Source organism: Acidovorax sp. sif1233 (assembly GCF_019218755.1).
In the GTDB taxonomy this organism is placed as follows: Bacteria; Pseudomonadota; Gammaproteobacteria; order Burkholderiales; family Burkholderiaceae_C; genus Acidovorax.
In genome coordinates, this window is record NZ_JAHUWZ010000005.1 from 1 (window position 1) to 112,934 (window position 112,934).

98 protein-coding genes and 2 pseudogenes are annotated in these 112,934 nt (G+C 67.8%); 45 read left to right on the forward strand and 55 right to left on the reverse strand.

What is annotated here, in order from left to right:
• The 7 genes and pseudogenes from KW843_RS16900 to rpmH all read right to left on the reverse strand — a co-directional run.
• Positions 1-577: pseudogene (locus KW843_RS16900) on the reverse strand (hypothetical protein); the annotation flags it as partial.
• A 110-nt stretch (positions 578-687) separates the two neighbouring features.
• Positions 688-1,179, reverse strand: coding sequence for a Crp/Fnr family transcriptional regulator (locus tag KW843_RS16905; protein ID WP_218296331.1), 492 nt, complete (start codon positions 1,177-1,179; stop codon positions 688-690).
• Positions 1,180-1,302: 123 nt separating this feature from the next.
• Positions 1,303-2,733 (reverse strand): tRNA uridine-5-carboxymethylaminomethyl(34) synthesis GTPase MnmE, encoded by a 1,431-nt coding sequence (gene mnmE, locus KW843_RS16910; RefSeq protein WP_218296332.1) that lies wholly within the window; start codon positions 2,731-2,733, stop codon positions 1,303-1,305.
• A 95-nt stretch (positions 2,734-2,828) separates the two neighbouring features.
• Positions 2,829-4,535, reverse strand: coding sequence for a membrane protein insertase YidC (yidC, locus tag KW843_RS16915; protein ID WP_218296333.1), 1,707 nt, complete (start codon positions 4,533-4,535; stop codon positions 2,829-2,831).
• Positions 4,532-4,825 (reverse strand): membrane protein insertion efficiency factor YidD, encoded by a 294-nt coding sequence (gene yidD, locus KW843_RS16920; protein ID WP_218296334.1) that lies wholly within the window; start codon positions 4,823-4,825, stop codon positions 4,532-4,534. Before yidD ends, yidC begins: the two co-directional genes overlap by 4 nt.
• A complete protein-coding gene (locus tag KW843_RS16925; RefSeq protein ID WP_218296335.1) occupies positions 4,822-5,334 on the reverse strand; it encodes a ribonuclease P protein component in 513 nt (170 codons plus the stop codon). Before KW843_RS16925 ends, yidD begins: the two co-directional genes overlap by 4 nt.
• Positions 5,335-5,407: 73 nt before the next feature.
• On the reverse strand, positions 5,408-5,542 hold the full coding sequence (gene rpmH / locus KW843_RS16930; protein ID WP_005798102.1) for a 50S ribosomal protein L34: 135 nt from the start codon (positions 5,540-5,542) through the stop codon (positions 5,408-5,410).
• Between the two features lie 421 nt (positions 5,543-5,963).
• Between rpmH and dnaA the strand changes: the two genes are divergently transcribed.
• The 4 genes from dnaA to KW843_RS16950 all read left to right on the forward strand — a co-directional run bounded on the left by dnaA (position 5,964) and on the right by KW843_RS16950 (position 11,571).
• Complete coding sequence (gene dnaA / locus KW843_RS16935; protein WP_218296336.1) at positions 5,964-7,388, forward strand: chromosomal replication initiator protein DnaA; 1,425 nt, start codon at positions 5,964-5,966, stop codon at positions 7,386-7,388.
• 130 nt (positions 7,389-7,518) lie between these two features.
• A complete protein-coding gene (dnaN, locus tag KW843_RS16940) occupies positions 7,519-8,637 on the forward strand; it encodes a DNA polymerase III subunit beta (protein ID WP_218296337.1) in 1,119 nt (372 codons plus the stop codon).
• Positions 8,638-8,813: 176 nt separating this feature from the next.
• On the forward strand, positions 8,814-11,429 hold the full coding sequence (gene gyrB, locus KW843_RS16945; RefSeq protein WP_218296338.1) for a DNA topoisomerase (ATP-hydrolyzing) subunit B: 2,616 nt from the start codon (positions 8,814-8,816) through the stop codon (positions 11,427-11,429).
• On the forward strand, positions 11,398-11,571 hold the full coding sequence (locus tag KW843_RS16950; RefSeq protein WP_255594810.1) for a M48 family metallopeptidase: 174 nt from the start codon (positions 11,398-11,400) through the stop codon (positions 11,569-11,571). The genes gyrB and KW843_RS16950 overlap by 32 nt, the downstream gene beginning before the upstream one ends.
• A gap of 59 nt (positions 11,572-11,630) precedes the next feature.
• On the opposite strand, the gene KW843_RS16955 is transcribed toward KW843_RS16950, so the two are convergent.
• Positions 11,631-13,394 (reverse strand): DUF262 domain-containing protein, encoded by a 1,764-nt coding sequence (locus KW843_RS16955; RefSeq protein ID WP_218296340.1) that lies wholly within the window; start codon positions 13,392-13,394, stop codon positions 11,631-11,633.
• 152 nt (positions 13,395-13,546) lie between these two features.
• On the opposite strand from KW843_RS16955, the gene KW843_RS16960 reads away from it, so the two are divergent.
• A complete protein-coding gene (locus KW843_RS16960; RefSeq protein ID WP_218296341.1) occupies positions 13,547-14,647 on the forward strand; it encodes a suppressor of fused domain protein in 1,101 nt (366 codons plus the stop codon).
• Positions 14,648-14,918: 271 nt separating this feature from the next.
• On the opposite strand, the pseudogene KW843_RS16965 reads toward KW843_RS16960, so the two are convergent.
• Positions 14,919-15,243: pseudogene (locus tag KW843_RS16965) on the reverse strand (hypothetical protein); the annotation flags it as partial.
• 217 nt (positions 15,244-15,460) lie between these two features.
• Between KW843_RS16965 and KW843_RS16970 the strand changes: the two are divergent.
• Entirely contained in the window at positions 15,461-15,874 is a 414-nt protein-coding gene (locus KW843_RS16970; protein WP_218296343.1) for a YkgJ family cysteine cluster protein, read from the forward strand.
• A gap of 92 nt (positions 15,875-15,966) precedes the next feature.
• Here KW843_RS16970 and KW843_RS16975 read toward each other — a convergent pair whose 3' ends face one another.
• Positions 15,967-16,293 (reverse strand): acylphosphatase, encoded by a 327-nt coding sequence (locus tag KW843_RS16975; protein ID WP_218296344.1) that lies wholly within the window; start codon positions 16,291-16,293, stop codon positions 15,967-15,969.
• Positions 16,294-16,439: 146 nt separating this feature from the next.
• On the opposite strand from KW843_RS16975, the gene KW843_RS16980 reads away from it, so the two are divergent.
• Both KW843_RS16980 and KW843_RS16985 read left to right on the forward strand, forming a co-directional pair.
• The gene (locus KW843_RS16980) at positions 16,440-16,730 is read left to right on the forward strand and encodes an ATP-binding protein (RefSeq protein ID WP_255594799.1); all 291 of its coding nucleotides are present in this window, start codon (positions 16,440-16,442) and stop codon (positions 16,728-16,730) included.
• A gap of 67 nt (positions 16,731-16,797) precedes the next feature.
• Positions 16,798-17,235, forward strand: coding sequence for an OsmC family protein (locus KW843_RS16985; protein ID WP_218296345.1), 438 nt, complete (start codon positions 16,798-16,800; stop codon positions 17,233-17,235).
• A gap of 60 nt (positions 17,236-17,295) precedes the next feature.
• Here the strand turns inward: KW843_RS16985 and KW843_RS16990 are convergent, their stop codons facing one another.
• From KW843_RS16990 to KW843_RS17005, 4 genes are all read right to left on the reverse strand, one after another.
• Positions 17,296-18,618: a serine hydrolase gene (locus KW843_RS16990; RefSeq protein WP_218296346.1), complete on the reverse strand. Its 1,323-nt coding sequence runs from the start codon at positions 18,616-18,618 to the stop codon at positions 17,296-17,298.
• Positions 18,619-18,688: 70 nt separating this feature from the next.
• Entirely contained in the window at positions 18,689-19,270 is a 582-nt protein-coding gene (locus KW843_RS16995) for a thioredoxin family protein (RefSeq protein ID WP_218296347.1), read from the reverse strand.
• Between the two features lie 28 nt (positions 19,271-19,298).
• Positions 19,299-20,018 carry a cytochrome c biogenesis CcdA family protein gene (locus tag KW843_RS17000; RefSeq protein WP_218296348.1) on the reverse strand — a complete coding sequence of 240 codons (720 nt, stop codon included), beginning with the start codon at positions 20,016-20,018 and terminating at the stop codon, positions 19,299-19,301.
• Complete coding sequence (locus KW843_RS17005; RefSeq protein ID WP_218296349.1) at positions 20,015-20,494, reverse strand: DUF2147 domain-containing protein; 480 nt, start codon at positions 20,492-20,494, stop codon at positions 20,015-20,017. The genes KW843_RS17000 and KW843_RS17005 overlap by 4 nt, the downstream gene beginning before the upstream one ends.
• 179 nt (positions 20,495-20,673) lie before the next feature.
• Between KW843_RS17005 and KW843_RS17010 the strand changes: the two genes are divergently transcribed.
• From KW843_RS17010 to KW843_RS17025, 5 genes are all read left to right on the forward strand, one after another.
• Positions 20,674-21,432: a response regulator gene (locus KW843_RS17010; protein ID WP_218296350.1), complete on the forward strand. Its 759-nt coding sequence runs from the start codon at positions 20,674-20,676 to the stop codon at positions 21,430-21,432.
• Entirely contained in the window at positions 21,429-22,751 is a 1,323-nt protein-coding gene (locus KW843_RS17015) for an ATP-binding protein (RefSeq protein WP_218296351.1), read from the forward strand. The genes KW843_RS17010 and KW843_RS17015 overlap by 4 nt, the downstream gene beginning before the upstream one ends.
• A 108-nt stretch (positions 22,752-22,859) precedes the next feature.
• Positions 22,860-23,708, forward strand: a complete 849-nt coding sequence (locus KW843_RS17020; protein ID WP_218296352.1) for a DUF72 domain-containing protein — start codon at positions 22,860-22,862, stop codon at positions 23,706-23,708.
• Positions 23,709-23,835: 127 nt separating this feature from the next.
• Entirely contained in the window at positions 23,836-23,964 is a 129-nt protein-coding gene (locus tag KW843_RS26820; protein ID WP_255590954.1) for a hypothetical protein, read from the forward strand.
• Positions 23,965-24,101: 137 nt separating this feature from the next.
• Complete coding sequence (locus KW843_RS17025) at positions 24,102-25,529, forward strand: homoserine dehydrogenase (RefSeq protein ID WP_218296353.1); 1,428 nt, start codon at positions 24,102-24,104, stop codon at positions 25,527-25,529.
• A gap of 225 nt (positions 25,530-25,754) precedes the next feature.
• Here KW843_RS17025 and KW843_RS17030 read toward each other — a convergent pair whose 3' ends face one another.
• Positions 25,755-26,393 (reverse strand): FMN-binding negative transcriptional regulator, encoded by a 639-nt coding sequence (locus KW843_RS17030; protein ID WP_218296354.1) that lies wholly within the window; start codon positions 26,391-26,393, stop codon positions 25,755-25,757.
• Positions 26,390-26,875 carry an OsmC family protein gene (locus tag KW843_RS17035; protein ID WP_218296355.1) on the reverse strand — a complete coding sequence of 162 codons (486 nt, stop codon included), beginning with the start codon at positions 26,873-26,875 and terminating at the stop codon, positions 26,390-26,392. Before KW843_RS17035 ends, KW843_RS17030 begins: the two co-directional genes overlap by 4 nt.
• Positions 26,876-26,975: 100 nt before the next feature.
• Here KW843_RS17035 and KW843_RS17040 point away from each other — a divergent pair, with 100 nt between their 5' ends.
• The gene (locus tag KW843_RS17040; RefSeq protein WP_218296356.1) at positions 26,976-28,472 is read left to right on the forward strand and encodes a PLP-dependent aminotransferase family protein; all 1,497 of its coding nucleotides are present in this window, start codon (positions 26,976-26,978) and stop codon (positions 28,470-28,472) included.
• Between the two features lie 33 nt (positions 28,473-28,505).
• Here the strand turns inward: KW843_RS17040 and KW843_RS17045 are convergent, their stop codons facing one another.
• Positions 28,506-29,534 (reverse strand): MBL fold metallo-hydrolase, encoded by a 1,029-nt coding sequence (locus KW843_RS17045; RefSeq protein ID WP_218296708.1) that lies wholly within the window; start codon positions 29,532-29,534, stop codon positions 28,506-28,508.
• 129 nt (positions 29,535-29,663) lie between these two features.
• On the opposite strand from KW843_RS17045, the gene KW843_RS17050 reads away from it, so the two are divergent.
• The 5 genes from KW843_RS17050 (at position 29,664) to KW843_RS17070 (ending at position 35,149) form a co-directional block, all read left to right on the forward strand.
• Positions 29,664-30,302: a TetR/AcrR family transcriptional regulator gene (locus KW843_RS17050; RefSeq protein WP_218296357.1), complete on the forward strand. Its 639-nt coding sequence runs from the start codon at positions 29,664-29,666 to the stop codon at positions 30,300-30,302.
• 69 nt (positions 30,303-30,371) lie between these two features.
• A complete protein-coding gene (locus KW843_RS17055) occupies positions 30,372-31,364 on the forward strand; it encodes a glycerophosphodiester phosphodiesterase family protein (protein ID WP_218296358.1) in 993 nt (330 codons plus the stop codon).
• 90 nt (positions 31,365-31,454) lie between these two features.
• The gene (locus tag KW843_RS17060; RefSeq protein ID WP_218296359.1) at positions 31,455-32,006 is read left to right on the forward strand and encodes a gamma carbonic anhydrase family protein; all 552 of its coding nucleotides are present in this window, start codon (positions 31,455-31,457) and stop codon (positions 32,004-32,006) included.
• A gap of 76 nt (positions 32,007-32,082) precedes the next feature.
• Entirely contained in the window at positions 32,083-33,138 is a 1,056-nt protein-coding gene (locus tag KW843_RS17065) for a sensor domain-containing diguanylate cyclase (protein ID WP_218296360.1), read from the forward strand.
• A gap of 88 nt (positions 33,139-33,226) precedes the next feature.
• Positions 33,227-35,149, forward strand: coding sequence for a radical SAM protein (locus tag KW843_RS17070; protein WP_218296361.1), 1,923 nt, complete (start codon positions 33,227-33,229; stop codon positions 35,147-35,149).
• 243 nt (positions 35,150-35,392) lie between these two features.
• On the opposite strand, the gene KW843_RS17075 is transcribed toward KW843_RS17070, so the two are convergent.
• The 5 genes from KW843_RS17075 to KW843_RS17095 form a co-directional block, all read right to left on the reverse strand.
• Complete coding sequence (locus KW843_RS17075) at positions 35,393-35,989, reverse strand: hypothetical protein (RefSeq protein WP_218296362.1); 597 nt, start codon at positions 35,987-35,989, stop codon at positions 35,393-35,395.
• Between the two features lie 157 nt (positions 35,990-36,146).
• Positions 36,147-36,428, reverse strand: coding sequence for a hypothetical protein (locus KW843_RS17080; protein WP_218296363.1), 282 nt, complete (start codon positions 36,426-36,428; stop codon positions 36,147-36,149).
• 14 nt (positions 36,429-36,442) lie between these two features.
• Positions 36,443-37,261, reverse strand: a complete 819-nt coding sequence (locus KW843_RS17085) for a hypothetical protein (protein ID WP_218296364.1) — start codon at positions 37,259-37,261, stop codon at positions 36,443-36,445.
• Positions 37,262-37,930: 669 nt separating this feature from the next.
• Positions 37,931-41,032 carry a transglutaminase-like domain-containing protein gene (locus KW843_RS17090; RefSeq protein ID WP_218296365.1) on the reverse strand — a complete coding sequence of 1,034 codons (3,102 nt, stop codon included), beginning with the start codon at positions 41,030-41,032 and terminating at the stop codon, positions 37,931-37,933.
• A 158-nt stretch (positions 41,033-41,190) separates the two neighbouring features.
• On the reverse strand, positions 41,191-45,768 hold the full coding sequence (locus tag KW843_RS17095) for a carboxypeptidase regulatory-like domain-containing protein (RefSeq protein WP_218296366.1): 4,578 nt from the start codon (positions 45,766-45,768) through the stop codon (positions 41,191-41,193).
• Between the two features lie 414 nt (positions 45,769-46,182).
• On the opposite strand from KW843_RS17095, the gene KW843_RS17100 reads away from it, so the two are divergent.
• The gene (locus tag KW843_RS17100; protein ID WP_255594801.1) at positions 46,183-46,737 is read left to right on the forward strand and encodes an HAD family phosphatase; all 555 of its coding nucleotides are present in this window, start codon (positions 46,183-46,185) and stop codon (positions 46,735-46,737) included.
• A 12-nt stretch (positions 46,738-46,749) separates the two neighbouring features.
• On the opposite strand, the gene KW843_RS17105 is transcribed toward KW843_RS17100, so the two are convergent.
• Positions 46,750-47,046 carry a hypothetical protein gene (locus tag KW843_RS17105; RefSeq protein WP_218296367.1) on the reverse strand — a complete coding sequence of 99 codons (297 nt, stop codon included), beginning with the start codon at positions 47,044-47,046 and terminating at the stop codon, positions 46,750-46,752.
• Between the two features lie 138 nt (positions 47,047-47,184).
• Here KW843_RS17105 and dinG point away from each other — a divergent pair, with 138 nt between their 5' ends.
• The 10 genes from dinG to KW843_RS17155 all read left to right on the forward strand — a co-directional run bounded on the left by dinG (position 47,185) and on the right by KW843_RS17155 (position 55,231).
• Positions 47,185-49,359, forward strand: a complete 2,175-nt coding sequence (dinG, locus tag KW843_RS17110) for an ATP-dependent DNA helicase DinG (protein ID WP_218296709.1) — start codon at positions 47,185-47,187, stop codon at positions 49,357-49,359.
• 133 nt (positions 49,360-49,492) lie between these two features.
• Entirely contained in the window at positions 49,493-49,849 is a 357-nt protein-coding gene (locus tag KW843_RS17115) for a zinc ribbon domain-containing protein YjdM (protein WP_218296368.1), read from the forward strand.
• 170 nt (positions 49,850-50,019) lie between these two features.
• The gene (locus KW843_RS17120; RefSeq protein WP_218296369.1) at positions 50,020-50,523 is read left to right on the forward strand and encodes a pyridoxamine 5'-phosphate oxidase family protein; all 504 of its coding nucleotides are present in this window, start codon (positions 50,020-50,022) and stop codon (positions 50,521-50,523) included.
• 47 nt (positions 50,524-50,570) lie between these two features.
• The gene (locus tag KW843_RS17125; protein WP_218296370.1) at positions 50,571-50,819 is read left to right on the forward strand and encodes a hypothetical protein; all 249 of its coding nucleotides are present in this window, start codon (positions 50,571-50,573) and stop codon (positions 50,817-50,819) included.
• 162 nt (positions 50,820-50,981) lie between these two features.
• Positions 50,982-51,410 (forward strand): CopG family transcriptional regulator, encoded by a 429-nt coding sequence (locus KW843_RS17130; protein WP_218296371.1) that lies wholly within the window; start codon positions 50,982-50,984, stop codon positions 51,408-51,410.
• Between the two features lie 34 nt (positions 51,411-51,444).
• Entirely contained in the window at positions 51,445-52,692 is a 1,248-nt protein-coding gene (locus KW843_RS17135) for a PHB depolymerase family esterase (protein ID WP_218296372.1), read from the forward strand.
• Between the two features lie 77 nt (positions 52,693-52,769).
• Complete coding sequence (locus tag KW843_RS17140) at positions 52,770-53,537, forward strand: hypothetical protein (protein WP_218296373.1); 768 nt, start codon at positions 52,770-52,772, stop codon at positions 53,535-53,537.
• A 126-nt stretch (positions 53,538-53,663) separates the two neighbouring features.
• Positions 53,664-54,275 carry a PolC-type DNA polymerase III gene (locus KW843_RS17145; protein WP_218296374.1) on the forward strand — a complete coding sequence of 204 codons (612 nt, stop codon included), beginning with the start codon at positions 53,664-53,666 and terminating at the stop codon, positions 54,273-54,275.
• A 158-nt stretch (positions 54,276-54,433) separates the two neighbouring features.
• Positions 54,434-54,700, forward strand: a complete 267-nt coding sequence (locus KW843_RS17150; RefSeq protein ID WP_218296375.1) for a DUF3297 family protein — start codon at positions 54,434-54,436, stop codon at positions 54,698-54,700.
• Positions 54,701-54,748: 48 nt separating this feature from the next.
• Positions 54,749-55,231, forward strand: a complete 483-nt coding sequence (locus KW843_RS17155; protein WP_370628513.1) for a reverse transcriptase-like protein — start codon at positions 54,749-54,751, stop codon at positions 55,229-55,231.
• Between the two features lie 20 nt (positions 55,232-55,251).
• Here KW843_RS17155 and KW843_RS17160 read toward each other — a convergent pair whose 3' ends face one another.
• From KW843_RS17160 to KW843_RS17180, 5 genes are all read right to left on the reverse strand, one after another.
• Positions 55,252-55,773 carry a GFA family protein gene (locus tag KW843_RS17160; protein WP_218296376.1) on the reverse strand — a complete coding sequence of 174 codons (522 nt, stop codon included), beginning with the start codon at positions 55,771-55,773 and terminating at the stop codon, positions 55,252-55,254.
• Between the two features lie 109 nt (positions 55,774-55,882).
• Positions 55,883-57,187, reverse strand: a complete 1,305-nt coding sequence (locus KW843_RS17165; protein WP_218296377.1) for an RNA polymerase sigma factor — start codon at positions 57,185-57,187, stop codon at positions 55,883-55,885.
• Positions 57,188-57,206: 19 nt separating this feature from the next.
• Positions 57,207-57,614 (reverse strand): VOC family protein, encoded by a 408-nt coding sequence (locus tag KW843_RS17170; protein WP_218296378.1) that lies wholly within the window; start codon positions 57,612-57,614, stop codon positions 57,207-57,209.
• 62 nt (positions 57,615-57,676) lie between these two features.
• Positions 57,677-58,213, reverse strand: a complete 537-nt coding sequence (locus tag KW843_RS17175; RefSeq protein ID WP_218296379.1) for an SRPBCC family protein — start codon at positions 58,211-58,213, stop codon at positions 57,677-57,679.
• Between the two features lie 29 nt (positions 58,214-58,242).
• Positions 58,243-58,659 (reverse strand): YciI family protein, encoded by a 417-nt coding sequence (locus KW843_RS17180; RefSeq protein ID WP_218296380.1) that lies wholly within the window; start codon positions 58,657-58,659, stop codon positions 58,243-58,245.
• Between the two features lie 260 nt (positions 58,660-58,919).
• Between KW843_RS17180 and KW843_RS17185 the strand changes: the two genes are divergently transcribed.
• The 4 genes from KW843_RS17185 (at position 58,920) to KW843_RS17200 (ending at position 67,593) form a co-directional block, all read left to right on the forward strand.
• Positions 58,920-62,888: a WG repeat-containing protein gene (locus tag KW843_RS17185; protein WP_218296381.1), complete on the forward strand. Its 3,969-nt coding sequence runs from the start codon at positions 58,920-58,922 to the stop codon at positions 62,886-62,888.
• A 233-nt stretch (positions 62,889-63,121) separates the two neighbouring features.
• Complete coding sequence (locus KW843_RS17190; protein ID WP_218296382.1) at positions 63,122-65,092, forward strand: TonB-dependent siderophore receptor; 1,971 nt, start codon at positions 63,122-63,124, stop codon at positions 65,090-65,092.
• 3 nt (positions 65,093-65,095) lie between these two features.
• Positions 65,096-65,641 carry a YfiR family protein gene (locus KW843_RS17195; protein ID WP_218296383.1) on the forward strand — a complete coding sequence of 182 codons (546 nt, stop codon included), beginning with the start codon at positions 65,096-65,098 and terminating at the stop codon, positions 65,639-65,641.
• An 8-nt stretch (positions 65,642-65,649) separates the two neighbouring features.
• The gene (locus KW843_RS17200; protein ID WP_255594802.1) at positions 65,650-67,593 is read left to right on the forward strand and encodes a bifunctional diguanylate cyclase/phosphodiesterase; all 1,944 of its coding nucleotides are present in this window, start codon (positions 65,650-65,652) and stop codon (positions 67,591-67,593) included.
• Positions 67,594-67,602: 9 nt separating this feature from the next.
• Here the strand turns inward: KW843_RS17200 and KW843_RS17205 are convergent, their stop codons facing one another.
• Positions 67,603-67,965, reverse strand: a complete 363-nt coding sequence (locus KW843_RS17205) for a YciI family protein (RefSeq protein ID WP_218296384.1) — start codon at positions 67,963-67,965, stop codon at positions 67,603-67,605.
• Positions 67,966-68,400: 435 nt separating this feature from the next.
• Here KW843_RS17205 and leuA point away from each other — a divergent pair, with 435 nt between their 5' ends.
• The 3 genes from leuA (at position 68,401) to KW843_RS17220 (ending at position 71,975) form a co-directional block, all read left to right on the forward strand.
• The gene (gene leuA / locus KW843_RS17210; RefSeq protein WP_218296385.1) at positions 68,401-70,080 is read left to right on the forward strand and encodes a 2-isopropylmalate synthase; all 1,680 of its coding nucleotides are present in this window, start codon (positions 68,401-68,403) and stop codon (positions 70,078-70,080) included.
• A 132-nt stretch (positions 70,081-70,212) separates the two neighbouring features.
• A complete protein-coding gene (locus KW843_RS17215; protein ID WP_218296386.1) occupies positions 70,213-70,716 on the forward strand; it encodes a C40 family peptidase in 504 nt (167 codons plus the stop codon).
• 158 nt (positions 70,717-70,874) lie between these two features.
• Positions 70,875-71,975, forward strand: coding sequence for a 3-deoxy-7-phosphoheptulonate synthase (locus tag KW843_RS17220; RefSeq protein WP_218296387.1), 1,101 nt, complete (start codon positions 70,875-70,877; stop codon positions 71,973-71,975).
• 36 nt (positions 71,976-72,011) lie between these two features.
• On the opposite strand, the gene KW843_RS17225 is transcribed toward KW843_RS17220, so the two are convergent.
• On the reverse strand, positions 72,012-72,470 hold the full coding sequence (locus tag KW843_RS17225; protein ID WP_370627748.1) for a PaaI family thioesterase: 459 nt from the start codon (positions 72,468-72,470) through the stop codon (positions 72,012-72,014).
• On the reverse strand, positions 72,467-72,934 hold the full coding sequence (locus KW843_RS17230) for a MerR family DNA-binding transcriptional regulator (protein WP_218296388.1): 468 nt from the start codon (positions 72,932-72,934) through the stop codon (positions 72,467-72,469). Before KW843_RS17230 ends, KW843_RS17225 begins: the two co-directional genes overlap by 4 nt.
• Positions 72,935-73,235: 301 nt before the next feature.
• Here KW843_RS17230 and KW843_RS17235 point away from each other — a divergent pair, with 301 nt between their 5' ends.
• Entirely contained in the window at positions 73,236-78,110 is a 4,875-nt protein-coding gene (locus KW843_RS17235) for an EAL domain-containing protein (protein WP_218296389.1), read from the forward strand.
• A 1,048-nt stretch (positions 78,111-79,158) separates the two neighbouring features.
• On the opposite strand, the gene KW843_RS17240 is transcribed toward KW843_RS17235, so the two are convergent.
• The gene (locus KW843_RS17240; protein WP_218296390.1) at positions 79,159-79,710 is read right to left on the reverse strand and encodes a Spy/CpxP family protein refolding chaperone; all 552 of its coding nucleotides are present in this window, start codon (positions 79,708-79,710) and stop codon (positions 79,159-79,161) included.
• A 323-nt stretch (positions 79,711-80,033) separates the two neighbouring features.
• Here KW843_RS17240 and KW843_RS17245 point away from each other — a divergent pair, with 323 nt between their 5' ends.
• Entirely contained in the window at positions 80,034-81,047 is a 1,014-nt protein-coding gene (locus tag KW843_RS17245) for a recombination-associated protein RdgC (protein ID WP_218296391.1), read from the forward strand.
• Between the two features lie 426 nt (positions 81,048-81,473).
• Here the strand turns inward: KW843_RS17245 and KW843_RS17250 are convergent, their stop codons facing one another.
• The 9 genes from KW843_RS17250 to KW843_RS17290 all read right to left on the reverse strand — a co-directional run bounded on the left by KW843_RS17250 (position 81,474) and on the right by KW843_RS17290 (position 92,423).
• Positions 81,474-83,321, reverse strand: a complete 1,848-nt coding sequence (locus KW843_RS17250) for a beta-galactosidase (protein ID WP_218296392.1) — start codon at positions 83,319-83,321, stop codon at positions 81,474-81,476.
• Positions 83,322-83,596: 275 nt separating this feature from the next.
• Positions 83,597-84,781: an acetyl-CoA C-acyltransferase family protein gene (locus tag KW843_RS17255; RefSeq protein WP_218296393.1), complete on the reverse strand. Its 1,185-nt coding sequence runs from the start codon at positions 84,779-84,781 to the stop codon at positions 83,597-83,599.
• 49 nt (positions 84,782-84,830) lie between these two features.
• Positions 84,831-85,640, reverse strand: coding sequence for an enoyl-CoA hydratase/isomerase family protein (locus KW843_RS17260; RefSeq protein WP_218296394.1), 810 nt, complete (start codon positions 85,638-85,640; stop codon positions 84,831-84,833).
• Between the two features lie 125 nt (positions 85,641-85,765).
• On the reverse strand, positions 85,766-87,565 hold the full coding sequence (locus KW843_RS17265) for a long-chain fatty acid--CoA ligase (protein ID WP_218296395.1): 1,800 nt from the start codon (positions 87,563-87,565) through the stop codon (positions 85,766-85,768).
• Positions 87,562-88,383, reverse strand: coding sequence for an ABC transporter ATP-binding protein (locus KW843_RS17270; protein WP_218296396.1), 822 nt, complete (start codon positions 88,381-88,383; stop codon positions 87,562-87,564). Before KW843_RS17270 ends, KW843_RS17265 begins: the two co-directional genes overlap by 4 nt.
• 10 nt (positions 88,384-88,393) lie before the next feature.
• Positions 88,394-89,584 (reverse strand): ABC transporter substrate-binding protein, encoded by a 1,191-nt coding sequence (locus tag KW843_RS17275; protein WP_218296397.1) that lies wholly within the window; start codon positions 89,582-89,584, stop codon positions 88,394-88,396.
• 43 nt (positions 89,585-89,627) lie between these two features.
• Positions 89,628-90,665: a branched-chain amino acid ABC transporter permease gene (locus tag KW843_RS17280; RefSeq protein WP_218296398.1), complete on the reverse strand. Its 1,038-nt coding sequence runs from the start codon at positions 90,663-90,665 to the stop codon at positions 89,628-89,630.
• 7 nt (positions 90,666-90,672) lie between these two features.
• Positions 90,673-91,554 carry a branched-chain amino acid ABC transporter permease gene (locus tag KW843_RS17285; RefSeq protein ID WP_218296399.1) on the reverse strand — a complete coding sequence of 294 codons (882 nt, stop codon included), beginning with the start codon at positions 91,552-91,554 and terminating at the stop codon, positions 90,673-90,675.
• Complete coding sequence (locus KW843_RS17290) at positions 91,551-92,423, reverse strand: ABC transporter ATP-binding protein (protein ID WP_218296400.1); 873 nt, start codon at positions 92,421-92,423, stop codon at positions 91,551-91,553. Before KW843_RS17290 ends, KW843_RS17285 begins: the two co-directional genes overlap by 4 nt.
• 150 nt (positions 92,424-92,573) lie before the next feature.
• Between KW843_RS17290 and KW843_RS17295 the strand changes: the two genes are divergently transcribed.
• Positions 92,574-93,332, forward strand: a complete 759-nt coding sequence (locus KW843_RS17295) for a TetR/AcrR family transcriptional regulator (RefSeq protein WP_218296401.1) — start codon at positions 92,574-92,576, stop codon at positions 93,330-93,332.
• Between the two features lie 28 nt (positions 93,333-93,360).
• Here the strand turns inward: KW843_RS17295 and cueR are convergent, their stop codons facing one another.
• From cueR to KW843_RS17310, 3 genes are all read right to left on the reverse strand, one after another.
• Positions 93,361-93,852, reverse strand: coding sequence for a Cu(I)-responsive transcriptional regulator (cueR, locus tag KW843_RS17300; protein ID WP_304505117.1), 492 nt, complete (start codon positions 93,850-93,852; stop codon positions 93,361-93,363).
• Positions 93,849-94,094, reverse strand: coding sequence for a heavy-metal-associated domain-containing protein (locus KW843_RS17305; protein WP_218296402.1), 246 nt, complete (start codon positions 94,092-94,094; stop codon positions 93,849-93,851). The genes cueR and KW843_RS17305 overlap by 4 nt, the downstream gene beginning before the upstream one ends.
• Before the next feature lie 159 nt (positions 94,095-94,253).
• Positions 94,254-95,381 (reverse strand): flavodoxin family protein, encoded by a 1,128-nt coding sequence (locus KW843_RS17310; RefSeq protein ID WP_218296403.1) that lies wholly within the window; start codon positions 95,379-95,381, stop codon positions 94,254-94,256.
• A 194-nt stretch (positions 95,382-95,575) separates the two neighbouring features.
• Between KW843_RS17310 and KW843_RS17315 the strand changes: the two genes are divergently transcribed.
• The 3 genes from KW843_RS17315 to KW843_RS17325 all read left to right on the forward strand — a co-directional run bounded on the left by KW843_RS17315 (position 95,576) and on the right by KW843_RS17325 (position 100,417).
• Positions 95,576-97,852, forward strand: a complete 2,277-nt coding sequence (locus tag KW843_RS17315) for a cation-translocating P-type ATPase (RefSeq protein ID WP_218296404.1) — start codon at positions 95,576-95,578, stop codon at positions 97,850-97,852.
• 112 nt (positions 97,853-97,964) lie between these two features.
• A complete protein-coding gene (locus KW843_RS17320) occupies positions 97,965-99,620 on the forward strand; it encodes a methyl-accepting chemotaxis protein (protein ID WP_218296405.1) in 1,656 nt (551 codons plus the stop codon).
• A 218-nt stretch (positions 99,621-99,838) separates the two neighbouring features.
• A complete protein-coding gene (locus KW843_RS17325; protein WP_218296406.1) occupies positions 99,839-100,417 on the forward strand; it encodes a hemerythrin domain-containing protein in 579 nt (192 codons plus the stop codon).
• A gap of 13 nt (positions 100,418-100,430) precedes the next feature.
• Here KW843_RS17325 and KW843_RS17330 read toward each other — a convergent pair whose 3' ends face one another.
• On the reverse strand, positions 100,431-101,534 hold the full coding sequence (locus KW843_RS17330; protein WP_218296407.1) for an alkene reductase: 1,104 nt from the start codon (positions 101,532-101,534) through the stop codon (positions 100,431-100,433).
• A 179-nt stretch (positions 101,535-101,713) separates the two neighbouring features.
• On the opposite strand from KW843_RS17330, the gene KW843_RS17335 reads away from it, so the two are divergent.
• The gene (locus tag KW843_RS17335) at positions 101,714-102,925 is read left to right on the forward strand and encodes a YbfB/YjiJ family MFS transporter (protein ID WP_218296408.1); all 1,212 of its coding nucleotides are present in this window, start codon (positions 101,714-101,716) and stop codon (positions 102,923-102,925) included.
• 165 nt (positions 102,926-103,090) lie between these two features.
• Here KW843_RS17335 and gstA read toward each other — a convergent pair whose 3' ends face one another.
• From gstA to KW843_RS17370, 7 genes are all read right to left on the reverse strand, one after another.
• Positions 103,091-103,699, reverse strand: a complete 609-nt coding sequence (gene gstA / locus KW843_RS17340) for a glutathione transferase GstA (RefSeq protein WP_218296409.1) — start codon at positions 103,697-103,699, stop codon at positions 103,091-103,093.
• Positions 103,700-103,802: 103 nt separating this feature from the next.
• The gene (locus KW843_RS17345; RefSeq protein WP_218296410.1) at positions 103,803-104,573 is read right to left on the reverse strand and encodes a class II aldolase/adducin family protein; all 771 of its coding nucleotides are present in this window, start codon (positions 104,571-104,573) and stop codon (positions 103,803-103,805) included.
• Positions 104,574-104,835: 262 nt separating this feature from the next.
• Positions 104,836-105,552, reverse strand: coding sequence for an Ig domain-containing protein (locus KW843_RS17350; RefSeq protein ID WP_218296411.1), 717 nt, complete (start codon positions 105,550-105,552; stop codon positions 104,836-104,838).
• Positions 105,549-107,276: a tail fiber domain-containing protein gene (locus KW843_RS17355; RefSeq protein WP_218296412.1), complete on the reverse strand. Its 1,728-nt coding sequence runs from the start codon at positions 107,274-107,276 to the stop codon at positions 105,549-105,551. The genes KW843_RS17350 and KW843_RS17355 overlap by 4 nt, the downstream gene beginning before the upstream one ends.
• Positions 107,277-107,289: 13 nt before the next feature.
• On the reverse strand, positions 107,290-108,873 hold the full coding sequence (locus KW843_RS17360) for a tail fiber domain-containing protein (RefSeq protein ID WP_218296413.1): 1,584 nt from the start codon (positions 108,871-108,873) through the stop codon (positions 107,290-107,292).
• A gap of 201 nt (positions 108,874-109,074) precedes the next feature.
• The gene (locus KW843_RS17365; RefSeq protein ID WP_218296414.1) at positions 109,075-109,539 is read right to left on the reverse strand and encodes a carboxymuconolactone decarboxylase family protein; all 465 of its coding nucleotides are present in this window, start codon (positions 109,537-109,539) and stop codon (positions 109,075-109,077) included.
• A 152-nt stretch (positions 109,540-109,691) separates the two neighbouring features.
• Positions 109,692-110,603, reverse strand: coding sequence for an RNA polymerase sigma-70 factor (locus KW843_RS17370; protein ID WP_218296415.1), 912 nt, complete (start codon positions 110,601-110,603; stop codon positions 109,692-109,694).
• A gap of 355 nt (positions 110,604-110,958) precedes the next feature.
• On the opposite strand from KW843_RS17370, the gene KW843_RS17375 reads away from it, so the two are divergent.
• On the forward strand, positions 110,959-111,327 hold the full coding sequence (locus tag KW843_RS17375; protein WP_218296416.1) for a VOC family protein: 369 nt from the start codon (positions 110,959-110,961) through the stop codon (positions 111,325-111,327).
• A gap of 30 nt (positions 111,328-111,357) precedes the next feature.
• Here the strand turns inward: KW843_RS17375 and KW843_RS17380 are convergent, their stop codons facing one another.
• The 3 genes from KW843_RS17380 to KW843_RS17390 form a co-directional block, all read right to left on the reverse strand.
• The gene (locus KW843_RS17380; protein ID WP_218296417.1) at positions 111,358-111,636 is read right to left on the reverse strand and encodes a YkgJ family cysteine cluster protein; all 279 of its coding nucleotides are present in this window, start codon (positions 111,634-111,636) and stop codon (positions 111,358-111,360) included.
• A 79-nt stretch (positions 111,637-111,715) separates the two neighbouring features.
• Positions 111,716-112,324: an NADPH-dependent FMN reductase gene (locus tag KW843_RS17385; RefSeq protein ID WP_218296418.1), complete on the reverse strand. Its 609-nt coding sequence runs from the start codon at positions 112,322-112,324 to the stop codon at positions 111,716-111,718.
• Positions 112,325-112,404: 80 nt separating this feature from the next.
• Positions 112,405-112,929: a DUF1772 domain-containing protein gene (locus KW843_RS17390; protein ID WP_218296419.1), complete on the reverse strand. Its 525-nt coding sequence runs from the start codon at positions 112,927-112,929 to the stop codon at positions 112,405-112,407.
• Positions 112,930-112,934: the final 5 nt, after the last annotated feature.

Sequence of the window (112,934 nt, forward strand, 5' to 3'; positions counted from 1 at the left end):
CGACAGGCGCCGCCGGGCGCACGGGCGCAGCCCCCACGGGGGCGGGTGCCGCCGCCGCCGGCAACGGCCGCCGGGCCAGGGGGGGCGCCGCCTGCAGGGACGCGCCCTGGGGCGCCACGCCCTTCTGGGGAATCCCCACCGCCACATGGTCATTGATGCGCCAGTAGACGGCCGTCACCAGGATGTCGTAGCGGGTCTTGGCGGTCTGTGCGATCAGCGCCTCGATCTCGGACAGGCGCACGGTCTCGCCGCCGTATTCGCGGGCCAGGTCCATCATCACCAGGAACTGGCGGCCGCGCTGGTCCAGCGAGAGCACCTTGAACTTGTAGCTGGCCGACAGCACGCCGGCACGCACCATCGCATCGCGCACCACGGTGTAGAGCAGCTCGCGGCGCTCCATGCGCTCGTTCTTGCGGTTGGCGGCGTGTTCGGGCGGTAGCGGCTCCACCAGGGGCTTGCCCTGTCGGCCTGGCGAGAGTGGCACCGTGGCATCGGCATTCAGCAAGCCCGACGGTTCGGCCATGGACCGGGGCTTGGGGGGGGCGGGTTTGCGGCTAAACCAACTGAACAGGGACATGGCTTGCTTTCTACGGGACGGCGCCAGAAAAATCCAAATCGAGTGTAACTTGCTGTACACCCGTTCGCGCCCCACGAAAGCCCGCAGGAGCTGACAGTCCGGGGGGTCTGTCAGGTGGCCGCAACGCGGCGGCGGCGGTTGCCCAACCGCTTGGCCAGCACGGCCCCCGCGGCCATCACCAGGCCGAGCGCGATGGCGGGCTGGCGGATCGACAATTCGGTGAAACGGATCGCCGGCAGGCTCCACAGCTTGCAGGGCGCGCTGGCCTGCACGGTGGCGCTGCGGGCGCGGTGCGAAAAGAACGCGCCTTCCCCGACCACCGAGCCCGCGCCCACGATGGCCAGGCGCAAACGTTCCTTCTCGTCCTGGTAGTGCACGCTCAGGCTGCCGCTTTCCACCAGGTACAGGGTGCGGTCCGTGGCGCCCTGGGTGAACAGCACCTGCCCGGCGGGCATGACCACGGGCAGGAGGTACGACGACAGCACATCCCACTGCGCGGGGGTCAGCGGGTTGGTCATGCTGTCGTCTGCACTGGCCTGTGCAATGGCATCGATCAGACCTTGCAGGTCCACCTTGGAAACAACCGGCGTGGGAACATTCATGGTGCGCCGAAAGTACCCTTGTTACAGATGGGACACAAGCGTTGTTAACGTCCGTTTACAACATTCGCGACAAGCGGCGGCGTGGGCTCCTTGGCCGGATGCCGCCGGCCGCCTCGCGACCCTTCATTTGCCGATGCAGAAGCTGGAAAAGATGACGCCCAGCAGGTCGTCCGAACTGAATTCGCCCGTGATGGCGCTCAGGGCGTTCTGGGCCAGGCGCAGCTCCTCGGCCAGCAGGTCCAGCGCCGGGCCCTGTGCCTGCAGCTGGTCGGCCGCCTCCTGCAGATGGGCCCCCACGGCCTGCAACGCCTGCACGTGCCGGGCCCGGGCGATGTAGATGCCCTCCGGCGCGGACTGCCACCCCGCCACCTCCAGCAGCAGGCGCCGCAGGCTGTCGAGCCCCTCGCCCGTGCGGGCCGACAGGCGCACCCCCGGCCGGGCGCCCGCTCCCGCAGGAGCCCCGGGCACGCCCCGGGGAGCCCGGTCCAGCTTGTTCCAGACATCGATGACGGGGATGCTTCCAGGCAGTTTCTGGGTCAGTGCGCTTTCTATACCTGCGTCGGCAGCTATGTAATCAATAGCATCCGCGCGCTCCAGGTCGTGCAGGAACAGCACCGCGTCGGCCCCCGCGATCTCGTCCCAGGCGCGCGCGATGCCGATGCGCTCCACCTCGTCGCTGCTGTCCCGCAGGCCGGCGGTGTCGATGATGTGCAGCGGCACGCCTTCGATCTGGATGGTCTGCTGCACCTTGTCGCGCGTGGTGCCCGCAATGGGCGTGACGATCGCCAGCTCGGCCCCGGCCAGCGCGTTGAGCAGCGAGCTCTTGCCCGCGTTGGGCTGGCCCGCGATGACGACCTTGATGCCCTCGCGCAGCAGCGCGCCCTGGCGCGCGCGCTGCATCACGGAGGCCAGCGTTTGCTGCAATTTCGATAGCTGCCCGTGCGCATCCGCCTTGCGCAGGAAGTCGATTTCTTCTTCGGGAAAATCGAGCGTGGCCTCCACCAGCATGCGCAGGTGGATGAGCGCATCGCGCAAGGCGTGGATCTCGGCCGAGAACGCGCCCGTGAGCGAGCGGCTGGCGCTGCGCGCGGCGGCCTCGGTGCTGGCGTCGATCAGGTCGGCGATCGCCTCGGCCTGGGCGAGGTCGATCTTGTCGTTCAGGAACGCGCGTTCGGTGAACTCGCCCGGCTGCGCCACGCGCAGGCCGGGCAGGCAGGGCTGGCCCGTGGCCGGGTCGGTGGCCGCCCCCGCCTCCAGGCAGCGCGCCAGCAGCAGCTGCAGCACCACGGGGCCGCCGTGGGCCTGCAGTTCCAGCACGTCTTCGCCGGTGTAGCTGTGCGGGCCAGGGAAATACAGCGCGAGCCCCTGGTCGATGGCCTGCCCCTGCACATCCCGGAAGGGCAGGTAGGTGGCCTCGCGGGCTTTCAGCGCCCGGCCGCACAGCGCCTGCACCAGCGCGCCGATGGCGCGGCCGGACACCCGCACGATGCCGACGGCCCCGCGCCCCGGAGCGGTGGCGATGGCGACGATGGGGTCATGGTGGCGGGCAAGCATGGTGGCGACTGTACAAGGTTGATGGACAAGAAAAAGGCCGCTTGCGCGGCCTTTCGGGGGGTCAGTTCATGGATGTCAGCGTTGCCGCTGTGGCATCACTTGAAACTGGGAAGGTTGAACTGCGGTGGCACGCCCATGCGGGTGTTGATGAGCCACTGCTGCGCAATCGACAAGATGTTGTTGGTCAGCCAGTACAGCACCAGGCCGGCCGGGAAGAAGAAGAACATCACGCTGAAGATCAGCGGCATGAACCACATCATCTTGGCCTGCATCGGGTCGGGTGGCGCGGGGTTCAGGGCCGTCTGCAGCAGCGAGCTGGCCGTCATCAGCAGGGGCAGGATGAAGAACGGGTCGGGCGTGGACAGGTCGCGGATCCAGCCGATCCAGGGCGCGTTGCGCATTTCCACGCTGGACAGCAGCACCCAGTACAGCGCGATGAACACGGGGATCTGGATCATGATGGGGAAGCAGCCGCCCATGGGGTTGACCTTTTCCTCGCGGTAGATGCGCATCATCTCCTGCTGCATCTGCTGAGGCTTGTCCTTCAGGCGCTCGCGCATCTCCATGATCTTGGGGTTGATGGCCTTCATCTTGGCCATGCTGGCGTAGGCCTTGGCGTTGAGCCAGTAGAACGCGATCTTGAGCAGCAGCACCAGGGCCACGATGGACCAGCCCCAGTTGTTCAGGAGCTTGTGCAGCTGGTCGAGCAGCCAGTACAGCGGCTTGGACAGGATGGTGAGCCAGCCGTAGTCCTTGACCAGCTCCAGCCCGGGGTAGAGCTTTTCCATCATGGTCTCCACCTGCGGGCCGGCGAACAGGCGCGCGTCCACGGTCTTGCTCGCGCCCGGCTCGATGGCGCCCAGCGAGGTGAGCATGCCCACGGAGTACAGGTTGGTGTCCACCTTGCGGGTGAAGGGCTCGCGCTGCACGCCGTCGGCCAGCAGCCAGGCCGTGGCGAAGTAATGCTGCACCATGGCGACGTAGCCGTTGGGCGCATCCTTGGGGATGTCGACCTTGCCGTTCTCGATGTCCTTGAACTCGATCTTCTGGTACTTCTTGGCCTCGGTGAAGACCGCGGGGCCGGTGAAGGTGGAGTAGAACGAAGACTCTCCGGGCGGCTTGTTGCCGTCGCGCACCAGTTGCAGGTACAGCTGGGGCGACACGGCGGCGCTGCCGGTGTTCACGACCTCGTGCTTGACGGCAATGTCGTAGGCGCCGCGCTTGATGGTCCAGGTCTTGGCCAGCTTCACGCCACCTTGCACGGGCGATTCGAAGCGGATGCTGATTTCGTCTTCGCCGTCCTTGAGCTCGCGGGGGCCGGGCACCACGGTCATCGCGGTCTTGTGGGTGGGGAAGGTGCCGCCGATCAGGCCCGTCTGCGCCACGTAGACACGCTGCGCGCTCTCGTCCAGCAACAGGAAATTGCGGGTCTTGTCCGCCATGTCGGCGTGCTGCAGCAGCTCGGCATGCGTGAGCGATCCGCCCTCGCTGTCAAACGTCAGCCGGTACAGGTCGGTCTTGACCTCCACGCGTTCGCGCGCGGCCGGAGCAGCCGCGGGCGCCAGCTGGCCAGGCACCGCCGAGGCACCCTGCGCCGCAGCCGCCACCGGCGCGCTGGAGGCGGGGACGCTGGCCGCGCCAGTGGCGCTGGACGCGGCGCCCTGGGCGGCAGGCGCCGTCACCGTCGGCGTGGAGGGGAAAAAGGTGGCCTTGTTGCCGTTGTGCAGCTGCCACTTGTCCCACAGCAGAACCATGGAAAAGCCAAAAATCACCCACAGGATGGTGCGGCGAATGTCGTTCATGAAGACTTCTTTGGTGAGGATGGTTGGGTGTTGGAATCAGAAAGCCGCGAGAACAGCCGCATGCTGCGCGGCAATTGTTGCGGGACCGGGTCATGGCCCCCGTCACACCAGGGGTGGCAGCGTACCAGCCTGCGCACCGTGAGATAGCTGCCTGCCGCGGCGCCGTGCCGTTCCAGCGCCTGCAGCGAATAGGCCGAACAGGTGGGCTCGAAGCGGCAGGCAGACCCCAGCCAGGGGCTGAGAAACAGCCGATAGCCCTTGACCACGCCCATCAGCAGGCGCTGCATCATGGCCCAACCACCTCTGCCACCACAGGCGAAGCGGGGGCCGAGGCCGCCGCAGCACCGCCCGACCGCCGGGCGGCATGGCCAAACAGCTGCAGCAACTCTGCACGCACCGCCTGCTTGAGCTGGTCGGACGTGGCGCTCACGAACTGCTTGCGGTCAAACGCCGTGCGCAGACGCACCACATGGGCCGCCTGCGGAAGCCGCGCCTCGAACGTGGCGCCCACCGTGTAGATCTGTCGCTTGATGGTATTGCGCGTCACGGCGCGGCGCGCCCAGCGCTTGGGCACCATGGCACCCAGCCAGACGCCCTGCACGGCAAACAGGGCCTGCGGCCCTTGCGTTGGCGGCAAGGAACCGGGCCCTGTGGGTGCGGCAGCACTGGCGGCCCCGCTGGCAGGGTTGCTGCCAGCGGCGTCCAGCACCAGGCGGTGCAGCGCAAAATGCGCCGTGCGGGAGACAGTGCCCCCCGCCATCGCGGCCTGGAACTGCGGACGGGTTTTCAGCCTGTGCATGCAAGCGCCCCGTTTGGAACCTGGCGGTACAAGCCGGGAACAGGCGGGGAGCAGGCCGTAGACCGTAGCGGCCTTAGACGGCCAGGCGCTTGCGGCCCTTGGCGCGGCGTGCGTTGATAACGGCACGGCCGCCGCGGGTCTTCATGCGGACGAGGAAACCGTGGGTGCGCGCGCGGCGGGTCTTGGAGGGCTGGTAAGTACGTTTCATGATGCTATTCCTTGAGGTTCAGTTCCGGACTGCTGCTCTTGAACCCCCTGCGGCCTGCAACCCGCGCCATATGAAACAGCACTCTGGAGGCAGACCCACGGGGGCAGAAATAACGGCGCGCCGGGTCAAATCACCCTGAACACATTCAGGGAAACCCAAAATTATCGCAGGCTTGGCCGCTGCTGGCAATGCCTTTCGGCTGGCGGGCCTTTCCAGCAGGCCCCGCAACAGCCCTGCGCGCGGCGGCCGGCCTGTGCCGCGCGGCCGCCATCCGCAACCAGCGCGCACCACAGCCCGGGCAGAAATTCAACCCCAGGAAACACCCGGATGCGGTGCCCGCCAAATTGTGGATAACTCCTTGACAAGCTACAATCCCCCGCCCAGTACCGTTCCTCCTATCCACAACAAGAATCTCCCTGAAATGACCGAGGAACCCTCCCGCAGCCCCCTTCCATCACCCGGCGCAGACGCCGGCCAGGGCCTGTGGCAAGCCTGCGTAGAGCAACTGGCGCAAGACCTGCCCGAACAACAGTTCAACACCTGGATCAAGCCCCTGGTGGCCCAGGTGGCCGAGGACTTCTCCAAGGTGACCGTGCTGGTGGGCAACCGCTTCAAGCTCGACTGGATCCGTGCCCAGTATGCGGGCCGCATCGCCGCCCTGCTCGAGGGCCTGTACGGCCAGCCCGTCACCCTGGAGTTAGCGCTTGCTCAGCGCGAATCCGTTGCCCGTACTTATGTGCGCCCTGCGGCATCGGAGCCATCGAACACCGCCGCCCCCGCTGAATCACCGGCCAGCAGCAGCGATGACGCCTCGGCCGGCGCGTTCCGCAACCGGCTCAATGCCGCCCTGACGTTCGAGACCCTGGTGGAGGGCACGGCCAACCGCATGGCACGCTCGGCGGCCATGCACGTGGCCGGCATGCCGGGCCATCTGTACAACCCGCTGTTCATCTATGGCGGCGTCGGCCTGGGCAAGACCCACCTGGTGCACGCTGTGGGTAACCGCCTGCTGCAGGACAGGCCCGACGCCAAAGTTCTCTACATCCATGCCGAGCAGTTCGTGTCGGATGTGGTTAAGGCGTACCAGCGCCGCACCTTCGACGAGTTCAAGGAGCGCTACCACTCGCTCGACCTGCTGCTCATCGATGACGTGCAGTTCTTCGCCAACAAGGACCGCACGCAGGAAGAATTCTTCAATGCGTTCGAGGCCCTGCTGGCCAAGAAGTCGCACATCGTGATGACCTCGGACACGTATCCGAAGGGCCTGGCCAACATCCACGAGCGGCTGGTCTCGCGCTTCGACTCGGGCCTCACGGTCGCCATCGAGCCGCCCGAGCTCGAGATGCGCGTGGCCATCCTGATCAACAAGGCCCGCGTCGAAGGCACCGAGATGCCCGAGGAAGTCGCCTTCTTCGTGGCCAAGAATGTGCGCTCCAACGTGCGCGAGCTCGAAGGCGCGCTGCGCAAGATCCTCGCGTACTCGCGCTTCAACCAGAAGGAAATCTCCATCCAGCTGGCCCGCGAGGCGCTGCGCGACCTGCTGTCGATCCAGAACCGGCAGATCAGTGTGGAAAACATCCAGAAGACGGTGGCCGACTACTACAAGATCAAGGTCGCCGACATGTATAGCAAGAAGCGCCCGGCCAGCATTGCCCGGCCGCGCCAGATCGCGATGTACCTAGCCAAGGAACTGACGCAAAAGAGTCTTCCCGAGATCGGAGAATTGTTTGGCGGGCGCGACCACACCACGGTTTTGCACGCCGTGCGCAAGATTTCCGGAGAGCGCCAGCAGCTCACGGAACTGAACCAGCAATTGCACGTGCTGGAGCAGACGCTGAAAGGCTAAAAAGGCGTGATCGAGGCCCCCCAGAGAAACGGCTCCGTTAAGGGGCAAAATGACGGGTTGTGCAGCAGGGGGAGGCACGACCCGTGCCGCTGTCCAAGCTCCGTTCCAAAAACCACAAGAGGTTGATGACATGATCGTCCTGAAGGCAACACAAGACAAGGTTCTCGCGGTACTGCAGTCCGTGGCTGGCATCGTCGAGCGCCGGCACACCCTTCCCATCCTGGCCAACGTGCTGATCCGCAAGACAGGCAACGCCCTGCAGCTGACGACCAGCGACCTCGAAATCCAGATCCGCACCACGGCAGAACTGGGCGGCGACACCGGCGACTTCACCACCACGGTGGGCGCGCGCAAGCTCATCGACATCCTGCGCACCATGCCCGGCGACCAGACGGTGAGCCTGGAGTCGGCCCAGTCCAAGCTCATCCTCAAGGGCGGCAAGAGCCGCTTCACGCTCCAGAGCCTGCCGGCCGAGGACTTCCCGCTGGTGCAGGAATCCGCCGCCTTCGGCCCCGTGTTCGCCGTGCCGCAAAAAACGCTGAAGGACCTGCTGGGCCAGGTGTCGTTTGCCATGGCGGTGCAGGACATCCGCTACTACCTCAACGGCATCCTGTTCGTGGCCGAGGGCAAGCAGCTGTCCCTGGTCGCCACCGATGGCCACCGCTTGGCCTTTGCCAGCGCCACGCTGGATGTCGAAGTGCCCAAGCAGGAAGTCATCCTGCCGCGCAAGACCGTGATCGAGCTGCAGCGCCTGCTGTCCGACGCGGGTGGCGAGAACCAGCCCCACATCGAGATGCAGTTCGCCAACAACCAGGCCAAGTTCACCTTTGGCGGCATGGAGTTCGTCACCAAGCTGGTCGAGGGCAAGTTCCCCGACTACAACCGCGTGATCCCCAAGAACCACAAGAACAGCATCACCCTGGGCCGCGCGCCGCTGCTGGCCAGCCTGCAGCGCACCGCCATCATGACCAGCGACAAGTTCAAGGGCGTGCGCCTGAACCTGGAGCCCGGCACCCTGCGCGTGGCATCCAACAACGCCGAGCAGGAAGAGGCCGTGGACGAGCTCGACATCGACTACGGTGGCGACACCATCGAGATCGGCTTCAACGTGACCTACCTCATCGACGCCCTGGCCAACATGGGCCAGGACATGGTGAAGGTGGAGCTCTCGGACGGCAACAGCTCCGCGCTGATGACCATCCCCGAGAACGACAGCTTCAAGTATGTGGTGATGCCGATGCGCATCTAGCCCTGCGCCCGCCACCGGTGGGCGTGAGGTTGCGATGCCCCGCCCCCCGCCCCAAGCAGCCCACCGAAAAAGCTACATTTTTGATAGCTGCCAGCGCTTATTGAATAAGCGCTAGAGCCCAGTTTGACCATTGAACACATTGGAAACCCCGGTTTCCACGGATCCCAAGGCCCACCATGACCGCTGACAACATCCCCTCCGAGCCCGAAGCCACCGGCGTCTCCGGCCATGTTGAGCCCACCCTCGCCAAGATCGACACCAACCAGGCTGGCGCCAGCGAAAGCTACGGCGAAGGCGCCATCACCATCCTGGAAGGCCTGGAGGCCGTGCGCAAGCGCCCCGGCATGTACATCGGCGACACGAGCGACGGCACCGGCCTGCACCACCTGGTGTTCGAGGTGGTGGACAACTCCATCGACGAAGCCCTGGCCGGGCACTGCGACGACATCGTCGTCACCATCCATTCCGACAACTCCATCAGCGTGACCGACAACGGCCGGGGCATTCCGACCGGCGTGAAGATGGACGACAAGCACGAGCCCAAGCGCTCGGCCGCCGAGATCGCGCTGACCGAACTGCACGCGGGCGGCAAGTTCAACCAGAACAGCTACAAGGTCTCCGGGGGCCTGCACGGCGTGGGCGTGAGCTGCGTGAACGCGCTCAGCAAGATGCTGCGCCTGACCGTGCGCCGCGAAGGCAAGGTGCACGCGCTGGAATTCAGCAAGGGCTTCGTGCAGAACCGCATCGTGCAGACGGTGGACGGCGTGGAAGTCTCGCCCATGCAGGTGCTGGACGACACCGACAAGCGCGGCACCGAAGTGCACTTCTTGCCCGACACCGAGATCTTCAAGGAGAACAACGAGTTCCACTACGAGATCCTGGCCAAGCGCCTGCGCGAACTCTCGTTCCTGAACAACGGCGTGCGCATTCGCCTCAAAGACGAGCGCAGCGGCAAGGAAGACGACTTCTCGGGCGCCGGTGGCGTGCGCGGCTTCGTGGAGTTCATCAACAAGGGCAAGACCGTCCTGCACCCCACCTCGTTCTACGCAGCCGGTGAACGCCCGGCCGAGACGTATGGCGGCATCCCCGGCACGCACATTGGCGTTGAAGTGGCCATGCAGTGGAACAGCGCGTACAGCGAGCAAGTGCTGTGCTTCACCAACAACATCCCCCAGCGTGACGGCGGCACCCACCTGACCGGCCTGCGCGCCGCGATGACCCGCGTCATCAACAAGTACATCGAAGAAAACGAGTTCGCCAAGAAGGCCAAGGTCGAAGTGACCGGCGACGACATGCGCGAAGGCCTGTGCTGCGTGCTCAGCGTAAAGGTGCCCGAGCCCAAGTTCAGCAGCCAGACCAAGGACAAGCTGGTATCGAGCGAAGTGCGCGCCCCCGTGGAAGACATCGTGGGCAAGCTGCTGACCGATTACCTGCAGGAGCGCCCGGCCGACGCCAAGATCATCTGCGGCAAGATCGTGGAAGCCGCCCGCGCCCGCGAAGCCGCCCGCAAGGCCCGCGAAATGACCCGCCGCAAGGGCGTGCTCGACGGCATGGGCCTGCCCGGCAAACTGGCCGACTGCCAGGAAAAAGACCCCGCCCTGTGCGAAATCTACATCGTGGAGGGCGACTCCGCCGGTGGCTCTGCCAAGCAGGGCCGTGACCGCAAGTTCCAGGCCATCCTGCCGCTGCGCGGCAAGATCCTGAACGTGGAAAAAGCCCGCTACGAAAAGCTGCTGACCAGCAACGAAATCCTCACGCTGATCACCGCCCTCGGCACCGGCATCGGCAAGGCCGGGGGCACCACGGGTGGCGACGACTTCGACGTGGCCAAGCTGCGCTACCACCGCATCATCATCATGACCGACGCCGACGTCGACGGCGCCCACATCCGCACCCTGCTGCTCACCTTCTTCTACCGCCAGATGCCCGAGCTGGTCGAGCGCGGCCACATCTACATTGCCCAGCCACCGCTGTACAAGGTGAAAGCTGGCAAGGAAGAGCTGTACCTGAAGGACGCCCCCGCGCTCGACGGCTTCCTGCTGCGCATTGCGCTCAACCACGCCAGCGTGACCACCGGCGGTGCCAACCCACAAACGCTGACCGGCGACACCCTGGCCGAACTGGCGCGCAAGCACCAGATCGCCGAGAGCGTCATTGCGCGCCTGGGCAACTTCATGGACGCCGAAGCCCTGCGCGCCATTGCCGACGGCGTGAGCTTGAAGCTCGACACCGTGGCCGACGCTGAAGCCAGCGCCGTGGCCCTGCAGGCCAAGCTGCGCGAACTGAACACCACCGGCGCCCCCGCCGAAGTGGCTGGCGAGTTCGACGCCCGCACCGACAAGCCCCTGCTGCGCATCAGCCGCCGCCACCACGGCAACATCAAGAGCAGCGTCATCACGCAAGACTTCGTGCACGGCGCCGACTACGCCGCCCTGGCCGAAGCCGCAGAGACCTTCCGCGGCCTGCTGGGCGAGGGCGCCAAGGCCCTGCGCGGCGAAGGCGAAAAGCAGAAGGAAGAAAAAGTCGGCGACTTCCGCCAGGCCATGAAGTGGCTGATCAGCGAAGCCGAACGCAGCACATCCCGCCAGCGCTACAAGGGCCTGGGCGAAATGAACCCCGAGCAGCTGTGGGAAACCACGATGGACCCCAACGTGCGCCGTTTGCTGCGTGTGCAAATTGACGATGCGATCGAAGCGGACCGCGTGTTCACGATGCTGATGGGGGATGAAGTGGAGCCACGCCGGGACTTCATTGAGACGAATGCGCTGCGGGCGGGGAATATCGACGTGTAAGCCTGTGGTGATTCACGAACTCTGCCAAACGGTAGGGAAAAGTCACACGCGGGAGTTTTGGGCGTTGGTGGAAAAGCAAATGCCGGACTGGAAGCGCCAACACGAAGTGCTGGAGCGAGCAGCTTTTGGCGATATGGTTTAGCCCAAGGGCATAAGCGCCCGTTTACCACGCTGACTAGCGCCACATCGAGTTCGCTCTCTTCAGAGCGCTTGGTAGTAGTCACGAATCTTCGAAGCCATGAGTACGCGTCTTTGGGCTAAGAACTCGGGAAAATTCGATGCAGTCATCGTCATCGCAGCCGTGGGTACGCAGTTTGCTCGCAGGTTCTCGATCAGTTCCTCATGCTGGTCAATGCCACCCAGTATCAATGGTTCCCCTTGGCACTGAGCTTGCGCATTCGCGAAGTAGAGATGGGGCGATCTGCTGCCAATCTTGATGTTTATCGCATCTTGCGTATACGCATAGTTGGCGATCTGGTTGTAGTCACCACGACCTTTCCCGTTCGCCTTAAGCAACTGTCTTGGGAAGATGTGATGCACGTCTCCCAAATTGCTGACCAGTTCGCGCACGGTGACATCGCGGGAAAGCAATCCCTTGTCATTGGTTTTAATCTGTGCAGCTACGAAGACCCAAAAAAGTGGGTGATTTGTAGAAGCGACATCAAGCGCCTGCACCAGTCCGAATTGCCAGAACGCGTCCGAAAGCTCAGCTTGCTCAATTCGAGCGAGGACCGCAGCGAAGTCTGGCTCATCAATCAAGCGGATGTCTCGTTCAAACTGGGTTTCAGCAGCACCCGAGAACCTACTGGTCAGAATTGATAACACAAACCAGCGCCGGACCAATCGTTCAATCTTTGACTCGTCGACTCCACGCGCGCGCAGTCCCAGATAAAGCGCGTATGCAAAGTTAAGTGCGTTCTGCGACCGCACCATGTTGTTCACGATGAAACCCGCTGATTTGATGATGATGACAAATCGCTGGAAGTGGGTTTCGTTGATGTAACGCCGCACACCGTGGGCCAGCTTTGCAAAGGACTCTTCTGCGATGCTCTCTTCAAATTGCTTCGTGGCGAAATTACGACCTGAAAGCAAGCTCACCAGATCCGCCAGTTTGCCCCGACCAAATTCGGTGCCGAATGTGACGCGCAAAACGTCTGTATAGCTTGGGTCATACAGGTTGTCGTTGTCGCTGCGCAGCCAGCTGATCTTCTGGAAGAAATCAGTCGCCGCAAACTCTGGATCGCGCTCTTTAAGTTGATCATGGAATCCAGGCTCCATGGCCATGTGGCAAAAGTAGTCAATGGCTTTTCGAAGCTCTGGCCCCCCGAACCTCGTGTCTGCCGCGATTTTGGACATGGCAAAGTCCGCTTGCGAAAGCACGGTGCCTTTTGAGTTGATGCGAATGAAGATCTCGGTCACTGTCTCTATGTCCAGATCGTGATCCAGCTCTATGAGGCCGATCTGCTTTTTGGCAATGTCAGTAAGCGCACTAAGTGCCTTCTCGATCAACTCTTCATCCACGCTAGGGTTTGCTTGGCAGTACTCACGAATGGCCTTCAGAAGACTAATCTTGCCACTCACAATGGGAGCTATGTCAGCGATCCAGGAAGCATCGCGTCCGATAGCAGTGTTCGATACTTCGAACACTTCCTTCAAGGGGTGAAACGCAATTCGAATGTTGACCTTGCGGTAGTCCTTGTTGATGACCTGCTGCCCAAGCACAGCAGCTGTGAGTGCCGTTACTCGCTGTTGGCCGTCGATGAGGATCATCTTCCCCAGCGCCATGCATCCGTCTTTCAACTTCACATCGGGGTTGCGCCAAGCTATCAAGTAGCCAACTGGGTAGCCCTTGTAAAGACTGTCCAAAAGGTCACGAACCTGAGTCCCGTCCCAAACAAAAGGTCGCTGAATCTCGGGAATGGCTATTTCGCCTTCCCGCACTTTGGCAAGAACGCTTTCGATCATGTACTGGTTAACCGCATACCGCTGAACACCCATTTGTTCCCTCACTCATTGACCAAAAGTTACATGCGAAGTGTAGAGGGCATGTACAACAACCCGGCGCAGAAAATGACCAGTTTTGAGACGCTGACCAGAGCTCCATACCTTCCACAGACATGACAAGCACTGAAGGCAACGACGCCCCTTCCCCCTGCTGGGACGCCATCTCCGCCCGCCTGGACCAACTCTACCCCGGCCAGGAGCCCAAGCACTTTGGCACGCTGATCTCGCACATGCTGGGCGGGCCTGACCCGCTGGATGGCATCAGCGCCTGGCGGCGCACGGACCCGATGCCGCACTGGCATTTTGTGACGTATGGGTTCAGCGAGTTGTACGCCAAGGAGTCCAATGACCCGGAGGTGAGCGGCTATGGTTTCGAGCTGACGTTTCGGCTGGCGATAGCGCCCAACGCAGCGGTCGATGCCGAGCCCCCGACATGGGCGCTGAATTTTTTGCAGAACTTGGCACGCTATGTGTTCCAGAGCGGCAACGTCTTCAACGACGGTGATTGGATGACAGCCAACGGTCCCATTGCACTGGGGCAGGCCACGCTGATCTGCTCCATGGGCTTTGTGACCGACCCGGAGCTGGCCGAGCCGCTGGCCACGCCCAATGGCTCAGTCGCCTTTTTGCAGGTAGTGGGACTGACGCTGGACGAGGAGCGCGCGGCCAAACAATGGCACACACGCAGTTTGCTCGATGTGCTGCTGCCGCACATGCCGCTGTGGGTAACGGACCTGGACCGCGCCTCGCTGCTGGGCGACCCCACGGTGAAGCAGCAGGTGGACGAGGGCGTGCGACGGGACGGCTCGTCGAGCGGGTACCTGTTTACCGATGTGCTGGACCTCCATCAGACCAAGCGGCGGCTGCGCAAGCCGCTGACTCTGGTGACTTTGGGCGCCCGCCAGGTGGATGAACTGGTGGCCCTGTTGCCGCTGCGCCTGCCGTTTGGCCGCACGCTGCGTGTGGCGGGGCACCGGTGGCAACTACTGCTGGAGCCTTCAGGCAACCAAGGCAGCAATGCAGTGGAATGGCAGGGCGAGGAAGAGAGCGCCGCCATCCTGCGTCTGACCAATGCCACGGTGCTGCAGTTCGTACAGACACTGCAGCCGCGCGAAGGCCGCTATGTGCTGCCGCTGTTGCCGCAGGTGGAGTGGCGGATAGAGAAAACGACGATCCAGGATTCAACCGGAAAAGTCGTTGACGTGGTTGGCTGACCAGCCTGTCAGTCAGCCAGCCAGCCAGCCAGCCACGCGCAGTGTCCAATGGCTGCGCTTGACAGGCAGCCTATTGGGCTACAGCACGCCCGGGCTGCCTATTCCTGCTTCGTCTGCTTCCAAATCCGATCCGCCCTTTCCCAAGCCGCCTTGGCCGCGGGCTCCGCATCCTTCCAGTTCAAACGGCTGCTCTCGCGGTCGGTGTCCCAGCGCGTCTGCAGATGGTCGCGGGCGTCGTTCCAGTCGCGGTGGCGTCCGTCGATCACGCTTTGATAGCCGTGGCGGTACGCAGGCGCATAGTCGTCGTAGGTATAGGCATCCGAGTAGTACGGCTCCCGGCCATACGCGTCGCGCCAGTAGGCGTCTTCATCCGTGGGGTTGACCGCTTCGGCCGCGCCCTTGCCGGCCAGGCCGCCGACGACGGCGCCGACCACTGCGCCCACGGCGGAGCCGATGGGGCCGCCGATGGAGCCCGCAGCTGCGCCCGTGACGGCGCCGCCTGCGGCACCGATGCCCGTGCCGATGGGGTGGGCGCCCGGCTCCTTGGTGATGGGGTCCAGGTTCATGTCGCGGGTGGGGTCTTGGGGATGGGTCATGGTGGTCTCCTGTAGGTAGGGGTAGGGGTGGATACGTCCAGAACCCCATGGTCTTCGCCGCCGCGCCACACTGGCGTAGGCCAAGCGCCACATGCGGCGACAGCTTTTGGGGACCATGGCCATGGGCGTCATTGCGCCCAGCGCCAGCGGGTGGCCGCGATGACTGCGTGGGCAGCGCCACATGGGCGGCCGGCCACCCAGGCACAATCGCAACCCCATGCGCTCCCCCATTTCCATCGTCGACGTTGACCGCCTCGACACCTGGACCCGCTATCGCCCAGGCCTGTGCGACACCTGCGCGGCCAACTGCTGCACGATGCCGCTCGAAGTGCAGCTGGCAGACCTGGTGCGGCTGGAGCTGGTGGACCCGTTCGAGGCCGAGCATGAAGAGCTGCGGCACATTGCCAGGCGGCTGCTCAAGGCACGGCTGATCGACCACTTCAACCACAAGAACGCGATCTTCACGATGGCGCGGCGGGCCAGTGGGGACTGTAACTTTCTCGACCCCAAAACACGCCTGTGCACGGTGTACGACAAGCGGCCCGAGACGTGCCGGCTGCATCCGCAGAAGAAGAGCCCCAAGCCGGGGTACTGCGCCTACGGGGCGCGGGATCTGCAGCGCAGGGGTTGAGCGGCGGGCACCCGGGGCTGCCTGCCGCCAGGCCACGCTATTTGCCGGAGGGCGCACGGCGGGCCGCCGCAGCGCCAGCCCGCGCGCTACCGCTACACCGTCTCCCTTTGGACAAAGCCCGCCACGGGCTCGGCGGGCTCGGCCACGGTGCCCACGTCCACCGCGTCCACCCGCGCCTGCGGTGGGCCGTGGCGGGCCCAGTCGATGAGGGACTGCACGGCATCGGCGGGGCCGGTGGCCAGGGCTTCCACGCTGCCATCGCGGCGGTTGCGCACCCAGCCCTGCACACCGCGCTGCAGGGCGGCCTGCACCAGGGACCAGCGGTAGCCCACGCCCTGCACATGCCCCCGGATCAGAAGGTGCCGGGTGACGGTGGTGGTGTTGCCGCTGTTGTTGTAGGTACCGCCGCTGTGGTGCATGGGCGCACTGTATCGCCAGCGCGGGGCGTTGACCACATGCGCGCCATGGCGGTGCTCGACCGGCCGGATGCGGCGCGCTAAGCTGTGGCGTGGCAGCCGCGGGCTTCGTCCAGCACTGCCATCCCTCGCACTGTCCAGGCCACCGCATGAACGCACCCCGCAAGGCCTTGCCCGCCATCGACACTGCCCGCTGCACGGGCTGCGGCTGGTGTGTGGCCGTGTGCGCGCCGCATGTGCTGTCGCTGCAGGTGCAGGGCCCGCAAGCCTGGGGTCCCAAGCGGTCCCGGCTGCATGATGCGGCGGCCTGCACCGGGTGTGCCTTGTGCGCGGTGCGGTGCCCGTTCGATGCGATCCGCATGGTGCGTGCGGGCTCCTTGCATGCGGTGCGGGACGATGCGGCGTTGTCCCACACCAGCGGCGGCGCGGCTGTGGTGTGATTCCAGGCCCGGGTTTCACCCGAGTGTTCACCACCCCACCATTGCATGCCAGAAAAGGAGCCACGCCATGCCTGAAAAGAAAGCCAGCGTTCACTGGGAAGGGGCCGGCAAGGCCGGCCAGGGCCAGATCAGCACCGAGACCGGCGCGCTGGACAAGTACCCCTATGGCTTTGCCAGCCGCTTTGGCGACGACCGCAAGGGCACCAACCCCGAGGAGATCCTGGGGGCGGCGCATGCGGCCTGCTTCACCATGGCGTTTTCGTTCGCCGCCGACAAGGCGGGCATCGCCACCGAAGCGGTGGACACCACCGCCAGCGTGCGCCTGTCCAAGGAGGGCGAAGGTTTTGTGATCGACCGCATCGCGCTCACGCTCACCGCCAAGGTGCCCGGGCTGGACGATGCGGCCTTCCAGAAACTGGCGGCCGATGCCAAGGCCAATTGCCCGCTGTCGAAGGCACTGGCCGCGGTGCCCGAGATCACGCTGACCGCCACGCTGGTGAAGTAGCCAACGGGACGGGCCAGGACACCGCGCCCCGGCACGGTCTTCTTTTTGTCCGCCTGCCCCTCAGCGCCCCCGCGCCGCCGCGGCCAGCGCGGCAAACGCCTGCCGGTCCGCCGCATGCGTGAAGGCGGTGTTGGGCACCGGGTGTGTGGACAGCTTCACCACCACCAGCTCCGCCGCCGGGTTGATGTGGATGTGCTGGCCCATCAGGCCCTTGGCCTCCAGCGTACCGTCCGCATCGTGCGGCACCCACCACTGGTTGTGGTACGAGTAGCCCGCGCGCATGGCGGTGCCGGGGGCCTTGCTGAATTTCGCGGGGTCGGCGCCCTTGCGCAGCTCGGCGATGGTGGCGGGCGAGATGATCTGCTGGCCGTTGTAGCGGCCGTTGGCGCGCAGCATTTCGCCCAGGCGGCCCAGGTCGCGCAGCGTGGCGTTCACGCCCACGCTGGTGGACTGGCCGCCGTTGGCGTCGGCAAACACATAGGCATCCTCCTGCGCGCCCAGGCGCGACCAGATGCGCTCGGACAGCAGCGTGGCGTAGCTCTTGCCGGTGACGCGCTGCAGCAGCCAGCCCAGCACTTCCGTGTCCACCGACTTGTACGCGAACGCGGCGCCGTGCTCGCCCTCCTTCTTCAGCGTGGGCAGGAACTCGGCCATGCTTTTGGCGGCGCTGCTGCCGGGCGGCGCGGGCTGCAGGCCTGCGGCGGCCAGGTACTGGAAGACGCCGGACGCAGGGTCGGCAAAGTTCTCGGCGTATTGCACGCCGGTGGTCATGTCCAGCGTCTGCTGCACGGTGGCATCGGTCCAGGCGCTGGTGGCCAGCTCGGGCAGGTAGCGGGGGATCGGTGCTTTCGGGTCGATCACGCCTTCCTGGATGAGCTCGGTCACCAGCAGGCCGGTGAGCGATTTGCTCATGGACCACAGCACATGCGGCTGGTGCGGTTGCATGCCGATGTGGTGGCGCTCGTACACCACCTGGCCCCGGTGCAACACCAGCAGGCCGTCGGTGTAGGTGGCCTTTTGCCAGTCGGCCAGCGTGGTGGTGCCGCCCTTGCCGTCGGGCACGGGCAGCGCGTCGTCCAGCGCTCGGGATGCGGCGGCCAGCGCGCTGGGCGCCCCGGCACCGCGCCACACGGACGCCGTGGGCCCCAGCTCGCGCAGGTGGTGCGCGGCCCAGCGCACGTTGGGGTACTTGAGGATGTTGGCCAGGCGCACGATCTTGTCGGGCGGCGGCGGAAAGCCCTGCATCAGCTGCAGCGTGGCGGGGTGGGTGGCGTCGGGTGGTGGCAGTTGCGGTGCCTGCGCATGGCTGGCGGAGGCCATGCACAGGGCTGCTGCGGCAGTGGCGAGCGTCACCAGGGCAAATTGGAGGCGGGGGAACGGCATGGTGCGAAAGTCCTGCAAAAGGTGGGTGGGATCGGGCAGAGAAACGACGGAACAGGAAGGGGCGGGCGGGCTATCCCCGCGCCGCCAGCAGCGCGCGGATCACGACCTCGGTGCGGTCGTACTCGCCTTCGCCAAAGTGCTTGTAGCGAATGTGTCCCTGCGCATCGATGAGGTAGGCCGCGGGCCAGTACTGGTTGCTGTAGGCCTTCCAGGTGCCGTAGCGGTTGTCTTGCGCCACGGGGTGCTTCACGCCGTGGCGGCGCATGGCCACCTCGACGTTGCTGGTGGTGCGCTCGAACGGAAACTCCGGCGTGTGCACGCCCACCACCGTGAGGCCCTGGGGCGTGTACAGCTCGGCCCAGCGGTTCACGTGGGGGAGGGTGCGGATGCAGTTGATGCACGCATACGTCCAGAAGTCCACCAGCACCACGCGGCCGCGCAGCTGGGCCAGGGTGAGGGGTTCGGAGTTGAGCCAGCGCTCGATGCCGGTGAACTCGGGCGCCGCGCCAAAGTCGGGCAGCGTGGCGGCCTGGATGGCGGGCCCCGCTGCGTGGGTGAGGGCGGGTGCCGCCACCGCTGCGGCTACAGAAGCTGCGGACGCCAGGAATGTGCGGCGTTGAAAAGAGAATGGTGAAGAAAGGCGCGATGTCATGGTGAAAACTCCTTGCTGCGGGCCGCTCTTACAGCCCGCCAGAACCCGAGGGATAGAACTGCGACAGCCAGGCGGTGACCTGCCCATCCACCTCCAGCAGCATGGCCAGCGCCACGGCGATGACCACCACGCCAAAGGCCTGTTGCACGCGGTGCGCGTGGCGCGAGATGCGGCGCACATGGCTGGCCGCTGCCTGGCCACCGTAGGCAATGGCCAGCATGGGCACTGCGGCGCCGGTGGAATAAGCGAGCAGCAGCACCGCCGTGCTGACCCCGGGCGGCTCGGTGGCGATGAGCGTGAGGATGGACGCCAGCACCGGCCCGGCGCAGGGCGTCCACACCGCGCCCAGGCTCAGGCCCAGCAGCAGCCCGCCCCAGTTGCCGGCCGATGAGCCCAGCCCCAGGCTGGCCACGCGGCTGAGCGCACCACCCGCGTGTTGGCTGAGCCACTGGAAGGGCCGAGGCCACACGGTGAGCACGCCAAACACCAGCAGCATCACGGCGGCGAACCGGCGCAAGCCCTCGGGCGACACGCCCAGCACCTGCGTGAAGCTGCTGAACAACAGCGCCACGGCAGCGAACGAGAGCGCAAAGCCCAGCGCGATGAACAGCGGGCGCGTGCGCCGCGCCGCGCCGCCCGCCACCGACGCGCCCAGCACCACCGGCAGCATGGGCAGCACGCAGGGCGCGCCCACGGTGAGCATGCCGGCGGCCACGGCCAGCCAGGGCGAGGTGGCGGCCATGGTCATTGCACGCCCCCGTGCTCTGCGCCCGGGCGGCGCCACACCTGCGTCTTGCCAAAGAGCGGGATGCCCACGTAGGCGCGCACCAGCAGCTGGTCCGGCTCGGCGGGGGTGAGGGTGGCGCGGTAGGTCTTGGCGTTCTCGCGGTTGTAGATCTCGCCCTGGTATTCGGTGTTGCCGCCATCGCTGGGGCGCAGGCCCGACAGCAGGGTCATGCCCAGCGCGGGCCGCGCGTCGGCCGCCGCCATCTCGGTACCCGGCGCGCTCATGGAGCGGTTGCCCAGCACGCGCACCACCTTGCCGCACAGGGTCTCGCCGGCGCAGGGCGCAATGTCCACCTCCAGGTTGCCGCTTTCGGTGATCCAGCGGCCCAGCGGGGCCTTGGCAGGCGCGGCGGCCAGGGATTGCTGGGCGCCAGCGGATTGGGCCAGGCACAGGGCCAGCAGCCCGGCCGTGGTGGTTGTCCAGGGGTTCATCTTCATGGCACGGTCCTCGTGAAGTTCAGGAAGACTGCATTGAAGCCAGCGGACGTATCGGTGATATTTCCTGGCAAGGCCTTTTGGTATGCGTGCGTGTCCGCAGCGCCGCCCGACAAGTTCAGATACATACGGCCCGCCGCGCCGCCGCCACACCCAGTGCAAACCCCGGAGAATCACGGCCCATGAGCACGCCCACCGAAGACCACGTCCTGATCGTCGATGACGACGCCGGCATCCGCGAGCTGGCGGCCGAATACCTGCAACGCCAGGGCCTGCAGGTGAGCGTGGCGGCCGATGGGCGGCAGATGCGCGAGGTGCTGGCCACGCAGCGCATCGACCTCTTGGTGCTGGACCTGATGCTGCCCGGCACCGACGGCATCACGCTGTGCCGCGAGCTGCGCAGCCCCGGCGCGCCGCCGCTGCCCATCATCATGCTCACCGCGCGCAGCGACGAGGCCGACCGCATCCTGGGCCTGGAGCTGGGTGCGGACGACTACCTGACCAAGCCCTTCGCCGCGCGCGAGCTGCTGGCGCGCATCCACGCCGTGCTGCGGCGCACGCGCATGCTGCCGCCCAACCTGGCGGCGGCCGAGCCCGCGCGGCACCTCGCGTTCGGCGACTGGCGGCTGGACACCACGGCGCGCCACCTGCTCGATGCCACGGGCGCGGTGGTGGCGCTGTCGGGCGCCGAATACCGGCTGCTGCGCGTGCTGCTGGACCATCCGCAGCGCATCCTCACGCGCGACCAACTGCTGCAGCTCACGCAGGGGCGCGACGCCGATGTGTTCGACCGCTCCATCGACCTGCTGGTCAGCCGCGTGCGCCAGCGGCTCGGGGATGGTGCCCGGGGCTCGCGCTACATCAAGACAGTGCGCAACGAGGGCTATGTGTTCTGCGCCGACGTGTTGCCCACGGCAACCTCCAACGAGGCCGCCGCATGACGCTGCGCGGGTGGCCCCGCTCGCTGTTCGGGCGCATCCTGCTGGTGCTGGCGCTGGGCCTGGCGCTGGCGCATGCGCTGACCTTCGTGCTCGCGCTCACCGAGCGCGGCATGACCATGCGCCGCGCCATGGTGTCGTACCTGGCGAGCGACGTGGCCAGCTCCGTGGCCATGCTGGAGCGCCTGCCCGCCGCAGAGCGCGCGCAGTGGGTGGACCGGCTGGCGCGCCGCAATTACCGGTTTGCGCTGACCGCGCCGCTGGATGCGCCCGAGGACCCGTCCGACCTGGCCCGCCTGATCGCGGGCGCCGTGGGCGCCACGCTGCCCCCCGGCCAGACGGTGCGGGTGATCGACCCCCGCGTGCCCGGCACCGAGCTGCGCCTGCAGCTCCAGTTGAGCGACGGCACGCCGCTGGCCGTGGACATGGACGAGCCCCGGCTGCAGGTCTCGCCCTGGGTGCTGGGCGCGCTGGCGCTGCAGCTGGCGCTGCTGGCGGGCCTGTGCGCCTGGGCCGTGCGCGCGGCCACGCGGCCCCTGCGCGCGCTGGCCGACGCGGCCGACGCGCTGGGTGCCGACCGCCCCGCCGTGCCCCTGGCCGAGGACGGCCCGCGCGAGGTGCAGCGCGCCGCCCAGGCCTTCAACCGCATGCAGCAGCGCATCCAGGCGCACCTGGAGGAGCGTATGCGCATCCTGGCCGCCGTCTCGCACGACCTGCAGACGCCCATCACCCGCCTGCGCCTGCGCGCCGACCTGCTGGACGACACCGCGCTGCAGGGCAAGCTGCACGCGGACCTGGCCGAGATGCAGTCGCTGGTGGAAGAAGGCATTGCCTACGCGCGCTCGTCCCAGGCCGCCCGGGAGCCCCTGCAGCGCGTGGACCTGCGCGCGCTGCTGCAGAGCATTGCATTCGACTACGCCGATGCGGGCCTGCCCGTGACGCTGCTGCACGCCGCAGAGGGCACCTGCGACACGCGCCCGCAGGCCCTGCGCCGGCTGGTATGCAACCTGGTGGACAACGCGCTCAAGTTCGCCGGCGCGGCCGAGCTGAGCCTGGAGGCCGGGCACCAAGGCCAATGGCTGGTGCGGGTGCTGGACCGGGGGCCGGGCATCCCCGCCGCCGAACTGGCCGCCGTGCTGCAGCCCTACGTGCGGCTGGAAGACTCGCGCAACCGCGGCACCGGCGGCACGGGGCTGGGCCTGGCCATTGCGAACGAACTGGCCCAGGCGCTGGGCGGCCGGCTGATGCTGGGGCCGCGCGAGGACGGTGCGGGGCTGGAGGCGCGCGTGGAAGTGCCGGGGTCGCGGGAAACCTCCGCATAAGTCAGGCGCACCGTATGCCCCTGCGGCGTCGGGCGGTCCGGGGCGTTGCCGCAGCCTCGGTCGCGCTGCTAAAGTGGCCACCCCGTGGACTGTCAGACAGGGAACACCGTGGAAACCACCGCAAACAGCAGTAGCACCCGCAGCCAGCACATCCGCATCGGCATCGGCGGCTGGACCTTCGAGCCCTGGCGCGACAACTTCTACCCCGCGGGCCTCGCGCACAGCAAGGAGCTGCAGTACGCCAGCCGCCAGCTCAGCGCCATCGAGGTCAACGGCACCTACTACAGCACCTTCAAGCCGCCCACGTTTGCCAAGTGGCACGGCGAGACACCCGAGGGCTTCATGTTCTCGCTCAAGGCCAACCGCTTTGCAACCAACCGCCGCGTGCTAGCGCAGGCGGGCGACTCGGTCATGCGGTTTGTGGAAAGCGGCATCTCGGAACTGAAGGACAAGCTCGGCCCCATCGTCTGGCAGTTCATGCCCACCAAGGTGTTCGAACCGGGGGACTTCGAGGCCTTCCTCGCGCTGCTGCCCCAACAGGTCGATGGCCGCAGCCTGCGCCATGTGCTCGACGTGCGGCACAAGAGCTTTGCCACCCCGGCCTTCATCGCGCTGGCCCGCCAGTACGGCTGCGTGCCGGTGCACACCGATTCCGAGAAATTCCCGGCCATTGCCGATGCCGAGGCGGACTTCGCCTACCTGCGGCTGATGCGCAGCCAGGCCGACGTGCCCACCGGCTACACGCCCGAGGCGATTGCGCAATGGGCCGAGGGCGTGCGCGCCTGGACCCGCGGCGAGCGGCCGCGCGATGTGTTCGTGTATTTCATCAACGGCGCGAAGGAGCGGGCCCCGGCCGGCGCGATGGAGCTGATGGCGCAGCTGGGACTGCGGGCGCAGGCCGCAGGTGCTGGCGAGATGGCGATGAGAAAGAAATCGGCGCCTGGCGCTTATCCATGAAGCGCCAAAAGCTATTGATTCAATAGCAAAATCACCCTGTCGCGGACTGCCAGGACGCCCGCCGGCGGCACCAGGCGCGGCACGGGCTTGACGGCGGCCCAAGGGCCTCGGGTACACTGCATCCTTCATGTCGTACACCGCCATCCCCTTCACCGCACGCGCCACGGCCTTCCAGGGCATGTGCATGATGCTGTCCGCATTCACGCGGGCGATGGGTGCACGAATGATTACCACCATTACCACCGCGGCCACCTGAGCACGCGCAGGTGGCCGTTTCGGCAGCCACCTGGTGATCGCTCTCTCTTCTCCCCCAAGACGAATTGACTGAAACCCAGCTCTGGCAGCTGGGTTTTTTTGTTTGTTTGTTTGTTTTGCAGTCGTTTGGAGAAGCCCATGTTCCGCGATCCCGTCCAGTCCCTAGAAGCCCCGTCGTTCGAGCCTTCCGCCGCGGCCATGCGCCCCCTGCGCGTGGGCATGATCGGCATTGGCACCGTGGGCGCGGGCACCTTCCGCGTGCTGGCGCGCAACCAGGCGCTCATCGCGGGCCGCGCGGGGCGGGGCATCAAGATGGTGGTGGTCTGCGCCCGCAGCCTGGCCCGTGCCATGAGCGTGGTGGGCAAGGACGTGGCCCTGACCAACGACCCCATGCAGGTAGCCACGCACCCCGATGTGGACGTGCTGGTGGAGGCCGCCGGCGGCACCGGCCCGGCGCGTGAATGGGTGCTGGCCGCCATCCGCGCGGGCAAGCATGTGGTCACGGCCAACAAGGCGCTGCTGGCCGAGCATGGCAACGAGATCTTCGCCGCCGCGCGCCAGCACGGCGTGGCCGTGGCGTACGAAGGCGCGGTGGCCGTGAGCATCCCCATCGTGAAAGCGCTGCGCGAGGGCCTCACCGCCAACCGTATCGAATGGGTGGCCGGCATCATCAACGGCACCACCAATTTCATCCTGAGCAAGATGCGCGACGAGGGCGTGGGCTTTGCCGAGGCGCTGGCCCAGGCCCAGGCGCTGGGCTACGCCGAAGCGGACCCGACCTTCGACATCGAGGGCATCGACGCCGCGCACAAGATCACGCTGCTGGCCGCCAATGCGTTCGGCATGCCGCTGCGCTTTGCCGACGCGCAGGTGGAGGGCATCACCGCGCTGCAGGGCCTGGACGTGGCCTGCGCGGAGCAGCTGGGCTTTCGCATCAAGCTGCTGGGGGTGGCGCGGCGCCGCGAGCACGGCAATGGAGTCAACGGCGATGGTGCCGACGGCGTGGAGCTGCGCGTGCAGCCCGCGCTGGTGCCCGCCACGCACCTGCTGGCGCATGTCAATGGCTCGATGAACGGCATCATGGTCAAGGGCGATGCGTCGGGCGTGACGATGTACTACGGCGCGGGCGCGGGGTCCGAGCAGACCGCGTCGGCCGTGATCGCCGACCTGGTGGACGTGGCGCGGCTTCATGGCACCCACGCGGCGCAGCGGGTGCCGCACCTGGGCTTTCATGCCAGCGCCATCAGCAACGACCAGGCCGTGCTGCCGCGCGCCGCCGTGCGCACGCGCCACTACCTGCGGGTGCCCGTGCACACGGCCCAGCAGATCGAGGCCGTGGGCGCGTGGCTGGCGGCGCAGCAGGTGCCGGTGCTGCACGTGGAGCTGGCGGCCGAAAAAACACTGCAGGCCGACAAGGCGGCATCCAGCGCCGGCCATCCCCAGGTGCTGGTGCTCACCGACGTGGCGGCCCAGTCCACGGTGGACCTGGCCATGCACGCGCTGGCCGCGCACCCCGCCGTGGCCGGGCCGGTGGTGTCGCTGCGCGTGGAGATGCTGGAGGGCTGATGCTGAAGGGTTGCCATGGGCGGTGTCTGGCCGCACGCCACGTCGTGCCACCACCACTCTGCACTCACCAGCACCGTTCACGCTGAGCCTGTCGAAACGCGGCGCATGGCTGCGACAGGCGCAGCCCGACCGGTACGGGTTGATGCTGCGGTTTTAAAGGTCCAAACAGGCTCTGTCGCCCTACTATCAAGCGCTTCAAGCTATGAATATCGCAGCAATCACTGGCTAGATGCCCGGCCCTCGTTCCACCAGCGCCGCCATGGCCAGCGCTTGCGGCGTGCCTTGCGCCGTCAGCCCCTCGACGACGCCGGCGCGGTCCGTGTCCGTGCGGTTCTGGCTCACCTTCCAGACGCCTTCCCAGCGTTCCACCGCCAGCTCCACGCCCACGATGGCGCCCAGCAGCTTGTGCAGGTAGTCGGCGGGCGCATCGTCCACGTGCCAGGGGTGCGGGCGGTGGGCTTCGTGCGCCTCGGTCAGGGTGTGCAGGATCGCGCGCAGGCGCTCGGGGTCGCCGTCCACCGCGCTGAGCGTGCCGTGGGCGTGCACCGTGGCGTAGTTCCAGGTGGGCACCTGTTTGCCATCGACGGCCTTGGACGGGTACCACGACGGCGACACGTAGGCCTGCGGGCCATGGAACACGGCCACCGCCTGCTGCGGCAGCAGCGGCCACACGCCGTTGCCGCGCCCCACGTGGCCCACCAGCGTGCCGTGCGGGCCGCGCGTGGGGTCCAGGTACAGCGGCACGTGGTTGACGTGCAGGGCGCCCTCGTGCGAGACGACCAGGGTGGCCAGGGGCTGGTCCCGCACCAGGCCGTGCAGAACGGCTGGGTCGGTCACCTGGAACTGGCGGTTGGCAATGGTCATGTCAGTGGTCCTTCCACGTCCAGCACGGGCGCGCAGTCGATCTGCGTCTTGACCGAGTTGGCCAAAAAGCACGCCGCGTGCGCCTGGTGGTGCAGGTCGGCCAGCACCGCGCTGCTGGGCGGGTGCGCCGCGTCGAAGCGCGTCACGGGCCGCAGCTGCACGTGCGCAACCACCAGGCGGCCTTCGGCATCCTTGGCCATGGTGCCCACGGCGGCATCGGTGTAGCTGTCCACGCGCCATCCGGCACGGCAGGCGAAGTCCAGGAACCACAGCATGTGGCAACTCGACAGCGCGGCCACGTAGGCTTCTTCGGGGTCCACGGCCGCGGCATCGGAGTAGGGCAGCGGCACCACATGCGGCGACGACGAGCCGGCCACCACGGCGCCGCCATCGAATTGCCAGGTGTGCGCGCGGTGGTAGCGCTTGTCCAGAAAGTCGTCGCTGCCACGGGACCAGGCGATGGTGGCGGTGTGCTCGGCCATAGGATCTTTCTTGTGGGACCGGGCCTCGCAGGCAGCCCGGATGGTTTCTAAAATGGTTCTTCAGTTTATGGCTGCATTGCCACAACGAAGGGGCCAATTCATGCCGGTTGCCAGAGCCAATCCCAAGGCGCCCACCGCCGCCGCGGGCGCACCCAGCCCACGCCCGGGCCTGTTGCGCCAGCAGGTGTACGAGCAGTTGCGCAGCGCCATCGAGCAAGGGCGGTTGCCTGCGGGCACGCGCCTGCCGCCGTCGCGCGAGCATGCGGCCGGCCTGGGTGTGTCGCGCAACACGGTGCTCTGGGCCGTGCAGCGCCTGCAGGCCGAGGGCTACGTGGAAGCGCGAGTGGGCGACGGCACCTATGTGTCCGAGGCCGCGGGCACGGCCCCGGCGCAGGGACTGGTGGCGCCGCCGCGCGGGCTGTCGAAGCGCGGGCAGCTCATTGCCGAGACGGCGGCGCGCTGGCGGCCTCCGCATGTGGCGGCGCGGGCATTTCGCATCGGCGCGCCCGAGGTGGACACTTTTCCGTTCGCGCTGTGGGACCGCCTGGCGCGCCAGGCCAGCCCCGGCCAGCGCAGCGCCCGCGCGCAGTACCTGGCCCCTGCGGGCGACCCCCAGCTGCGCCAGGCCATCGCGCTGTGGCTGTGGGCGTCGCGCGGCATCCGCTGCGATGCGGCGCAGGTGGTGGTGTGCTCGGGCTCGCAGCAGGGCATCGATCTGATCGCGCGGCTGCTGCTGGACGCGGGCGACGAGGTGCTGGTGGAAGACCCCGGCTACCCCGGCATCCGCGCCAGCCTGCTGGGCCACGGCGTGCTGGCGCGGCCGGTAGCGCTGGATGCGCAGGGCCTGCGCATCGCCGAAGGCGCCGCGCAGTGGCCCGGTGCGCGCATGGCCGTGGTCACGCCCACGCACCAGTTCCCCACCGGCGTGTGCATGCCACTGGCGCGGCGCCAGGCCCTGCTACAGTGGGCGCGCACGCACGACGCCTGGGTGGTGGAGGACGACTACGACGGCGAATTCCAGTACGGCAAGCACGACGGCAAGGCCCAGCGCGTGCCCGCCCTGTGCAGCCTGCCGGGCTCGGAGCGCGTGCTGTACGTGGGCACGTTCTCCAAGACCCTGCACCCCGGCCTGCGCCTGGGCTTCGTGGTCGTGCCACCCGCGCTGGTGGAAGCCTTTGCCATGGCCCGCGCCATCACCGACCGGCATGCGCCCGGCGACGCACAGGCGGTGCTGGCGCGCTTCATCGCCGAAGGCCACCTGCTGCGCCACCTGCGGCAGATGCGCGAGCTGTACCAGGAGCGCCAGCAGGTGCTGATCGACGCGCTGGCCCAGGCCAGCGGCGGCGCGCTGCAGCTGGCGCCCAGCGACCGGGGCATGCACCTGCTGCTGGAATGCGCGCCCGGCAGCAACGACGAGGCCTTGAGCCGCAGCGCACTCGCCGCCGGGGTGATGCTGGCACCCTTGTCGCGCTATGCGATGGAATCGAACCGTAGAGGCTGGCTGTTTGGCTACGCGGGCTACGGCGAGCCCGAGATCGTGGCCGCCGCGCGGGTAGTGGCGCGGTTAGCTTCCAGAAGTCACCGCAAGGGGCTCTGACCGGCGAGCGACCGCCGCGCTGGCGGTGTCCCCCTACCTTTTCCACCATTGCTGCGAGAGCGCGGGCTGCCGGATGTCCAGCCGCTCGCCCATCACCGGCGCCACCAGCGGCACGCCGGCTTTCCCGGCCAGGGCGGTGATGCGGTCGAACGGGTCCGTCCACGCGTGCAGCGCCAGGTCGAACGTGCCGTTATGGATGGGCATCAGGTGGCGGCCCTTCACGTCCAGGTGGGCCTGCAGGCTTTCCTCGGGCTGCATGTGCACGTCGGGCCACTGGGCGTCGTAGGCGCCGGTTTCCACCATCGTCAGGTCGAACGGGCCGAAGCGCTCGCCGATGGCCTTGAAACCGTCGAAGTAGCCCGTGTCGCCGCTGAAGAAGATGCGCGTGTCCCCCACCACCAGCACCCACGACGCCCACAGCGTGCGGTTGCCGTCCGACAGGCTGCGGCCCGAGAAGTGCTGCGCGGGCGTGGCCACCAGTTTCACGCCGGCGATGGTGGTGCCCTGCCACCAGTCGAACTGCTGCACCTTGGCGGCGGGCACGCCCCAGGCGACAAGGCGGTCGCCCACGCCCAGCGGCGTGACGAAATGCGCCACCTTGGGGGCGAGCTGCCGGATGGCATCGAAGTCCAGGTGGTCGTAGTGGTCGTGCGAGAGCACCACGCCGGTGATGGGCGGCAGCTCGTCGATGGCGATGGGCGGCGCATGGAAGCGCTTGGGGCCCATGAAGGAAAACGGCGAGGCGCGTTCGGAGAACACCGGGTCGGTCAGCCAGAACTGGCCCTGCAGCTTGAGCAGCATGGTCGAGTGGCCCAGGCGCCACAGGCTCAGGTCGGGGGCGCCCAGCAGATCGGCCTGCGTGAGCGGCAGCACCTGTGGCGGCTGGGCCGGCACCGCGTCGGCGGGCTTGTCCGTCATGAAGCGCCACATGATGCCCAGGGTCTTGGCAAAACCCGGGGCCTGGCGCGGCGCCGCATTGCGGAACTTGCCATCGACGTACTGGGGCGATTGCTCATGGGAGCTTGCCGACAAGGAGGTGCAGGAAAGGATGCTGTAGGCCATGGCGGTGACAACGGTGAGGATGAGAAGGATTCGGGGCGTGCGGCGGAGCATGGATGCTTTTCCGAAAAGTGCACTGCACAGTGTAGTTCACTTTTCCAAAAAGTAAACTACCCGGTGTAAAATAGGGGAATGACCGAGCCCGCCACCGTGATCGCCCCCACCCGCCTGACCGACCGCAAGCGCGAGGCCATCGTGCAGGCCGCCATCGGCGAATTCCGCGAACATGGCTTCAACGGCACCAGCATGGACCGCGTGGCCGCGGCGGCCGAGGTGTCCAAGCGCACGGTGTACAACCACTTTCCCAGCAAGGACGAGCTGTTCGGCGCCATCCTGGACCACCTGTGGGAGCGCAGCCATTCATTGCCCGACGTGGCCTACGACGCGGGGCGACCGCTGCGCGCGCAGCTGCTCGCGGTGCTGGAGCAGAAGATGGAGCTGCTGAACGACGCGAGCTTCATCGACCTCTCGCGCGTGGCGATGGCCGAGATGATGCACACGCCCGAGCGCGCCCAGGCCATGGTGGCGCGCCTGTCCGAAAAGGAAGAAGGCCTGCCGCGCTGGATCCGCGCGGCCCAGCAGGATGGCGCCCTGCGCGCGGGGGTGGACCCGCAGTACGCGGCCCACCAGCTGCACGGCATGGTCAAGTCCTTTGCCTTCTGGCCCCAGCTGGCCATGGGCCAGCCGCCGCTGGCGCCTGCCGTGCAGCAGCAGGTGCTGGCCGATGCGGTGGAGATGTTCCTCGGGTTCTACGCGGTCGGCGCGCCGTAGGCCGGGGAACCCCGGCCCGGGCAAAATGCTCGCCGCACGACCGCCAGCCCCTCCCCGGGCACGCCTCCCATGCGCAAACGCCACTCCCTCCTCATCGGCCTGGGCATCGCCACCGCGGCGGTCTGGGTTTTCAACGCCTCCTGGCGCGCAGCGCCGCCCGAAGGCGCCAAAGCGCGCCTGATCGCGCACCGGGGCGTGCACCAGACCTACCACCGCGAGGGGCTGGAGCGGGACACCTGCACCGCCCGGCGCATCGAGCCGCCCACGCACGACTACATCGAGAACACGGTGCGCTCCATGCAGGCGGCATTCGCCCATGGCGCGGACATCGTGGAGCTGGACGTGCACCCCACCACCGACGGCCGCCTGGCCGTGCTGCACGACTGGACGCTGGACTGCCGCACCGAAGGCCGGGGCACCACGCGCAGCCACGCGATGTCCTACCTGCGCACGCTGGATGTGGGCTACGGCTACACCGCCGACGGGGGCCGGACCTACCCCCTGCGCGGCAAGGGCGTGGGGCTGATGCCCGAGCTCTCCGAGGTCTTCACGGCCATGCCCGGCCAGCGCTTTCTCGTCAATTTCAAGAGCCGGGAGGCGCGCGAGGGCGACATGCTCGCCGCGCTGGTGGCCGGACAGCCCGCCTGGCGGCAGGCCATCTGGGGCGCGTACGGGGGCGACGAGCCCACCCTGCGCGCCGCCGGGGCGCTCGCGGCCCAGGGCGGGGCACCCGTCAGGACCTGGTCGCGCCAGGGGCTGGCGCAGTGCCTGGGCCGCTACATCGCCCTGGGCTGGGCCGGCATCGTGCCCGAGGCCTGCCGCCAGACCACCGTGATGGTGCCTCTGAACGTCGCGCCCTGGCTCTGGGGCTGGCCGAACCTGCTGCAGCAGCGGCTGCGGCAGGCGGGCAGCGAGATCATCCTGCTGGGCCCCTACGGCGCGGGCGACGCCGGCACCTCGGGCATCGACACGCCCGCGCAGCTGGCCCAGGTGCCCCGGGGCTTCGCGGGCTATGTCTGGACCAACAAGATCGAGGTCATCGGGCCCGTCTTCCGGCGCTGAGCCCGGCTTGGCGCTACGCTTGGCGGCTGCGTGCGCCCCGGCGCATTCCGGCTTCTTTCTCTTCACCACCACCTCATCCCTTCCCACCCCATGCCCCTTGCCCCCTACCTCGATACCGCCCCGTGCCTGGGCAGCGGCGTCTTCATCCACGACTCCGCCCAGGTGATCGGCGACGTGACCCTGGGCCGCGACGCCTCTGTGTGGTGCAACGCCGTGCTGCGCGGCGACGTGAACCGCATCGTGGTGGGAGAGTGCAGCAACGTGCAGGACCTGGCCATGGGCCATGTCTCGCACCGCAACGCCAGCAAGCCCGAGGGCTCGCCGCTCCTCATCGGCAGCCATGTGACCATCGGCCACTCGGTGATCCTGCACGGCTGCCGCATCGGCGACGAATGCCTGATCGGCATGGGCTCGATCGTGATGGACGACGCCGTGGTGGGCGACCGCGTGATGCTGGGCGCGGGCAGCCTGGTCTCGCCCGGCAAGGTGCTGGAAAGCGGCTACCTCTACATGGGCCGCCCGGCGGTGCGCCAGCGCGCGCTGACGGACGCGGAGATGGCGTACCTGCGCTACTCGGCCGAACACTACGTGCGGGTGAAGAACAACTACCAGGCCCCGCCGCTGACGGAGCCTGCAGCCTGATCCGGTCCGGAAGTCCGGCAGGCCCCAGGGCGCGCGGGCGGCGCGTATCGCATCACTATTCGAGCCATGTTTGTCTATGAGTGAACTTCTTGAGCAACTGTCCCAGTCGGTCTCCACGGCCCACTCCGTCGAAGAGCTGACGCGGCCGCTTCTGGAAATGCTGGAGGCGGTGACGGGGCTGGAGTCCACCTACCTCACCGCCATCGACGAGGCACAGGGCGTGCAGCACGTGCTGTACGCGCGCAACTCCAGCGCCATGCAGATCCCCGAGGGCCTGGTCGTGCCCTGGAACGACACGCTGTGCAAGCGCGCACTGGAAGAGGGCCGCACCTTCACCGACAACGTGCCCGCCTGCTGGGGCGATTCGCAGGCCGCGCGCGGCCTGGGCATCCGCACCTACGCGAGCCAGCCCGTGCGCGTCGGCAACGGCGCGCTGTACGGCACGCTGTGCGCGGCCAGCACCCACGCCCGCCCGCGCACGCCCGAGGCCGAACGCATCCTCACGCTGTTCGCCTACCTCATCGGCCAGCAGGTGGAACGCGAGCAGCTCATCCACAAACTGCTGGCCGCCAACGAACAGCTGGCCGCCGTGGCCGCCACCGACCAGCTCACGGGGCTGCCCAACCGCCGCGCGCTCATGGAGGCGCTGGAACGGATGCTGGCGCAGGGCCGGCGCCGGCAGATGGGCGTGCAGATCGCGTTCATCGACCTCGACGGCTTCAAGGCGATCAACGACACCCACGGCCACGAGGTGGGCGACCGGTTCCTCGTGGCCGTCGCGCAGCGCCTGCGGGGCGTGCTGCGCGCCGAGGACCTGGCCGCGCGCCTGGGCGGCGACGAGTTCGTGGTGATCAGCCTGAGCGCACACGCCGGCGACGCCCTGCACACCGCGCAGGATGCGCTGAGCCTGCGCATCGCCCAGGCCACGCAGGGCCGCTTCGACCTGCCGGGCGCATCGCTGGACTACGCCGGCGCCAGCGTGGGCGCGGTCACCATGGCGCCGGACCAGACCTGCAGGGCCGAGGACGCCCTGCGCGTGGCCGACCAGATGATGTACCAAGTCAAGCGCGCGCGCCGGCAGGCCCAGGACGCGCTGGCACAGGCGCGCGGCGGGCTGCCCACCCGCCGCTGAGCCGGCCCGCGCCGCCGCCGCAGTAGCCACACCGCCAGGGACACCATCGCGGTGCCGGGATAATCGGCGGTCACCACCCCCACGCTCCATGGCCTCTTCCCCGTGCCGCGTGCTCGCCGTCATCCCCCCGATGACGCAGCTGAACACGCCCTATCCGTCCACCGCCTACCTCACGGGCTTCCTGCGCTCGCGCGGCGTCCTCGCGTTCCAGGAGGACCTGGCGCTGGCGCTCGTGCTGCGGCTGCTCTCGCCCGAGGGCCTGAGGGCCGTGGCCGCCAAGGTGGATGCACTGCCCGCCAAGAAACAAAGCCCCGCCGTGCAGTCCTTTGCCGCGCAGCAGGACCGCTACCTGGCCACCATCGGCCCGGCCATTGCCTTCCTGCAGGGGCGCGACAGCACGCTGGCCCACCGCATCGCGGGCCGCAACTACCTGCCCGAGGGCCCACGCTTCGCCACGCTGGACGTGTATGTGGACGACGAAGGCGGCGACCCGCTGGGCTGGGCGTTCGGCGCCCTGGGCCTGCACGACAAGGCCAAGCACCTGGCCACGCTGTACCTGAACGACCTGGCCGATGTGCTGCGCGACGCGGTGGACGAGCGCTTCGAATTCGTGCGCTATGCCGAATCGCTGGCGGGCAGCCAGCCCACGTTCGACCCGCTGGCCACGGCCCTGGCCGCACCGCCCACGCTGGTGGACGACCTGCTGGCGCAGCTCACGCACGAGGCCATCGAACGCCACCAGCCCACGGTGGTGCTGCTGTCGGTGCCTTTCCCGGGCTCCGTGTACGCGGCGTTCCGCATCGCGCAGGCCATCAAGGCGCGCCATCCGCAGGTGGTGACGGTGCTGGGCGGCGGCTTCGTGAACACCGAACTGCGCGAGCTGGCCGACCCGCGCGTGTTCGACCATGTCGACTACGTGACGCTGGACGCCGGCGAGCGCCCGCTGCTGGCGCTGCTGGAACATGTGCGCGGCGAGCGCGGCCGCCAGCGGCTGGTGCGGACCTTCGTGCGCAACGACGGCGAGGGCGGCGATGGCGCGGTGCAGTACATCAACATGATGGAGGCCGACGTGGCCTTCGCCGAAGTGGGCACGCCCACCTGGGACGGCCTGCCGCTGGACCGTTATCTGTCGCTGCTGGACATGCTCAACCCCATGCACCGGCTGTGGAGCGACGGGCGCTGGAACAAGCTCACCGTGGCGCACGGCTGCTACTGGAAGAAGTGCAGCTTCTGCGACGTGAGCCTGGACTACATCAGCCGCTACGAGGGCGCGAGCGCCGAGGTGCTGGCCGACCGCATCGAGGCCATCGTGCGCGAGACGGGGCAGACGGGTTTTCACTTCGTGGACGAGGCTGCGCCCCCCAAGGCGCTGAAAGCACTGGCCACCGAGCTGATCGCGCGCAACGCGGGCATCAGCTGGTGGGGCAATGTGCGGTTCGAGAAAACCTTCACGCCCGACCTGGCCGAGCTGATGGCCGACAGCGGCTGCATCGCCATCTCGGGCGGGCTCGAAGTCGCGTCCGACCGGCTGCTCACCCTCATGAAAAAAGGCGTGTCGGTGGACCAGGTGGCGCGCGTGACGCGGGCCTTCACCGACGCGGGCATCCTGGTGCATGCGTACCTGATGTACGGCTTTCCCACCCAGACCGTGCAGGACACGGTGGACGCGCTCGAATACGTGCGCCAGCTGTTCGCCAACGGCTGCATCCAGAGCGGGTTCTTCCACCGCTTTGCCTGCACCGTGCACTCGCCCGTGGGCAAGAACCCCGAGGAGTACGGCGTGACCCTCGCGCCGCTGCCGCCGGGCGACTTCGCCAAGAACGACGTGGCCTTCATCGACCCCACGGGCGTGGACCACGATGCGCTGGGCGGCGCGCTCAAGAAAGCCATCTACAACTACATGCACGGCATCGGCCTGGAAGAAGACGTGCGCACGTGGTTCCCCTTCAAGGTGCCCAAGACCACGGTGCGGCGCGACCGCATCGAGCGGGCGCTGCGCGAGCGAGGATGAGGATATATATCTCCTTTGATAGCTGCTAGCGCCCGGTACATCGGCGTTTCAAGCCATTTTTGCGGGTGATGTGTCAGGGGGACCCTGCTTCCCTCGGAGTTCTGGCGCAGTTTCCAAAGTCAGCAGCCTGCACACCGCAGACAGCCCGCCTTCCTCGACAGACCCTACACAAGCAGAACCTGTGGTCACGGCGGGCATTTCACAAGCCGCCGCCTCAGCGACCAAGCCGGAACCGGCGCAGACTCAACGCTGGCGGCGCCCCGTTTGCGCAACGGCGGTGCACCGGCATTGGCTCTTGTCCACCCAGAACTGTTCGGGCACCGCGTGCTCCATGGCGCTGCTGTACTGCCCCCGCATCTTGTTGTACGCAATCCAGCGGTTTTGGGCTGCAGTTTTTCCGTTGCTAGTGAGTTCGGGTTTGTTGTTGATCGCGGCACTGGGGTCGTCGTTCTTGACCCACCGGGTGTGCCGCAGGTGCCCGATGTCCATGTTCAGCCCCTGGAAGGTAATGCCCGTGGTGACGATGCCGTACAGCTTGTTGGGGCGTACCTGGGCGTGGAACAGGCCGTAGCTGAGCGCTGGGCGGTCCACCATCTGCGCCTGGGCGCTGGCGATGGCGCCGTGGCTTTGCAGTGCTGCGAAGTAGCCCCACAGGGTGGCGGTGAGCAGGTCTCCGGTGAGGTGGTCACCTGTCAGACCTTGCAGGATCGTTGCTCTTTGGCTTTCAGGGGCCGCCTGTGCTTGCTCCAGCTTTTGTTTTGTGGCCTCCATGCGCGTTTTGAGCGTTTGCAGTTGGGTCTGGCTGATGCCCTGGATGCTCAGGCTCAGGACTATAGGCATCACTCAGCTGTGCATAGCTTTTCTGATTCATCTCGGCCTCAATTATCGAAGGTGTCGCACTTCGGATTTGAGGCCGCCTGGATACGGGAGTGTGTTGCACGTCTGATTTAAGGCCACCGACACGGTAATGAAAGGCATCCCATACCACGTTCAGGGCTCAGGCCCACCTTCCCGCAACCTTCAACACCCAACAAAATAGGCAAAGCCTTTTTGAAACTGTATTTTTTAGAAAACCCTCAATAATTGACATTTTTTTTGCAACTATCGCCAACGCATAGAAATATAAAAAACCAACCAACAACCCCACTATTCCAACAAGAAAAAAGTAATGAGACACCGAATCTTCAAAAATAAAAAAAACAGCACCACACAAAAACACAAACGACGAAAATAAAATATCTGAAATAATTACAATTCCAGAAAAGATTTCAATCTTCATATTATGTGATAGTTTCATTTTTTTGCCTCACGAAGCAAATCTATAGCAACAACCAAATAGCCTACAGCTTGTTGCAAGACTGTCGACAGTATCGCAAGGCCGGCCGCCGCCCACGCAGCACCTTTTTCTGTGGCGCCTTTTATCCCGCCTAATATATTCGAGAACACAACCAACGCTGATATAGCCTTTATGACCCCATCCTTCTCATCCTGAGACAAGTTCTCTTGACTCAGGATCTTATCCAAAGTCTTTATATAACTCAGGACACCATAGATCATTGCAGCAACTAGTACAGCGAGAGAAGCAAATGTGGCGATGGAGTAGACGCCCACAGCCATAACAAACCAAAGGGGTGGGAATGCAAACGAAAGCAACGCTATCGCGATAAAAAGCATCGCCCCATTTCCCCTCCCTTCAATCATGTAAGCCCCAGCCCCCGTCTCCGGGTGAGTGATGATGTATCCGTATCCCGTGAATCCGTGGGCATTGATCTGGCTTTCGTGGAATGTCACTTCCTTGCCTGCCTGGATGGCATTGCGGATTTCTGCGCCTACATCACCTCCAATTGTCAAATTGGGTAACGCTGTCGCTGCATTGCTCTGATTGATGGTGTAGATCTTTTGCCCTTGGCTTTGCGCGATGGCAATGGCCTTGACAGCTGAGACCGCTTGCGCGCAGTCCGCCAGCGTCGGGTTCTGAGTTTGCCCCTGGTCGTCCGTGTACCGAAATTGGTGCTGCAGGCCACCCCTCGTCACCAATCGTTGTTTCCAGCCTTGCGGCAAGGGGAATACCGCAGTGAGGCGATATTCTGGCTGCACATACACGTATCTCATGAAGTCCTCTGTGCAAGCTACCTGATATTCAGGAGTTGGATTTCAGATTTGGGGCTGCTCAACAAAACTCAGGATCGCGCCCCCACAGCTCTCAACACCCAACAGAAAAAACAATATTTCTGCGACGCCTTGTCGCCAAGCAGATCATCCATCATCAACCTACTTTTAACGAACATGCCAAAACCATAGAAACAAAAAAATACCCACCAAAAATCCCACAAGCCCCGCGAATAATGAATATTGAACAACACCCTCAAAGAAAAAAGTAAAAGCCCCGCACAAAAATATGAATGACACAAAAACCAAATCAATAACAATCTCACGACAAATAAAAATCTCCACATCACGTGATATTTTCATTTTTTCGCCTAGCCAAGCACGCTTATGGTAGCCGTCAAAAAAACATAGCGCATTGCAACAGCACAATTTTCCACGATGATGCAAAAATTAACATCACAAACGGAAAAATCGAAGAGATAAATACAACAGAATTGCCATCAATAAGAAAACAATTCGCCCCCGCCCTCTTTCTCGAATTGAAATAGGGCCACTAACACTCAGTACGGCTGACACAAAGGCCAGTGCAGCACCCAAATTACTCCCTCTTTCAAAAGCAGCGATTGATAAAATAATAAATAATGGGATAGGCCAGTGATTTAACATAATAGACTAATTTTTGACTGGGCAACGTATGAAAGCTTCCTTGAGTGACATAACAAATAAAGTGTAGTACAACATAGCAACCATACCCACTAGAAAACCAAGACCCAATATTGCATAACCAAGCAAAAGACCAAAAATCGTCACAAAAGAGTAAAAAGCAATGGCTCTCACAAAAGCATCGCCAGCCCCTCTACACTCTTCAGAACCGTCATATATATCGAGCGCATCCAAGACATTAAGAATAATTCCAAGAAAATTACCCAGCAAAGAAAATAACTTATCGGCAGCAGCACCAATTAAGTTTACAAAATATGAAAACAGGAGGCTCACAGAGCTAGGAGCTTTATCATCCATATATCCACCACTCCCCCTTCCCTCAATCATGTAGGCCCCAGCTCCCGTCTCCGGGTCGGTGATGATGTAGCCATACCCCGAGAATCCATGCACATTGAGTTGCCGCTCGTGCACCGTCACTTCTTTCCCGGCCATCACCGCTGATTGAATCTCCTGCCCCACCGTACCGCCCACCGGCAGCTTGGGCAAGGCCGTGGCTGCGTTGCTCTGGTTGATGGTGTAGATGCGCTGGCCTTCCGCCTGGGCGATAGCAATGGCTTTGACGGCTGAGACTGCTTGCGCGCAGTCTGCTTTGGTGGGGTTCTGGGTTTGCCCCTGGTCGTCCGTGTACCGGCATTGCGTTTTGTCCACCCAGAATTGCTCAGGCACGGCATGTTCCATGGCGCTGCTGTACTGGCCCCGCATCTTGTTGTACGCAATCCAGCGGTTTTGGGCTGCAGTTTTTCCGTTGCTAGTGAGTTCGGGTTTGTTGTTGATCGCGGCACTGGGGTCGTCGTTCTTGACCCACCGGGTGTGCCGCAGGTGCCCGATGTCCATGTTCAGCCCCTGGAAGGTAATGCCCGTGGTGACGATGCCGTACAGCTTGTTGGGGCGTACCTGGGCATGGAACAGGCCGTAGCTGAGCGCTGGGCGGTCCACCATCTGCGCCTGGGCGCTGGCGATGGCGCCGTGGCTTTGCAGTGCTGCGAAGTAGCCCCATACGGTGGCGGTGAGCAGGTCTCCAGTGAGGTGGTCGCCGGTGAGTCCTTGCAGGATGGTGGCCCGTTGAACCTCTGGGGCGGCCTGAGCCAGTTCCAGCTTTTGTTTTGTGGCCTCCATTCTGGTCTTGAGGGTGGTGAGCTGGGCTTGGCTGATGCCCTGGATGCTCACGCCCAATGCCGTTTGCTGGCCTGCAATAAGCTGGTCTTGGGTTTCATCCCAGTCCTGGCTGCCGTAGCGGGTGAAGCCGCCTTGACCTACGGGTTCGCTGCCTGCGCGCATGCCGGGGCCGGTGGCTACGACGGTGCCGTCCACCGAGATTTGGGGCTTGAGGTTGATGCTGCTCGATAGCCCCCTGGGCAGTTGGCTGGGGTCCAACTGTTGGCCGGGGGCGGGCTTGGGGATGAGGGCTGCGATGGCGGCTTCGTCAGCGGCGCTGGCTGCCACCCAGGCCAGGGTGATTTTTTTGCCGGCGATGGCTGCGGTGGGGGTTTGCCAGCTCAGCAGGGGGTTGTCTCCCCACGCGGCGCTGCGGGCGTCTGCGTAGATTTCGTATTTGAAGTGCGTTTTGCTGGACGTGGGCAGGTCGCTGTGGGTTTGGCTGCGCGTCTTGATGTTGTAGGGCAGGGTGCCTGCCAGGTAGGGCAGCGGGTCGATGCTGGCTTGCCGCGTGCCCAGGACGTCACCTACTGTGCTTTGGCCTGCGTTTTGGCTGTCGATGTAGGTTTTAAGGCGGGCCTGGTAGCTGCCCAGCTGGCTTTGCAGGGCGCTGGTGTTGAGGTTTCTCACCCAGCCTTCTGCCGGGTTGGTTTCTGCGCCTTGCTGGGCTGCGTTCAACAGGGCCTGGGCGTCCAGCGGTACGGCACTTTGCAGGTCCATGCCTTCTTTGAAGGTGTATTGCTTGAAGCTGCCGTCCAGGGGCACCCAGGTGTCGGGGGTGCTTTGGCCTGGGGTGTGGCGCGTGCCTCGGCCGGGCTGGTATTGGATGAGGGCTTCGACCCAGGTGTGTTCGATGCGCAGGGCCTTGATTTGCCCGCCCGATACCAGGGCTACATTGCTGACCCCGCCTTGGCCCCAGATTTGCTGGGCGGCGTCTACGGTGCGGACGCCGCCCACCCAGTTGAGGGCCTGGGCGGTGGGGATGTCTACGGTGCCGGCCACATACCGCGCAGGGATGCCGCTGGCGCGCAGCAGGGCCACCAGCAGGCTGGCGGTGTCCACGGCGTTGCCGGATTTTTTGTCGAGCGTGTCTTGCGCGCCTTGTACGCTGCCTTGGGTGGGCACGTAGTGGATGTTGTCGTGCACCCACTGGTAGATCTTGTGGGGGTTGTGGCCCAGGGTTTGGGCCAGGGCCTTGATGGCGTCGGTGTGGGGAGCATCCAGCGTGGGGGCCAAGTCGGCTGCGCTGGGGGCGCTGGCGGCTTTAGCGCTTTGCACGGTGGCGGCCTTGGCGGCGGATGGAGGCTGCTCTGCCTCAGGGCCATCCATCTGGATGGGCGCTTGGGGGCGGGCTCGCTCTGCCTGCCAGGGCAGCTTGTTCAGGTTGAGGGGCAGGTGGGTTTTGCCGGGGGCCTCTGTGTCGATGAATTCCTTGAGCACCTGCAAGGCCGCGGCCTTGCCATTGCTGCTGCCTTCCTGCACGGCCTGGAGGCGCTTGACCAGCTGTTCGTGCTTGTCTGCAAAGGCGGCTTCCTGGGCGAGCTGGCGGTCAAGAACGCTGCCTTCAACGCCTGCGTTTTGCCAGGTGTTGCGCAGGGATTCCCATTCTTGCTGGAGCGCCTGGGCCTGGCGGTCCAGCGTTTGCACGGCGGGCAGGCTCGAGGCTGCGTCAGTGAAGGTGGCGGCGATGCCGGGGGTGCCAAATTCGGGATTCAGCGCTCTGGCCAGTTGCTCCAGGGTGTCAGCGTATTGCTCGGCTGGCGCACCGCTTTGCAGGCGCTGCTGCACCGCCAGCTGGTTGCGCTGCGCCATTTGCGCGTGGACGAGGGGCAGTCCCACGGTGTTGAGCACCGAGGCCGTGAGCAGCCACACCACCGCGCGTTTGAACCAGCCCACCGGGCGGTCCTGCTGAGTGGGCTGGGTTGGGTGACTGCGGGTGTGCTGGTGCCCGGGGGCCTGCAATGGGCGCATGGGGTCGTTCTCTCTCAAAGGGGGGGTGACAGTGGTGGCCGGTATCAAAAGCCCGGTGGCGGCAACGGGGTTTCGCAACTGCGTCATTGCGCCCCCCCACCTTGGCGGTATGCGAGGCCAGGCTGGCAGGAGCTAGCCCGCAGGCGATACGCGGCAACCACCGCCAGCAATACGCCGGCGAGCCACAGAAACCACGGCTGGTTGACGGGGATGGAATTGGTGACGCCGGGTGTGCCTGGGCCACCGGGGCCTCCAGGCCCCCCTGGCGCATTGGCCCACACCACGTAGGTAACCGTCGCCGTTGCCAGGTCCACATCCACGTCATACGCCTTGGCCTGGCTTGTGGGCAGTGCAGTTGCCGATTTGAGGTTGTTGCCGCTGCCGATCAGCAGGGCCTCCACCGTGTAGATTCCCTCCATCGCGGTTCGAAGCGTTTGCTGGGTGTCTGTGGACCGAAGACCGTTGGCTTGCAGTTGGCCCAGCAGGTGGGTGTGGGTGTAGACCACGGCATTGTTGGGGTTGCGCACGGTAATGCGCACACGGGCGTTGTCCACTGGCACATTTACCGTGAGATTGCGGGCCAGGTTGCTGATGCGTACGCGGTCATTGGGTGCGTATTGAGCCTTGTCCACCGCCACGGTCAGCGCAGCCTTGCCGGCGCCCTGCGGTGCATCTGCAACGATGGCGAACAATGTGCTGCCCACGTCCACTGTTTCGCCCTGGGTGTTCAGGAGTGTGGCGACCAGTGTGTAGGTTCCGGCCGGGTAGCGCGCGGTGTTCCATGGCTGCTTGTGCGGCAGCGTTGCGCCCGCAACCACGTCACCCAGTTCGTGCGGGGCAAATCGCGCAACTTCGACCCCGATGGCGTCATGGATGCGCAGCACGAGCGTCAACGCCGCCGATGTCGTGCCGAGGTTGAGCACGGAGGCGCCCAGCTGCGCCGCGGCATTGGCGGCGTAAGAGGGCTTGTCCGTGCTGGCACTGACACGCGCAACGATGTCGTCGGGTGATGCCCCGGCGGAGTACTTGGCCCCGATGATGGTGAGGTAGCTGTCGTCTCGGCTGAAGCCAGCAATGGTGGCCAGAAACGGCTTGGCCGCCTTGATGCGCCCTGGGCCGGTAGGTATCGCGACATGGCCCACGCTGTAGCCGCTAATACCCAAGGTTGTGAAACCAGACACATCCACAGGCAGGCCATTGAGCTGGAGGCTGTTCATCGCAGGGGTCGGAATTGCGATGTTCAGGTAGTTTTCCTTGTAGGGCGAAAGGTTGGTCGGCGCCGTGAACACGTAGTCAGAAAGGGTTTGATCGATCCCGCCCACGTAGGTAAAAGCTGGGTCCCCCAGCACTCCTCCGGTCGTGATCGTGGACCCCTTCAGGAACTGCCCCACCAGCACGGGAGCGGAGGCTACGATGTGAAGGCTCTCCGCGTCAGTCACCTCATGGAACTCCCCCGCATTCAGGGTGGCCACCAGCGCACCGTTCACCCGCACTTGGGTGGCAGCGGTGTTGGCCACGATGCGAACAAGGTTGCCCGCTGCGCCGGTGTTGGCTGTTTTGGGCGCCACATACTCAGCGGACCAGTGCTTCACAGGCGGCAACTGGGTGAACAAGTGGTCGCAGTAGCCAGCATGGAGTGGCACGTTGGCGCATTGCCCTCCCGCAAATACCGCCACGGGTTTGTTGGTTTGTATGCGGGTGCCCGTGATTTCATTGCCGGAGTAGGCGGTGTAGATCACGGACTGGCCTTTTTGCAGGGTCACGTCAAAGGGAACATTCGCAGGCTGCCCCGTCGTCAGGCTGCTGGCAGGCGTGACGGTGGCCACCGTGCCGTCCTCCACGGCGGTCAGTGAAAACTGGATGACGCTGTACGCATGGTTCCAGTCGACGATGCGGTATTCCAGGCCCAACGCCGTGACGTCAAGCAGGTACGACATGTCCGTGGTGTACATCTCGCGGTTCAGGAAATACGCGCTCACCCCTTTGCTGGCGTACACCTGCAGCGCCTTGTCCACTACCTTGCCCGCCTCGTGCAGAAACTGGTTGTTGGGCACCATGAGTTCCGCTACGCCGCTGGCACCAACAACAAAGCTGTAGTTGATGGCGCCGTCGTTGCTCACAACCTGGCCCGTGGTGCCTTGCTCGCCAAATATGAAGAGGTATCCAACAGGTCCCGCAGAGGTCGTGGGGTAGTTCGGATGCCCCACTGCCACGGCTCGCAGGGTGTTGCTGGCCTCCAGGCCATAGTCCGGCTTCAGCGGCAGGTTGATGGCGGTGCTCGTGGCGATGTCAAAGCCGCTGCTGCTGCCCTGGTAGCCGGGGGCGTTTGCCGCGAGGTTCCAGCGGCCCGCAGTGATGTTGGCAAATTCATAGCGGCCATCGACCCCCGAGGTGGTCTCCAGCAGGCTGACCCCCGCCAGGACCACCTTGGCCCCTGGCACCGGGCGTTGGCTCTGGGCATCGAGCACCACCCCGTATATGCGGTCTTGCCCTTGCACCTTGGGGGTCATTTCCACCGGCAGCACGTACCGCGTTCCCGCCGCCAGATCCACCGCAAAGGCCACGTTGTCATACCCGGGCGCAGACACCTGCACCTGGGTAGCCCCCGCGTTGAGGCCCGAGATTTCCGCCACACCCTGGGCATTGGTCTGCAGCACCTGCGGGTTGCTGCCCGAAAGGGTCACCGTGGCACCTGCAATGGGCTGGTGGGTGGCTGTGTCAGTGACGGTGGCCTGGATGGCGATGGGTTGCTGAGGGTCGACGCTGGGGTGCAGCGGCACGTCGAACTGGTGTGTGCCGTTTTGCACGAGCGTGATGGCTTGTTCAAAACGTTGATAGCCCGCTTTCTCCATGGAAACGGTGCGTGAGCCAGCAATATCCGGCACACCACCAATGGTGTAGCGCCCGGCAGCATCCGTGGTGGCTGTGCGGCCGGTGCCATCCACGACCACGGACACCCCCTGCAGAGGCAGCCGTGTGGAGGCATCCGAAACAATGCCTTGCAGCACCGTTTGATCGGGACCGATGTTGTTTGCGGTCAACGTGACAGGCAGGACGATGGAGTGATGGCCTTGCACGTTCATGGCGATGATGCGCGTTGCAAAGCCGCTGGCAGACACCGTGACGGTGTTATCTCCTGCCACCACGCCAGCGTCGAAGGCAACCTCACCTTGGGCGTTGGTGCTGCGGATCAGGCCATTGAGTGACACGCTGGCCATTGCAATCGCCGCGCCTGTTGCCTGGTTGCTTACAACCACCTTGAGCGTGCTTTGCGCGGTGCTGCGGCGGAAAACCGGGTCGAACCGCACCTGCTGCCCCGCCAAGGCACTGAAACTGGCCTCGACCGCTTGATAGGACGAATAGCTTGCCTTCAGGCCCATCGCACCGGGCGCAATACCTTCGAGGACGTACTCACCATGGGCGTTGGTCTGCGTGGTCGAGCTGCCGACCGAAATGGTGGCGTTGGCGGCGTTCTGGAAACTCACCCCGTCGTTGGTGAACTTGGCAACGCCTGAAATGGTGACGGTGCTCGCATTGCCGACCGTGAGCGCCTTCAGGCGGATGGTGCCCAGATCCAGCTGCTGGCCCTTGAGCAGCCCCAGGTCCGCGGACAGCGAAAGGTATCCAGCGACCTCGATCGCCAGATTGTGGGTGCCGGCAGCCAACTGCAGAAACTCGAAACGCCCCTGGGCATTGGTCACGGCGGGCTGGGCACTGCCGGTCAACCGCACTGACACCCCCGCCAGCGGCTGGCCCGTGGTGTCGCTCACCAAAAGGCCTTGCACGCTGGCCAGATCGGGATTCGTGGTGGGCTGGCCCGCGATCCAGAGCGCGCGCAGCGCCAGGGCCGTGACGTACGGGTCACCATCCCAACTGCCATCCGCGCGCTGGGCGGCCTTGAGCGAATCTACGGCGGGCTGCACGGCGGCTGCCGTGGACAGCCCCGGGAGCACCGCCAGCAGGGCCTGCGCATTGCGCAGGGACCCGCCCCACGACGGGGCAGCGCCGCGTTCGGCGAGCAGCCAGGTGCGCGCGTTCGACAGTGCCGATGCCACCGCAGAGGTCTGGCGATAGGGGTGGAGCGCCTGTACGGCCTGCGCCGTGGAGAGAAGCGCATCGCCATCGGTGGCGAGGGCCCATCGGCCGTCCGCCTGCTGCGCGGCCAGCAGCCAAGCCAGCGCCTGATCGGCGGTTTCGGGATACGAAGCGCGTGACGCCGTGAATGCGGCAACGGCCCACGCCGTGTCCTGCACATTGCTGGCATAGCCCACCGTGGCGCCAAATCCGCCATCCGCGTTCTGCTTGGGCGCAAGGGCGTCAAGATGGGCCGTGCTGGCCGATTGGAGCTGTTTTGTCAGGGACTTCCGGGCCAGTACCTCGACGGTGTCGTCACTCGCCGCAGCGATCGCATCCAGCATCACCGGCGGCACCGGCCTGCTCCAAGCACGCAAGGTGGCGGCGGCTTCCGAGCGGCTTTGCACGGGCAGCGCAACAGAACCTGTCTCGCTCGCCAGACCCCCGCTGGGTTGAACCTGCCCCTGCAACCATGACAGGCCCAGCGCCTCGTCGGCCCAGGCAGTGTGGGAGAGCAGGAAAACGAAAACGAAGCACAGCAGTCGCACGCAGCCAACCACTGCGCACCCTGTGATCGGCGCGCGCATGAGGACCCTCTCTTATTTTCTTCACACCGCGCGCCGTGGGGGATACCGGTACTGATCTACGCCAGCTCCGGCATCCAGCGCCAATAGTGCAAATCTCCGTTTGGCGACCATTCACCAAAGAGGGGCGGAGCGTAGCAATCGATGGCGCATTCAGTTGTTAAATTTTGTGATATTGTTTTCTCAATATCATCAAATTGCGCCCAATTTACTCAAGCTACCTTCATTCATTTGCAGCGTGACGAGGGAGTGTCTGGTCCCCCCGAAACTCAAGCCAAAATGGCCGCAGCGCCTGGATGAAACGCGCCACATGCTATTGAATGCAGAGCATCTTTGCCCACTGACGGGGCGATACGGCGCCCGCCGGTTCTCCGCCCCCGTCTTCGACATGGACGGCTTGTCATCGACTCGGAGCGCATGGCTCTGCGGGCCTGCATCAATGCAGCGCGGGCGCACAGCCTCCTGCCGGCCAAGGCGGGTTATCTACAGGTAGTGGGCCGGGCCTTGCCGGAATCGATCATGGTGGCGTCATCGTCACGGCGCGACGAGATCGAGCACCGCCTGGGCCGCATGGAGGTGCTGCACCACTTCCAGGCCCTGGCGGGCTGCAACGAGGTGGAGCGAAGCAAGACCGACCCGGCGCTGTACCGGCTGGCCGCTGCACGGCTGGAGGTAGAGCCAGCCCAATGCCTGGCGTTTGAAGACAGCGAGAACGGAGCGTGCGCCGCACAGGCAGCCGGCGTGGCGGTTGTCGTCGTCCCGGACCTCGAGCACCCTGCGGCGGGAAATTCTGGAGCGCATGCCATGGCGTGCGCGAATCGCCGATGGTGGCGCCGGCCATCTGCCGCGCTGGTTTCACCGGATCGGGGTGGCGTAGCGCCTGCCGCCCACGGCGCTTGGGACCACCGCCACATTTCGCGGATCAATCAGATTGGCGTCCACCGCATGAACCATGTGCGCCAGCAGCTATGAAAAGCAGAGCATCTACTGCTTTTGCTTCTGATAGGCCTTGTCCGCTGGCGGGCCCCGGTCCGTGTCCTGCAGGCCCCGCTGCACGTCCCGGTAGGCCTGCTCCACCTGGGCATCGGGCTGGCCGTGGGTCATGTCCACCGATTCATCGCGCTCGTGCGGCAGCTTGGGCTTGTCGGCGCTTTCGGGCGGCGGCGCGGCCTGTGGGGTACGCCGGCCGGCGGTGGCGGGCGACTGGGGCGTGGTGGTGTTGACGCTGGGCTGGCCGGTGGGGGCGGCGCTGGGGTGGTCCGGGGTGCTGGCGGTGGGCATGTGATCTCTCCTGCGGTACAGGGCTTCATCGTAGGAAAGCCCCCGGAGCCGCCGTGTAGTCCCCGGCGCCATCTGTCCGCCGGGTGAAGCGGCCGCTGGCCGCGAAGGCGCAGGCGCCAACCCATGCGACACTACTGTATGTCTCAACAGGTGTGGGCCGCGCAGGCCCTTGAATCTTTCGATGCGGTGGTGCAGGCCACGCCCGGGTTTCGCAGCCGCGACGGCCAGCGGCGCATGGCCGAGCAGGTGGCACGCACGTTCAGCAGCGCCACGCTGGGCAAGGTGGACGAGGAGGGCGGTGAGGCGGCGCCCACGCGCTCCATCGCCGTCATCCAGGCCGGCACGGGCGTGGGCAAGTCGCTGGCCTACTGCGCGCCCGCCATCGCGCTGGCGCTGTCGCGCGGCACGCGGGTGCTGATCTCCACCGCCACCGTGGCGCTGCAGGAGCAGCTGGTCAACAAGGACCTGCCGGCGCTGGCCGCGCTGATGCCCCAGCCCTTCAAGTTCGCGCTGGCCAAGGGGCGCGGGCGCTATGTGTGCAAGCTCAAGCTCGACCGGCTGGCGGGCACGGGCGAGGCCGAGGCGTCCGATGAAGACGACCTGTTCGCCGAGGAGGAGGCCGCCGCCCGCGCCAAGCGCCCCCGGCAGGAAACCGAGGCGCGCATCCAGTTCTACGGCGCCATGGCGCAGACGCTGGCCAAGGGCGCCTGGGACGGCGACCGCGACAGCCTGGAGACCCCGCCCGAGCCCGAGGTGTGGAGCCCCGTGGCGGCCGAGGGCGCGTCGTGCACGGGCAAGCACTGCCCCGCCTTCAGCCAGTGCACCTACTACGACAAGCGCAAGGAGCTGGTGGGCGCGCAGGTGATCGTGGCCAACCATGACCTGCTGCTGTCGTCGCTGGGCGCGCGCGTGCTGCCCGAGCTGGACAACTGCCTCCTGGTGCTGGACGAGGCCCACCACCTGCCCGCCACGGCGCTCGACCAGTTCGCCTGCAGCATGGACCTGTCGCGCCTGGCGTGGATCGACCGGCTCTCCAGCCGGGGCCTGCGCATCGGCGCGCTGCTGGAGGTGGAGGAGATCGCCGACATCCCGCGCCACGCGGCCCAGCTGCGGCAGACACTGCAGGACCTCGCGCGCATCGTGATGGACGTGTACGGCCCCGCGCTCAAGAGCCAGAAGGACACCTGGGGCCCGGCCCGGGTGCGGGTGCCGCGCGGCGAGCTGCCCGAGCCGCTCACCGCGCCGCTGGGGCTGCTGGCCGCCAGCGCCGACGGCTTCCTCGAAGCCCTGCGCGCCATCAGCAAGGCCCTGCGCGCCGAGATGCGCGACAAGCCCGAGGAGGCCAAGCGCCTGTCCACGCTGTATGCGCAGATCGGCATGCTGGCGCCGCGCCTGGAAGAGCTGCACGCCACCGCGCAGCTGCTGCTGCAGGAGGCCCCCCAGGGCGCAGACCGCAGCTTCGTGCCTGCGGCCAAGTGGTTCACGCTGGAGGTCGATGGCGATTTCATCGTGGTCAAGGCACACGCCAGCCCCATCCTGCCGGGCACCACGCTGCGCAACCACCTGTGGAACGCGGTGCGCGGCGCGGTGCTCACGTCGGCCACGCTCAACAGCTGCGGCAATTTCGATTTCTTCCTGCGCGAGGCCGGGCTGCACGGCGACGAGGCCGCGACCACGCTGGAGGTGCCCAGCCCCTTCAACTACGCCGCCCAGGGCACGCTGATCGCCGCCGAGACGCGCGCCGACCCCAAGAACGCCGCGCAGTTCACGGCCGAGATGGTGGATGCACTGCTGCACGACATCGCACGGGTAGAGTACGGCGCGCTGGTGCTGTTCACCTCGCGCGAGCAGATGCGCCAGGCCGTGGATGCGCTGCCCACCGCCATGCGCAGCGTGGTGCTGGTGCAAAACGCGCTGCCGCGCACGCAGTTGCTCAAGCGCCACCGCGAACGGGTGGAGAACGGCGAGCCCTCGGTCATCTTCGGCATGCAGTCGTTCGGCGAAGGGCTGGATCTGCCCGGGCGGCTGTGCGAGTCGGTGTTCATCACCAAGCTGCCCTTTGCCCCGCCCGACGACCCCGTGGGAGAGGCCCGCGCCGAATGGCTGCGCGCCGTGGGCCGCGACCCGTTCAGCGAACTGGTGGTGCCCGCCACCGCCATCCGCCTGGCGCAGTGGGTGGGCCGCGCCATCCGCACCGAGGACGACCAGGCGCATGTCTACTGCTACGACAAGCGCCTCATGCGCACGAGCTACGGCCAGCGCCTGCTCAAGGGCCTGCCGCCCTTTGCGCTGGAGCAACGCGCGCCCCTGTAGGATGCCCCCCGAGTCGCCTGCGGCGCCCTCCCCACCAGCGGGCGCCACGGCGGCACGGGCCGGGGGCTGGACCCGTCCCATGCGCGTGCTGCCCCTCCCTTCCTCCCCATTTGCCATCCCCAGCGAGAACCCCATGACGAATGCCATCCCCGCCTGCCCCCAATGCGGCCTGGAGAACACCTACCCCGACGGCAACCACTACATCTGCCCTGACTGCGCCTTCGAATGGCCCCAGGCAGCCGAATCCGCCGAGGCCGACGCGCCCGAGGGCGGCGGCGCCGTGCTGGACGCCCACGGCAACCCGCTGGCCGATGGCGACGCGGTGATCCTGGTGAAGGACCTCAAGGTCAAGGGGTCCTCATCCACGCTCAAGAAGGGCACCAAGATCAAGGGCATCCGCCTCGTCGATGGCGCCGACGGCCACAACGTGGACTGCAAGACGGAGCTGGGCAGCATGCTGCTCAAGTCAGAGTTCCTGAAAAAGGCCTGATCGGGCCCGGCCCCGGGCCCCCGCCCGCGATACAGGGCGCGGGGCGCGGCGGTGTCAGATAAACACCCACGCCCCGGCGGGCGGCGGGCCGACACGGTGCGCGCGCCACCCTGCCTAGAGTGAATGGAAGCACCGACCCCTTCCCCCATTCACCACCGCACGGAGAGCCCATGCCCCACGACACCCCCGCCCACGACACCTTGTGGAAGCTCATCAAGGACATCCGCTTCGGGATGCTGACCCACCGCACCGCCAGCGGCATGCTGCATGCCCACCCGCTGACCACGCAGAACCGCCGCATGGACGAACAGGCGGAGCTTTATTTCTTCATCCCCAAGTCCGGCGAACTGTACGAGCGCCTCCTCACCGATGGCGAGGTGAACGTCTCGTACGCCGACCCCGGCGCGGACAGCTATGTCTCGCTCTCGGGCCAGGCGCGTTTCGTGGACGATCTGGCGCAAAAGGAAGCCTTGTGGTCGACCGCGGCCCAGGCATGGTTTCCGGGCGGCCACACCGATCCGGAGCTGGCCCTGCTGGCCGTGCGCATCCGCCATGCCGAATACTGGGACGTGGACGAAAGCAAGATGGTGCAGCTGTTCAAGATGGCCAAGGCGGCCGTCACCGGCCAGCCCCCGCGCCAGCTGGGCGAGCACAAGGAACTGACGCTGCCGTGAACGGCACCGCCACGACTTTTTCTTCACCATCCATTCCAGGAGGTTCCATGAGCAGCAAGGAAAACCGCCGCGAGGAAGACCCATCGGGCGGCAATGACAACACCGAGGGCTCGGGCAAGGTCGCCCAGGCCCACAACAGCACGGGCGACAAGCCCACCACCCAGATCAACCAGGGCCGCCGCACCCCCGAAAGCCGGGGCGACCGCGACACGCACCTGGGCAGCAGCAACCAGGCGCAGTCGCGCCGGGGCGCCGCCGGCAGCAGCGGCCCGGCGGGCAGCCGCGGGGCGGGCTGAGCGCCGCCGGGCACCGGCACCGCTCGCACCCATGCGCAAAGAGCCTTCGGGCTCTTTTCTTTTGCGCGTGGCCCTTGAAGCAAAAAAATTTCCATCCATATACCATCCATGCACCATCCATATGGATGGAAATCATCCACACCACCGGCCACGGAGGGCCCCATGACCCCAGCTCCCGCTTCGTCCCTGGCCGTGCGCGGCAAGATTCCCGATTCCGAAAAGATCACGATCAACCTGGGCTTTGTCGACCTGGGCCACATCGACCTGCTGGTGTCGGAAGGGTTTTATGCCAACCGCACCGACTTCATCCGCACGGCCATCCGCCAGCAGCTGGCCGCCCAGGGCGACGCCGTGCGGCAGGTGGTGGCCCGCAAGATGCTTGTGCTGGGCCTGCAGCGGTTTGGCCGCGCCGAGCTGCAAGCCGTGCAGGCAGCGGGCCAGGTGCTCGAGATCCGCGTGCTCGGCCTGGTCAGCATCGACGACGACGTGCCGCCCACCCTGGCGCAGGCCACGATTGCCTCCATCACGGTGCTGGGCGCGTTTCACGCCAGCGCCCCGGTCAAGGCCGCCCTGGCAGGGCGCATTGGCTGAGCGCGGCCCACCACCACCACCACGAAAGAACCCCATGGACTGGAACCTCAAACTCAAGCAGCTGATGGGTCAGGCCACCCACCTGGTGCGCAGCGGCCAGCTGGCGGATGCCACGCGGGCCATCCAGCAGGCGCTGGGCAGCGCTTCGGCCACGGCGCCGGGGCCCGCCGCGCCGCCGCCGGAACGCGCGGGCCCCGCCCCGGTGCAGGCACCGGCAGCCCCCTTCGCCTTTCGCACGGGAACCCCGTGGCGCAGCAGCGCGGCGCAGGACGTGGAGGACGCGGTGGTGGTCGAGCGCGGCACCGTGCAAGCCCCCCCGGGCGCGGCCCGGCCCGCCCCACCGTCCGGGCCGGGTGCCCGCCCGGCGGCCGCCGCGCCGCACGCCGCCGAGCCCCCGGACAGCTTCACCGCGGTCGCCTTCAGCCACCCTGGCGCCCCGCACAACCCGCACCACTACCACCTGTACGTGCCGCCCGGCGCGGGGGCCGGCACGCCCATGCCCCTGGTGCTGATGCTGCACGGCTGCACGCAGAACCCCGTGGACTTCGCCACCGGCACCGGGATGAACGCCGCCGCCGCCCCGGCCAACGCGCTGGTGCTGTACCCCGCACAGCCCCACAGCGCCAACCCCAACGGCTGCTGGAACTGGTTCCGCCCCGAAGACCAGCGCCGGGGCGGCGGCGAACCCGCTCTGCTGGTGGCGATGGTGCAGGACGTGATGGCGCGCCACCCCGTGGATGCGCGGCGCGTCTACGCGGCGGGCCTGTCGGCCGGCGGCGCCATGGCCGCGCTGCTGGGCCGCGAGTACCCCGACGTGTTTGCGGCCGTGGGCGTGCACTCGGGCCTGCAGGCCGGCGCGGCACACAACGTGATGGGGGCGCTGTCGGCCATGAAGCATGGCGCCAGGCCGGCGGCGGGCACCCCGGCTCCGGGGGCTGTTGCGGCGGCGCCCCTGATCGTCTTCCACGGCGATGCCGACACCACCGTGCACGCCCGCAACGGCGAGCAGCTGGTGCAGGCGGCGCGGGCCAGCGCCCCGGGCACCGTGGAGCTGGGCACGCACCAGGGCCAGTCGGCCGGTGGCCAGGGCTACACGCGCACGGTGTATGGCCTCGCAGGCGCGCCGGTGGCGGAGCACTGGGTGCTGCATGGCGGCGGCCATGCCTGGGCGGGCGGGCATGCGCAGGGCAGCCACACCGACCCCCGGGGGGTATCGGCCACGCGGGAGATGCTGCGGTTCTTCCTGGAGCATCCCCGGGGACTGGCCGGCACCCCGCCATAATTTGCCCGGGAGCGCAGCGCCACCTTCATCCAGCACAACAACACGGTGCGAAAGCCATCCAGGGAGAGGAATCCGTCATGGAGAACGTCTACATCACCGTCGCGGGGCTGGTGGCCATCGGGCTGGTCTTCTACGCCCTGCGGCGTTCGGGGCGCCAGGACAACACCCGCACCGACCTGCGCATCACCGCGGTCTCCATCGCGCCCCCCTCGGGCAGCGTGCTGCAGGCCAACACGCCGATCACCGTGACCCTGGACTACCGCTACGGCGCGCCGCGCGAGCCGCTGTATGCGTGGGTGAAGATCCTGGACACCACCTACGACTCCCTCTACGAAGGCTCGCACGACATGCTGAACCCGGGCTCCGGGCGGGTGAGCCGTTCCGTGCACCTCACGCAGGCGGGGAGCGTGCGCGAGTTGTTCATCGTGATCAAGAACCGGGACTTCGTGGAGGTGTTCAACCAGGCCATCGCCGTGGACTTCACCTACGAGGACGCGGTGCTGGACGAGGCGCAAAGGAACGATGGCAAGGGATCGCGGATCACCGACATCCGTCTGTCCATTGCGTCCCCCGCCACGGTCAAGGCCGGCACCCGCATCGATGTCGAGGTCGAATACGACATCCAGGCGGAGGAAGGCCTGGACATCTGGGTCATTCCCGACACGCAGGCCAACATGACCTACGAGGGCACCACGGGCCGGCTGGACGGCGCGGGGACCGTGCACAGGCACTTCACCCTCATCGACCCCTGCGCGGTCACGGGCCTGCGGCTGCTGATGAAGAATGCGTCGAGCCAGACGGTCTACGAACACCGCGTGCCGGTGGACTACACCTTCACGGCGTAGCCGTTCCCAGCCGACCATCCCCGGGGCCCGGCACGGGGTTCGGTTTATCCTGCAGGCCCGCCGGCACAATCCGCTGCGGCCCGCAATGGGGGCCGCTGACGCACGGCCTTGTCCCTCGGAACACCCATGCCCCCCATCGCCGTCATCGACTTTGAAACCACCGGCGTCTCGCCCGGCCAGGGCGCGCGCGCGACCGAGGTCGCCATCGTGCTGCTGGAAAAAGGCCAGGTGGTGGACCGCTTCCAGAGCCTCCTGAAAACCGGCGCGTGGATTCCGCCGTTCATCACCCAGCTCACCGGCATCACCAACGCCATGGTGAACGCGGCCCCAGAGGCCGCAGGCGTCATGGCCGATGCCGCGCGCTTCGTGGGCGATGCGCCCATGGTGGCGCACAACGCGTCGTTCGACAGCAAGTTCTGGCAGGCCGAACTGGCACGGGCCGGCGTGGCCGCGCCGCACCCCTTCGCCTGCACCGTGCTGCTGTCGCGCCGCCTGTACCCGCAGGCCCCCAGCCACAAGCTCGGTACGCTGGTGGACTACCACGGCCTGCCGCGCACGGGCCAGGCCCACCGGGCGCTGGCCGATGCCGAAATGGCCGCCGCGCTGCTCGCGCGCATCCAGCACGACCTGCGCACGCGCTGGCGGGTGGCCGAACCCAGCCACGCACTGCTGCAGCTGGTGCAGCGCTGCGCCAAACCCGCGGTGGGCGCGCTGCTCGCGCGGCACGCCACGCCCTGAATGCGTTTGCTACATATTCGATAGCATGCTGCGCTTATCCACAGTGCGCCAGAAGGCATTTTCATTCATGTTCCAGCCGTGCCCCAGGGGGCACCTGATCCGGGTCCCCGGCCAAATCCCGGAAAATCCGCGCTTTCGCTTTTCAACCAGACCACCGCATGACCGACACCACCCCAGCCGCTGCCGCCGCCGGCCGCCCCCCACTCCCCGACCACCTGAGCGTGGACCCGCGCAGCCCGCACCATGTGGCCGCGGTGTTCCAGCACGACATCGGCATCCGCTTCAACGGCAAGGACCGCACGGATGTCGAGGAATACTGCGTCAGCGAAGGCTGGGTGAAGGTGCCCGCGGGCAAGACGGTGGACCGCAAGGGCCACCCGCTGATGATCAAGCTCAAGGGCAAGGTCGAGGCTTTCTACAAGTGACATCGCCCCGCGCGGCCGCGCCGCGCCGGTATCTGCCGCGCGTTTTCCGTGCCTGACGACAACGCCGCCCCCTGGGTGATCCATTGCGACGGCAGCGCCGTGCCCAACCCGGGGCGCATGGGGCTGGGCGCGGTGGTGCACGCGCCCGATGGCACGGTGGCGCAGCAGCTGTCCGAGGCCACCACCTTCACCGGCTGCAACAACGAGGCCGAGCTGAGGGCGCTGGCCCTGGCGCTGCGCTGGCTGCAGGCCCATGGCACCGCTGCAACCGCTGGCGTGCGGGTGTACAGCGACAACAGCGTGCTGGTGGAGCAGCTCGCCCCCGGTGGTGCGCGCGCCGCGCCCATCGCGCGGCTGGCCTTGCTGTTCGACGAGGTGCGCGGGCTGATGCAGGCCGTGGGCGATGTGGCGGTGCGCTGGATTCCGCGCCACCGCAATGGTCAGGCCGACACCCTCGCGCGCGGCGCGCTGGACCTGGCGCCCAAGCCGTCCACGAAGCACCACACCCGCACAAGGAAAAAGCGGCGCTGACCGGCCGGCGCGCTGCGCGCTCAGTCCAGGCCCAGGGCCTCGCGGTAGGCGTTGATGCGGGGCAGCAGGGCCTGGCGGCGGGCCAGGCTGCCCGGGGGCCAGTGGGCGTCCCGGTCGTAATACTGCGCCACGGCGGGCGTGCCGGGCGCAAGCACCACCCAGGGCTGCTTCGACGCGGTGTAGATGTGGATGTCGGGCGGCAGGTGGTCCGGCGCGTCCAGCGTGCCCACGCGCACGAAGGCGACGAGCGGGCCCGCGCCGGAGTAGTGGCTCCACACCGCCACGCGGCAGTGCGGGCAGCGCGCGATCTTCTGGCCAAAGCCGCTTTCGGACGGGGTGTCCACCAGGTCGACCTCGCCCACCCGCAGCGCCAGCCTGTCGGCCTCGATCATGGCGTTCAAGGCGAACGACGCCCCGCTTTCCCGCTGGCACCAGCGGCAATGGCAGCAGTGCACGAAAAGCGGCGCGGTGAGCATGCGGTAGCGGACATGGCGGCAGGTACAGCCGCCGTCCAGCGGGAACACGGGGTCTGGGTGCGTCATGGCAGGGCGGTGGGCGACAAAACGGAACGAGGCACCATTTTGGCGAAAGCGCGGGACAAAATCACGCGGCCGCCGCGCGCGGTGCCCGGCCCCGGGGTGCAAGCGCCGTTCAGCCGCCCGCGCGCCCCAGCAGCAGCGCCTTTTCCTGCGCGTTGCGCGTGAGGCCCGCCGCGCGCTCGAACTCGGCGCGCGCCTCGGCCACGCGGCCCAGCTTGGCCAGCAGGTCGCCGCGCACGCTGGGCAGCCAGTGGTACTGGGCCAGCACGGGGTCCGCCGCGATCTCGTCCACCAGCCGCAGCGCCGCCGCCGGGCCTTCGGCCATGCCCACCGCCACGGCGCGGTTCAGCGCCACGACGGGCGAGGGCGCCACCTGCGCGAGCGCGTCGTACAGCGCCACGATGTGGGCCCAGTCGGTGTCCTGGGCGCGCCGCGCGCGGGCATGGCAGGCGGCGATCGCGCCCTGCAGCGCGTAGGGGCCCCAGGCATGGCCCCCGCGCGCCAGCTCCTCGGCCTTGTCGAGCGCGGCCAGGCCCCGGCGCACCAGCAGCCGGTCCCACCGCGCGCGGTCCTGGTCCATGAGCAGCACGGGTTTGCCCTCGCCATCGGTGCGCGCGGGCAGGCGCGAGGCCTGGATTTCCAGCAGCGCCACCAGCCCCTGCACCTCGGGCTCGTCGGGCACCAGGCTGGCCAGCACGCGCACCAGGCGCTGGGCTTCGCCGCACAGGGCAGGCCGCATCCAGTCGTCGCCCGCCGTGGCCGCGTAGCCTTCGTTGAAGACGAGGTAGATGACTTCGAGCACCGACGCCAGGCGCGGCGCGCGCTCGGCCGCGCCCGGCACCTCGAAGGGCACGTGGGCGGCCGACAGGCTGCGCTTGGCCCGCACGATGCGCTGCGCGACGGTGGGCTCGGGCACCAGGAACGCCCGTGCGATCTCGGCCGTGGTGAGGCCGCCCAGCAGCCGCAGCGTGAGCGCCACGCGCGCCTCGGTGGGCAGCACGGGGTGGCAGGCGGTGAAGATCAGGCGCAGCAGGTCGTCGCCGATGTCGTCCTGCTGCGCAGCGACCAGGGCGTCCACCACGTCGGGGGCGTACTGGGCTTCGAGCGCCTGCAGGTCCTTGCCCAGCGCCTCGTGCTCGCGCGCATGCACCGCCTGCTGGCGCAGGTGGTCGATGGCGCGGCGCTTGGCCGTGGTCATGAGCCATGCCCCCGGGTTCGCGGGCAGGCCGGTGGCGGGCCAGTGCTCCAGCGCGGCCACCAGCGCGTCCTGCGCCAGCTCCTCGGCCCGGCCCACGTCGCGCGTCATGCGCGCCACGCTGGCGATGATGCGCGCGGCCTCGATGCGCCACACCGAATCGATGGTGCGGTGCAGGGCATCGGCGCTGGCATCGGCATCGGGACTGCGGGGGTTGTGCATCGGTGGCCTCGGTGAAAGCTCAGCCCAGCGCCTTGCTGGCATCCACCATGTGCACGAACTCCCAGCTGTGGCCGTCCAGGTCGTCGAAGCTGCGCGAATACATGAAGCCCAGGTCCTGCACCGGGCGCGGCGAGGTGCCGCCGGCCGCCACGGCCTTGGCGACGAGGGCATCGACCTCCTCGCGGCTGTCGCACGAGAAGCACACCAGCACCTCCGAGGTGGTGCGTGCGTCGGCGATCGCCTTGCTGGTGAAGGTCTGGTAGAAGTCCCTGACCAACAGCATCACGAACAGGTTCTCGCCCACCACCAGGCAGGCGCCCTGTTCGTTGGTGAACTCGGGGTTGAACTCGTAGCCCAGCGCGCGGAAGAACGCCTGCGAGCGGGCCATGTTCTCGATGGGCAGGTTCACGAAGATTTGCTTGTGCATGAAAGGCTCCTGAAGGGGTGGGAAGGTAAAGGGAAACAGAAGGTTTGGCAAAGGTGCGCGGTTCAGGTCGCTGGTTTTTGCGCCACCGCCTGCAGGTTGGCCAGGCCGTCCTCGAAGTCCTGGCCGACCATGCGGTCCATGTTGAAGAACAGGTGGGCGATCTTGGCGACGTACGGCACGGGACCCTGCATGGCCCAGGTGACGCGCGTGGCGCCGGAGCCCTCGGGCTGGAGCGTGAATTCCACCTGGTTGTGGGCCTCGAACGGGGCCACAAAGTCGAGCTTCATCGCAACCCGCGCGGGGGCCGTGGCGTCGACGATCTCCATGCTGCCGGTGCCCACCTTGTCGCCCTGCCACGCATAGCGCGCGCCGGGGCCTGCGGTGGTGGCGCTGTACTGGCCCTTGGCGGCGGGGTCCTTGCGTTCATACGGGTTCCAGGTGTTGAACTGGCGCAGGTCGTGGATGAGCCCGTACACACGTTCTGGCGGCGCGGGGATCACGCGGCTGCGCTCCACGCGGAAGCTGTCGGGGCGGGTGGCGGCAAACGCCAGCAGCAGCGCCAGGGCGGCGAGCAGCACGAGGGCGATGGTCTTGATCATGGCGATGGTCTCCAGGCAGGTGCAGCGGTTCAGCGGCGGGCTTCCAGGTCGCGGAAGTGCTCGACGCCCTCCACGGCGGCGAAGTCCTCCATCTCGTAGAGCGGGCGCACCTCGATCTCGGCCTCCAGGCCCTCGCCGCGCGGGTTGGGGAAGCGGCGCGTCCATTCCAGCGCCTCGTCGCGGTCGCGCACCTGGATCAGCGTGTAGCCGGCGATGAGCTCCTTGGTCTCGGTGAAGGGACCGTCGGTGATGGTGGTGCGCGCCCCGCCCGCGCCGTAGCGCACGCGCCAGCCCTGCGCGCTGGGCTTGAGGCCGCTGCCGTCCAGCAGCACGCCCGCCCGGGCCAGCTCTTCGTGGTAGCGGGCCATGGCGGCCATCAGGGGTTCGGTGGGCATGTCGCCGCGCTCGGATTCTGCGGTGGCTTTCACGATGATCATGAATCGCATGGGGTTCTCCTCGGGGGGTCAGGGGGGCGGGCCATGGCGCGATCCGTGGCCTTCACCAGCACGACGGACGAACCCGTGGCAGATCGACAGCTTGGTGGCTGGTTCAGGGTTTTTACTTAGAAAAAGAGGGTGGGGCGCGGCCCGGCCTGCGCCACACGCCCGCAGCGCCGCCCGCTGTGGCGTATCCGCCAAGCCGTGCAAATGGTTACCGGCCATAGCGATCTGCCTCGGTAGGATGCCGCGCGAGGGACCCGACCGCAATGACCAGCCACAACGACACCGAACCAACACCCCCCTGGCTGGCCAGCATCCCGCTCATGCCCGGCCACCAGGCCCTCGCGCTGGTCATCGTCCACCCGGGCCGGGCCGTGGTCCCCGCCGAAGGCCTGGGCGAGGTGCTGCGCTTCTGGGCCGACGGGCGCGGCGGCTGGATCGGCGCAGCCCGCGCGGCCCACGGCCCGTGGGGCTACATCGACGGCGAGGGCCGGTGGCGCGTGCCGCCCACGCTGCAGAACGCGCGCAGTTTTTCCGAGGACGGGCTGGCCCGCTTCTGCGACGGCGGGCGCTGGGGGTTCATGGACCTGGCGGGGACGGTGGCCATCCCTCCCGCATTCGACAACGCCCAGCCGTTTCGCAACGGTTTGTGCGCGGTGCAGGTGGGCCAGGATGCCTGGCGCATCATCGACCGCACCGGCCACACCACCTGCGACGAGGTGTTCCATGAGCTGAGCCCCTTCGGCGCCAATGGCCTGGCGCGCGCCACGCTGTGGAAGAAGGCCAGCAACCAGCGCACCCAGGGCTTCGTGGACCGCACGGGGCGCTGGGTGATCGAGCCCCGCTTTCGCGACGCGCGGCCGTTTGGCGAATCCACCGCCACGGCCGCCTCGCTGGACGGCGACACCTACGGCCTCATCGACGCACAAGGCCGCTGGGTGCTGGAGCCCCGCTACCCGCGCATCGATGCCTTCAATGCCGAGGGCCTGGCCTTCTTCGACGAACCCCATGCCTGGGACAACGGCCATGGCTACCTCAACGCGCGCGGCAAGGTGGTCGTGAAAGGCGGGCGCCACCTCTCGCGGCGCATGGCCTGCGGCGTGGCCGCCAACAGCTATGACGGCACGGGCTTTCTCACGGCCGACGGCAAACCCCTTGCGGCCCCGCCGCTGAGCTACGGCACGGATTTCTCTGCGGAAAGCGGCTTTGCCGTCGTGCGCACCGCCGCCGCCGTGCGCAAGGGCGCGGCCGATGCCACCACAGCGGCCCCGGCGCACTGGGGCCTGCTGCACCCGGACGGCCGCTTCGTGCCCGCGCCCGACCACCTGCTGGAGCCGCTGACCGATGGCGATGGCTGGCTGGTGGGGCACCCGCCGGACACGCCGCTGGTGCCGTTTCTGACCCGCGACGGGCAACTGGCCTTTATCGACGGCGAGGGCGCCGTCGCCTGGCGCGCGCACTACGACGGCCAGCAGGTGGCCCTGCTCGACGCCGGGGGCACGCCCCTGTGGCGCAGCGGCGTGCGCGAGAACTGCTGGCCCCCCGGGCCGTTCTTCCACGCGCCGCTCACCGACCACCTGGAAAACCTCAAGACGCTCGACGGCATCGTGCCGCTGGCCGTGGACCTGCTGGCCGACGCCGAGGCCCGGCTCCACCGCCTGGCGGCGGGCGATGAACTCGCGCCCGACGAACCCGTGGACGGCGACGATGAAGATGACGATGACGACGGGGAGCAGGACCCCGGCCAGGTGCAGGCCGGCCGCACCGTGGTCGTGCGGCGGGTGATGCGCGCCTACCTGAGCGAATCGCACAACGGCCCCTACGAATTCCTGTGCACCGACCTCAACCGCGCGGTGGACGAAGCCCGCGTGGCGATGGTGCAGCAGCTGAGCGCGCGCTTTGGCGCCGCCGACCCGAACCCGGAGCACGCCGTCCCCTGGCGCCGCCAGGGCGACTACACGCAGGCCTGGCCCGTGGCAATGGCCAAGCCCCTGCCGGGCGACGGCGGCGCGCTGCACGAGGCGCGCGAACAGTGGCTCACGCTGTACAAGCATTCGGACTCGGGCGACGGCGATGTGTGGTGGGAACTGTGGCTCATGGCCGCGCCCAGCATCGACGCGCTGCAGCTGGCGCAGCGCGCGCGCGGCGCCGGCCCCGCCACGGAACCGCCCGGCCACGGCGGCGAGCCCGAAGGCCCGGACAGCGACGGCCCGGCGCTGGACAGCCGGCCCCCCGAGGGCGCGCCGGCCACGCAGCCGCCCCGGACACGTGATGAATGGCTGCACGCCGTGTGCAACGACCGCCATGCGATCGCCCATGTGCCCGCGCAGTGGCTGGACGATGCGGTGGTGGATGCCGCCCTGGATGCGAACGTGGCGGCGCTGGAATACGTGCCTGCGGCCTGGCGGACAACCGCACGGCTCGAATCGCTGGTGCGCCGGGGCCTGCGCGAGGCGGCCGGCATCCCGCCCGAATGCATGACCGCCGAAGCCCTGGCCCTGGCACGCAGCCTGTATGCCGGCCAGCCCGAATGGGACTGGCGCGACGAGCGCAACAGCCGCATCCCCGCCACCTGGGACCACAACAGCCTGTGCGACGTGTGGGGCTGCCTGCTCACGCCCGAGCTCGCGCTCAAGGCGGTGCGCGCCCAGGCGCCGCTCAAGGACCTGGCGCACTGGCTGCGCACCGATGCGGTGGAGCAGGCCGCCCTGCAGGCCGACATCTACAACATCAGCTACATCGACCCGCGCAAGATCACGCCCGCGCTGGCCGAGCGCGCCGTGCGGCACGACTACGGCTGCCTGATCGAGCACATTCCCGCCGACATGCTCACGCCCGCGCTGTGCCTGGCCTCGGCGCGCGCCAACGGCCTGTCGCTGGACAAGATCCCTGCGGCGCTGCGCACCACCGACGTGTGCGTGGCCGCGCTGCAGGACCGCTGGGACATGTTCCTCGCCGTACCGCCCGCGCTGCGCGAGGACGTCACCACCCGGCTCATCGCGGACGACCTGGACCAGGCCCGCCGGGACGGCGAACCCCGCGAGGCCAGCCACTGGCACGTGCAGCGCGCCTGGGCTCGGCTGTGGGCGGGCGACCCTGAAGGCGCGATGGCCGACGCCCGCCTGGGCCTCGGCCGCGTGCGCCACGAAGAGCATGCGCGCTACATCCTGGCCAGCGCCTTGCGCGCCCTGGGCCGCACGCAGGAAGCGGCGCTCGAGGCCTCCACGGTGCTGTCGCTGCAGTCGCCCTACGCCGCGCAGTGGGATGCCGCCGAGGACACGCGCTGGCTGCAAGGCCTGGCGCAGGGCCAGGCCCAGGCGGCCGATGACGCCACGCTGATCGCACGGCTGCAGTCGCACCCGCGCACCCTGGCCGATGTGCCGCGCGAACGCATCACCCACGCCATGGTCGATGCCGCCCTGGCGGCCGACGAGGACACGGTGCGCTTCGTGCCCAAGCGCCTCATGACCCCCGCGCGCTATGCGGCGGCGCTGCGCCAGGGCGTGAAGGATTTCGGCCAGATCCCTCCCGACATGCTCAGCGAGGAAGCCTGCATCGCGCATGTGCAGGAGGGCGGCTGGCGGCTGGAGCAGATCCCGCCCGCGCTGCGCACCGTGGCGGTCTGCGCCCACGCGGTGCGCCGCAGCGCCAGCGCCATGGAACATGTGCCCCAGGCCCTGCACGACCAGGCCCGGGAAGCCGCCGCGCGCCTGCCCCGCGATGACGGGGATGCCGCAGACGGCACCCCCCGCGCCGGCGGCGTGGGCGGCTGGCTGGCACGCCACGTGGTCGATTCCGCGCTGAAGGGGCAGGGCACCGCCGCCCGCCGTCTGCAGCACCAGGGCGTGCTGGCCGCGTTCCTGGTGCAGGCCGCCGTGACCGCCCGGTCCGGCACGCCGCCCACCCTCACCGGACTGGCGGGCTGGTTCGAGCAGCGGCCGGTGCTGGCCTGGGCCACCCACCTGCTGCTGGGCCTGGCGGCCTGGGTGGGCCACGCGTTCGTCTCGGTGGCCGCCTGGCGGGCGGAAGGCGCGTGGATCGGGCTGGGGACGTTCGCGCTCATGGGCTTTTCCGAACTGTACTGGGCGTGGCGGTTTGTATTCGCCAGCCCCCAGAGCCCCTGGCTCGCAGTCGCGGCGGCCCTGGTGGTGGTCTACCTGTTCGGCTGGCGCCGCCTGTACCGCCGCGTGGGCCTGGCCTTCGCCCACCGCGGGGATTCGGCGGCGGGGGACTGAGCCCCAGCCGGCCCACCGGCTGCTGCGGCCACCTTTTACATTTTTCCTAGGGTCATCACCGATCCCCCCGGGGGCCTGCCGGGCCTGCTGGTGGATACAATTTGTAAACACTCGCCCCACCGACCCACGAACCTCCGGAACGCTTGGTCTCGCACACAGGAGCCACCGCCACAGCGGGTGCAACGCCCATGACAAGAGGATCGGACCATCGCCCGGCACAGTGGCCACAGCGCATGGCGCTGGCCCTCCTTTGCAGCGGACTCTCCCACGCCATCGCGCAGGCGGACATCGCCCATCTGCCGCTGGAACAGCTCGTGCAGATGGAAGTCCGGACCGCCAGCCGGTACACGCAGACCACCCTGGAAGCACCCGCCCTGGTGAGCGTGGTGACCGCCGACGACATCCGGCTCTTCGGCTACCGCACGCTGGCCGAGGTGCTGGGCAGCATGCGCGGGCTGTATGTGTCGTACGACCGCTCCTACCACTACCTGGGCACGCGCGGCTTCGCCACGCCGGGCGACTACAACACCCGCGTGCTGCTGCTGGTCAATGGCGTGCGCTTCAATGACAACCTCTACGACCAGGCCACCATCGGCACCGACTTCCCGCTGGACCTGGACCTGGTGGACCGCGTGGAGTTCGTGCCGGGGCCGGGCTCCGCCGTCTATGGACCCAATGCGTTCTTCGGCGTGGTCAACGTCATCACGCGCGACGGCCGCCAGCTGGCCGGCCCGCAGCTGAGCGTGGCGGCCGGCAGCCACGGCAGCGCCAAGGCCCGCTTCTCGGTGGGAACCGTGGACGCACAGGGCGGGGACTGGCTGATCGCGCTGACGCGCGCGAGCAGCCGGGGCGCGGACCAGTACTTCGCCGCGTTCGACACGCCGGCCAGCAACCAGGGCGTCGCGCAGCGCCTGGATTTCGACCGCAGCACCCAGCTGTTCGCCCGGATGCAGCGCGACGGCCTGAGCCTCACCCTGGCGCACGGCGAGCGCAGCAAGGGCACGCCCACCGCGGCGTTCTCGCAGACCTTCAATGACCCGCGCTCGCGGTCCATCGACACCACCACCCGCGTCGCGGCCGAGTATGCGAGCCAGCTGCAGCCCTCCCTCGCGTTCACCGGGCGCGTCCACGCCGGGCACTACCGCTTCGTGGGCGACTACGCGTACGACTATCCGCCGCCCACGCTCAACCGCGACGTGGGCACCGGCCAATGGTGGGGCACGGAATGGCAGTGGGTGAGCACGGCCCTTGCACGCCACAAGCTCGCGTGGGGCGTCGACTACCGGCGCGACACCCGCATCCGGCAGCTCAATGCCGACGTGGATCCGCCCGTGCAATACCTGGATACCCGCCGCGCGGGGAACGCGCTGGGCATCTATGTCCAGGACGAGTTCGCGCTGGCGCCCACGCTCACCCTGCACGCGGGCCTGCGGTGGGGCAAGCAGTCGGGCAGCGACGGCAGCTTCCACCCCCGGCTGGGCCTGGTGTACTGGTGGAACCCGGCCACGGCCGTCAAGCTGCTGCATGGCACGGCCTACCGGCCGCCCAACGCCTACGAGCGCGACTACCGGGTGGACCTGCCCGGCGGCATCGTCGACCTGGCGGGCCTGCGGCTCGAAAAGGTGCGCACCACGGAGCTGGCGCTGGAACACGCCCCCACTGGCACCACGCGCATGCTGCTGACGGCGTTCAGGTCCGAGGTGACCGACCTGATCTCGCTGGGGGACGCGGGCATCCCGGACAGGCTCAGGTTCAGCAACGCGCGGGGCGTGCGCGTGCATGGCATGGAGACCGAGGTGGAGCAGCGCTGGCAAGGAGGGTCGCGCCTGCGCGTGGCCTACGGGTGGCAGAAGGCGCGCGACGCGGGCGCACCCGAGACGCTGACCAACTCCCCCCGGCACCTGCTCAAGCTGCAGTGGTCGGACACGCTGGCGCTCGCGGCGCCGGGGCACGGCAGGCCGGGGCAGTATGCCGTCGAGGCCATTGGCGTGGGCGCGCGCAGGACGCTCGCGAACGCGCGCCTGCCTGCGCACGTCCTGGCCAACCTCGTCTATACGAAGCGCCTGGGGGACGTGGATGTGTCGGTGGGCGTGTACAACGTCTTCAACCGCCGCCATGCGGACCCCGCCTCCTACGAAATCCGCGAAGACTCGATCCGGCAGGATGGACGGACCTACCGCGTCAAGCTCACCTACGGGTTCTGAGCCATGTCCCACGCCCTGCGCCTGCGCAACCTGCTGTGGGCCGGGCTGTGCGTGCTGTGCTGGGCGGGGGGCCTGGCGCATGCCACCAACCCCGTGGAGGAACCCGATCTCAAGGCCGCGTACATCTTCAACTTCATCCAGTTCATCGAATGGCCCGACAGCGACCTGGCCACCGACGGCGACTGGCCCCTGTGCATCTCTCCCTTCAGTCCGCTCAAGCGCGCCCTGACGGCCCTGGAGGGCAAGCCCGCCCGCAAGGGGCGGCCCATCCGGGTGAGGCTGCTGGAACTGGCCGAGCTGCGCCATTGCCGCGTGCTCATCCTGCACGGCGCCGACATCGAGCCGGTGCTGCGCGCGCTGCGGGCCCTGCCGCCCGCCCACGGCATCCTGACGGTGGCCGATGAGGACGCCGCAGGCAGCCCCGACATCATGATCACGCTCGGCCAGCAGAAGAACCGCATCGTGTTCGCCATCAACACCGATGCCACCGCGCGCGCGGGCCTGTCCGTGAGCTCCCGACTGCTGCGGCTGGCCAGGGCGGCCAGATGATGACGATGATGACGAAGAAGAATCAGGAAAAAACGAAGGCGCCCGCCATGCCGCAGGCCCCCGCGCAGGAGCCGGGGGCCGCGCAGCCCCTGCCATCGTCGCGGCTCGTGGCCACCGGCCTCCTGGCCGCGGGCCTGGCGCTGCTGACGGTGGTGCTGGCACTCACGGGCGTGGACTACTGGAGCACGCGGCAGTCCATGCTGCAGGACAGCCGGGTGGAGGCGGCGATCGTGGCCGACAACATCTCGGCCGCGGTGATGTTCCAGGATGCGCACACGGCCAGCGAGATGCTGGGGGCGCTGAAGGCATCGCCGATGGTGCTGGGCGCGGACGTCTACGACCGGCAGGGCCTGCTGCTGGCCCACTACGCACGCGACGCGGACCAGGCTTTTCCCGCCACGCTGCCGGCCGCGGGCATGGCCGGTGTGGCCGAGCGCGCGGGGCTGCGCGTGCTGGAGATCGCACGGCCCGTGGAGATGGGCGGCGTGGTGTCGGGCACGCTGTACTTTCGCAAGTCCATGAGCGCGGTGTACGCCCGCCTGGCCATCCGCTTCGTCAGCGCGCTGCTGATCGCGGGGTGCGTGATGGCCCTGGCGGCCGCGATGGTGCTGCGCAGCCAGGCGGCCGTGCGCAACGCCGAAAACCGCCTGCACACGCTCGCCCACACCGACGCGGTCACCGGCACCGGAAACCGGCACGCGTTCAACGAACGCCTGGCCGCCGAGATCGAGCGCGCGCGTGGCCTGGGCTCCCGCGTCGCCCTGGTCTACATCGACCTGGACAACTTCAAGACCCTCAACGACACCTTCGGGCACGCGGCCGGGGACGGCCTCCTGCGCCAGGTGGCCCGGCGCCTGCAGTCCGTGGTACGCGCCGCCGACGCGATCTCGCGCCTGGGCGGCGACGAGTTCGCCGTGATCCTGCGGCTGGACATGGACGACGCGGCGCTCAACACCTACGGCCAGCGCATCGTGGGCGTCTTTCGCCCCACCTTCACCGAAGTGGGCCAGCAGGTGACCATGACCTGCAGCGCCGGGATCGCCATCTTTCCAGACGATGCGGCGGACATGGACAGCCTCGTGAGCAACGCCGACACGGCCATGTACCGGGCCAAGGACATGGGCAAGAACCGGTGCGTGCGGTTTGACGCGTCGATGAACCTGGCGGTGGTCCGCCGCCAGGCCATCGAGCATGCGCTGCGCGCCGCGCTCGACCAGGGCGAGGGCATCGCGCTGCACTACCAGCCCCTGTTCGCCGCCGCCGGCAAGGCGCTGGTGGGCGCGGAGGCGCTGCTGCGCTGGTCGCACCCGGAGCTGGGCCATGTCCCGCCGCTGGAGGCCGTGATGGTGGCGGAGGACTGCGGCCTCATCGTCCCGCTGGGCTACTGGGTGATGCGCACCGCCTGCCGCGATGCCGCCCGGTGGCAGGCCGGCGGGCCCCTGCGGGTATCGGTCAACATCTCGGCGCGGCAGCTGGGCGATGCGCAGTTCCTCGAACGCGTGATGGACATCCTGCGCGAGGAAGGCCTGCCCGCCCACCTGCTGGAGATCGAGCTCACGGAAACCGTGCTCATGGACAACATGGAAGCGGGCGCGCACACGCTGCACCGCCTGAGCCAGCTGGGCATCCACCTGGCCATCGACGACTTCGGCACCGGCTATTCGTCGCTGGCCTACCTGCGGCAGCTGCCGATGCGCCGCCTCAAGATCGACCGCAGCTTCGTCAAGGACCTGCCCGGCCACGAACACAGCCGCACCATCGTCAACGCCATCGTGGCCCTGGCCCATGGCCTGGGGCTGCAGATCACGGCCGAAGGGGTGGAAACGCCGGAACAGGCCGACTACCTGGTGCACCAGGGCTGCGACGTGCTGCAGGGCTACCTGTTTGCGCGGCCGATGCCGGTGGAGCAGTTTCAGGCACTGCTGCAGGAAGGCACCACGCGCCGCGCCTAGCCGCCCAGGTCACGATGCCCCGTGGTAGCACGGCGCCACCTCGCGCACCTCGATGGTGGCCCATTCGGCGGCCGGGCATTCGCGGGCGATGGCCACGGCCTCGTCGCGCGTGGCGCAGTCGAGCAGGAAGAAGCCACCCACCATTTCCTTCGTCTCGGCGAACGGCCCATCCACCAGCCGGGACTGCCCTTCGCGCACCTGCAGGCGCACGGCCTGGTCGGTGGACGCCAGCGACTCGGTGGCGCGCAGCAGGCCCCGGGCCTTCAGGCCCTCGCCAAAGCGCAGCATGCGGGCATACGCCTCCTGGCCTCCCGCCAGCCCGCGCTCGGCCCGCTGGCCGTGGGGTTCCATGATGAGCAGCATGTAGGGCATGAGAGGGTCTCCTGGCGAAGCGAGAGGGGAGGGGGGCAAAGCGAAAGGCGCCATCCTACCAGCAGCCTTTACTACTGTTTTTATAGCTATCAGCGCTTATCCATCAGGCGCTGACGGCACTTTTCATCAAAACCTTGCGCAGCGCAGCAAGCCTGTGCTATCTTCAAGCCTCTATGCAACGCAGCATGCTCCTACCCACCCTATCGCTAGGCCTACTAGTGCCTGGCCGGGGTCTGCCTGCGTTCGCCACCGTTGCCTGATCCGCTCAGCGCAACACCTGATCTCCCCCTGACCCCGGCCCGCGAACCAGCCTTTGCACACGCAAAGGGCTGCAGGGGATGTCACACGTTTTGTTTTCTTCATTCATTTCGTCTGACCCGTGCACCGCGCATTCTTCTTTTCAGCGCACCGCACACACCGTTCGTGGAGCCTCTCATGATTGCCAAGCCCGCCACCAAGTACCAGCCCATCGCCCCGGTCGCATTGACCGACCGCCAGTGGCCCACCCGCAGCATCACCCGCGCGCCCGTGTGGCTCTCCACCGACCTGCGCGACGGCAACCAGGCGCTGTTCGAGCCGATGAACGGCGAGCGCAAGATGAAGCTCTTCCAGGAGCTGGTGCGCATCGGCTTCAAGGAGATCGAGGTCGGCTTTCCGGCCGCGTCGCAGACCGACTTCGACTTCGTGCGCCGTCTCATCGACGAAAACCTCATCCCCGCTGACGTGACCATCATGGTCATGACCCAGTCGCGCGAGGACCTGATAGCGCGCACGGTGGAGGCCGTGAAGGGCGCACCCCGCGCCATCGTGCACCTGTACAACGCCACGGCGCCTGCCTGGCGGCGCATCGTGTTCGGCATGAACGTGACGCAGGTGATGCAGCTCATCGCGCACCACGTGGGCTACCTCAAGCAGCTCACCGACGCGCAGCCCGCCACGCAGTGGACGCTGCAGTACTCGCCCGAGACCTTCAGCGCCACCGAGCTCGACGTGTCGCTCAAGGCCTGCCAGACGGCCATCGCGGCCTGGAACGCGGGCCCCGGCCGCCCCATCATCATCAACCTGCCCACCACGGTGGAGAACGCCACGCCCAACGTGTTCGCCGACCAGATCGAGTGGATGGACCGGCGCCTCGCCCCCCGCGAGCACATCACGCTCTCGGTGCACCCGCACAACGACCGCGGCACCGGCGTGGCCGCGGCGGAACTCGCGATGATGGCCGGCGCCGACCGCGTGGAAGGCTGCCTCTTCGGCAACGGCGAGCGCTGCGGCAACGTGGACATCGTGACCTTGGCGCTCAACATGTACACGCAGGGCGTGCACCCGAACCTCGACTTCTCGGACATCACCTCGGTGGCGCGCATCGCCGAGGAATGCACCTCGCTGCCGGTGCACCCGCGCCACCCCTACGCGGGCGACCTGGTGTTCACCGCGTTCTCGGGCTCGCACCAGGATGCGATCAAGAAAGGCTTTGCCGCGCAGGACCCGAACGCGCTGTGGGAAGTGCCGTACTTGCCCATCGACCCCGCGGACCTGGGTCGCACGTACGACAGCGTGATCCGCGTGAACAGCCAGTCGGGCAAGGGCGGCATCGCGTTCTTGCTGGAGCGCGAACACGGCGTGGTGATGCCGCGCCGCATGCAGGTCGAATTCAGCGCCGTGGTGCAGCGCCAGACGGACGCGAGCGAAGGCGAGATGAGCGGCGAGGCACTGTGGGACCTGTTCCAGGCCACCTACCTGCGCGCCCCGGCCCGGGCGGCCATCATCTGCCACAGCCACCGGCTCGATGAAGACGGGCAGGGCATCGAGCTCGACGTCACCATCGACGGCATGCGCCAGCATTTGCGCGGCCAGGGCAACGGGCCGATCGCCGCCACGGTGGATGCGCTGGGCCTGCCGCTGCGCGTGGACCACTACGAAGAGCGCGCCACCGGCACGGGGGCCCACGCCCAGGCGCTGGCCATCGTGGAGGCCGCGATGGAGGGCGTGGCCGGCTCCACCTTCGGCGCGGGCATGAGCCACAACATCGTGACGGCGTCGGTGTTGGCCATCGTGAGCGTGGCGAACCGGCTGGCCGAGCGGCGCCAGGGCGTGGCCGCCACGGCGGCGGTGTGACGCCGCCGCTGTTGTAAAAAAGATAGCTGCCAGCGCTTTACCACCAAGCGCTGGCGGCATTTTTGGCCAATAGCCCCAGGCCATGGACGGAGTCCGCGCAGGCGCCGGGGCCTATCCGTTACCCTTCGGGCCATGCGCGTTGTTTTTCACAGACTGGCCTTGGCCGCCTGCACCGCCGCCCTGCTGGCGCTGGGCGGCTGCGGCACCTCGCGGCCCCCGTCGCCTTCTTCGTCAGCCCCGGTACGCACCACCCCACCCCTGACCGCGGAGCAGGCGCACGACATCGCCATCCACGCGCTCGGCCTGGTGGGCACGCCGTACCGCTACGGCGGCAACACGCCCGATGCGGGCTTTGATTGCAGCGGGCTGATCGGCTATGTGTACCGCAACCAGGTGGGCACCCCGCCGCCCCGCACGGTGGCGCAGCTCAACAGCTGGGGCTACCCCATCGACGGCAGCGAGCTGCGCGCCGGAGACCTCGTGGTGTTCGGCACGGGCCGCCAGCCCAACCATGCGGGCATCTACGTGGGGGAAGGGCGCTTCGTGCACGCGCCGTCCACCGGCGGCACGGTGCGGCTCGACCAGCTGCAGTCGCGGCACTGGTCGCGGCAGAATGCGGCGTTCCGGCGGCCGTAGCGGCTCCCCCTGAGTCGCCTTCCCCCTGAGGGGGACGACGCCCTTGCTGCGGGGCGGCCCTTGCTCGGCGTCCCTCGGCCGGGACGCGCCAGTTGCAGGCAGTGTGACCACATCGTCGGCCAGCCGATGGCCCCGCCCGCGCGACAATCGGGGCCACCATGACCCACGCACACCGCTCCGCCACCCCGATCTCCACCCACGACACGACGCGCATCGACGACACGCGCATCAAGGCCGTGCGCCCGCTCATCACGCCTGCGCTGCTGCAGGAGTGGCTGCCCACGCCCGACGCCGCGCAGACCCTGGTGGAAACCAGCCGTGCCGCCATCTCGCGCGTGCTGCACGGCCAGGACGACCGGCTCATCGTGGTGGTGGGCCCCTGCTCCATCCACGACCACGACCAGGCGATGGACTACGCGCGCCAGCTGAAGATCCAGGCCGACGCGCTGCAGGCCGACCTGCTGGTCGTGATGCGCGTCTACTTTGAAAAACCCCGCACCACCGTGGGCTGGAAGGGCTACATCAACGACCCCCGCCTGGATGGCAGCTTCGCCATCAACGAGGGGCTGGAGCTGGCGCGCCAGCTGCTGCTGGACGTGCTGGCCACGGGCCTGCCGGTGGGCACCGAGTTCCTGGACCTGCTCTCGCCGCAGTTCATCAGCGACCTGGTGAGCTGGGGCGCCATCGGCGCGCGCACCACCGAGAGTCAGAGCCACCGCCAGCTGGCCAGCGGCCTGTCGTGCCCCGTGGGCTTCAAGAACGGCACCGACGGCGGCGTGAAGGTGGCCAGCGACGCCATCCAGGCCGCGCAGGCGTCGCACGCCTTCATGGGCATGACCAAGATGGGCCAGGCCGCGATCTTCGAGACGCGCGGCAACCAGGACTGCCACGTGATCCTGCGCGGCGGCAAGCAGCCCAACTACAGCGCGGCCGATGTGGATGCCGCCTGTGCCATGCTCCAGGCGGCGGGCCTGCGCGAGCAGGTGATGATCGACGTGAGCCATGCCAACAGCAGCAAGCAGCACCAGCGCCAGATCACCGTGGCGGACGACGTCGCCCGGCAGATCGCCGCGGGCGACCGGCGCATCACCGGCCTCATGATCGAGAGCCACCTGCAGGAAGGCCGCCAGGACATCGTGCCCGGCCGGCCGCTCGCGCCCGGCGTGTCGGTGACCGATGCCTGCATCAGCTTCGCGAAGACGGTGCCGGTGCTGGAAGGCCTGGCCGCCGCCGTGCGCGCGCGGCGCGCACGCGCCTGACCGGCCCGGCGCTCTCTCTGCAGCGGGCCACGGCAGCTACCGTGGCGCCACGGTGGCGTCGATGTTGCGGGCCGTGGCCAGCAGCGTGGCGCACAGCGTTTCCTTGCCATCCGCATCCACAGCGAACACATCGGACGCGCACACCGTGAGCAGCCGCGCCGCGTCGATGACGCGCCCGCGCGCCCGCAGGCACACGCCCCGTGCGGGGGCCACGAGTTTCACGGTGGCGTCCACCGTGGCATTCACCCAGCCCGGCGGCAGCACGCTGCCGGCCGCGCCCACGGCGGCGAAGTCGGCCACGGCAAACACGGCGGTGGCCTGCAGCTGGCCGGGGCGAAAGCAGAAGGCGTCGCTCACCGGAATCTCCACCTCCACCGCGCCCGGCTCGGCGCGCACGAAGCGCAGGCCCAGCGTGCGCGCCATGGGCATGGCCAGCACCAGGGACCGAAGATGGTCCATGGGCGCGGCGGCGGAATGTGCGGACAAAGAGGTCATGGTGCTTTCCTTGCGGAGGTGGTGGATGGACGGGTGCGGGCCGATGGGGGTGGCGTGGCGGGGGGCCGCACGCGCGGCCAGGGCGCCGGTGGCGCCGACACGGCGGTACGCGGCCTTGCCTGCTGCGCCTGCAGCCAGGCCTGGTGCTCCAGCACGCGCTGCTTCTGGGCCCGCAGCGCATCGATCTGCTCGTCCAGCGCCTGCGCGCGCTCCTGCAGGGCCTGCACCATGGTCTCGGTGCGCAGGGTGCCTGCCCGGTAGGCGCCCAGGCGCAGGGCGATCTGCGGCAGGGTGAAGCCAAGCTGGCGCGACATGGCGATGAACACGACCTCGCGCTGCATGCGCGGTGGATAGTCGCGGTAGCCATTGGCCCGCCGGCGCGGCTGCAGGAGCCCCAGCCGCTCATAGTGGCGCAGGGCGTGGACGGAAACCGAGGTGCGTTGCGCGAGTTCGGATATCTGCATGGCACGCAGCCTAGCAAGCATGGCGCTGCGCGAAGGTTGCCGGGGCGACTGGCGGCGTTCTGGGGCAAACCCGCATGGTGGTGACCGCTCGGTCCGGCGCTCTGCGGTGTAGGATTCACGTTTCAGGGGGCAGCGCGAGCGCGTGCTTCTTCTGCCCGCACCCCGTCCGGTTCTTTTCTTGCCGCCCGACCCCTTTGAAGACGACGCTGTTCCAGTTCTTGCGCAACAAGCTCCAGGCCCCCCGGGCGCTGGAACTGGGGTGCGCGCCAGCGGGCACAGCCAACGCCACAGCGGCCTGACCATGCCGCCAGCCCACGCACCCGAAGAGGCAGCGCGGCTCACGGCACTGCAGTCCTACGCGATCCTCGACACCCCCGCGGAAGAAGGCTTCGACCAGCTGGCCACGCTGGCCGCACGGGTGTGCGGCTGCCCCATCGCCGTGGTCAATTTTCTCGACAGCGAGCGCCAGTGGTTCAAGGCGGCGGTCGGCATTCCCTTCCAGCAGACCGAGCGCGCCATCGCGTTCTGTGCCCAGGCACTGGACGGCGGCCGCGAACCGGTGGTGGTGCCCGACGTCACGCTCCACCCCGTGTTCGCCAGCAATCCCCTGGTGCTGGGCGAACCCCATGTCCGCTTCTACGCCTGCGTGCCGCTGGTGACGCCCGAGGGGTTCACCCTGGGCACCCTCGCGGTGGTGGACACCGTGCCCCGCACGCTGGAGGAAGGGCAGATCGAGGGCCTCACGATCCTCGCGGGCCAGGCCATGGTGCAGCTGGAGCTGCGCCGCCAGAAAAGGCTGCTGGCCCAGCTCGTGCGGGAGCGCGACCAGATGCATGCCGAGATGGTCGCGCAGGGCGAGGCACAGCGCGTGGCGGGGCGGATCGCCCGCGTAGGCGGCTGGACGGTCGAACTGCCCGGGATGCAGCTCGTGTGGTCGCAGGAGATCGCGGCCGCCTATGGGCTCCACCACCGCGTGGGCGAGCTGGCGCAGGTCCTGCAGCTGTACACGCCGCCCTACCGGCCGCAGATGCAAAAGGCGTTCGATGACTGCCGGCACCACGGCACGCCCTTTGACGTGGAAGCCGAGGTGGACATGCCGGGCGGCAGGCGCTTCTGGGTGCGCACCGCCGGGCAGGCGGCGCGCGATGCCGGGGGACGCATCGTCCGCATCCAGGGGGCCTTCCAGGACATCACGGCCCAGCACCTGGCCCAGGAGGCGCGCCGTGAAAGCGAGGAGCGCTTTCACCTCGTCTCGCGCGCCACGGCCGATGCCGTCTGGGACTGGAACCTGGACACCGACCTCATGTGGTGGAACGAAGGCATGCAGAACCTGTTCGGCGTGCCGCTCGACCAGCTGCCGCCCGACAGCACCTCGTGGACGCTGCGGCTGCATCCCGAAGACAGCGAGGAAATCCTCCGGGGCCTCCACGCGGCCATTGGCGGCACGGACAACCACTGGTCCGCCGAATACCGCTTCCGGCGCCAGGACGGCAGCTATGCCTGGGTGCTGGACCGGGGCTTCCTGATCCGCGACGCCGAAGGCAAGGCCGTGCGCATGGTGGGCGGCATGACCGACATCAGCGCGCAGAAGCTGACCGAACTCGATGCCCAGCGCGATGCGCAGAACCATGCGGAGCTGCTGCAGGTGCAGCAGCGCATCTCGTCGCTGGACATGCCCCTGCCCGAGGTGCTCCAGCTCGTGGCCGACACCGTGCTGCGCCAGACGCTGGCGCGCGGGGCGCTGGTGGAGCTGCTGCAGGGCCGCCAGCTGGTGGCGCAGGCATCGGCGGGCGACCACGTGCGGCCCGTGGGCCACATGCTGGCGGCCGACCAGAGCCTGCTGTGGCCCGCCCTGCGCGAAGGGCGCACCGTGGTGTGCAATGACACCGAGGCCGAGGGCTGGGACATGGTTTCGCTGCCCCACCGGCACGGCGTGCGCTCCGTGATGGCGGTGCCGCTGCGCACCGCCGAGGGCGTGGTGGGCTCGCTCAAGGTCGTTTCGGACAAGGCCCACGCATTTTCGCGGCGCGACGTCGCGCACCTGGAGATCCTCACCGAATCCCTGGGCGCGATGGTGCAGCTGCGGCATGTGGCGGGGCAGCTGCGGGCATCGGAGCAGCAGTACCGCATGCTGTTCGACGAGCACCCCCATCCGATGTGGGTGTACGACAGGGAAACGCTGCGCCTGCAGGCCGTGAACCAGTCGATGGAGACGCACTACGGCTATGCCGAAGCCGAGCTGCTGGAGATGGACATGACGGACCTGTGGCCGGCGGAGCGCCGCGCCAGCATCCGGGCCACCATCAACGCGATTGCGATGGACCAGCGCAACAAGCCGGTCATCAGCCGCCACGTCAAGAAGGACGGCACGTTCATGGACGTGGAAATCACGGCGGGCAGCATCAGCTTCAACGGCCGCCCCGCGCGCCAGGTGCTGGCCACCGACGTGACCGAGCGCCTGCGCACCGAGCGCGAGCTGGCGCGCATGGGCCGTGCGCAGCGCCTCTTGAGCGCCTGCAACGAAACCCTCGTGCGCGCCACGTCCGAGACCGCGCTGCTGCAGGCGATCTGCCACATCGCCGTGGACATCGGCGGCTACCGCATGGGATGGGTGGGCTTCGCGCTGGACGACGAACGCAAGTCCATCCAGCCCGTGGCCCACGCGGGCCACAACCAGAACTACCTGGAGAACCTGCACCTGTCCTGGTCGGCCGACGACCGCTACGGCCGGGGTCCCGCGGGCATGGCCGTGCGCTCGGGCAAGCCGGTGATCGTGCAGGACATCCGCGCCGAGGGCGATTTTGCCGACTGGACCGAGCGCATGCTGGACAACGGCTTTCACGGCGTGATCTGCCTGCCGCTGCGCGACCGCGACCGCACCTTCGGCCTGCTGTACCTGTACGCGCCGGACATCCTGCAGATCAGCCCCGAAGAGGCGGCCCTGCTGCAGGAGCTCTCCAACGACCTGGCCTTTGGCATCACCAGCCTGCGCGCGCAGAAGGCGCAGCAGCGGCTGCAGGCCTCGGTGCTCAAGGTGGCGGCCGCCGTGTCGGCGAGCACGGGCACGGAGTTTTTCGTGCAGCTGGTGCGCAACATGGCCGATGCGCTGGGGGCCCAGGGCGGCTGCGTGGTGCGGCTGCTGCCACCGGTGGAAGGGCAGGCCCCGCGGGTGGTCACGCTCGCGGCGGTGCTCGATGGCCAGATGCTGCCCAACGACGAATACACCCTGGAAGGCACGCCCAGCCTCATGCTGCTGTCGCAGCGCGCGTATGTGGTGACCGAGAAGGTGCAGCAGCTGCACCCCGAGGCGCCCATGCTGCGCCATGTGGGCGCGCAGGGCTATGCGGGCCAGCAGCTGTGCAATGCCGATGGCGAGGTGGTGGGCATCGTGTTCGTGCTGTTCCGCCAGCCCATCGCCGAGACGGACTTCATCACCTCCACGCTGCAGATCTTTGCCGCGCGCGCGTCGTCCGAGATCGACCGGCAGCTGGCGGATGCCCGCATCCGCCACCAGGCCTCGCTGCTTGACAAGGCGCAGGACGCGATCCTGGTGCGCGACCTGGAGCACCGCATCATCTTCTGGAACAAAAGCGCCGAGCGCCTGTATGGCTGGTCGCAGCTGCAGGCGCTGGGCCAGTCCATCGAAACGCTGCTCTACGACGACCCCACCCATTTCCGCCACGCCACGCGCACGGTGCTGGAGCAGGGCGAGTGGACGGGCGAGATCGTGCAGCGCCACCGCGACGGCAGCACCATCGAGGTCGAGGGCCGCTGGACCCTGGTGCGCGGCGACAACGGCCAGCCGCAGTCCATCCTGGCCATCAACACCGACATCCGCCAGCGCAAGGCCAACGAGCGCGAGATCCAGCGCCTGGCGTTCTACGACGCGCTCACCGGCCTGCCCAACCGCATGCTGCTGATGGACCGCATGGGCCATGCGCTGGCCAACGCCCACCGGCGCCTGCAGGGCGGTGCGCTGCTGTTCATCGACCTGGACAACTTCAAGACCCTGAACGACACCCTGGGCCACGACCAGGGCGACCTGCTGCTGCAACAGGTGGCGCAGCGCCTGAACACCTGCGTGCGCAGCGTGGACACGGTGGCCCGGCTGGGCGGCGACGAGTTCGTGGTGATGCTCGAGGAGCTCAGCCCCAGGCCACACGAACTGGCCCTGCACGCGCGCAGCGTGGGCGAGAAGATCCTCACCATGCTGGCTGTGCCCTACGCGCTGGCAGGGTACCAGTACCGCAGCACGCCCAGCATCGGCATCGCGCCGTTCACGGGCGAGCAGACCAGCGTGGGCGAGCTGCTCAAGCAGGCGGACCTGGCCATGTACCAGGCCAAGACGGCGGGGCGCAACACGCTGCGCTTCTTCGACCCCGACATGCAGGCCGTGGTGACCGCCCGCGCCGGGCTGGAGACCGACCTGCGCGCCGCGCTCGCGCAGGAGGAATTCCTGCTGCACTTCCAGCCGCAGATGCACCTGTCCGGCCGCTGCGTGGGGGTGGAGGCGCTCGTGCGCTGGGCCCACCCGCAGCGCGGCATGGTGCCGCCCGCGCAGTTCATCCCGCTGGCCGAGGAGACGGGCCTCATCCTGCCCCTGGGCCGCTGGGTGCTGCACACGGCCTGCAAGCTGCTGGCCAGCTGGCAGGACGACCCGGCCCTGGCCCACCTGACCATGGCGGTGAACGTGAGCTCGCGCCAGTTCCGCCACGCCAGCTTCGTGGACGACGTGGCCCGCGTGCTGGCCATCACCGGCGCGCCGGCGCATCTGCTCAAGCTGGAGCTGACCGAAAGCCTGCTGGTGGAAGACATGGAAACCACCATCGCCACGATGGCCGCGCTGCGCTCCTATGGCGTGGGCTTCTCGCTGGACGACTTCGGCACCGGCTATTCCAGCCTGAGCTATCTGAAGCGCATGCCGCTGGACCAGCTCAAGATCGACCAGAGCTTTGTGCGCGACCTGCTGACCGACCCCAACGACGCGGCCATCGTGGACACCATCATCGGCCTGTCGCGCAGCCTGGGCCTGGAAGTCATCGCCGAAGGGGTGGAAACCCCCGAGCAACGCGAGCTGCTGGCCCGCGCGGGCTGCCTGCACTACCAGGGCTACCTCTTCAGCCGACCCCTCTCCGCGGACGTTCTGGGGGCCTTCCTGCGGTCCTGCGCCGCGTAGCGAGCTTCCGCCGGCCCGTCTTCGGGATTCAGTCCCCACCCGCGGCGGATCGCCGCGTCCCTGCGTTCGCCCTCCTTTGCGTGCACCGGTCCGTCCGCAAGGCCCCACAAGGTGTTGCCGCGGCACCGCATGCCCGGCGCGGGAAGTTCTCCCCTGTCTTCTTCTTATGTTTTCTATAAATACATAGTCGTAGTAGTAGAAGGCGGCCCAGGATGTGGACAACTGCCTTTTCCCTCGCCGTGGCGCGCACTTGCACGCCGCCCAACCCTGTGCACCGATCCCTCTTTCCGCTGTCGCGCGAAAGGGGACAAAACACGGCCACGGCCTTTTTCTGTGGATAACCAGGCGGTTGTGCCAAAACTATCCCCAGTTTTACGCACTGAACATTCCCACAGAGAGGATTGGCATTGAAATGGCATGAAGCGCTGATGGAGGAAGCGCCAACAGCTACTCAATTGATAGCAAATGAGAAATATAAAGGCCCCCAGGCGGTGGCGGTAAGGAACCTGCGGGCTGGCGCGGAGCCCTGTCCGCTCCGCGTCGGCCTTTTCGGCGCCGGCCGCTTCATCGCGAGCCGCCGTGTGGAGTGGTGCCGGGGGCTCGGCTCCACGGGCGTTGGGGGGCACGAAAAAGAGGTTCTGGTTATTCTTTTATGGTTCTATATATAAATAGCAGTAGTAGTAGAGCACCCCATTTTTTGTGGACAAGGGGTTTTTTTCCAATGCTGGCGCGGGGTTGCGTGGCCGCAAACTCTGTGCGGCGGGCTGCGCAAAGTCCGGGGCTCACAGACAACAACTTCGGCGCAGCGCCTTCTTCTGTGGATAACCAGCAAGTTGTGCCGCAACTGCCCCCAGGGTTATCCACAAACGCCGTCCAAGGCGACCGCCTGCGTGGCCGCAAAGCACAAAGCCCGGGGTCCAGTCAGGACCCCGGGCTTGGGGAGCACGGGAAGAAAAAGTAAAAGGCAGCGCCGGCTGCACGCCGGAGACCCGTCCCCAGGGCCGCCGCCCCGCAGGGCGTGCGGGGGCGGTGGGGGTTGGGTGGGGCGTTACTTCGCCGGTGCGGCGGGCGATGGATGGCCCTCGCCGCCGCGCATGCCGCCGCCGCCGTGGTGGTGGTCGCGCATGCGCTGGTGGCCGCGGTGCGCCTGCGCATCGAAGGTCTTCTGCTGGTCTGGCGTCAGGGCTGCGTAGAAGGTCTTGGTGGCCTCGCCCCGGCGGTCGGCCTCGGCGGCGTGCTGGGCGCGCAGGGCCCGCATGCGGTCGATGCGTTCGGGCGTGGTGAGCTTGTCCATGTCCTTGCGGTCCAGGCGGGCAGTGCGTTCCCCGGGCTGCATCGCGGTGCTGAAGGCCGTCCAGGCGGGTTCCTGGGCGGCGCTCAGCTTGAGCTGGTCCTTCAGGGCGGCCATGCGCTTGGCCATTTGGGCCTGGTGGCGCGCATGGTGCTCGTGGCGGTCACCCCCTGCCTTGTGGCGGCCTTCGGTGGTTGCGTTGGCACCCGCTGCAGGCGGGGCGGCTGGAGGTTGCTGGGCCAGGACCGGCAGGGCCAGTGCAGCGAGAACAGCGGTGGCGGCCAGGCGGTGTTGGAATCTGAAAACCATGGTGTGAGTCCTTTCACAGGGTTGGGAACTCGCCAGGACGACCGTTCCGGCGATTGAGGGCCAGTGTCCGCCCCACATGTATCGCCGCCATACCGGTTGGGTGAGGCTGTGTAAAGTTTCCAAAAGAAACACCCCGCGCATGTCTCGTGAAGGGGGACGGCGCCAGTGGCACGGCAAGGCCCGTTCCACGGCGTCTGCCGGCTGTGATCGTGCCTGTTCATCCGCTCGCGGGTGCGCGGACCGCCAGGGATGGACGGCAGGAAACCTCTCCCGCAGAACCACCGACAATGGCGCATTCCGTCCCAGAAAAGAAAAGGTTTTCCGTGTTCAAGAACATGATCGTGTACCGCATTGCGCCGCAATGGCAGGTCGAATTGACACAAGTGGAAGAGGCCCTGGCCAAGGCGCCCTTCATCGAATGCGGCGCCACGCAGGAAAAGTCCCTGGGCTGGGTGCCGCCGCGTGGCGAACAGCACGGCCCGCTGGCCGAGTCGGTCGGGGGCCAGTGGATCCTGCGCTTCATGGTCGAGTCCAAGGTGCTGCCCGGCAGCGTGCTGGCACGCCGCGTGAAGGAAAAGGCAGAACGCATCGAGCAGGAAACCGGCCGCAAGCCTGGCAAGAAGGAAAGCAAGGAACTCAAGGACGAGGCCAAGCTGGACCTGCTGCCCATGGCGTTCACCAAGCAGGGTTCCATGTGGGTGTGGATCGATACGGCATCGCGCCTGCTGGTGCTGGACACCTCCAGCCAGGGCCGTGCGGACGAAGTCGTCACGCTGCTGGTCGAATCGCTGCCCGGCCTGTCGGTGTCGCTCATCAACACCCAGACCAGCCCGCAAGCGGCCATGTCCCACTGGCTCAAGGAACAAGAGCCGCCCGTGGGCTTCACCGTGGACCGCGAATGCGAGCTCAAGAGCGCCACCGAGGAAAAGGCCGTGGTGCGCTATGCCCGCCACCCGCTGGACATCGAAGAGGTGCAGGCCCACATCGACGCCGGCAAGCTGCCCACCAAGCTCGCACTCACCTGGGACGACCGCGTGAGCTTCATGCTCACCGAGGGGCTGCAGATCAAGAAGGTCTCGTTCCTGGACACGGTGTTCGAAGGCACCAAGGCCGATGACGGTGGCTTTGACACCGACGTGGCGATCGCCACGGGCGAGCTGGTCAAGCTGATTCCGGACCTGATCGAGGCGCTGGGGGGCGAGGCGGAGAGTGGGGTGGCGGAGGTTTCGGCGGCAGCTACCGTGGCAGCGCCCTCGTCCGCCGCCCGCACCGGTGCAGTTGTGACAGGGCCTGCGCAGGTGCCAGTGGACACGGATCCCGACTCTGCGCCGTTTTGATGGCTGGGGCAGGCTGCAGGCGCCCACGGCCGGGGGAGTTCATGCTGGCCGGATTTCACCAAGTGCCGAATCGCAGGCAAGTGAGGCCTACCATTCTGGAGTCAAGCCAGAGATAGAAGGACAGGGCAAGGTGCGTGGGTCGATGACAGCAATGCCGGGCACTTGTTTTATTGCCTTTCACTGCTGTATGGAAGCCCGCTTGAGGCCGCGTCCACGCAGGGCTGGCCTGGCTTGAGGGTGTCAAATACCGGAACGGCTCTGCGCTGCACCCGCAGCACGTGGTAATCGGAAATGACGGAAAGGTCGCTGCAGGACAGAGCAACCACCGCTGACCAGACCGCCCGGTATTCGAGCCGGTGGTGTGGGCCCCGAGCAAAAACTGCGGTTGTCTTGCAGGTCAGATCACTGTACGGGGCATCGCCAATGTCACTTTCGCGAGGGCCGTGGGGGCACGATGTTCACGATTTCCCGCACGAACAACTTTCCCCAGGCTTCCCTCGTGTCGTCCTCGATCAATTGCGGCATGAAGCCGAACGCCAGCGTACGTTCCCCCCGCACCATGATCCCCTGATCCCGCTGCAGCAGTTCCGTGGCCAGCACCTTGTAGCCCGGGCGTGGGGTTATCGACGCATAGCTGACGTACATGCGCCTTGAGGGTTTGAGCCGATAGACCTTGCCATCAATCAGGAAGACACCGCCCTTTTTCTTCCACTCGATATTGGCAATCCCAAACACCTCATGCATCCAGTCAAAGGTGGGTTTGCCGTTTTCGTCGAACTCACCCAGACGCATGTCCTGGATGAGCGACCCGCCGTTTTTCCAGTAAGTGGTCAGCTTGGATTTGACGCTCTGTGGCAGGGCTGCCTGGTGCGGAACGAGGATGGCATCCAGGCGCTGGATGAGGGGATCGTCCTGCAGAAGGTTCTTTTCGCCGATGACATGGACATCCATCCCGGGCTCGCTGCTCAGGATCTTGTAGGACGCGAACAGCGCATCACGGTGGGTGTTTCTGCCTGCACTTCTTTCCCCGTGCCAGACGTGAAAGTTGGTCGTGGAGCCCAGGATGCCAATCTTGATCCGGGGGGCCGTGCTGGTTGCCGCAGTGTGGCCAGATGGGGCATTGAGCTTGTCCATGTCAAGGGCGGAGAGGGAGCCGCCGCCTGCCTGGTGCGCGAACCCTCCGATCTCGTAGCCCATCACATTGGCCTGCGTCAGCGATTGGGTGACGGAGCGTTGGATGACAGGCATCAGTTCCCGCGATCTTTTTTCGGCCTCCCATCGCTCACCGTAGGCACCCACCATGATTTTCCTGTAGCCCAGCGAGCCCATGTAGTTGGCAAGCGTGGGCAGGACGTCTGCATCCGGCACCAGGCTGTAGCCATCGTAGAAGTTGAAATCGATGACGGCTATGTCGATGCACCCAGCCAGTTTTTCAACGATGCCGGTGGCATAGATGGCGTCATGCGACGTGAATGTCTCGGCGAAATATCCGATCGCCTGCGCCCCCTTGTCCCGGATCACCTTGGTGTATGCGCAGGTGGCTTCCTGGAGCCGGTTTTCCCGGAACTCCTTGTGGGCATGCAAAAGAGGTTCCGCTTTGGGCACCCCTGCGGCGATGTTGTTGTTGTAGTTGATGACAGGCTGACGGGCGTTGTTGTGCTTCCTGGCGAAGTCATTCTGTGTGGACTCCTTGTAGTCCCGCCACTGGTAGCCCATCTGCCCATACTTTATTTCGTGTTCCTCCTGGAGGCCGAGGGCATAGCCGAGCACCTTTGCGGGGTAGCGCCTGGAAAAATGATCGACCGTTTGCGCGATGAAAGCGTGCGCGGGCTTTCTGATCCTGTCGTCCGTGAAATCCGGTTGCCAGCTCGGGTCGCCCGAGAAATTCCGCATGACGGCATCGGGATGCGCGGCGGTGATCCATTGCGGGACCGTGGACATGTTGGGCACCAGCTTGCCGCTCTCGTCCTTGTAGGGCCGTCCCCCCATGTCGATGACCAGCAGGAGCGACAGCCCGCCGTCGACAAGGGCATCCATGTGGCCGTGGTAGTGGCTGAACTCGTACAGGCCCTTGCTGCGCTCGATGTCGGACCAGTTCAGGTACACCGTGGCGTGGCTGAATCCCTTGGACTTGAGTTCGCCAGGAAGATTCTTGTTCTGGCTGAGGTCCCAAGGCATCACGATGATGCTGGACACCGGGCGGGCCGCGACGGCGCTGCTGGCAAAAGGAATCAGGGAGAAAAGCAGTGCCGCAATGCGAAAGAGTTTTTTCATGGGGATTTTTGGAGAGAAAGGCGGGGCGCTCCGGCTGGAGAGCGCTGTCCAGCGCGATCATACTGATGCGATCGGCACAGGCCTCGGAAGCCGAAGTGGCCCCCGGGACTGCGCCGGGCCCGCTCCTTGCCCAGGCGCCGCGCCACACAAGTGCGAAGCGCATTCACAGGATCCACGGGACTCAGTTGCTATTTATTTGGTAGTAATCGATGGTGGATGGGAAAGCGCTGGAGGCAAAACTCCTGAATGGCGGCAGCGCGGGGACGGCGCCGCCCTCACACCCGCTCGAACACCGCCGCGATGCCCTGGCCGCCGCCGATACACATGGTCACCAGCGCATAGCGGCCGCCGGTGCGGTGCAGCTCGGCGATGGCCTTGGTGGTGATGATGGCGCCCGTGGCGCCCACCGGGTGGCCCAGCGAAATGCCCGAGCCGTTGGGATTGACCTTGGACGGGTCCAGGCCCAGCTCCTGGATCACCGCACAGGCCTGGGCGGCGAAGGCCTCGTTGGCCTCGATCACGTCCATGTCCTGCACGGTGAGGCCGGTGCGCTGCAGGACCTTGCGCGTCGCCGGCACGGGGCCGATGCCCATGTAGGCCGGCTCCACGCCCGCATGGGCGTAGCCCACCAGGCGGGCCAGGGGTGTGAGGCCCAGGGCCGACACGCGTGCGCCCGAGGCCAGCACCACGGCGGCGGCGCCGTCGTTGATGCCCGAGGCATTGCCGGCGGTGACCAAACCGTCCTTCCTGAACGCGGGCTTCATGCCGGCCAGCACTTCGAGCGTGGTGCTGCCGCGCACATGCTCGTCGGTGTCGAAGACCACCGTGCCCTTGCGCGTGGCGATCTCCACCGGCACGATCTGCTCGCGGAAGTAGCCCGCCGCGATGGCATGCGCCGCGCGCTGCTGGCTCTGCACGGCGAGTTGGTCCTGCATCTCGCGGCCGATGCGGTAGCGCTCGGCCACGTTCTCGGCGGTGATGCCCATGTGCATCTTCTGCCACGGGTCGTGCAGGATGCCGAGCATGTAGTCGATGCTCTTGGCGTCGCCCATGCGCGCACCGTAGCGCGCGGCGGTGTCGAAGTAGGGGCCGCGGCTCATGGATTCGCTGCCGCCGCCGATGGCGATGTCGCAATCCCCGTAACCGATGGCCTGGGCCGCCGAGATGATGGCCTGCAGGCCCGAGCCGCACAGGCGGTTGACGTTGAAGGCCGGCGTCTCGATGGGGCAGCCGGCGTCGATGGCGGCCACGCGGGCCAGGTAGGCGTCCTTGGTGTCGGTGGGGATCACGTTGCCCATCACCACATGGCCGATGGCATCGGCGGGCAGGCCACTGCGCGCGATGGCGGCCCTCACGGCAGTGGTGGCGAGATCGGTGTTGGGCACGTCCTTGAGGCTGCCGCCAAAGGTGCCGATGGCGGTGCGGGCGGTGGAGAGGACGTAGACGTCTTGAAGGCTCATGGGAAGTTTCGGCGAAGGGGAGGTGGAAGGCGGGATGGAAAAAGGAAGGTCAGCGGCCCGTGAACTGCGGTGCCTGGCGCGCGTGGAAGGCGTCCACCCCGGCCTGGAAGTCCTGTGTGCCCGCGCAGTGCACGAAGGCCCGCGCCTCGGCGGCCAGTTGCTCGGGCAGGGTACGGTCCATCGACTCGCGCATCAGGCGCTTCATGGCGCCGTAGGCCAGGGTGGGGCCTGCGGCCAGGCGCTCGGCGATGGCGGTGGTGGCGGCGTCGAGCTCTGCAGCGGGCACCACGCGGTTGACCAGGCCGAGGCGCAGCGCATCCTCGGCGGTGAAGGCCTCGCCCAGCAGCGCGATCTCCAGCGCCTGGCGCATGCCCACCAGGCGCGGCAGCGCCCAGGAGGCACCCACGTCGCAGCTGGTGCCCAGGTTGATGTAGGCCAGGTTGAAGCGCGTGCCCTCTGCCACGAGCACATAGTCGGCCATCAGCAGCAGGCTCAGGCCCGCGCCCGCGGCCACGCCGTGCACCTGGGCGATGACGGGGGCGTTCATCTGCGCCAGCAGCGGCAGGGCCTGGTTCAGCGGCGTGAGGATGTCGATGGCGCCCTGCACGGGCGTGGCCCGCAGCGTGGCCAGATCACCCCCAGCCATGAAGCCCTTGCCGTTGCCGCGCAGCACCACGGCGCGCACCGTGGGGTCGGCGGCAATGGCTTGCACGCTGGCGAGAAAGGCCTGCGCCATGGGCACATCGATGGCGTTGAGTGCCTCGGGGCGGTTGAAGCGCAGGGTGGCGATGGGGCCGTCCCGTTCGAGCAGCAGGGGGGGTTGTGCGGGCGGTGCTTGCACGGTGGTAGACGAGTTCATGGTCAAAATACCTTCCAGCGCTTGCTCAATAAGCGCAAGACGCTTCTATATTGATAGCATTGCTGAGAGCAGGATGGCAAACGAAACCCACAACGGCCCTGCGCGACCTGCCTTTTTTCTTCTCTCTACCGGTACAGCGCCTCGATCTCGGCAGCGTAGGTCTTGTAGATGCTGGAGCGGCGCACCTTCATGGTGGCGGTGACCTCGCCGTCGTCGTGGTCCAGTTCCTTGGTGAGCAGGTGGAACTGGCGGATCTGCGAGACCTGGGCCAGGCGCTCGTTGCCCCGGCGGATCTCGGCGTCGATGAGCTCGCGCACCTCGGGCATTTCCACCAGCGAGCGGAAATGCGTGAACGCCAGGCGCCGGGCCTCGGCCCACTTGCCCACGGTCTCGTAGTCGATCATCACCAGCGCACCCACGAACTTGCGGCCCTCGGCGACGATGATGCATTCCTTGATGAAGGGGCTGCCCTTCATGGTGTTCTCGATCTCCGAGGGCGTGAGGTTCTTGCCGCCGGCGGTGATCATGATGTCCTTGAGCCGGTCCACGATCTTGATCTGGCCCTGCTCCTCGCGCACCACGTCGCCGGTGTGCAGCCAGCCATCGATGATGCTCGCGGCCGTGGCCTCGGGGTTCTTGTAGTAGCCCGCGAACACCATGTCGCCGCGCAGCTGCAGCTCGCCGTTGTCGGCCATGCGGTGCTCCACGCCCAGGATGGGCACGCCCACGGTGCCGACCACCACGTTGTCCAGCCGGTGGCCCGTGACCATGCCGGTGGATTCGGTCAGGCCGTAGACCTCCACCAGCGGCAGGCCGAGCACGCGAAAGAAGCGCACCACGTCGGGCGGTATGGGCGCGGCCCCGGTGAGGGCCACGCGCGCCTGGCGCAGGCCGACGAAGTTCTGCAGCGCGCGGAACACCAGCCAGTAGCTGGCGGCGAAGGCCAGGCGCTCGCCCAGGCTCCAGGCGCTGCGCGGCTTCTCGGCCAGCGGCTGGCAGGCGGCGACCGCATGGTGGAACAGCCGGCGGCGCAGGCCCCCGGTCTCCTGCAGCTTGATGTGGATGGCGGCGTGCATCTTCTCCCAGATGCGCGGCACGCCCAGGAACATGGTGGGCGCCACCTCGCGCAGGTCTTCCTGCACGGTGCGGATGGACTCGCCGAAGTTCACCTGCGAGCCGATGTACACCGGCACGAAGCTGGTGAGCATCTGCTCGGCCACATGGCACAGCGGCAGGTAGGACAGGTGCGTGGTGGCCGCATCGAGCTGCAGCCGGTCGACGATGCCGGGCACCACGCCGCGGATGTTGCGGTAGCTGATCATCGCGCCCTTGGGCTTGCCGGTGGAGCCCGAGGTGTAGATCATCAGGCCCACGTCGTCGAGCGTCTGGCGCGCCAGGGCCTCGTCCACCAGCGCCTGCTGGCCGGATGCGACGCCCAGCGCCTCGACCTCGGCGAAGGTGGCGATCAGCGCGCGCACCTCGGGCGCGAAACTGCGCAGGCCCTTGGTCTCGATGACGATGATCTTTTTCAGGCGCGGCAGCTCGGGCAGGGCGGCGAGCAGCTTGTCGGTCTGCTCCTGGTCTTCGCAGACCATGACCTCGATGTCGGCATGGCCGACCACGTAGGCCACCTCGTTGCTGGGGCTGGTGGGGTAGACGCCCACGGTGACCGCACCGACCAGGCCCGCGCCCATCTGCGCGAGCACCCATTCCGTGCGGTTCTCGGAAATCACGCCCACATGCCCGCCCGCCGGCAGGCCGAGCGCGCGCAGGCCCAGGCCGAAGTGGCAGGCGCGCTCGTGGTAGCGGGCCCAGGTGAAGGGCTTCCAGATGCCGAAGTCCTTTTGCCTGATGGCCACGCGCGCTGGCTCGGTGCGTGCGCGCTCGCGCAGCATCTGGGGCAGGGTGAGGTTCGGGAGGGTCATGACAGCCAACGCTTCCTGCGCTTGTAGTGCTTGATGTCCTTGAAGCTCTTGGCTTCCCCGCCACCCCCCATGCCCAGGTAGAACTCGCGCACGTCGGGGTCGTTGGCCAGGCGCTCGGCCGAGCCGTCGATCACGATCTTGCCGTTCTCCATGATGTAGCCCTGGTGGGCGACCGCGAGCGCCACGGTGGCGTTCTGCTCCACCAGCAGCATGGAGGTGCCGCGCTCGGCGTTGATGCGCGCGATGATGGTGAAGATGTCTTCCACCAGCTTGGGCGACAGGCCCAGCGAGGGCTCGTCGAGCAGGATCAGCTGGGGCTGGGCGATGAGGGCGCGGCCGATGGCCAGCATCTGCTGCTCGCCGCCCGAGAGATACCCGGCCAGGCCCTTGCGGCGCTCGTGCAGGCGCGGGAAGTAGCTGTAGACGGTGTCGAAGTCGGGCCTGGCATCGGCGCGGCCCGTGAGCGCATAGGTCGCGGCCACCAGGTTCTCTTCGACCGTGAGGTCCTCGAACACGCGGCGCCCCTCCATCACGTGCGAGAGCCCATTGCGCACCAGCTGCTGCGGTGCCAAGCCCGCGGTGGGCTGGCCGTTGAAGCGGATGCTGCCCGACTCCACCGTGCCGTCTTCGAGCGCCAGCAGGCCCGAGATGGCCTTGAGCGTGGTGGACTTGCCCGCGCCGTTGCTGCCCAAGAGCGCCACGATTTGCCCGCGCGGCACGGCCAGCGACAGGCCGCGCAGGGCCTGCACGACCTTGTTGTAGATGACCTCGATGTTGTTGACTTCGAGGACGTGGTCCGGCGTGGCGAGCGGGGTCATGGCAGGCTGGTCACAGTTTGATCCAGTCGGAGGCCGCGACCATCTTCTGTGCCTTCATGTCCGCGCGGTACACGCGCCCCACGGGGATGGAGTTGCCGCTGATGGTGATCGGCACGCCGATCAGGCCACCAGTGTCGAAGTCCTTGATGCTGTTGAGCGCGGCCTTGAGGTTCTTGCCGTCGAGGGGCTTGCCCGCGTCCAGGCAGCGCCTGGCCGATTCGGTGAACAGCATGGCGGCGAGAAAGCCCTGGATGTAGGCCGTGCTCTGGTACTCGGGGCGCAGCGCGCGGATCTTCTCCAGCATGGGCGCCTTCTCGGTGTCGTAGTAGTAGCGGTAGGGCATCACACCCATGAAGCCGTCGGCGGCCTCGCCCATCTTCATCACGGTGGAGCTGTCCATGGTCCAGAAGGTGCCCATCCACTTGCTGGTCATGCCTTGCTGCTTGCCCTGGGTGATGAACTCGGGGATGGGCGCGAGGATGTAGCCGTGGAAGATGGTGTAGTCGGGCGCGGCGCGGCGCAGCTTGATGACCTCGCCCGAGACGTCCACGCTGCCCGCGGGCGTCATGATCTTGACGGGCACCGACAGGCCGAGCGCCTTGGCGGTGGCCTCGCTCTTGTCGATCGGGTCGCGGCCGAATTCGGAGTCCGAGTACACGAAGGCCACCTTGGCACCGGGCTTTTCCTTGGCGATGTGCTTGAGCAGGATGCCGAACATCTCGGTGTAGTCCGGGCCCACGAGGAACTGGTTCGGGTACTTCTTCGGATCGTTGAGCTCGCTGGCGAACGAGGCACCGGCCATCAGCGTGGTGCCCGCGCGGTCGAGCTCGGGGTTGATGGTCTTGGCAAAGCCCGTGGAGTCGCCGTAGTAGAGGTTCACCTTGTTCTGGCTGGTGATCTTCTTGTACGCGGCCACCGAGACGTCGACCTTGTAGCCCGTGTCCTCGGGCACGTACCTGAGCTTGCGGCCCTTGATGCCACCCGCGTCGTTGACCATCTTCACGTAGTCGCCGATGCCGGCGTTGATGCCCACGCCCGCGAACGCGAACACGCCGGTGAGCGGGATGGAGCCGCCGATGACGATGTCTTCGCCGCTGGCCTGCGCGGTGGCGGTGAGCGGTGCGGCCAGCGTGGCGCCCGCAGCGAGCAGCAGGGTGCGGCGGCGCTGTGACATGGGGGATGCGTTGGTGGTGGTGGGCATGGTGCTTGTCTCCTTCATGGTTTTATGGGCTGTGGCGGCTCTCTCAATTGCGGAACGGCCACAGATGGAAAAAGCGGCGAATGCGCCGCCACACTTCTGCGAGCCCCTGTGGCTCGAACACCAGAAATCCGATGATCAGCAGGCCAAAGATCACGGTGCGTACGGGCGAGAGGAACACCGTGAGCTCGTTGCCGCCGGGCAGCAGGGCGACCACCAGCTTGAGCAGCTCGGGCACCATGGTCATGAACACCGCGCCCAGGATGCCGCCCAGGATGGAGCCCATGCCGCCGACGATGATGGCCGCCAGGAAGAAGATGGACATCAGCAGCGGAAAGCTCTCGGGCGTGACCACGCGAAAGAAGTAGGCCCACAGGCCGCCTGCCACGCCCGCGTAGAACGAGGACAGCCCGAACGACAGCAGCTTGTAGCGCAGCAGCGGTATGCCCAGCACCTCGGCCGAGATGTCGCGGTCGCGGATGGCGATGAAGGCGCGGCCCACGCGCGTGCGAAACAGGTTGGCCGCGCCCAGCAGCATGAGCACGGTGACCGGCACGATCACCCAGTACAGGCGGAACGAGGTGTCGAGCGGCAGGCCGAAGAGTTTGGCCGGCGGCACGCTCAGGCCGCCGGTGCCACCCGTGAACTTCCAGTTGGCGAAGATGAAGTGCGCGATGAACGACGCCGCGATGGTGGCGATGGCCAGGTACAGGCCCTTGACACGCAGCGAGGGGATGCCCACGACGATGCCACCCAGCATGGCCACGAAGCCGCCGGCCAGCAGGTTGAGCACGAAGGGCGTGCCCGCGCGCGTCTCCAGCACGGCCACGGTGTAGGCCCCCAGGCCCATGAAGGCCGCCTGCCCCAGGCTCACCAGGCCCGTGTAGCCCGTGAGGATGTTCAGGCCGGTGGCGCTGGCGACGTTGATGCTGACCAGGCAGGCCAGGTACAGCCAGTAGTCGCTGGCCATGAAGGGGAACAGCAGCAGCAGCGCGGCGGCCACGGCCAGCCAGACCTTCTGCGTGCGCGAGTCGAACAGCGCCGCGTCGGCGACGTAGGATTCCTTGAGGGTGCCTATGCGCATGGGTGCCTTAGAGACGTTCGATTTCGTGGGTGCCGAACAGGCCATAGGGCCGCACCAGCAGCACGGCCACGAGCACGATGAAGGTGGCCAGCAGCTTGTACTCGCCGCCCAGGTAGGCGCCAGCCAGCGCTTCGATGAGGCCGATGAGCAGGCCGCCGACGAGGGCGCCGAGCACGCTGTCGAGCCCGCCCACGATGACCACCACCAGCACCGACAGGCCGAACACGCCCATGCTCGACGAGATGCCGCCAATCGACCCGACGATGATCCCGGAGATCGCGGCGATCATGGCCGAGGCCACCCAGGCCAGCGAGAACACACGCGGCACGTTGATGCCCACCGAGTAGGCGGCGGCCTGGTCGCTGGCCGTGGCGCGCAGGGCCACCCCGCCGCGCCAGAAACGGAACACCAGCAGCACGGCCGCGATGAAGGCCACGGCGATCACCGCGCCCCAGAACACCTTGGGCGCAAGGAAGGCCTCGCCGATCATGATGGGCTTGGTGGGCATGAACTCGGGCAGGCGGCGCTGGTCGGCCGTCCAGATCATTTCCACCAGGCCCACGAGCACCGAGGCCAGGCCCACGGTGACCATGAAGACGGAGATCGGCGGCTCGCCCAGCAGCGGGCGGATCATGGTGCGCTCGATCACCGCGCCCAAGAGGCCCGAGCCGAGCACCGCCGCCGGAATGGCCAGCCACAGCGGCAGCGCGAAGGTGGCGGCGAAGGTGAAGAACAGGTAGGCGCCGACCATGAGCATCTCGCCGATGGCGATGTTCACCACGCGCGTGGCCTTGTAGACCATCACGAAGGCCAGCGCCGCCAGCGCATAGAGGCCACCGCCGGAGATGCCGGTGAGGCTGATTTCGAAGAGGTAGGCCCAGTCCATCATGCCGGGGCCCCCTGCATTGGCGCGGCGGTGGCAGCGGCCTGGAACCGGGCCCGCAGGTCGCCCACGTCGCCCGAGCCCAGGTAGGCGCGGATCACCTCGGGGTTGGCCTGCACCTCCCCCGGCGTGCCCTGGGCGATGACCTGGCCGAAGTTGAGCACCACCACGTGGTCCGACAGGTCCATCACCATGCCCATGTCGTGCTCGACCATGAGCACCGTCACGCCCCATTCGGCGCGCACGTCGAGGATGAAGCGCGCCATGTCCTCGGTCTCCTCGCGGTTCATGCCGGCCACGGGCTCGTCGAGCATCAGTACCTCGGGCTGCATGGCCAGGGCGCGGGCCATCTCCACGCGCTTTTGCAGGCCGTAGGGCAGGGCCGAGACGGGCGCATGGCGGATGTGGTCGATCTCCAGGAAGTCGATGATGCGCTCCTCGATGTCGGCACGCAGGGCGGCCTCTTCGCGGCGCGCGCGGCCCACGTAGAGCAGCGCGTCGAGCACATTGGTCTTGAGGTGCGCATGCCGCCCGAGCTTGATGTTGTCGAGCACCGTCATGCCGCGAAACAGCGCGATGTTCTGGAAGCTGCGCCCCAGGCCCAGCCTGGCGCGCTGCGGTGCCGGCACCCGCGTGATGTCCTGGCCCTTGAAACGGATGGCGCCGCTGCCCGGGCGGTAGAAGCCCGAGATGGTGTTGAACAGCGAGGTCTTGCCCGCACCGTTGGGCCCGATCACGGCGGTGATGGAGCCGGCCTGCACGCCAAAGCCCACGCCGGTGAGCGCCTTGACCCCGCCGAAGGCCAGCGTGACGCCATCGACCTGCAGCAGGGGCGGCGCGCTGGCGGGGGGAATGCCGGGTGGGTGTGTCTCCATTGGCTTTCTAATGCGGGTTTGTGCTGACCAGAAAATTCCTGCGGGCCTGCAGGAATTTCCTACTTGTGCGTAAACTGTTTACTCGTGAGTAGATTCTGGAAGGCCCCGCGCCAAACCAGCATCCGTACTTTCCCGAGGAACCAGCCCGCCATGCCCAGCCCCACCGTGTCGCCCCCCCGCAGTGCCGACCGCCCGCCTGCGTCTCCCTGGGCGCCCGCGTCCCACCGCGAACAGCAGCGCGAGGCCAAGCGCAATGCCGTGCTGCAGGCGGCCGCGCAGCTGTTCAACGAACGCGGGTTTCATGCCACCTCGCTCGACGACATCGCCGCGCGGCTGAACGTGACCAAGCCCACGCTGTACTACTACGTGAAGAACAAGGACGAGATCCTGCTGCAGTGCGTGAGCAAGGGCCTCGAAATGATGCTCGAGGGCATCGATGCCTCGCGCGCGGCCGGGGGCAAGGCCATCGACCAGCTCATGACCTGCATGCAGGTGTATGCGCGCATCGTCACCATGGACTTCGGCAAGTGCCTGATCCGCGTGGGCGACGAGCAACTGCCGCCGGAGAGCCGCAAGGAGCTGCGCCGCCTGAAGTCCGCCATCGACCAGGAATTCCGCCGCCTCGTGGCCCAGGGGGTGGAGGAAGGATCGCTGCAGCCTTGCGACCCGAAGATGACGGCCTTCGTGATCGCGGGCGCGCTCAGCTGGATCGGGCGCTGGTACCAGCCCGGCGGCGAGTACACGGCCGAGCAGGTGGCGGGGCAGTGCATCGAAACGCTGTGCCAGGGGGTGCTGCGCCGCGCGGACGTACCCCCGCCGCCGGCTGCGAAGCGTGCGGCGCGCAAGGCCGGCACCCCTGCCGTGGCCAAGGGCAGGGCTGCGCCCGCCGCCCGGGCGTCCAAGGCCTGAACGAGCGCCTCGCCGCGAGGGCTGTGCCTCAATCCGGGCGCGCGGGCCTGGGGGCGAGCGGTGTGCCGGGCGCTGCCGCCAGGTCGTCGAGGATCGGGCAGTCCGGCCGGTCATTGCCCTGGCAGCACGACACCAGCGTTTTCAGCGTGCGCTGCATGGCCTGCATGGCGGCAATGCGCTCGCTCAGGTCGTCGATGTGCGCCTGGGCGATGCGCTTGACCTGGCTGCTGGCGCGGCTGCGGTCGTGCCACAGGGCGAGCAGCTCGGCGATCTCCTCCATCGAGAAGCCCAGGTCGCGGCTGCGGCGGATGAAGTGCAGCGTGTGCACGTCCGCCTCGGTGTACTGGCGGTAGCCGCTGTCGGTGCGGGCCACGGCGGACAGCAGGCCCAGCGACTCGTAGTGGCGCACCATGCGGGCGGAGATGCCCGCGCTGCGCGCCGCTTCTCCGATGGACAGCGGCCGGCCCGGCAGCGCGGGCTCTGCGCGGTGGCGGGCCGGTGCGCCGGGGGTGGCCGTCATGGCGCGACCGCGTAGCCTTCTTCGGCGATGGCGCTGGCCAGGGCCGCGCGGTCCGCGTCGGTGTTGCCCACTTCCACGCGCCCCGTGCCGCGGTCGATGCGCACGGTGGCATCCGGGTCCACCCCTCGCACGGCCTGCGTGACGGCACGCTCGCAGTGGCCGCAGGTCATGCCCTGCACGGTGAAGAGCTGCGTGGAAGAAGAAGAAGGCGACGGGGAAGAGATCGGGGAAGTGGATGTCATGGCGGGCTCCTGTGCCGATAAAGTGCTTGAACACCTGCAGCGTAAACCTTCACATCATGGCAAGGTCAAGCCCCCCGGGGGATTCCCCTCTGTTTGCTATTGAAAATATAGCTGCTTGCGCAATATGGACAAGCGCCACGGCGGGATTTTGATCGAATCCTATTTGGGCCGTGGCCTGCGCACGCCTGCGTCGGGCTGCACCAGGCGGCCGGCGCGCAGCGCGGTGATGGCCACGGCCAGCGCCTGGGCGGCGCCGCGCACCTCGTCCTGCACGGCGGTGTCCCGGTCCAGCGCGGCATGGCTGTCGGCGTAGCTTTCGTAGTAGCCGATGTAGCGGTCCAGCCGCGCGGCGGGGCCGGCGTCGATGAGGCCCATCCAGTCCAGCCAGTCCGACAGGCCCCGGCGCGTGCTCTCAATGCCCGCCACGTCGCCATGCACCGCCAGCGCATAGGCGCGCCCGGCCAGGTGCTTGGGGTAGTCCCAGCCCGCCAGTTCCAGCGCCTTGGCTTCGGCGGCCTTCTTGCCGTGGGTGCTGGTGGGGTCGGGGTTGCCGCCGTCGGTGCACACCAGGCGGTCGATCATGAGCTTGAGCGGGCTCGGTGCCTGGTACCAGTACACGGGGGTGAGGATCATCACGCCGTGCGCGGCGGTCCAGCGCTCGTAGATCTCGTTCATCCAGTCGCCGGTCTGGCGCATGGCGTGGTTGGGGTAGCAGCTGCACGGAAAGTGGCACAGCGGCATGGCGGTGGAGACACAGCCCTTGCAGGGGTGGATGTGGCGCCCGTAGTCCGAGGTGACGCGGCTCAGGTCCAGCGTGTCCACCTCGACCCCGGCGTCCGCCAGGGCCTCGCGCGCCGCGTGCAGCAGGCGCCAGCTCTTGGAGATTTCGCCGGGGCAGGTGCCATCGTTGCGGGCCGAGCCGCACACGAGCAGGGCGCGCGGCGGCGAGGCCGGGTCGGCCCAGCGGGTGCGCGCGGCGTCGATGCGCTCCTTGGCCTCGATCCAGTCCACCGACAGGTCGTAGTCCGGGTCGGCATGGCCCGGGCCGGCCTTGCGGGTGCGCGGCGCCTTGCGGCCCTCGTCGTAGTTGCGCCAGGCGATGGCCTCGATGCGGTCGATGGCGTCGGCCGCCTCGCTGGCGAAGCGCGGGTCCTGGAAGTCCTGCAGGAACCGCTCGCGGAAGGCCGCGCGGTCCAGGGGCGCGGGGGCCTGGCCAGTGCGCGGCTGCGGCGCCGCAGCCGCGGCAGCGGCGGGGGGAGGAGCGTGGGGCGTGGAGCGTGTCGTCATGCGGCCATTCGATCACCAGCCCGTGGGGCTGCGTATCGGACAAGGCGCCGTGTGGGCTGTCGGCGGCGGGTGATCGGCAGCCTGCCGGGCCGGGGCCTGCCGAGGTGCTTGACCTTGCCATCATGTCAAGGTGTACCGTGCTCCCCATGGCCATACAACACCTTTCCTCTCCCGCCGGTCCTTCCGCCACGCCCATGGCTTTCCCGCCCCTGGATCTGGGCATCGGCGGCATGACCTGTGCCAGCTGCGTGGCGCGCGTGGAGCGGGCGCTGCGCAAGGTGCCCGGCGTGCAGGATGCCACCGTGAACCTCGCCACCGAGTCGGCCCGCGTGGCCTGGGCACCGGGCGCGGCCACCGCCGACGCCGAGGCCATGGAGGCGCTGCTGCGCCGCGCCGTGCGCAATGCGGGCTATGAGCCGCGCGCCGCGGGGCCGGCCGAGGCGCCCGAGGATCTGTCGCCCTGGGCGGGCTTTCTGCCGGTGGGCATCGGCCTGCTGCTGTCGGCCCCGCTGGTGCTGCCCATGCTGGGGGAGCTGTTCGGCCTGCACTGGATGCTCCCGGCCTGGGTGCAGTTCGCGCTGGCCACGCCGGTGCAGTTCGTCCTGGGCGCGCGCTTCTACAAGGCGGGCTGGCATGCGGTGAAGGCCCTGGCGGGCAACATGGACCTGCTGGTGGCCCTGGGCACCAGCGCGGGCTGGGGCCTGTCGGTGTGGCTGTGGCTCACGGCCCATGAAGGCCATGCGCCGCACCTCTACTTCGAAGCCTCTGCCGTGGTGGTCACGCTGGTGCTGCTGGGCAAGTGGCTGGAGGCGCGCGCCAAGCGCCAGACCACGGCCGCCATCCGCGCGCTGCATGCCCTGCGGCCGGACCTGGTGCACCTCCTGGGCAGGGAGGGCGAGGTGGACGTGCCCGTGGCCGAGGTGCTGGTGGGCGACCAGCTGGTGGTGCGGCCGGGCGAGCGCATTCCGGTGGACGGCACGGTGCACGAGGGCCACACGCAGGTGGACGAATCCATGCTGACCGGCGAGCCCCTGCCGGTGGCGCGTGATGTGGGGGCGGCGCTGACGGGGGGCTCGATCAACGGCGACGGCCGCATCGTGATGGCCGTGACCGCGGTGGGGGCCGAGACGGTGCTGTCCCAGATCATCCGGCTGGTGGAAGACGCCCAGGCGGCCAAGGCGCCCATCCAGCGGCTGGTGGACCAGGTGTCGGCCGTGTTCGTGCCCGTGGTGCTGGTGGTGGCGCTGGCCACGCTGCTGGGCTGGCTGTGGATGGGCGTGGGCATCGAGGCCGCGCTGATCCACGCCGTGGCCGTGATGGTGATCGCCTGCCCCTGTGCGCTGGGCCTGGCCACGCCGGCGGCCATCATGGCGGGCACGGGGGTGGCGGCCAGGAACGGCATCCTGATCAAGGACGCGCAGGCGCTGGAGCTGGCCCACAAGGTGGACACGGTGGCCTTCGACAAGACGGGCACGCTGACCGTGGGCCAGCCCCGGCTGACGGCGTTCGAGGTGGTGCCCGGCCTGGACGACGCGGCCGTGATGGCCGCGGTGGTGGCGGTGCAAAGCGGCAGCGAACACCCGCTTGCACGCGCCGTGGTGGCGGCCGCGGGCGAGCGGCAGGTCCGCGTGGCGGCGGTGCAGGATGTGCGCGCCGTGCCCGGTCGCGGCACCGAGGGCGATGTGGCCGGGCAGCGCTACCTGGTGGGCAGCCTGCGCTGGATGCAGGAGCTGGGCGTGGAGATGGGCCCCCTGGCGGCGCGCGCCCGGGCGCTGCAGGACGAGGGCGCCACCGTGTCGGCCGTGGCCCAGCGTGCGACCGAAGGGGCGAGCGGCGCACGCTATGTCTTGCGTGCCTTGATGGCCTTTGGCGACGAGCCCAAGCCCGGCGCGCGCGCGGCGCTGGCGGCGCTGAAGGCGCGTGGCATCCGCACCGTGATGATCTCGGGCGACAACCGGGGAGCGGCCGAGGCCATGGCCCGGCGCCTGGGGCTGGACCCCGACGCGGGTGAGGTGATGGCCGAGGTATTGCCGGGTGACAAGGCCGCCAGGGTGGCTGCGTTGCAACGGGGTAGCGAAGAAGTCCCTCCCGGAGGGCAGCGACCCGGCGCAGCGGCGCGGCGCGGGGGCCGTATTGTCGCGATGGTGGGCGACGGCGTGAACGACGCCCCGGCGCTGGCGGCGGCCGATGTGGGCATGGCCATGGGCAACGGCACGGACGTGGCCATGCATGCGGCGGGCATCACGCTGATGCGGGGCGACCCGATGCTGGTGGCCGCGGCGCTCGACATCTCCCACCGCACGGTGATGAAGATCCGCCAGAACCTGTTCTGGGCGTTCGCGTACAACGTGGCCGGGATTCCTCTGGCGGCGATGGGCTACCTGAGCCCCGTGGTGGCAGGGGCGGCCATGGCCTTGAGCTCGGTCAGCGTGATGGCGAATGCCCTCTTACTGAAGCGCTGGCGCATGTGATAAATACGTACAGTGCGGTCATCGATGTCTGGCAAACTGCAACGCTTTGTTGCAGGCCGGCGGCTTCGAATGCAGGCGCGGCCCCTCCATACCCATAAAAGGACGACACATCATGAATCTCTTCTCGTTCATGCGGCAGTTCACCATCCGAATGCGCATGCTGGGGGCCATCGCGGTGGTGCTGGGCCTGCTGGGCCTGCTGGGCGGCGCGGGCATGCTGGGCATGTTCCGCATCCATGACATGAGCCAGAACTTCATGGACAACTCCTTCGCCAAGGTGGGCTACATGGCGGAGCTGCGCGGCGAGATGGGCTCCGTCCGCCAGTACGAGAAGGACATGATCATTGGCTACGAAAAGCCGGAAGCCGTGAAGGCCGCGCACGACAAGTGGCTGGCCAGCCAGGACAAGGCCAAGAAGATCGCCGCGAAGTTCCTGGAGGGCGAGGACGACGCGGACAACGTGGTGGTGCGCAACATCATCGCCAGGCTGGACAGCTACCGCGAGCTGTTTGCCCATGTGGCCCGGCAGCTGGAAGCCAGCGGCTACGACACAGCCACGATTGCCAACCGCATGAGCGGCAAGGCCGTGGCCGAGTTCGACCAGGCCGACAAGCTGGTGGGAGAGCTCGATACCGTGCTGCGGGCCGAAGTGGCCCAGTCGGTCGAACAGCAGGGCCGGGTGTCCAGCGAGACCAAGTGGCTCTTCGTCCTGGCCGTGGTGATCACCGTGGTGGTGGTGGTGCCCACCACGCTGATGAACATGAACTCGATCTGCCACCCGCTTGAAGAGGCGCGCCGCATGGCGCAGGCCATTGCCGGGGGTGACCTGTCCCAGAACATTGCCGCCGAAGGCAAGGACGAAGTGGCCGACCTGCAGCGCGCGCTGCGCGACATGCAGCAGGGCCTGGGCGCGCTCGTGGCGCAGGTGCGGGACGCCAGCGGCAACATCGCCACGGCCAGCCAGGAGATCGCCATGGGCAACCAGGACCTCTCGCAACGCACGGAGCAGACGGCGAGCAATGCCCAGGAAGCGGTGGCTTCGCTCTCGCAGCTCACCTCGACGGTGCAGCAGACCGCGTCGTCGTCGCAGATGGCCAACCAGCTGGCGGCATCGGCCTCCAGCACCGCGACGCGCGGCGGCTCGGTGGTGCAGCAGGCCGTCTCCAGCATGCAGGAGATTTCGGCCTCCAGCCGCAAGATCGGCGACATCATCGGCCTGATCGATTCCATCGCCTTCCAGACCAACATCCTCGCGCTGAACGCGGCCGTGGAAGCCGCGCGCGCCGGTGAGCAGGGGCGGGGCTTTGCCGTGGTGGCCAGCGAGGTGCGCAGCCTGGCCCAGCGCTCGGCGGCGGCGGCCAGCGACATCAAGGGCCTGATCCACAGCAGCGTGACGGCCGTGGACGGGGGCGTGCGCCACGTGGAGGATGCGGGCACGGCCATGAAGGAAATCGTGGCCAGCGTGCAGCGCGTGGGGGACATCATCGGCGAGATCACGGCGGCGGCGTCGGAGCAGTCGGCCGGCATCGGCCAGGTGAACCAGTCGGTGGGTGAGATCGACCGCATGACGCAGCAGAACGCGGCGCTGGTGGAGGAGTCCGCGGCGGCGGCCGAGTCCATGCGCGAACAGGCCGCGCGCCTGTCGCAGGTGGTGCAGCAGTTCCGCCTGGCCGACGCCATGCTCCACGCCGCCCACCACGCACCCGTGGAGGCGCCGCAGCACCAGGCGCTCGCCGGGGAGCCTTCCAGGGCACTGCTCGCGCGCTGATGATGGATTGAACCGGTGGCGCCCGCGCGCCGTCACACCCGGAATGGGCCCTGCGGGCGGATGCGCATGCAGGGCTTTTTCATGCCCGGCGCGCGGCGGCCGCAGGCGCACCGGCCGCGCGATGCGCACCCGGTCCCCGACGGTTTGTTGACCTGCGTCATGCGCGGGCGGGCGCCTGCATGGCAATCTGGAGGCCTTGTGACCTGGGGAGCACTGCCATGCCGTCGATCAGCCTGCGGACCATCCACGAAGAGCATGCGTCGCTTGCGGCCGTGCTGCACTCCTTGCGCCTGATGCTGGACCAGGGGCCGGGCGACGAGCCCGCCGCGTTCTTCGACGTGATGCGGGCCATGCTGTTCTACATCGACGAATTCCCCGAACGCCAGCACCACCCGAAGGAATCGCAATGGCTGTTCCCGAAGGTGGCCGAGCGTTCGCCGGAGGCGGCCGGCGCCATCGCGCAACTGGAGCGCGAACACGCGGGCGGCGAGGCCGCCGTGCGCGAGCTGCAGCATCTGCTGCTGGGCTGGGAGCTGATGGGCGAGGCGCGCCGCGACACCTTTTCCGAGGCCCTGCGGCGCTATGTCGCTTTCTACCTGGAGCACATGCGCCTGGAGGAAACCGTGGTCTTGCCAGCGGCCCAGGCATGCCTGCAGCCTGGCGACTGGGCCGCGATCGATGCGGCGTTTGCCGGCAATACCAACCCGCTGGCGCCCGGCCAGGCGCGGGACCCCGCCTACGATCGCCTGTTCACGCGCATCGTGATGCGGGCGCCCAGCCCGATCGGGCTGGGCTGACGGCGCGCCCGCCTCAGGCCGACAGGGCGGGGTAGTCGGTGTAGCCCTCCGCGCCGCCGCCGTACAGCGTGGCGCGGTTGACCTCGTTCAGGGGCGCGCCGCGCTCCAGGCGCTGCACGAGGTCGGGGTTGGCGATGAACGGCCGGCCAAAGGCCACGATGTCCGCCCCGTTCGCGAGCGCGGTTTCCGCCAGCGCCTTGTCGTAGGCGTTGTTCACCATCCACGCGCCCTGGCCGCCGGCCGCGCGGTAGGCCGCCTTCAGGGCCGCGTAGTCGAAGGGGCGGTCGGGCAGTTCGCGCGGGCCGCCGGTCGCACCCTCGATCACGTGGATGTAGGACAGGCCCAGCGGGCCGAGCTGGCGCACCACGTAGTCAAACAGGGGCTGCGGGTCCGCGTCCACCACGTCGTTGGCGGGCGTCACGGGCGACAGGCGGATGCCCGTGCGGCCGGCACCGATTTCCTGCGTGATGGCGGTGACTACTTCGACCAGCAGCCGGGCGCGGTTCTCGATGCTGCCGCCATAGGCGTCGGTGCGGTGGTTGGCGCTGGTCTTGAGGAACTGGTCGATCAGGTAGCCGTTGGCGGCGTGCACCTCGACGCCGTCGAAGCCGGCCTCGATGGCAGCGCGGGCGGCACGGCGGTAGTCGGCCACGATGCCGGGGATCTCGGCGATCTCGAGCGCGCGGGGCTCCGAGGTCTGGGTGAACGTCGGCACGCCGTCCTTGATGAGCACGGTCTTGGTCTTGGCCTGGATCGCCGACGGGGCCACGGGCGCGGCATGGCCCGGCTGCAGGTCGGTGTGCGAGACACGGCCCACATGCCACAGCTGCACCACGATCTTGCCGCCCGCCGCGTGCACGGACGAAGTGACCTTCTTCCAGCCGGCGATCTGCTCGGGCGCATACAGGCCGGGCACGTCGGCGTAGCCCTGTCCCTGGTGGCTGATGGCGGTGGCCTCGGAAATCAGCAGGCCGGCGCTGGCGCGCTGCGTGTAGTAGGTGGCCACGAGGTCGGTGGGCACGGCGTTGGGCGAGCGGTTGCGCGTGAGCGGTGCCATGGCGATGCGGTTGGCCAGCTGCAGGTCACCGGCTTGGACGGGGTCGGACAGAAAAGGCATGCGGGGCTTTCAAAAACGGGTTGCACACAATCGATCAACCCCGGAAGGTTAATGCTGCAGCGCAAAACGTGCAGCGCACATGCGTCAACAAGGGCTCTGGTTTTGTGCTATCCGGGGCTGGCCGGCGGTGTGCGGGGGGCCGCGGCGCGCTGGCGCGGCCTGGGGCAGAATCAAACGCCATGCCGCCCCGCCATCCTTCCCCCCGCCCCGTGCCCGCGCTGTGGCTGGCCGTGGCGCTGTCGATGGGGGCGGCGGTGTCGCTCGGCATCACGCGCTTTGCGTACGCGCTGCTGCTGCCGCTCATGCGGGAGGACCTGGGCTGGTCCTACACCCTCGCGGGCGCGATGAACACCGTGAATGCGCTGGGCTACCTGGTCGGCGCGCTGGCCACGCCCTGGCTGCTGCGGCGTGCCGCACCCGGGGCCGTGCTGCTGGCCGGCGCGGTGCTGGCCACCGTGTTCATGGGGCTCTGCGGTTTTTTCACCGAGGCGGTGCCGCTCCTGCTGCAGCGCCTGCTGGCCGGCGTGGCGAGCGCGCTCGTGTTCATTGCCGGCGGCCTGCTCGCCGCGCGCCTGGGGGCGCAGGAGCCGGGGCGCAGCGGCCTGCTGCTGGGGCTGTACTACGGGGGCACGGGCTGGGGCATCAGCCTGTCGGCCGTGCTCGTGCCCGCCGTGCTGGCGGCGGCGCCGTCCCCGCATGCCTGGACGTGGGCCTGGTGGGCGCTGGCGCTGGCCTGCATGGCCGCGACGGCGGCCCTGTGGTGGCCCGCGCGTGTGCTGCGCGGGCTGGCGGTGCCCGCGGATGCCCCCCGGGCCTTCAATGTGGTGCCGCCGCCCGCCCGGGTGCGCTGGCGTGCGCTGGCGCCCGCGCTGCTGGGCTACGGCCTGTTCGGCGTGGGCTACATCGGCTACATGACCTTCGTCGTGGCGCTGCTGCGCGAGCAAGGCGCCAGCGGCACGGCGGTGACCTGGTTCTATGCGCTGCTGGGGCTGGCGGTGGTGCTGTCGTCGCGCATCTGGGCGGGGCTGCTGGACCGCAGCCGTGGCGGCCAGGCGCTGGGCCTGCTCAACGGGCTGCTGGGCGTGGCCACCGTGCTGCCCGCGCTGACGTCGGCCTGGCCGGTGGTGCTGGCCTCGGGCCTGCTGTTTGGCGGCGTGTTCCTGTCGGTGGTGGCATCGACCACCGCCCTGGTGCGGCACAACCTGCCACAGGTGCTGTGGGCCAGCGGCATCAGCGCCTTCACCATCGTGTTCGCCGCCGGGCAGATCGTGGGGCCCACGGTGGTGGGCTGGATCGCCGATGGCCCGGGAGGCCTCGCGCGCGGGCTGGTGTTCTCGGCCTGCGCGCTGTGGTTGGGGGCGCTGGTGGCGTGGCGGCAGAAGCCGCTCTAGCGCATCTGGAGTTTTGGCCGTGCGCCGCGCTAGGCGCTCCCAATCGATACTGGCGCGGCCTAGGCCAGGAACGCCGGGCAAGGGCCGCCCCGCAGCGAGGGCGTTGTCCCCCTGCCCGCGTAGCGGGAGCGGGGGGAAGGCGCGCAGCGCCTCAGGGGGGTGTCCCTATTTCAGCAGGCCTTCCACCTTCATGGCGGCCTGCACGGCGGGGCGGGCCGCCACGCGGGCGGCGTAGGCCTGCAGGTTGGCCAGGCCGGAGATATCGATGCTGGTGGGCTTGTGCCAGCCTTGCACGGTGAACAGGTAGCCGTCGGCCACGGTGAAGTGGTCGCCCATGACGTACTGCTTGCCGGCGAGCTGGCCGTCCACCCACTGCAGACGCTGCAGCAGTCTGTCGCGCGCCATCACCTTGTATTCCTCGGGCGTGGCAGGATTGAAGAGCGGGGTGAAGCCGCGGTGCAGTTCCATGCCGATGAAGGTGAGCCATTCCTGCAGGCGGTAGCGCTGCAGCGTGCCGTTCTGGGGGGCCAGCATCTTGAGTGGCACCTGGTCGGCGATGTATTGCACGATGGCGGGGCCTTCGCGCAGCCGCGTGCCGTCGTCCAGTTCCAGCATCGGCACATAGCCCAGCGGGTTGATGCCGTAGTAGTCGGAGCCGTCCTGCAGCTTGTGCGTCTTGGTGCTGGCCAGCACGGGCGTGTAGGCCAGGCCGGCCTCGTGCAGTGCGATGTGCGGGGAGAGCGAGCAGGCGCCGGGGGAGTAGTAGAGCTTCATGGACGGATCCTCGTGAAAAGTGGGAACCCTCCGATGCTATGCGCTGCACCGTCTTTCTGCTGGCACGGGGGCACGGCCCCGCGCCCCCTCGCGCCACGGCGCCTCAGACGTCGTGGCCGGGCATGTCGCGCTGCACCTTGCGCAGCAGCGCGGGCCATGCAAACGCACCGCCCAGCCCGCCTGTCTGCACCCGCATGGCCTGGGCCACGCCGCTCACGATCTGCGGGTTCACCGAGGTCAGCGCGCCGCCGGCCTGCGCGTCGATCTGGATGCGGCAGGTGTTCTCGAAGGTGTACATCGACAGGAAGGCATCGGCGATCGTCCTGCCCACGGTGAGCAGGCCGTGGTTGCGCAGCATGAGGAAGTTGGCCTCGCCCAGGTCGGCCTGCAGGCGCGGCTTTTCCTCGTCGCGAAAGGCCACGCCCTCGTACTCGTGGTACGCCAGCGAGCCCAGCACGAAGGTGCTCTGCTGGCTGATGGGCAGCACGCCGCCCTGTTGCGCGCTCACGGCCACGCCGGCGCGCGTGTGGGTGTGCAGCACGCACCCCGCCTCGGGCCGGGCCTCGTGCACGGCGCTGTGGATCACGAAGCCCGCCGGGTTCACGGGAAAGGGCGAGTCGTGCAGCTTGTTGCACTGCATGTCCACCTTGATGAGGCTCGACGCGGTGATCTCGTCGAACATGAGGCCGTAGGGGTTGATGAGGAAGTGGTGCTCCGGACCGGACACCGACTCGGGCAGCTTGGCGCTGATGTGCGTGAAGACCAGGTCGCTCCAGCCGTACAGCGCCACGAGCCGGTAGCAGGCCGCCAGGTCGCAGCGCAGCTGCCATTCTTCGGGGCTGACGCTGTCTTGCAGGGAAGGGATGTTGAGCATGGTGGTGTCTCCGGCTTTTTGTGGGGATGGGAGACGCCACTGTAGGGCGGTGTTGCGCCAGGGTCTGTCAGGCAGGCTACACCTGACGCACTTTGGGGCAGCTTGGCGGCCTTGTGGCCCAGGAGCCGCCATGCATGGGTCTGGCCGTGACGCGGGACGGCCGGTGCTGTGTCGCTGCTGGCGCAGGAAGCCCAGGCAACCCGACCTTGTCGGGCAGCAGGCGCAGGCGCGCCTGGCTGCCCGTACGGCCGGTGCCCGTGTGTCAGTACCGCTGCCGCTGCTGAAGTTGCCGCCGTCCCAGCCAGCCCAATCCCAGTGCAGCGAGGGCCAGCATCCAGGGGTCGTTGACCGGAATCGTGGCAGTGGCCGCGACACTGATGTTCAGCGTGATGACGGAGGACAGGCCGTTGGCATCCGTGACCCGGATGACCAATGCGTAGTTGCCCAGGGTGGTGGGTGTGCCGGTCAGCATGCCGCTGGCGCTGAGCGACATGCCTGGTGGCAGGGCCCCCGAGTTGATGGCAAAGGTGTAGGGGCCTGTTCCGCCCGTCACCTGGATCTGTCCGCTGTATGGCGTGTTGACGACGAGTCCGGGTGGCGGGGTGATGACCAGCGCACTGGTCACGGCGCCCGTGCCTGTCAGGTCCAGCTCGCGGCCCAGGAAGTCGGACACCGTGATGGTGAAGCTGTACGCCGCCGCGGTGGTGGGGGTGCCCGTGAGGGCGCCCCCGGCCGACAGGCTCAGGCCGGCGGGCAGCATGCCGGTGCTGACCAGGAACTGGTACGGCGCCACGCCATTGCTGCCCACGAAGGTCACGCTGTAGGGCACGCCCTGCACCGGCACGGGAATGGTGGAAGGTGTGACGTTGATGCTCTGGGCGCCTGCTGCTGCACCCCACAGCAGCAGGCCGGCGGCGCCTGCTCCCGCAAGGAGGTGCCGGCACCAGGTGGCTGCAGCCCGCGCTGCGCGGGCCATCATCGCGCGCCTCCGCGCTTGCGTGCAAGCTGCTGCTCCAGGGCCGAAAGGCGTTCCGCCAGGCCCATGAGTTCCTCATCCTTGGCGGCCAGCTTCTGGTGCAGGGCCTGGACCGTGGCGGCCGCGAGGCCGGCGACATCGCTGGGCGCGAGCGTACGGGGGCTTTCGCCCACCTTGAAGCGGTGGTGCACGTCTTCGGCCATGGGGCCCAGGTGCAGGCTGGCGTTGAGGTCGCTCAGGTAGCGCCACGCATACAGCGGCAGTTGCGCCACCTCGCCCAGGATCGCGTGGACCGGTGCAGCGGTGATGTCGTGCTTGAGCGTGCGGCTGGAGCCCTGGCTGAGCGTGCCGGCCACCATCAGGCCGCCATTCGACTGCACCGACAGCGCGTTGCTGCCGCTGCCGCTGGGGGCCAGGCCCATGGCGGTGGCGGTGGCATGCTGGGTCCAGTACGCCGTGCCGGTGCCGTGCGCAAGGCGCGCGGCGATGGCGCCGTTGTTCTGCAGTTCCATCTGCACGCGCGGGGCCAGGGCAGCGCCCGCCGTGTTGTCGACCAGCAGGCTGCCGGAGCCGTCGGCGCGCCGCAGGGTCAGGGATGCCATGGGGCGCGGAGTCCCCATGCCGACGTTGCCATTGCCGGCGATGTCGAGGCTGGAGTGTGGAGCCCCGGGGCGAATGCGCAGGGGCAGGCGCGAGCCGCCCGTGACGTCGCGCACGAAGAAATTGGCCTCGTTGCCGGCAATGTCCCAGGTCTGGGCCGTGAAGCCGCTGACGTTGCTCTGCTCCTGCCGCAACCCCGGTGTGTCGGTGGACACCACATGCAGGTCCAGCACGGGCACGGCCGTGCGTATCCCCACGCGACCCTGCGGGCTCACGTACAGGCTGTTGGCCGGCGCTCCGGCCAGCCAGCGCACGGGGAACTTGGCACCCGTGACATCCTCGATGCCCATGAAGCTGGCCCCACCGCTGGCACTGTCATTGGCGACCAGCGTCCAGTCATTGCTGGGAAACGGTGCAACGCGGGTGTCCTGAAACCCGATGCGCAGGTTGTTTTCCTTCAGCCGCAGGGTGTCGTCGCCAAAGCCCTCGTTGATGGCGCAGTCAAATCCCGCGCAGACGCTGCCCTGGATGATGTGGTCGTCGCTGACCAGCTGGTCCTTGGCCACCATGCGCGTGCTTGCGCTGGCCAGGGTGGAGCGGGTGGAGGGCGTAGTGGCGCTGTCGCTGCCGCTGTCTGCCGCGCCGACCTCGCCCCGGGGCGGCACCTGCGGTGGCAGCACGAAAGCGCCGCCCGCCACGGACACGCTGCCGCTGAGCATGGCGCCGCCGACGCCCGAGGGTGCGGACGGGACCAGGGCCGCCGTGGCGTCGTCGTGCCGCACGGCGCTGGTGGTGGGGGCGAGCGTCAGCTCGTAGGTGTAGTGCCCGTCGGGCAGGGGGGTGTCCTGCAGCGAGAACACCAGCGGGCTGCGCAGCGCGAAGTCCTGGGGCATGCCGCCGTCGCGCGCGATGCGCAGCACGGCGCGGCCATGGGGCGCGGCGGGGGTCCATTCCAGCCGCTGGGCCTGCAGGCGGGACGTGATCGCGGCGGCACCGGCGGCGTCGCCTGGTTGTTGTGCCTGCACGCTCTGGCACAGCAGCAACGCTGCGAGCGCGGTGGCCATCATCAGCAAGGCCGTGGCGCGCGGCTGCGGCCTGTCCAGGAAGGCGTTGGGGTGGTGTGGCATGGCTGGCACCCTCTTAGCGCGCGGGCTTGGCGGGGGCCGCCATCTGCGCTTCGAGCAGGGAGATGCGGGCCCTGATGGCTGCGATGTCGGCTTCGCGTTCGGTCACCTTGCGGGCCAGCGCCTGCACGGCGCCCAGGGTCACGCCCGCGAGGTCGCCGGGGGCCAGGCTCCTGTCGTCCTGCCCGAGCTGGAAGATCTTGCGGAAGTCCTCGGCCATGGGGCCGACGTGGCGCTCCTGCGCGGGGCTGGACTTGTAGCGCCAGTGGTAGAGCGGCAGGCTCAGCACTTTTTCCAGCAGGGTGGTGCCGTTGACGGGTTCGATGCCCGTCTTGAGCGTGCGGCTGGAGCCGGTGCTCAGCGTGCCGGTGATGGCCAGGTTGCCGTTGGCGGCCAGCGTGAACTGCGGTGTGCCCGCGCCCTGCGTGGCCAGGGTGAGGGCCGTGCCGGAGGTCATGTCCCAGCCGGTGGCCGGTGCCATGGTGAAGCGCAGCGTGGCGGGGCCGTTGTTGGCCAGGTTCAGCAGGGTGCGCGGGGCGGCTGTGCTGTTGGTCTCCTGCACCAGGACCTGGGCGGTGCCGTCGTTGCGCAGCACATGCAGCGCGGCGGACGGCGATGCGGTGCCCAGGCCGACGTTGCCCGATGCGGCAATGTCCAGGCTGCTGGTGGGCGCTCCAGGGCGGATGCGCAACGGCAGGCGCGAGCCGCCTGTGAGGTCGCGCACGAAGAAGTTGGCCTCGTTGGAAGCGATGTCCCAGGTCTGCGCCGTGAAGCCGCCCGCCGAGGTCTGTTCCAGGCGGACCCCGGGCGTGTCGCCCGTCAGGGCGTGCACGTCCAGCACCGGCGTGGCGGTGCGCAGGCCCAGGTCGCCGCCGGAGCTGACGTAGAGGCTGTTGGTGGGGGCCCCGGCACTGACGGTGAAGACCTGGTTGCCGGAGGTCGCATCCTCGATGGCGAGGTAGGAGGCGCCGCCCGAGGCGGTGTCGTTGGCCTTGATCCGCCAGTCGTTGGTGGGAAACGGGCTATTGCTCGTGTCCTGGAAATGGATGATGGGATTGGCTCCCTTGAGCCGCACCGTGTCAAAACCGAAGTTCTCGTTGTTGACGCAGTCGAGGCCCGCGCACACGCTGCCCTGCACGATCAGGTCGTCCGCAAGCAACTGGTCCTTGGTGGAGAACGTGGTGGCCGCCGACTTGGGGCGCGGTACGGGCGCGCTGGACTCGGCGCCGCCGACCACCAGCTGGCCCTGGGCCACGACAAAGGAGCCGGAAACGATGCGCTGGTGCAGGGTGGCCTGGGCCAGCGCGGGGTCCATGACGAGCGGGGGATCCAGGCTCAGCTCATAGAAATAGCGTCCGTCGGCCAGGCCCGCCCGCTGGGGCTCGAGCACGATCGGGGCGCGTGGGAACGCCATGTCGCTGACGGTGCCGTCGGGGCGTGCCAGCCGCAACTTGCCCGCGCCGTGGGGTTCGTTGGCGGTCCAGGTGATGCGCTCGCTCTGGCGTGTCGTGGTGATGGACGCAGCGGGAGCCTGCGCGGCGCAGGTGGCGCCGACGAGGCTCGCCATCAGGGCCATCGCGGTTCGGTGCAGGAAGTTCATGGCGGTGGTCTCAAAAGCGGGTGGAAGCGCACGGGAAGGCCGGTAAGGCATCTTTGCGACACCAGTTACCCATGGAAACACTTGAGTTTGAGCGACCGGGACTGCGGCGTCAATCCGCAGTTGCGCACGGGAGAGGGGTTGTGGGGGCCGAAACCCTCTCCCGCGCGCCAGGCCCGCCCCTGCGGCGCGTGGGAGGACGCTTCAGCCCGCTTCCGGGATCGGGGCGCGCATCCCGGCGTTCACCAGGTTCCAGGCGTTGATCACGGCGATCGCAAAGCCCAGTTCGGAGATTTCGGTCTCGTTGAACACCGCCTGCAGCTTCGCGAATTCCTCGTCGCTCGCATCGCTGTGGGGCGTGGCGGTGATGATCTCGGCCCAGCGCAGGGCGGCGCGTTCACGCTCGCCGAAGAACGGCGCCTCGCGCCAGCCGGCCACGGCGTTCAGGTGGCGCGGCTCCATGCCGTCCTTGACCAGGTAGGTCCAGTGCATGTCCATGCAGTACGCGCAGCCGTTGATCTGTGAGACGCGCAGGAAGACGAGTTCGGCCAGGCGCGCGCCCAGTGGTCCCTTCTTGAGGGTTTCCGACAGGCTCACCAGGCCCATGAAGGCCTTGGAAGACAGCTTGTGATAGGGCAGGCGGGCGGTGTGTTGGGTGGTCGATGGCATGGCGGGTCCTTGGATGTGAATGGCAATGGTCCGGGGTAAAAACGTCGGGCATGAAGGCTGCGGTGGTGTTGCTGCTGCTGCTGCCTTTCATACTGGTTAGACGTGGCCGGGTCTGCCGCTGTGACACGGTGCCCCGAAAAAACCTCAGCACGTCACCCCAGCGTGTCCGGGATGCCCGCCAACTTGTCCGGGTTGCGCACGGCATAGATGGCCACAATGCGCTCGCCGTCCGTCACGAACGCCTGCGCCGATTCGATGCGGCCGTCCACGTAGCGCAGCAGGCCGGGTTCGCCGTTGAGGAGCGCCATGCGGTAGACCACCAGCGCGCCCAGGCGGCGGAACTGCGCCCAGTACAGGTTGGCGATGCGGAACGGCCCCACCAGCGGCTTGGGAAAGGATGGCACCTTGCCGCCGCCGTCGCCAATCAGCTGCGCGTCTTCGCTGAGCAGCGCCTCGATGGCGTTGCGGTCGCCGCTTTGGGCGGCCCGCATGAAGCGCTGCAGCAGCTGGTGGTGCACGGCCTGCGGCACCTCGAACCGGGTGCGCGCCTGCTGCACGCGCTCGCTGGCGCGGTGCACCATCTGGCGGCAGCTGGCCTCGCTCTTGCCCAGCTGCGCGGCGATCTCGGGGTAGTCGTAGTCGAACACCTGGCGCAGCAAAAAGGCCGCGCGCTCCTCCGGCCCCAGGCGTTCCAGCACGTACATGAATGCCACCGACAGCTCGCCCGCCAGCTCGGCGGCCGCCTCGGGGGTGTCGTGGTGGTGCGGTGCGTCGCCGTGGTGGTGGTGCAGCTCCACCAGCGGCTCGGGCAGCCACCAGCCCACGTAGGCCTCGCGCTCGGCCTTCAGCACGCGCAGCCGGTCGATGGCCAGCCGCGTGACCACCGTCACCAGCCAGGCCTCGGCCGACTGCAGTACAGCGGTGTCCTGGCGGCTCCAGCGCAGCCAGGCGTCCTGCAGTACGTCCTCGGCATCGGCGCGCACGCCCAGCATGCGGTAGGCAATGCCGAACAGGCGGGGGCGCAGGGTGGTGAAGGGGTCGGTGGATGCGGGGTGTGTGGTCATGGCGGTGTCGGGTGGCGTGCGGCAGGCAGGAGCGTGTGGGAAGACTGTTCCGTGGTCCTGCACAGACGTTGGAGGCAGCGGTGGTGTGACAGGGCGGCCTTGGTTGCTTTTATTTTGATAGCTATTGGCGCTTGTCGGTAAAGCGCTGGAGGCATTTTTGAGCAGAGCCGAAGGCTGGGAGGAATGACCGTGTTGTACGCAACCGGGCGTGCGCAGGCAACCCCCGCGCGGGGCCCGTGACAGGGAAGGGACGGCCCGCGGAAAGGCCTGCGGCGCCCTGGCCGGGCCGTCATTGCACCGGGCTGCGCGATGGTTCACAGTGCGGGTTTCCATCCCGCAACCCAAGGAGCGCAGCATGGCCCATGCATTGAACTGGTTCGAGATCCCCGTGACCGACTTCACCCGCGCCAGGACTTTCTACGAGACGGTGTTGGGCATCACCATTGCGCCCATGGAAATGGGCCCGACCAAAATGGGGATGTTGTCCTCCGACCCCGCCGCCGTGGGCGGTGCCCTCGTGCAGGCGGAGGGCAGCGTACCCTCGCAGAACGGGACGATGGTGTACCTCAATGGCGGCGAGGACCTGGCCCCCCTGCTGGCGCGCGTGGAGCCGGCGGGCGGGGCGGTGGTGGTGCCGAAGACGGAGATTGGCAACGACTTCGGCTTCTTTGCCCACTTCATGGACACCGAGGGCAACAAGGTCGGGCTGCACTCGATGAAGTAGCGGGCGCGGACCCATCGGGAGGACCGCCGGTCACCCCGCCGGTTCGCCCACGCTCCCGGGCTCCGTCAGCCGCTCCAGCCGCGCCAGGAAACCCATGGCCTGCTCCGTGCTGGTGCCACACATCTCGGCCGACGGCATCAGCCCCCCGCACACCGCCGGCCGCTCGGGTTGCCCAAAAATGAGGCAGCGCGCACCGTCCCCCAGCTGAATGCACCGCACCCCCGCCGGTTTGCCCTGGGGCATGCCCGGGATGGGCGAGCTGATGGAGGGGGCGGTGCAGCAGGCGCCGCAGCCGGGGCGGCAGTTCATGGGTGGTTACTATTATTTATATAGCTGCTAGCGCTTATGAATAAAGCGCTAGAGGCCAATTTGATTCAAATTTTGACGTTCACTGGCCAGCGGCAGCACCGCCGTGCAGGCGGCTGGATGCCCACAGCACCTGGTCGACCACGGCGCGCACGCGGTCGCGGTGGGCTTGCTGGATGAGAGCGCCGCCGTCGTCGAATGCGCTGCCGGCCGAGCCCAGCGCAAACGCCTTGGGTGCCAGCCAGCATTCGGCGTTGATGAGCAGGGGCGCCAGGTGGCTTTGCGAGCGCAGGCCGCCCAGGGCGCCGGGCGAGGCGCTGAGCATGCCCACGACCTTGCCGCGAAAACTCTTGCCGCCGTCCTGCCAGTCGGGGTTGCCTTTGACCGGGCTGGAGGCCCAGTCGATGGTGTTCTTGAGCAGGGCGGTGTAGCTGCCGTTGTACTCGGGCGAGCAGATGACCCAGGCGGGGTGCTGCCACAGGATCTCCTTGAGCCGGATCACGTCCGCCGGTGTGCCCTGGGCTTCGAGGTCGGCGTTGTACAGCGGGATGTCGAAGTCCGACAGCTCCAGCAGCGTGACCGTGGCGCCCGCGTCGCGTGCGATGGTGGCGGTGGCGTGGGCCAGTTTGCGGTTGAAGGACTGCTGGCGCGTGCTGCCGGCGAAGATCAGGAGGGAAGGTGTGTGGGGCATGGTGCCTGCGATTGGAGCACAGGCGCGTGGCAGGATTCCTGCAAGCCGGGAGGCCGGTGCGTGGCGCTGTGCCAGCGCGGCTACGTGCGGCGACCCGCAAGCCGCCCCACCAGCGACCCCAGCGCCGCCATGAAACAACCCAGGCTGAGCAGCGCGCGCCACAGGTTGGCGGCGTTCCACCGGTCGCGCACCTGGGCCCAGCCGGCGGGCAGGGCCTGGGGGTTCCAGGCTTCGGTGGTGTGGTTGAGCGGCAGGTTGACCTGCTGGGTGAAGAACACGATGCCCAGCAGGTAGGCCACGCCCACCCCGGCCAGCAGGCGCCACCATGGCGCGCGGTGTTCACGCCAGGCCGTGGCCAGGGCCAGCGCGCACCACAGCGGCGGGCCAAAGAACAGCACAAAGAACAGCGCGTGCCGCACGTTGCGGTTGAAGGCCGATTGCACGGTGGCGTAGATGGCGCCGTCCATCTGCAGCAGGGCCAGGTTGACGTTGGCGCTGTAGGTGCCGAAGAACCCTGCCATGAGGCCGAGCCACACCACGGCGAGGGCGTGGGGGATCAGGGAGAGCGGGGGCGGCGCGTTGCTGGGGTGCTGGGCGGTGGTCATGGGCG

Excerpts from the sequence above, each read along its gene's own strand:
- KW843_RS17350 (WP_218296411.1), bottom strand. The coding sequence starts at position 105,552 with ATGATGGCCCGCGCAGCGCGGGCTGCAGCCACCTGGTGCCGGCACCTC.
- KW843_RS17190 (WP_218296382.1), top strand. The coding sequence starts at position 63,122 with ATGGCGCTGGCCCTCCTTTGCAGCGGACTCTCCCACGCCATCGCGCAG.
- KW843_RS17195 (WP_218296383.1), top strand. The coding sequence starts at position 65,096 with ATGTCCCACGCCCTGCGCCTGCGCAACCTGCTGTGGGCCGGGCTGTGC.
- KW843_RS16990 (WP_218296346.1), bottom strand. The coding sequence starts at position 18,618 with ATGCCGTTCCCCCGCCTCCAATTTGCCCTGGTGACGCTCGCCACTGCC.
- KW843_RS17130 (WP_218296371.1), top strand. The coding sequence starts at position 50,982 with ATGACCCCAGCTCCCGCTTCGTCCCTGGCCGTGCGCGGCAAGATTCCC.
- KW843_RS16960 (WP_218296341.1), top strand. The coding sequence starts at position 13,547 with ATGACAAGCACTGAAGGCAACGACGCCCCTTCCCCCTGCTGGGACGCC.
- KW843_RS17115 (WP_218296368.1), top strand. The coding sequence starts at position 49,493 with ATGACGAATGCCATCCCCGCCTGCCCCCAATGCGGCCTGGAGAACACC.
- KW843_RS17255 (WP_218296393.1), bottom strand. The coding sequence starts at position 84,781 with ATGAGCCTTCAAGACGTCTACGTCCTCTCCACCGCCCGCACCGCCATC.
- KW843_RS17030 (WP_218296354.1), bottom strand. The coding sequence starts at position 26,393 with ATGACCATTGCCAACCGCCAGTTCCAGGTGACCGACCCAGCCGTTCTG.
- KW843_RS17360 (WP_218296413.1), bottom strand. The coding sequence starts at position 108,873 with ATGAACTTCCTGCACCGAACCGCGATGGCCCTGATGGCGAGCCTCGTC.
- KW843_RS17170 (WP_218296378.1), bottom strand. The coding sequence starts at position 57,614 with ATGCACAAGCAAATCTTCGTGAACCTGCCCATCGAGAACATGGCCCGC.
- KW843_RS17080 (WP_218296363.1), bottom strand. The coding sequence starts at position 36,428 with ATGAAGATTGAAATCTTTTCTGGAATTGTAATTATTTCAGATATTTTA.
- KW843_RS16955 (WP_218296340.1), bottom strand. The coding sequence starts at position 13,394 with ATGATCGAAAGCGTTCTTGCCAAAGTGCGGGAAGGCGAAATAGCCATT.
- KW843_RS17145 (WP_218296374.1), top strand. The coding sequence starts at position 53,664 with ATGCCCCCCATCGCCGTCATCGACTTTGAAACCACCGGCGTCTCGCCC.
- KW843_RS17330 (WP_218296407.1), bottom strand. The coding sequence starts at position 101,534 with ATGCCTTTTCTGTCCGACCCCGTCCAAGCCGGTGACCTGCAGCTGGCC.
- yidC (WP_218296333.1), bottom strand. The coding sequence starts at position 4,535 with ATGAACGACATTCGCCGCACCATCCTGTGGGTGATTTTTGGCTTTTCC.
- KW843_RS16975 (WP_218296344.1), bottom strand. The coding sequence starts at position 16,293 with ATGCACCACAGCGGCGGTACCTACAACAACAGCGGCAACACCACCACC.
- KW843_RS17230 (WP_218296388.1), bottom strand. The coding sequence starts at position 72,934 with ATGCAGATATCCGAACTCGCGCAACGCACCTCGGTTTCCGTCCACGCC.
- KW843_RS17135 (WP_218296372.1), top strand. The coding sequence starts at position 51,445 with ATGGACTGGAACCTCAAACTCAAGCAGCTGATGGGTCAGGCCACCCAC.
- KW843_RS17385 (WP_218296418.1), bottom strand. The coding sequence starts at position 112,324 with ATGCCCCACACACCTTCCCTCCTGATCTTCGCCGGCAGCACGCGCCAG.
- KW843_RS17200 (WP_255594802.1), top strand. The coding sequence starts at position 65,650 with ATGACGAAGAAGAATCAGGAAAAAACGAAGGCGCCCGCCATGCCGCAG.
- KW843_RS17335 (WP_218296408.1), top strand. The coding sequence starts at position 101,714 with ATGCCGCCCCGCCATCCTTCCCCCCGCCCCGTGCCCGCGCTGTGGCTG.
- KW843_RS17355 (WP_218296412.1), bottom strand. The coding sequence starts at position 107,276 with ATGCCACACCACCCCAACGCCTTCCTGGACAGGCCGCAGCCGCGCGCC.
- KW843_RS17095 (WP_218296366.1), bottom strand. The coding sequence starts at position 45,768 with ATGCGCGCGCCGATCACAGGGTGCGCAGTGGTTGGCTGCGTGCGACTG.
- KW843_RS17215 (WP_218296386.1), top strand. The coding sequence starts at position 70,213 with ATGCGCGTTGTTTTTCACAGACTGGCCTTGGCCGCCTGCACCGCCGCC.
- KW843_RS17310 (WP_218296403.1), bottom strand. The coding sequence starts at position 95,381 with ATGACGACACGCTCCACGCCCCACGCTCCTCCCCCCGCCGCTGCCGCG.
- yidD (WP_218296334.1), bottom strand. The coding sequence starts at position 4,825 with ATGATGCAGCGCCTGCTGATGGGCGTGGTCAAGGGCTATCGGCTGTTT.
- KW843_RS17150 (WP_218296375.1), top strand. The coding sequence starts at position 54,434 with ATGACCGACACCACCCCAGCCGCTGCCGCCGCCGGCCGCCCCCCACTC.
- KW843_RS17120 (WP_218296369.1), top strand. The coding sequence starts at position 50,020 with ATGCCCCACGACACCCCCGCCCACGACACCTTGTGGAAGCTCATCAAG.
- KW843_RS17045 (WP_218296708.1), bottom strand. The coding sequence starts at position 29,534 with ATGGCCTACAGCATCCTTTCCTGCACCTCCTTGTCGGCAAGCTCCCAT.
- KW843_RS17100 (WP_255594801.1), top strand. The coding sequence starts at position 46,183 with ATGGCTCTGCGGGCCTGCATCAATGCAGCGCGGGCGCACAGCCTCCTG.
- KW843_RS17025 (WP_218296353.1), top strand. The coding sequence starts at position 24,102 with ATGTTCCGCGATCCCGTCCAGTCCCTAGAAGCCCCGTCGTTCGAGCCT.
- KW843_RS17390 (WP_218296419.1), bottom strand. The coding sequence starts at position 112,929 with ATGACCACCGCCCAGCACCCCAGCAACGCGCCGCCCCCGCTCTCCCTG.
- KW843_RS17005 (WP_218296349.1), bottom strand. The coding sequence starts at position 20,494 with ATGAAGATGAACCCCTGGACAACCACCACGGCCGGGCTGCTGGCCCTG.
- rpmH (WP_005798102.1), bottom strand. The coding sequence starts at position 5,542 with ATGAAACGTACTTACCAGCCCTCCAAGACCCGCCGCGCGCGCACCCAC.
- KW843_RS17275 (WP_218296397.1), bottom strand. The coding sequence starts at position 89,584 with ATGCCCACCACCACCAACGCATCCCCCATGTCACAGCGCCGCCGCACC.
- leuA (WP_218296385.1), top strand. The coding sequence starts at position 68,401 with ATGATTGCCAAGCCCGCCACCAAGTACCAGCCCATCGCCCCGGTCGCA.
- KW843_RS17050 (WP_218296357.1), top strand. The coding sequence starts at position 29,664 with ATGACCGAGCCCGCCACCGTGATCGCCCCCACCCGCCTGACCGACCGC.
- KW843_RS17185 (WP_218296381.1), top strand. The coding sequence starts at position 58,920 with ATGACCAGCCACAACGACACCGAACCAACACCCCCCTGGCTGGCCAGC.
- KW843_RS17325 (WP_218296406.1), top strand. The coding sequence starts at position 99,839 with ATGCCGTCGATCAGCCTGCGGACCATCCACGAAGAGCATGCGTCGCTT.
- KW843_RS17305 (WP_218296402.1), bottom strand. The coding sequence starts at position 94,094 with ATGACATCCACTTCCCCGATCTCTTCCCCGTCGCCTTCTTCTTCTTCC.
- KW843_RS17375 (WP_218296416.1), top strand. The coding sequence starts at position 110,959 with ATGGCCCATGCATTGAACTGGTTCGAGATCCCCGTGACCGACTTCACC.
- KW843_RS17205 (WP_218296384.1), bottom strand. The coding sequence starts at position 67,965 with ATGCCCTACATGCTGCTCATCATGGAACCCCACGGCCAGCGGGCCGAG.
- cueR (WP_304505117.1), bottom strand. The coding sequence starts at position 93,852 with ATGACGGCCACCCCCGGCGCACCGGCCCGCCACCGCGCAGAGCCCGCG.
- KW843_RS17055 (WP_218296358.1), top strand. The coding sequence starts at position 30,372 with ATGCGCAAACGCCACTCCCTCCTCATCGGCCTGGGCATCGCCACCGCG.
- KW843_RS17165 (WP_218296377.1), bottom strand. The coding sequence starts at position 57,187 with ATGCACAACCCCCGCAGTCCCGATGCCGATGCCAGCGCCGATGCCCTG.
- KW843_RS17220 (WP_218296387.1), top strand. The coding sequence starts at position 70,875 with ATGACCCACGCACACCGCTCCGCCACCCCGATCTCCACCCACGACACG.
- KW843_RS17295 (WP_218296401.1), top strand. The coding sequence starts at position 92,574 with ATGCCCAGCCCCACCGTGTCGCCCCCCCGCAGTGCCGACCGCCCGCCT.
- KW843_RS17270 (WP_218296396.1), bottom strand. The coding sequence starts at position 88,383 with ATGACCCCGCTCGCCACGCCGGACCACGTCCTCGAAGTCAACAACATC.
- gstA (WP_218296409.1), bottom strand. The coding sequence starts at position 103,699 with ATGAAGCTCTACTACTCCCCCGGCGCCTGCTCGCTCTCCCCGCACATC.
- KW843_RS17060 (WP_218296359.1), top strand. The coding sequence starts at position 31,455 with ATGCCCCTTGCCCCCTACCTCGATACCGCCCCGTGCCTGGGCAGCGGC.
- KW843_RS16950 (WP_255594810.1), top strand. The coding sequence starts at position 11,398 with ATGCGCTGCGGGCGGGGAATATCGACGTGTAAGCCTGTGGTGATTCAC.
- KW843_RS17285 (WP_218296399.1), bottom strand. The coding sequence starts at position 91,554 with ATGATGGACTGGGCCTACCTCTTCGAAATCAGCCTCACCGGCATCTCC.
- gyrB (WP_218296338.1), top strand. The coding sequence starts at position 8,814 with ATGACCGCTGACAACATCCCCTCCGAGCCCGAAGCCACCGGCGTCTCC.
- KW843_RS17235 (WP_218296389.1), top strand. The coding sequence starts at position 73,236 with ATGCCGCCAGCCCACGCACCCGAAGAGGCAGCGCGGCTCACGGCACTG.
- KW843_RS17140 (WP_218296373.1), top strand. The coding sequence starts at position 52,770 with ATGGAGAACGTCTACATCACCGTCGCGGGGCTGGTGGCCATCGGGCTG.
- KW843_RS17320 (WP_218296405.1), top strand. The coding sequence starts at position 97,965 with ATGAATCTCTTCTCGTTCATGCGGCAGTTCACCATCCGAATGCGCATG.
- KW843_RS17015 (WP_218296351.1), top strand. The coding sequence starts at position 21,429 with ATGACGCTGCGCGGGTGGCCCCGCTCGCTGTTCGGGCGCATCCTGCTG.
- KW843_RS16980 (WP_255594799.1), top strand. The coding sequence starts at position 16,440 with ATGAACGCACCCCGCAAGGCCTTGCCCGCCATCGACACTGCCCGCTGC.
- KW843_RS16995 (WP_218296347.1), bottom strand. The coding sequence starts at position 19,270 with ATGACATCGCGCCTTTCTTCACCATTCTCTTTTCAACGCCGCACATTC.
- dnaA (WP_218296336.1), top strand. The coding sequence starts at position 5,964 with ATGACCGAGGAACCCTCCCGCAGCCCCCTTCCATCACCCGGCGCAGAC.
- KW843_RS16985 (WP_218296345.1), top strand. The coding sequence starts at position 16,798 with ATGCCTGAAAAGAAAGCCAGCGTTCACTGGGAAGGGGCCGGCAAGGCC.
- KW843_RS17040 (WP_218296356.1), top strand. The coding sequence starts at position 26,976 with ATGCCGGTTGCCAGAGCCAATCCCAAGGCGCCCACCGCCGCCGCGGGC.
- KW843_RS16970 (WP_218296343.1), top strand. The coding sequence starts at position 15,461 with ATGCGCTCCCCCATTTCCATCGTCGACGTTGACCGCCTCGACACCTGG.
- KW843_RS17290 (WP_218296400.1), bottom strand. The coding sequence starts at position 92,423 with ATGGAGACACACCCACCCGGCATTCCCCCCGCCAGCGCGCCGCCCCTG.
- KW843_RS17225 (WP_370627748.1), bottom strand. The coding sequence starts at position 72,470 with ATGACCTCTTTGTCCGCACATTCCGCCGCCGCGCCCATGGACCATCTT.
- KW843_RS17260 (WP_218296394.1), bottom strand. The coding sequence starts at position 85,640 with ATGAACTCGTCTACCACCGTGCAAGCACCGCCCGCACAACCCCCCCTG.
- dnaN (WP_218296337.1), top strand. The coding sequence starts at position 7,519 with ATGATCGTCCTGAAGGCAACACAAGACAAGGTTCTCGCGGTACTGCAG.
- KW843_RS17380 (WP_218296417.1), bottom strand. The coding sequence starts at position 111,636 with ATGAACTGCCGCCCCGGCTGCGGCGCCTGCTGCACCGCCCCCTCCATC.
- KW843_RS26820 (WP_255590954.1), top strand. The coding sequence starts at position 23,836 with ATGTCGTACACCGCCATCCCCTTCACCGCACGCGCCACGGCCTTCCAG.
- KW843_RS17065 (WP_218296360.1), top strand. The coding sequence starts at position 32,083 with ATGAGTGAACTTCTTGAGCAACTGTCCCAGTCGGTCTCCACGGCCCAC.
- KW843_RS16925 (WP_218296335.1), bottom strand. The coding sequence starts at position 5,334 with ATGCACAGGCTGAAAACCCGTCCGCAGTTCCAGGCCGCGATGGCGGGG.
- KW843_RS17160 (WP_218296376.1), bottom strand. The coding sequence starts at position 55,773 with ATGACGCACCCAGACCCCGTGTTCCCGCTGGACGGCGGCTGTACCTGC.
- KW843_RS17010 (WP_218296350.1), top strand. The coding sequence starts at position 20,674 with ATGAGCACGCCCACCGAAGACCACGTCCTGATCGTCGATGACGACGCC.
- KW843_RS17240 (WP_218296390.1), bottom strand. The coding sequence starts at position 79,710 with ATGGTTTTCAGATTCCAACACCGCCTGGCCGCCACCGCTGTTCTCGCT.
- KW843_RS17035 (WP_218296355.1), bottom strand. The coding sequence starts at position 26,875 with ATGGCCGAGCACACCGCCACCATCGCCTGGTCCCGTGGCAGCGACGAC.
- KW843_RS17370 (WP_218296415.1), bottom strand. The coding sequence starts at position 110,603 with ATGACCACACACCCCGCATCCACCGACCCCTTCACCACCCTGCGCCCC.
- KW843_RS17000 (WP_218296348.1), bottom strand. The coding sequence starts at position 20,018 with ATGACCATGGCCGCCACCTCGCCCTGGCTGGCCGTGGCCGCCGGCATG.
- KW843_RS17105 (WP_218296367.1), bottom strand. The coding sequence starts at position 47,046 with ATGCCCACCGCCAGCACCCCGGACCACCCCAGCGCCGCCCCCACCGGC.
- KW843_RS17070 (WP_218296361.1), top strand. The coding sequence starts at position 33,227 with ATGGCCTCTTCCCCGTGCCGCGTGCTCGCCGTCATCCCCCCGATGACG.
- dinG (WP_218296709.1), top strand. The coding sequence starts at position 47,185 with ATGTCTCAACAGGTGTGGGCCGCGCAGGCCCTTGAATCTTTCGATGCG.
- KW843_RS17175 (WP_218296379.1), bottom strand. The coding sequence starts at position 58,213 with ATGATCAAGACCATCGCCCTCGTGCTGCTCGCCGCCCTGGCGCTGCTG.
- KW843_RS17180 (WP_218296380.1), bottom strand. The coding sequence starts at position 58,659 with ATGCGATTCATGATCATCGTGAAAGCCACCGCAGAATCCGAGCGCGGC.
- KW843_RS17125 (WP_218296370.1), top strand. The coding sequence starts at position 50,571 with ATGAGCAGCAAGGAAAACCGCCGCGAGGAAGACCCATCGGGCGGCAAT.
- KW843_RS17265 (WP_218296395.1), bottom strand. The coding sequence starts at position 87,565 with ATGACCCTCCCGAACCTCACCCTGCCCCAGATGCTGCGCGAGCGCGCA.
- KW843_RS17280 (WP_218296398.1), bottom strand. The coding sequence starts at position 90,665 with ATGCGCATAGGCACCCTCAAGGAATCCTACGTCGCCGACGCGGCGCTG.
- KW843_RS17085 (WP_218296364.1), bottom strand. The coding sequence starts at position 37,261 with ATGAGATACGTGTATGTGCAGCCAGAATATCGCCTCACTGCGGTATTC.
- KW843_RS17315 (WP_218296404.1), top strand. The coding sequence starts at position 95,576 with ATGGCTTTCCCGCCCCTGGATCTGGGCATCGGCGGCATGACCTGTGCC.
- KW843_RS17250 (WP_218296392.1), bottom strand. The coding sequence starts at position 83,321 with ATGAAAAAACTCTTTCGCATTGCGGCACTGCTTTTCTCCCTGATTCCT.
- KW843_RS16905 (WP_218296331.1), bottom strand. The coding sequence starts at position 1,179 with ATGAATGTTCCCACGCCGGTTGTTTCCAAGGTGGACCTGCAAGGTCTG.
- KW843_RS17365 (WP_218296414.1), bottom strand. The coding sequence starts at position 109,539 with ATGCCATCGACCACCCAACACACCGCCCGCCTGCCCTATCACAAGCTG.
- KW843_RS17345 (WP_218296410.1), bottom strand. The coding sequence starts at position 104,573 with ATGCTCAACATCCCTTCCCTGCAAGACAGCGTCAGCCCCGAAGAATGG.
- KW843_RS17075 (WP_218296362.1), bottom strand. The coding sequence starts at position 35,989 with ATGCCTATAGTCCTGAGCCTGAGCATCCAGGGCATCAGCCAGACCCAA.
- mnmE (WP_218296332.1), bottom strand. The coding sequence starts at position 2,733 with ATGCTTGCCCGCCACCATGACCCCATCGTCGCCATCGCCACCGCTCCG.